The 115,343-nt window shown below is 40.5% G+C and carries 104 protein-coding genes and 1 other RNA gene (2 of these 105 only partly in view); 51 read left to right on the top strand and 54 right to left on the bottom strand.

Going from position 1 to position 115,343, the window contains the following annotated elements; genetic code table 11:
- Positions 1-145, top strand: partial view of a hypothetical protein gene (locus tag B9A58_RS05375; RefSeq protein ID WP_221407814.1) — the 3' portion only. Its footprint begins 383 nt before the window's first position; only the last 145 of its 528 coding nucleotides appear in the window; its start codon lies beyond the left edge, outside the window; it ends in the stop codon at positions 143-145.
- Between the two features lie 124 nt (positions 146-269).
- Here B9A58_RS05375 and B9A58_RS05370 read toward each other — a convergent pair whose 3' ends face one another.
- From B9A58_RS05370 to B9A58_RS05360, 3 genes are all read right to left on the bottom strand, one after another.
- Positions 270-1,850, bottom strand: a complete 1,581-nt coding sequence (locus tag B9A58_RS05370) for a PepSY domain-containing protein (protein WP_139793752.1) — start codon at positions 1,848-1,850, stop codon at positions 270-272.
- Between the two features lie 307 nt (positions 1,851-2,157).
- Positions 2,158-3,030, bottom strand: coding sequence for a succinate--CoA ligase subunit alpha (gene sucD, locus B9A58_RS05365; RefSeq protein WP_084371382.1), 873 nt, complete (start codon positions 3,028-3,030; stop codon positions 2,158-2,160).
- Positions 3,031-3,166: 136 nt separating this feature from the next.
- Positions 3,167-3,661, bottom strand: a complete 495-nt coding sequence (locus B9A58_RS05360) for a KdsC family phosphatase (protein ID WP_084371381.1) — start codon at positions 3,659-3,661, stop codon at positions 3,167-3,169.
- A gap of 235 nt (positions 3,662-3,896) precedes the next feature.
- Between B9A58_RS05360 and B9A58_RS05355 the strand changes: the two genes are divergently transcribed.
- From B9A58_RS05355 to B9A58_RS05335, 5 genes are all read left to right on the top strand, one after another.
- The gene (locus tag B9A58_RS05355) at positions 3,897-5,207 is read left to right on the top strand and encodes a sugar MFS transporter (RefSeq protein WP_084371380.1); all 1,311 of its coding nucleotides are present in this window, start codon (positions 3,897-3,899) and stop codon (positions 5,205-5,207) included.
- Positions 5,208-5,361: 154 nt separating this feature from the next.
- The gene (locus B9A58_RS05350; protein ID WP_084371379.1) at positions 5,362-7,425 is read left to right on the top strand and encodes a M13 family metallopeptidase; all 2,064 of its coding nucleotides are present in this window, start codon (positions 5,362-5,364) and stop codon (positions 7,423-7,425) included.
- A gap of 50 nt (positions 7,426-7,475) precedes the next feature.
- Positions 7,476-7,610 (top strand): 30S ribosomal protein THX, encoded by a 135-nt coding sequence (locus tag B9A58_RS05345; RefSeq protein ID WP_084371378.1) that lies wholly within the window; start codon positions 7,476-7,478, stop codon positions 7,608-7,610.
- Positions 7,611-7,689: 79 nt separating this feature from the next.
- Entirely contained in the window at positions 7,690-8,361 is a 672-nt protein-coding gene (locus B9A58_RS05340; RefSeq protein ID WP_084371377.1) for an outer membrane beta-barrel protein, read from the top strand.
- Between the two features lie 54 nt (positions 8,362-8,415).
- Positions 8,416-9,468, top strand: a complete 1,053-nt coding sequence (locus B9A58_RS05335; protein WP_084371376.1) for an alkane 1-monooxygenase — start codon at positions 8,416-8,418, stop codon at positions 9,466-9,468.
- A 1-nt stretch (position 9,469) separates the two neighbouring features.
- Here B9A58_RS05335 and B9A58_RS05330 read toward each other — a convergent pair whose 3' ends face one another.
- A complete protein-coding gene (locus B9A58_RS05330; protein ID WP_084371375.1) occupies positions 9,470-10,444 on the bottom strand; it encodes a YheT family hydrolase in 975 nt (324 codons plus the stop codon).
- A 176-nt stretch (positions 10,445-10,620) separates the two neighbouring features.
- On the opposite strand from B9A58_RS05330, the gene B9A58_RS05325 reads away from it, so the two are divergent.
- Together B9A58_RS05325 and B9A58_RS05320 are read left to right on the top strand one after the other, a co-directional pair.
- Positions 10,621-11,571, top strand: coding sequence for an ROK family protein (locus tag B9A58_RS05325; protein ID WP_084371374.1), 951 nt, complete (start codon positions 10,621-10,623; stop codon positions 11,569-11,571).
- 22 nt (positions 11,572-11,593) lie between these two features.
- Positions 11,594-12,340, top strand: a complete 747-nt coding sequence (locus B9A58_RS05320; RefSeq protein ID WP_245826991.1) for a redoxin domain-containing protein — start codon at positions 11,594-11,596, stop codon at positions 12,338-12,340.
- A 23-nt stretch (positions 12,341-12,363) separates the two neighbouring features.
- Here the strand turns inward: B9A58_RS05320 and B9A58_RS05315 are convergent, their stop codons facing one another.
- Together B9A58_RS05315 and B9A58_RS05310 are read right to left on the bottom strand one after the other, a co-directional pair.
- Positions 12,364-14,139, bottom strand: coding sequence for a hypothetical protein (locus B9A58_RS05315; RefSeq protein WP_084371373.1), 1,776 nt, complete (start codon positions 14,137-14,139; stop codon positions 12,364-12,366).
- A gap of 9 nt (positions 14,140-14,148) precedes the next feature.
- Complete coding sequence (locus B9A58_RS05310) at positions 14,149-14,853, bottom strand: hypothetical protein (protein ID WP_139793751.1); 705 nt, start codon at positions 14,851-14,853, stop codon at positions 14,149-14,151.
- A gap of 219 nt (positions 14,854-15,072) precedes the next feature.
- Between B9A58_RS05310 and B9A58_RS05305 the strand changes: the two genes are divergently transcribed.
- Positions 15,073-15,354, top strand: a complete 282-nt coding sequence (locus B9A58_RS05305) for a hypothetical protein (RefSeq protein WP_139793750.1) — start codon at positions 15,073-15,075, stop codon at positions 15,352-15,354.
- A 46-nt stretch (positions 15,355-15,400) separates the two neighbouring features.
- On the opposite strand, the gene B9A58_RS05300 is transcribed toward B9A58_RS05305, so the two are convergent.
- Together B9A58_RS05300 and B9A58_RS05295 are read right to left on the bottom strand one after the other, a co-directional pair.
- Positions 15,401-16,081, bottom strand: a complete 681-nt coding sequence (locus B9A58_RS05300) for a DUF6904 family protein (RefSeq protein ID WP_084371370.1) — start codon at positions 16,079-16,081, stop codon at positions 15,401-15,403.
- A 131-nt stretch (positions 16,082-16,212) separates the two neighbouring features.
- Entirely contained in the window at positions 16,213-16,950 is a 738-nt protein-coding gene (locus B9A58_RS05295) for a DJ-1/PfpI family protein (protein WP_084371369.1), read from the bottom strand.
- A gap of 45 nt (positions 16,951-16,995) precedes the next feature.
- On the opposite strand from B9A58_RS05295, the gene B9A58_RS05290 reads away from it, so the two are divergent.
- From B9A58_RS05290 to B9A58_RS05270, 5 genes are all read left to right on the top strand, one after another.
- Positions 16,996-17,430 carry a GNAT family N-acetyltransferase gene (locus B9A58_RS05290; RefSeq protein WP_084371368.1) on the top strand — a complete coding sequence of 145 codons (435 nt, stop codon included), beginning with the start codon at positions 16,996-16,998 and terminating at the stop codon, positions 17,428-17,430.
- 226 nt (positions 17,431-17,656) lie between these two features.
- Entirely contained in the window at positions 17,657-17,929 is a 273-nt protein-coding gene (locus tag B9A58_RS05285) for a MoaD/ThiS family protein (RefSeq protein ID WP_084371367.1), read from the top strand.
- A 14-nt stretch (positions 17,930-17,943) separates the two neighbouring features.
- A complete protein-coding gene (locus B9A58_RS05280; RefSeq protein WP_084371366.1) occupies positions 17,944-19,020 on the top strand; it encodes a WD40/YVTN/BNR-like repeat-containing protein in 1,077 nt (358 codons plus the stop codon).
- Between the two features lie 146 nt (positions 19,021-19,166).
- Complete coding sequence (locus B9A58_RS05275) at positions 19,167-20,696, top strand: serine hydrolase (protein ID WP_084371365.1); 1,530 nt, start codon at positions 19,167-19,169, stop codon at positions 20,694-20,696.
- A gap of 27 nt (positions 20,697-20,723) precedes the next feature.
- Complete coding sequence (locus tag B9A58_RS05270) at positions 20,724-22,340, top strand: class I SAM-dependent methyltransferase (RefSeq protein WP_084371364.1); 1,617 nt, start codon at positions 20,724-20,726, stop codon at positions 22,338-22,340.
- On the opposite strand, the gene B9A58_RS05265 is transcribed toward B9A58_RS05270, so the two are convergent.
- On the bottom strand, positions 22,337-23,827 hold the full coding sequence (locus tag B9A58_RS05265; RefSeq protein WP_084371363.1) for a tetratricopeptide repeat protein: 1,491 nt from the start codon (positions 23,825-23,827) through the stop codon (positions 22,337-22,339). The two genes, B9A58_RS05270 and B9A58_RS05265, sit on opposite strands and share 4 nt — an antisense overlap.
- Before the next feature lie 101 nt (positions 23,828-23,928).
- On the opposite strand from B9A58_RS05265, the gene moaA reads away from it, so the two are divergent.
- A complete protein-coding gene (moaA, locus tag B9A58_RS05260; RefSeq protein ID WP_084371362.1) occupies positions 23,929-24,939 on the top strand; it encodes a GTP 3',8-cyclase MoaA in 1,011 nt (336 codons plus the stop codon).
- Here moaA and B9A58_RS05255 read toward each other — a convergent pair whose 3' ends face one another.
- Positions 24,940-25,695, bottom strand: coding sequence for a hypothetical protein (locus B9A58_RS05255; RefSeq protein WP_084371361.1), 756 nt, complete (start codon positions 25,693-25,695; stop codon positions 24,940-24,942).
- Positions 25,696-25,887: 192 nt separating this feature from the next.
- The gene (locus B9A58_RS05250) at positions 25,888-26,367 is read right to left on the bottom strand and encodes an Lrp/AsnC family transcriptional regulator (RefSeq protein ID WP_084371360.1); all 480 of its coding nucleotides are present in this window, start codon (positions 26,365-26,367) and stop codon (positions 25,888-25,890) included.
- A 127-nt stretch (positions 26,368-26,494) separates the two neighbouring features.
- On the opposite strand from B9A58_RS05250, the gene B9A58_RS05245 reads away from it, so the two are divergent.
- Positions 26,495-27,760, top strand: coding sequence for a cystathionine gamma-synthase family protein (locus B9A58_RS05245; protein WP_084371359.1), 1,266 nt, complete (start codon positions 26,495-26,497; stop codon positions 27,758-27,760).
- 34 nt (positions 27,761-27,794) lie between these two features.
- On the opposite strand, the gene B9A58_RS05240 is transcribed toward B9A58_RS05245, so the two are convergent.
- Genes B9A58_RS05240 through B9A58_RS05230 form a run of 3 tightly spaced genes read right to left on the bottom strand, consistent with a single transcriptional unit; the run spans position 27,795 to position 30,627 of the window.
- Entirely contained in the window at positions 27,795-28,517 is a 723-nt protein-coding gene (locus B9A58_RS05240) for a hypothetical protein (protein ID WP_084371358.1), read from the bottom strand.
- Positions 28,514-29,206, bottom strand: coding sequence for an SIR2 family NAD-dependent protein deacylase (locus tag B9A58_RS05235; protein WP_084371357.1), 693 nt, complete (start codon positions 29,204-29,206; stop codon positions 28,514-28,516). Before B9A58_RS05235 ends, B9A58_RS05240 begins: the two co-directional genes overlap by 4 nt.
- 5 nt (positions 29,207-29,211) lie before the next feature.
- Positions 29,212-30,627, bottom strand: coding sequence for a pyridoxal phosphate-dependent decarboxylase family protein (locus B9A58_RS05230; protein ID WP_084371356.1), 1,416 nt, complete (start codon positions 30,625-30,627; stop codon positions 29,212-29,214).
- Between the two features lie 170 nt (positions 30,628-30,797).
- Between B9A58_RS05230 and B9A58_RS05225 the strand changes: the two genes are divergently transcribed.
- Positions 30,798-32,429, top strand: a complete 1,632-nt coding sequence (locus tag B9A58_RS05225; RefSeq protein ID WP_084371355.1) for a M28 family metallopeptidase — start codon at positions 30,798-30,800, stop codon at positions 32,427-32,429.
- 40 nt (positions 32,430-32,469) lie between these two features.
- Here the strand turns inward: B9A58_RS05225 and B9A58_RS05220 are convergent, their stop codons facing one another.
- Positions 32,470-33,255, bottom strand: a complete 786-nt coding sequence (locus B9A58_RS05220) for a hypothetical protein (RefSeq protein WP_084371354.1) — start codon at positions 33,253-33,255, stop codon at positions 32,470-32,472.
- Between the two features lie 136 nt (positions 33,256-33,391).
- Here B9A58_RS05220 and B9A58_RS05215 point away from each other — a divergent pair, with 136 nt between their 5' ends.
- Both B9A58_RS05215 and B9A58_RS20315 read left to right on the top strand, forming a co-directional pair.
- Positions 33,392-35,506 carry a M3 family metallopeptidase gene (locus tag B9A58_RS05215; RefSeq protein WP_084371353.1) on the top strand — a complete coding sequence of 705 codons (2,115 nt, stop codon included), beginning with the start codon at positions 33,392-33,394 and terminating at the stop codon, positions 35,504-35,506.
- A 129-nt stretch (positions 35,507-35,635) separates the two neighbouring features.
- On the top strand, positions 35,636-36,106 hold the full coding sequence (locus B9A58_RS20315) for a hypothetical protein (RefSeq protein ID WP_176214676.1): 471 nt from the start codon (positions 35,636-35,638) through the stop codon (positions 36,104-36,106).
- On the opposite strand, the gene B9A58_RS05200 is transcribed toward B9A58_RS20315, so the two are convergent.
- Together B9A58_RS05200 and fdhD are read right to left on the bottom strand one after the other, a co-directional pair.
- Positions 36,103-36,459 carry a DUF7009 family protein gene (locus B9A58_RS05200; RefSeq protein ID WP_084371350.1) on the bottom strand — a complete coding sequence of 119 codons (357 nt, stop codon included), beginning with the start codon at positions 36,457-36,459 and terminating at the stop codon, positions 36,103-36,105. The genes B9A58_RS20315 and B9A58_RS05200 overlap by 4 nt on opposite strands.
- 2 nt (positions 36,460-36,461) lie before the next feature.
- Complete coding sequence (fdhD, locus tag B9A58_RS05195) at positions 36,462-37,316, bottom strand: formate dehydrogenase accessory sulfurtransferase FdhD (RefSeq protein WP_084371349.1); 855 nt, start codon at positions 37,314-37,316, stop codon at positions 36,462-36,464.
- Between the two features lie 314 nt (positions 37,317-37,630).
- On the opposite strand from fdhD, the gene B9A58_RS05190 reads away from it, so the two are divergent.
- Both B9A58_RS05190 and B9A58_RS05185 read left to right on the top strand, forming a co-directional pair.
- Entirely contained in the window at positions 37,631-37,882 is a 252-nt protein-coding gene (locus B9A58_RS05190; protein WP_084371348.1) for a MoaD/ThiS family protein, read from the top strand.
- A 6-nt stretch (positions 37,883-37,888) separates the two neighbouring features.
- On the top strand, positions 37,889-38,299 hold the full coding sequence (locus B9A58_RS05185) for a molybdenum cofactor biosynthesis protein MoaE (RefSeq protein ID WP_084371347.1): 411 nt from the start codon (positions 37,889-37,891) through the stop codon (positions 38,297-38,299).
- Here the strand turns inward: B9A58_RS05185 and B9A58_RS05180 are convergent.
- Positions 38,296-39,438: an NTP transferase domain-containing protein gene (locus B9A58_RS05180; protein ID WP_084371346.1), complete on the bottom strand. Its 1,143-nt coding sequence runs from the start codon at positions 39,436-39,438 to the stop codon at positions 38,296-38,298. The two genes, B9A58_RS05185 and B9A58_RS05180, sit on opposite strands and share 4 nt — an antisense overlap.
- Positions 39,431-39,913 carry a cyclic pyranopterin monophosphate synthase MoaC gene (moaC, locus tag B9A58_RS05175; RefSeq protein WP_084371345.1) on the bottom strand — a complete coding sequence of 161 codons (483 nt, stop codon included), beginning with the start codon at positions 39,911-39,913 and terminating at the stop codon, positions 39,431-39,433. Before moaC ends, B9A58_RS05180 begins: the two co-directional genes overlap by 8 nt.
- A gap of 68 nt (positions 39,914-39,981) precedes the next feature.
- On the opposite strand from moaC, the gene B9A58_RS05170 reads away from it, so the two are divergent.
- On the top strand, positions 39,982-41,202 hold the full coding sequence (locus tag B9A58_RS05170; protein WP_084371344.1) for a molybdopterin molybdotransferase MoeA: 1,221 nt from the start codon (positions 39,982-39,984) through the stop codon (positions 41,200-41,202).
- Positions 41,203-41,500: 298 nt separating this feature from the next.
- Here the strand turns inward: B9A58_RS05170 and B9A58_RS05165 are convergent, their stop codons facing one another.
- Positions 41,501-43,021, bottom strand: coding sequence for an FMN-binding glutamate synthase family protein (locus B9A58_RS05165; RefSeq protein ID WP_084371343.1), 1,521 nt, complete (start codon positions 43,019-43,021; stop codon positions 41,501-41,503).
- A gap of 152 nt (positions 43,022-43,173) precedes the next feature.
- On the opposite strand from B9A58_RS05165, the gene B9A58_RS05160 reads away from it, so the two are divergent.
- The 4 genes from B9A58_RS05160 to B9A58_RS05145 are packed head-to-tail and all read left to right on the top strand — an operon-like array spanning position 43,174 to position 46,586.
- A complete protein-coding gene (locus B9A58_RS05160) occupies positions 43,174-43,728 on the top strand; it encodes an RNA polymerase sigma factor (protein WP_084372017.1) in 555 nt (184 codons plus the stop codon).
- Positions 43,718-44,260, top strand: a complete 543-nt coding sequence (locus B9A58_RS05155) for a hypothetical protein (RefSeq protein ID WP_084371342.1) — start codon at positions 43,718-43,720, stop codon at positions 44,258-44,260. The genes B9A58_RS05160 and B9A58_RS05155 overlap by 11 nt, the downstream gene beginning before the upstream one ends.
- Positions 44,241-45,299, top strand: coding sequence for a DUF4097 family beta strand repeat-containing protein (locus B9A58_RS05150; protein ID WP_084371341.1), 1,059 nt, complete (start codon positions 44,241-44,243; stop codon positions 45,297-45,299). Before B9A58_RS05155 ends, B9A58_RS05150 begins: the two co-directional genes overlap by 20 nt.
- Before the next feature lie 30 nt (positions 45,300-45,329).
- Positions 45,330-46,586, top strand: a complete 1,257-nt coding sequence (locus B9A58_RS05145; RefSeq protein ID WP_245826989.1) for a metallophosphoesterase — start codon at positions 45,330-45,332, stop codon at positions 46,584-46,586.
- A gap of 183 nt (positions 46,587-46,769) precedes the next feature.
- Here B9A58_RS05145 and B9A58_RS05140 read toward each other — a convergent pair whose 3' ends face one another.
- Positions 46,770-47,528: a LytR/AlgR family response regulator transcription factor gene (locus tag B9A58_RS05140; RefSeq protein ID WP_084371340.1), complete on the bottom strand. Its 759-nt coding sequence runs from the start codon at positions 47,526-47,528 to the stop codon at positions 46,770-46,772.
- A 264-nt stretch (positions 47,529-47,792) separates the two neighbouring features.
- Here B9A58_RS05140 and B9A58_RS05135 point away from each other — a divergent pair, with 264 nt between their 5' ends.
- The gene (locus B9A58_RS05135) at positions 47,793-49,640 is read left to right on the top strand and encodes a glycoside hydrolase family 13 protein (RefSeq protein ID WP_084371339.1); all 1,848 of its coding nucleotides are present in this window, start codon (positions 47,793-47,795) and stop codon (positions 49,638-49,640) included.
- Between the two features lie 34 nt (positions 49,641-49,674).
- Here B9A58_RS05135 and B9A58_RS05130 read toward each other — a convergent pair whose 3' ends face one another.
- Entirely contained in the window at positions 49,675-51,369 is a 1,695-nt protein-coding gene (locus B9A58_RS05130; protein WP_084371338.1) for an amidohydrolase, read from the bottom strand.
- 103 nt (positions 51,370-51,472) lie between these two features.
- Between B9A58_RS05130 and B9A58_RS05125 the strand changes: the two genes are divergently transcribed.
- From B9A58_RS05125 to B9A58_RS05115, 3 genes are all read left to right on the top strand, one after another.
- Positions 51,473-52,015 (top strand): cob(I)yrinic acid a,c-diamide adenosyltransferase, encoded by a 543-nt coding sequence (locus B9A58_RS05125; protein ID WP_084371337.1) that lies wholly within the window; start codon positions 51,473-51,475, stop codon positions 52,013-52,015.
- A gap of 105 nt (positions 52,016-52,120) precedes the next feature.
- Positions 52,121-53,179, top strand: coding sequence for a branched-chain amino acid aminotransferase (locus B9A58_RS05120; RefSeq protein ID WP_084371336.1), 1,059 nt, complete (start codon positions 52,121-52,123; stop codon positions 53,177-53,179).
- Positions 53,180-53,279: 100 nt separating this feature from the next.
- The gene (locus B9A58_RS05115) at positions 53,280-56,117 is read left to right on the top strand and encodes a WD40/YVTN/BNR-like repeat-containing protein (RefSeq protein WP_084371335.1); all 2,838 of its coding nucleotides are present in this window, start codon (positions 53,280-53,282) and stop codon (positions 56,115-56,117) included.
- A gap of 505 nt (positions 56,118-56,622) precedes the next feature.
- Here the strand turns inward: B9A58_RS05115 and B9A58_RS05105 are convergent.
- The 4 genes from B9A58_RS05105 to ffs all read right to left on the bottom strand — a co-directional run bounded on the left by B9A58_RS05105 (position 56,623) and on the right by ffs (position 58,522).
- The gene (locus tag B9A58_RS05105; RefSeq protein WP_084371333.1) at positions 56,623-57,333 is read right to left on the bottom strand and encodes a cell division ATP-binding protein FtsE; all 711 of its coding nucleotides are present in this window, start codon (positions 57,331-57,333) and stop codon (positions 56,623-56,625) included.
- A 5-nt stretch (positions 57,334-57,338) separates the two neighbouring features.
- Positions 57,339-57,542: a fructose-6-phosphate aldolase gene (locus tag B9A58_RS05100; protein ID WP_084371332.1), complete on the bottom strand. Its 204-nt coding sequence runs from the start codon at positions 57,540-57,542 to the stop codon at positions 57,339-57,341.
- Positions 57,543-57,577: 35 nt separating this feature from the next.
- Positions 57,578-58,234: a fructose-6-phosphate aldolase gene (gene fsa / locus B9A58_RS05095; RefSeq protein WP_084371331.1), complete on the bottom strand. Its 657-nt coding sequence runs from the start codon at positions 58,232-58,234 to the stop codon at positions 57,578-57,580.
- 190 nt (positions 58,235-58,424) lie between these two features.
- An RNA gene (gene ffs / locus B9A58_RS05090) (signal recognition particle sRNA small type) lies at positions 58,425-58,522 on the bottom strand.
- Positions 58,523-58,646: 124 nt separating this feature from the next.
- Between ffs and B9A58_RS05085 the strand changes: the two genes are divergently transcribed.
- Positions 58,647-59,486, top strand: coding sequence for a hypothetical protein (locus B9A58_RS05085; RefSeq protein WP_084371330.1), 840 nt, complete (start codon positions 58,647-58,649; stop codon positions 59,484-59,486).
- On the opposite strand, the gene B9A58_RS05080 is transcribed toward B9A58_RS05085, so the two are convergent.
- From B9A58_RS05080 to B9A58_RS05070, 3 genes are read right to left on the bottom strand one after another with little or no spacing between them, the layout of a single operon-like run.
- Positions 59,483-59,947 (bottom strand): peroxiredoxin, encoded by a 465-nt coding sequence (locus B9A58_RS05080; protein ID WP_084371329.1) that lies wholly within the window; start codon positions 59,945-59,947, stop codon positions 59,483-59,485. The genes B9A58_RS05085 and B9A58_RS05080 overlap by 4 nt on opposite strands.
- A 49-nt stretch (positions 59,948-59,996) precedes the next feature.
- A complete protein-coding gene (locus B9A58_RS05075) occupies positions 59,997-60,884 on the bottom strand; it encodes a nucleotidyltransferase family protein (RefSeq protein WP_084371328.1) in 888 nt (295 codons plus the stop codon).
- 45 nt (positions 60,885-60,929) lie between these two features.
- Complete coding sequence (locus B9A58_RS05070; protein ID WP_084371327.1) at positions 60,930-62,024, bottom strand: amidohydrolase family protein; 1,095 nt, start codon at positions 62,022-62,024, stop codon at positions 60,930-60,932.
- A gap of 106 nt (positions 62,025-62,130) precedes the next feature.
- On the opposite strand from B9A58_RS05070, the gene B9A58_RS05065 reads away from it, so the two are divergent.
- Genes B9A58_RS05065 through B9A58_RS05055 form a run of 3 tightly spaced genes read left to right on the top strand, consistent with a single transcriptional unit; the run spans position 62,131 to position 63,433 of the window.
- Positions 62,131-62,481, top strand: coding sequence for a hypothetical protein (locus tag B9A58_RS05065; protein WP_084371326.1), 351 nt, complete (start codon positions 62,131-62,133; stop codon positions 62,479-62,481).
- Positions 62,482-62,499: 18 nt separating this feature from the next.
- Entirely contained in the window at positions 62,500-63,162 is a 663-nt protein-coding gene (deoC, locus tag B9A58_RS05060; RefSeq protein WP_317042055.1) for a deoxyribose-phosphate aldolase, read from the top strand.
- Positions 63,155-63,433, top strand: coding sequence for an acylphosphatase (locus B9A58_RS05055; protein WP_139793749.1), 279 nt, complete (start codon positions 63,155-63,157; stop codon positions 63,431-63,433). The genes deoC and B9A58_RS05055 overlap by 8 nt, the downstream gene beginning before the upstream one ends.
- Before the next feature lie 5 nt (positions 63,434-63,438).
- On the opposite strand, the gene B9A58_RS05050 is transcribed toward B9A58_RS05055, so the two are convergent.
- A complete protein-coding gene (locus B9A58_RS05050; RefSeq protein WP_084371324.1) occupies positions 63,439-63,990 on the bottom strand; it encodes a hypothetical protein in 552 nt (183 codons plus the stop codon).
- 249 nt (positions 63,991-64,239) lie between these two features.
- Here B9A58_RS05050 and B9A58_RS05045 point away from each other — a divergent pair, with 249 nt between their 5' ends.
- On the top strand, positions 64,240-67,476 hold the full coding sequence (locus B9A58_RS05045) for a TonB-dependent receptor (RefSeq protein ID WP_084371323.1): 3,237 nt from the start codon (positions 64,240-64,242) through the stop codon (positions 67,474-67,476).
- A 142-nt stretch (positions 67,477-67,618) separates the two neighbouring features.
- On the top strand, positions 67,619-69,205 hold the full coding sequence (locus tag B9A58_RS05040) for an amidase (RefSeq protein WP_084371322.1): 1,587 nt from the start codon (positions 67,619-67,621) through the stop codon (positions 69,203-69,205).
- On the opposite strand, the gene B9A58_RS05035 is transcribed toward B9A58_RS05040, so the two are convergent.
- Complete coding sequence (locus B9A58_RS05035; protein ID WP_084371321.1) at positions 69,202-69,774, bottom strand: DUF1572 family protein; 573 nt, start codon at positions 69,772-69,774, stop codon at positions 69,202-69,204. The two genes, B9A58_RS05040 and B9A58_RS05035, sit on opposite strands and share 4 nt — an antisense overlap.
- A 297-nt stretch (positions 69,775-70,071) precedes the next feature.
- On the opposite strand from B9A58_RS05035, the gene B9A58_RS05030 reads away from it, so the two are divergent.
- The 3 genes from B9A58_RS05030 to B9A58_RS05020 all read left to right on the top strand — a co-directional run bounded on the left by B9A58_RS05030 (position 70,072) and on the right by B9A58_RS05020 (position 71,655).
- Positions 70,072-70,683 (top strand): chemotaxis protein CheC, encoded by a 612-nt coding sequence (locus B9A58_RS05030; protein ID WP_139793748.1) that lies wholly within the window; start codon positions 70,072-70,074, stop codon positions 70,681-70,683.
- Between the two features lie 18 nt (positions 70,684-70,701).
- Positions 70,702-71,064, top strand: coding sequence for a response regulator (locus B9A58_RS05025; protein ID WP_084371319.1), 363 nt, complete (start codon positions 70,702-70,704; stop codon positions 71,062-71,064).
- Positions 71,065-71,247: 183 nt separating this feature from the next.
- Positions 71,248-71,655, top strand: coding sequence for a hypothetical protein (locus B9A58_RS05020; RefSeq protein ID WP_084371318.1), 408 nt, complete (start codon positions 71,248-71,250; stop codon positions 71,653-71,655).
- Here the strand turns inward: B9A58_RS05020 and B9A58_RS05015 are convergent.
- From B9A58_RS05015 to rpe, 3 genes are all read right to left on the bottom strand, one after another.
- Positions 71,621-72,256: a hypothetical protein gene (locus tag B9A58_RS05015; protein WP_139793747.1), complete on the bottom strand. Its 636-nt coding sequence runs from the start codon at positions 72,254-72,256 to the stop codon at positions 71,621-71,623. The genes B9A58_RS05020 and B9A58_RS05015 overlap by 35 nt on opposite strands.
- Before the next feature lie 157 nt (positions 72,257-72,413).
- Positions 72,414-74,093, bottom strand: a complete 1,680-nt coding sequence (locus tag B9A58_RS05010) for a glutamine--tRNA ligase/YqeY domain fusion protein (protein ID WP_084371316.1) — start codon at positions 74,091-74,093, stop codon at positions 72,414-72,416.
- Positions 74,094-74,194: 101 nt separating this feature from the next.
- Complete coding sequence (rpe, locus tag B9A58_RS05005; protein WP_084371315.1) at positions 74,195-74,854, bottom strand: ribulose-phosphate 3-epimerase; 660 nt, start codon at positions 74,852-74,854, stop codon at positions 74,195-74,197.
- A gap of 194 nt (positions 74,855-75,048) precedes the next feature.
- On the opposite strand from rpe, the gene B9A58_RS05000 reads away from it, so the two are divergent.
- Positions 75,049-75,588 carry a DUF2911 domain-containing protein gene (locus tag B9A58_RS05000; protein ID WP_084371314.1) on the top strand — a complete coding sequence of 180 codons (540 nt, stop codon included), beginning with the start codon at positions 75,049-75,051 and terminating at the stop codon, positions 75,586-75,588.
- Between the two features lie 57 nt (positions 75,589-75,645).
- On the opposite strand, the gene B9A58_RS04995 is transcribed toward B9A58_RS05000, so the two are convergent.
- The gene (locus B9A58_RS04995; RefSeq protein ID WP_084371313.1) at positions 75,646-76,887 is read right to left on the bottom strand and encodes a hypothetical protein; all 1,242 of its coding nucleotides are present in this window, start codon (positions 76,885-76,887) and stop codon (positions 75,646-75,648) included.
- 114 nt (positions 76,888-77,001) lie between these two features.
- Complete coding sequence (locus tag B9A58_RS04990) at positions 77,002-79,404, bottom strand: ABC transporter permease (protein WP_084371312.1); 2,403 nt, start codon at positions 79,402-79,404, stop codon at positions 77,002-77,004.
- Between the two features lie 227 nt (positions 79,405-79,631).
- Here B9A58_RS04990 and B9A58_RS04985 point away from each other — a divergent pair, with 227 nt between their 5' ends.
- Positions 79,632-80,117 carry a YchJ family protein gene (locus B9A58_RS04985; protein WP_221407813.1) on the top strand — a complete coding sequence of 162 codons (486 nt, stop codon included), beginning with the start codon at positions 79,632-79,634 and terminating at the stop codon, positions 80,115-80,117.
- Positions 80,118-80,195: 78 nt separating this feature from the next.
- Entirely contained in the window at positions 80,196-82,520 is a 2,325-nt protein-coding gene (locus B9A58_RS04980) for a type IA DNA topoisomerase (RefSeq protein WP_084371311.1), read from the top strand.
- A gap of 1 nt (position 82,521) precedes the next feature.
- Here the strand turns inward: B9A58_RS04980 and B9A58_RS04975 are convergent, their stop codons facing one another.
- Together B9A58_RS04975 and B9A58_RS04970 are read right to left on the bottom strand one after the other, a co-directional pair.
- The gene (locus B9A58_RS04975; RefSeq protein ID WP_139793746.1) at positions 82,522-84,207 is read right to left on the bottom strand and encodes a tetratricopeptide repeat protein; all 1,686 of its coding nucleotides are present in this window, start codon (positions 84,205-84,207) and stop codon (positions 82,522-82,524) included.
- Positions 84,208-84,272: 65 nt separating this feature from the next.
- Complete coding sequence (locus tag B9A58_RS04970; RefSeq protein ID WP_084371309.1) at positions 84,273-84,827, bottom strand: hypothetical protein; 555 nt, start codon at positions 84,825-84,827, stop codon at positions 84,273-84,275.
- 154 nt (positions 84,828-84,981) lie between these two features.
- Here B9A58_RS04970 and B9A58_RS04965 point away from each other — a divergent pair, with 154 nt between their 5' ends.
- Entirely contained in the window at positions 84,982-85,896 is a 915-nt protein-coding gene (locus tag B9A58_RS04965) for a CPBP family intramembrane glutamic endopeptidase (RefSeq protein WP_084371308.1), read from the top strand.
- Between the two features lie 158 nt (positions 85,897-86,054).
- Here the strand turns inward: B9A58_RS04965 and B9A58_RS04960 are convergent, their stop codons facing one another.
- Together B9A58_RS04960 and B9A58_RS04955 are read right to left on the bottom strand one after the other, a co-directional pair.
- Entirely contained in the window at positions 86,055-86,741 is a 687-nt protein-coding gene (locus tag B9A58_RS04960; protein WP_084371307.1) for an HAD family hydrolase, read from the bottom strand.
- A gap of 38 nt (positions 86,742-86,779) precedes the next feature.
- On the bottom strand, positions 86,780-87,244 hold the full coding sequence (locus B9A58_RS04955) for a DUF1987 domain-containing protein (RefSeq protein ID WP_084371306.1): 465 nt from the start codon (positions 87,242-87,244) through the stop codon (positions 86,780-86,782).
- A 188-nt stretch (positions 87,245-87,432) separates the two neighbouring features.
- Between B9A58_RS04955 and B9A58_RS04950 the strand changes: the two genes are divergently transcribed.
- Both B9A58_RS04950 and B9A58_RS04945 read left to right on the top strand, forming a co-directional pair.
- The gene (locus B9A58_RS04950) at positions 87,433-88,029 is read left to right on the top strand and encodes a GNAT family N-acetyltransferase (protein ID WP_084371305.1); all 597 of its coding nucleotides are present in this window, start codon (positions 87,433-87,435) and stop codon (positions 88,027-88,029) included.
- Between the two features lie 2 nt (positions 88,030-88,031).
- A complete protein-coding gene (locus tag B9A58_RS04945) occupies positions 88,032-88,805 on the top strand; it encodes a helix-turn-helix transcriptional regulator (protein WP_139793745.1) in 774 nt (257 codons plus the stop codon).
- A 1-nt stretch (position 88,806) separates the two neighbouring features.
- Here the strand turns inward: B9A58_RS04945 and B9A58_RS04940 are convergent, their stop codons facing one another.
- Complete coding sequence (locus B9A58_RS04940) at positions 88,807-89,319, bottom strand: hypothetical protein (protein WP_084371303.1); 513 nt, start codon at positions 89,317-89,319, stop codon at positions 88,807-88,809.
- 78 nt (positions 89,320-89,397) lie between these two features.
- Positions 89,398-89,808, bottom strand: coding sequence for a hypothetical protein (locus tag B9A58_RS04935; protein ID WP_139793744.1), 411 nt, complete (start codon positions 89,806-89,808; stop codon positions 89,398-89,400).
- 85 nt (positions 89,809-89,893) lie between these two features.
- Here B9A58_RS04935 and B9A58_RS04930 point away from each other — a divergent pair, with 85 nt between their 5' ends.
- Both B9A58_RS04930 and B9A58_RS04925 read left to right on the top strand, forming a co-directional pair.
- On the top strand, positions 89,894-90,682 hold the full coding sequence (locus B9A58_RS04930; protein WP_084371301.1) for an SDR family oxidoreductase: 789 nt from the start codon (positions 89,894-89,896) through the stop codon (positions 90,680-90,682).
- 19 nt (positions 90,683-90,701) lie between these two features.
- Positions 90,702-92,144, top strand: coding sequence for an aldehyde dehydrogenase (locus tag B9A58_RS04925; protein WP_084371300.1), 1,443 nt, complete (start codon positions 90,702-90,704; stop codon positions 92,142-92,144).
- A gap of 111 nt (positions 92,145-92,255) precedes the next feature.
- On the opposite strand, the gene B9A58_RS04920 is transcribed toward B9A58_RS04925, so the two are convergent.
- The 5 genes from B9A58_RS04920 to B9A58_RS04900 all read right to left on the bottom strand — a co-directional run bounded on the left by B9A58_RS04920 (position 92,256) and on the right by B9A58_RS04900 (position 99,642).
- On the bottom strand, positions 92,256-93,467 hold the full coding sequence (locus B9A58_RS04920; RefSeq protein WP_176214675.1) for an MFS transporter: 1,212 nt from the start codon (positions 93,465-93,467) through the stop codon (positions 92,256-92,258).
- A gap of 119 nt (positions 93,468-93,586) precedes the next feature.
- Complete coding sequence (locus tag B9A58_RS04915; protein ID WP_084371298.1) at positions 93,587-94,909, bottom strand: TolC family protein; 1,323 nt, start codon at positions 94,907-94,909, stop codon at positions 93,587-93,589.
- Positions 94,899-98,042 carry an efflux RND transporter permease subunit gene (locus B9A58_RS04910; RefSeq protein ID WP_084371297.1) on the bottom strand — a complete coding sequence of 1,048 codons (3,144 nt, stop codon included), beginning with the start codon at positions 98,040-98,042 and terminating at the stop codon, positions 94,899-94,901. The genes B9A58_RS04915 and B9A58_RS04910 overlap by 11 nt, the downstream gene beginning before the upstream one ends.
- Before the next feature lie 6 nt (positions 98,043-98,048).
- The gene (locus B9A58_RS04905) at positions 98,049-99,164 is read right to left on the bottom strand and encodes an efflux RND transporter periplasmic adaptor subunit (protein ID WP_084371296.1); all 1,116 of its coding nucleotides are present in this window, start codon (positions 99,162-99,164) and stop codon (positions 98,049-98,051) included.
- 4 nt (positions 99,165-99,168) lie between these two features.
- The gene (locus B9A58_RS04900; RefSeq protein ID WP_084371295.1) at positions 99,169-99,642 is read right to left on the bottom strand and encodes a MarR family winged helix-turn-helix transcriptional regulator; all 474 of its coding nucleotides are present in this window, start codon (positions 99,640-99,642) and stop codon (positions 99,169-99,171) included.
- A 233-nt stretch (positions 99,643-99,875) separates the two neighbouring features.
- Here B9A58_RS04900 and B9A58_RS04895 point away from each other — a divergent pair, with 233 nt between their 5' ends.
- The 3 genes from B9A58_RS04895 to B9A58_RS04885 all read left to right on the top strand — a co-directional run bounded on the left by B9A58_RS04895 (position 99,876) and on the right by B9A58_RS04885 (position 105,735).
- On the top strand, positions 99,876-101,009 hold the full coding sequence (locus tag B9A58_RS04895) for an efflux RND transporter periplasmic adaptor subunit (RefSeq protein ID WP_084371294.1): 1,134 nt from the start codon (positions 99,876-99,878) through the stop codon (positions 101,007-101,009).
- Between the two features lie 3 nt (positions 101,010-101,012).
- On the top strand, positions 101,013-104,228 hold the full coding sequence (locus B9A58_RS04890) for an efflux RND transporter permease subunit (RefSeq protein WP_084371293.1): 3,216 nt from the start codon (positions 101,013-101,015) through the stop codon (positions 104,226-104,228).
- Between the two features lie 157 nt (positions 104,229-104,385).
- Complete coding sequence (locus B9A58_RS04885; RefSeq protein ID WP_084371292.1) at positions 104,386-105,735, top strand: TolC family protein; 1,350 nt, start codon at positions 104,386-104,388, stop codon at positions 105,733-105,735.
- On the opposite strand, the gene B9A58_RS04880 is transcribed toward B9A58_RS04885, so the two are convergent.
- A complete protein-coding gene (locus B9A58_RS04880; protein ID WP_221407812.1) occupies positions 105,732-106,163 on the bottom strand; it encodes a DUF3995 domain-containing protein in 432 nt (143 codons plus the stop codon). The two genes, B9A58_RS04885 and B9A58_RS04880, sit on opposite strands and share 4 nt — an antisense overlap.
- Entirely contained in the window at positions 106,164-107,399 is a 1,236-nt protein-coding gene (locus tag B9A58_RS04875) for a D-alanyl-D-alanine carboxypeptidase/D-alanyl-D-alanine-endopeptidase (protein WP_221407811.1), read from the bottom strand.
- Between the two features lie 222 nt (positions 107,400-107,621).
- Between B9A58_RS04875 and B9A58_RS04870 the strand changes: the two genes are divergently transcribed.
- On the top strand, positions 107,622-108,557 hold the full coding sequence (locus B9A58_RS04870) for a zinc dependent phospholipase C family protein (protein WP_084371290.1): 936 nt from the start codon (positions 107,622-107,624) through the stop codon (positions 108,555-108,557).
- A gap of 91 nt (positions 108,558-108,648) precedes the next feature.
- On the opposite strand, the gene B9A58_RS04865 is transcribed toward B9A58_RS04870, so the two are convergent.
- The 5 genes from B9A58_RS04865 to B9A58_RS04845 all read right to left on the bottom strand — a co-directional run.
- Positions 108,649-110,349, bottom strand: coding sequence for a hypothetical protein (locus tag B9A58_RS04865; protein WP_084371289.1), 1,701 nt, complete (start codon positions 110,347-110,349; stop codon positions 108,649-108,651).
- Between the two features lie 165 nt (positions 110,350-110,514).
- Complete coding sequence (locus B9A58_RS04860; protein ID WP_084371288.1) at positions 110,515-111,393, bottom strand: alpha/beta fold hydrolase; 879 nt, start codon at positions 111,391-111,393, stop codon at positions 110,515-110,517.
- Between the two features lie 51 nt (positions 111,394-111,444).
- Complete coding sequence (locus B9A58_RS04855; RefSeq protein ID WP_084371287.1) at positions 111,445-112,041, bottom strand: TetR/AcrR family transcriptional regulator; 597 nt, start codon at positions 112,039-112,041, stop codon at positions 111,445-111,447.
- 68 nt (positions 112,042-112,109) lie between these two features.
- Positions 112,110-115,052: a glycosyltransferase family 117 protein gene (locus B9A58_RS04850; protein WP_084371286.1), complete on the bottom strand. Its 2,943-nt coding sequence runs from the start codon at positions 115,050-115,052 to the stop codon at positions 112,110-112,112.
- A gap of 20 nt (positions 115,053-115,072) precedes the next feature.
- Positions 115,073-115,343 carry the 3' portion of a DinB family protein gene (locus B9A58_RS04845; protein WP_084371285.1) on the bottom strand. It continues 245 nt past the right edge of the window, so the window shows 271 of its 516 coding nt (coding positions 246-516); the start codon falls outside the window, past its right edge — the gene reads right to left on this strand; its stop codon occupies positions 115,073-115,075.

The raw sequence follows: 115,343 nt of genomic DNA, 5'->3' as shown, positions 1-115,343 counted from the left end.
AGAGGACAAAAGTGAGTATGAGCAAATTACTGGCGGTACCATTAAGGTTACTACAGAAGAAAGTAAGGTTAGTTTTGTTATTGACCTGACTTCGACCAACTCTACTATCAAAGGAAATTTTTCCAATAGTCTGTCTGCTATTTAGTCCTGCTCGGGTGCTCTTAATGGGACACGAGCAAAAAACAGACCTGTTGTTTTAAAATGTATATACAAAAAAAGAGTCCTTGAAATCATTCAAGGACTCTTTTGGATTTCAATCTATAAAGAGTTTAAAAAATTTCTTCTTTAATCACACTACCTGTTTCCACATCTATCCATACAGCATAGTACGTCTGGTTTGGGTCATAAAGAGAAATAATGAGTGTTTTATATTCTACCTCATCTACTTCCTGGCTGTCATAATAGATCCAATCGTACGAGACGGCATCAAAATCCCCCAAAAAGTCCTCTGCTATAGTTATGCCTTCAGGTAAATCAACGACTGCACCGTCTCCAAAATTAAAATCATACGAGAGGTCTTCACTGTCATTATCGTTGTCATAAGCTCTCATGATTTCATAAGTATCGTCATAAATGAAGATATTGAGTTCAATTCCTGTGGTCGTATAGAATTTGATATCCCAAAACGGAACACCATCGTTCTGATACAGATAGGCAGATTCTAGATCGCCAGAGATATATGATTCCAGTTGTGTAAGAAGTGCTTCTGATGGAGTCGTATTGCTCTCGACCCATTCACCTGATGCTGCATGAATACTCACAGTGGTGAGATTTCCATTGTCATCTTCAGCATAAAAGTTTAGCCCCCAATACTCGAATCCTGCAGTGACTTGGTAGCCATAATTCCATCGATCTACGTCTATAGACATTTGACCTTCGACCGTGGCAAGTTGCTCCGAAAATGACACGCCATCCGTCAGAAAGCTCATTTCGTAATCAAAAGGCCCTGCATCTCCAGTAGCTTCTTTCAGTTCTTTCGTGCTTGAATCAATGACAAGAGCGACAATAGCCCCAGAGGAAGTCTCCACGAGCACATTCCAGTCATCAATACCATCACCTTCATTGTCCACAGTTTGAGCATATATCACACTTTCATCTATGAAATTGGCTACAGCAGCTAAAATATCCGAACTGATTTCGGGGTTTTCTTCTTCTGCTTCTTCTTCAAACTCAGCCACATCTTCTTCGTTTTCGAATATTTTTTGAGCAATCAATTCTCCTGAAGCAGCATCCAGCTCTATTTCGTACCGCGTACCATCTGTACTTTCGATATGAATTTCAAATTCCAATACATTGTCTTCTTCTAAAGAAATTTCCCATCTCACAATGTCCCCATCAATGAGTTCATTAGCGGTTTGTATGGCTGTCTCCAATGAAATAAAACCATCTATTGAAACTTCGCTTTGAAGATCGTTAGAAGGAATGGCCTCGATAGATAAAATTTCAAAAATATCTTGAACCACAGTTACATTGACGACTGAGCCATCATCAAAGATAATCTTGACCACATAAACAGAAAGCCCACGAGATTCATCTTCTTCTACAGAGATAAGCGCACCATCTAATAGATCCGAAATCATAGTGGCCAAATCATCTGAGTCTTTCAGAATTCGCCCAGCTGATAAGGCACTTAGTTCTACTTCATAAGGGGTGTCGATATGGTCGAAATCAGCAATGGTTAGATCGTCAAATGATTCACTTTCGTACGCGACAATGACATCCTCATCGTCTGAGGTTTCGTCTACAATCTCGTCATCCGTAGTGTCGTCAGTCGAGTCATTGAGTATGTCATCTTCTCCACAGCTAAATAGGAAGGCAACCACAAATAAGGGAATAATAAATTTTCTCATAGCATTTGTTTTTTGTTTATTCAACCAGACTGCGCTTTATGAAGTCAAGTCAATATTTCTTTGCTATAGGACGGGATGATTTATGATTACCCTACTTGTATATCTGTTGCAGATATGGAATTTATGCGAAACAATAAAGGATGGAATGAGGGATAGGGATTTAACTTATTTTGCCAGCTGTAATCCCTTGATTTGTCGTATTTCCTTATGCGACTGAAACCTTTCAGACATTTGGAATGCTGTGATAGGACATAAAAAAACCATACCTGATTCAGGCATGGTTTTTTGAAAATATTATCTATATGACCTAGTTAACAGCCTTCGCAATAGTTTCCCCTATATCAGCAGGAGATTTCACCACATGAAGTCCGCATTCGGTCATAATTTTCATTTTTGCTTCTGCTGTGTCGTCAGCACCACCAATGATAGCTCCAGCATGTCCCATTCTTTTTCCTTTAGGGGCAGTTTGTCCTGCTATGAATCCAACGACAGGTTTTTTGTTTCCACCTGCTTTGATCCATCGAGCAGCCTCAGCTTCGTAGTTTCCACCAATTTCTCCTATCATCACGATAGCGTCTGTTTCAGGGTCATTCATCAAAAGCTCTACCGCAGCTTTGGTAGAAGTGCCAATGATAGGATCACCACCAATTCCAATGGCAGTAGAAATGCCCAATCCAGCTTTCACCACCTGATCAGCCGCTTCATAAGTCAAAGTACCAGACTTAGACACGATGCCAATTCTTCCTTTTTTGAATACAAAACCTGGCATGATACCTACTTTGGCTTCTCCTGGAGTGATTACACCTGGGCAGTTAGGGCCTATCAAAGTCACGTCTTTGTTTTCTAAATATTTTTTAGCAGCGACCATGTCCTTCACAGGAATGCCCTCAGTGATAGTGATGATTACAGATATACCTGCATCAGCAGCTTCCATGATCGCATCGGCAGCGAATGCTGGCGGTACGAAAATAATTGAAACATTAGCACCCGCTTGGTCCACAGCTTCCTTTACAGTATTAAAAACAGGTTTGTCCAGATGTTTTTGACCACCTTTTCCAGGTGTCACACCACCTACCACATTACTTCCGTACTCGATCATCTGCGTTGCGTGAAAGGTACCCTCAGTGCCTGTAAAGCCCTGAACTATGATTTTTGAATCTTTATTTACTAATACGCTCATGCTATTTCAATTTTGGTGCAAAAATAGGATAATATATGGCATAACCAAAGGTTAAGGTCGAGTTGACCCACCTCTCCGATCAATAATTTTTGTCTGTTTTTGGACTGAAATCCTTATTGAGCTGGCGTCCAAATATTTAGGCAGTTTTGGAATAGCCTACTGCCATGTACTTATCAATGAACTCGCGAACACAACCATCTCCACCATCTTTGGTCAGTACCAGATCTACGTATGAAATCACTTCGTCTGCGGCATTTGCAGGACAGGCAGAAAGTCCTACTTTTTTCATGGCAGGAATGTCATTGAGGTCATCGCCAATAAAGGCTATCTCATGCATCTCCAAATCTAGTTCTTCACACCACTGCGCGAGTATTTCATCCTTTTCTTCCAGGCCAGTATAGATATGCGAGATTCCCAGCATCTTTCCTCTGGCTTGAATAGCACCACCTGAAAAACTGTGACTTACAATGCCAACTCGGATGCCTTTTTTGATAAGCATGCGAATGCCTAATCCATCTCTGGCGTGGAATTGCTTGAATTGATGACCTTCTTCTGTCACGTTGATGCGGCCGTCTGTCATGGTGCCATCCACATCCAGTACGAGCATTTTGATTTTTTCTGTGTTGATCATATTTGTTTTTTGGTTCACAAATTCTACACAAAGAAACTAGCAATATTGATATATCAAACAAATCCTTTAATGCATTTCAGAGACTATCCTTTGCGCTTCAGCGAAAAAACAAAATGCGAGGCTTTATAAAAGTTTTGCAAGTTGGATTTATTGCTATATTGGCAAACTCAAAAGAGTGAGCAGCCAATAATTGTAATGAATTGGCTGAATTATTAGGAAATTTTAAATTAAGAATATGTCAGAGCAAAAGGGAAGTATGATCGTGCCGATCGCAATTATTGCAGGGTTGTTTGCCATTTTTGGATTTGTGACTTGGATCAATGGCGCACTTATTCCGTTTATGCAATCCATCTGTGAGTTGACTTCAGCAGAAGCATTTTTAGTAGCTTCGGCCTCTTATATTTCATTTTCGGTTATGGCCTTGCCCTCTGCTTATGTGCTAAAGAAAACAGGGTATAAGAACGGCATGTCCATAGGCCTTTTACTTATGGCTATTGGGGCAGTTGTTTTTATTCCGGCTGCTTCTTCCAGAACTTTTTCATTGGTACTGGTAGGGATATTTATCCAAGGTTCTGGGATGACCTTGTTGCAGACAGCGGCTAACCCATACATTACGATTATAGGACCTATAGAGAGTGCAGCCAAAAGAATTTCCATCATGGGTATTTGCAACAAATCTGCGGGTGCGCTGGGCTCATTCGTGTTTGGTGCATTGTTGCTTTCAGGGATAGACGAGCTAAAAGCAACTGTAGATACCATATCACTAGAAGAAAAGGAGCAGTTTTTGAATGCCATGGCCAGTAGTGTAAATATGCCTTATACCATTATGGCGCTTGCTTTAGGGCTCTTTGCCGTGCTGATTCGATTTGCGCCATTGCCTGATATCGAGGCGTCCGCTGATGAAGAAGTAGCTGAAGGTCAGGTAGCCAAAACCAGTGTTTTTCAATTTCCACATTTACTTCTGGGCGTGTTGACTTTATTCATTTATGTTGGAGCTGAGGTGATTGCAGGAGACACCATCATCGCCTACGGCATATCTCTGGGATTGTCTGTAGCTGACGCAAAATATTTCACCTCGTTCACTTTAGGTGCCATGATTGTGACTTACCTCATGGGTGTCGTACTGATCCCTAAGTACATTTCTCAAGAAACAGCATTAAAAGGAAGTGCTGTATTAGGACTGATCTTCTCAGTTTGTATAATTAATACCACAGGTTTTACCTCTGTATTGTTTGTAGCTTCATTGGGTATTGCCAATGCACTGGTTTGGCCAGCAATATGGCCTTTGGCCTTAAATGGTTTGGGCAAGTTTACGAAAACAGGCTCTGCACTTTTGATTATGGGCATTTCAGGGGGGGCTATTATTCCGCCTTTATATGGTCTGCTGGTGGATATGAAACAAGCTTCATTGATTGCTGAAGGAATAGCAGAAGCAGAAGCTACTTCTACTGCGGCAACGGGTAGCTATTGGTTATTGCTTCCTTGCTATGTTATGATTTTGTATTACGCTTTTGCTGGTCACAAAATAGGCTTTAAAAAGAATTAAGTCTTGCATAAAAATTTTGGGTTAGATGGCCGTCCTGATGGAAGATTAGGGCGGCTTTTTTGTTTATAACCAATTTAGACCGATCATATATTTTGAAGATTGTAATCTTGTTTTTTGAATTAAATTGGTCGACTTAACAAATCAATAATTATTCATGACAAAACTCAAAACACTATTCTCCTGTTCAGGTATACTGCTTTTAGCCTTGTTGGTATCCTGCGAGTCCACTACAGAGACAGCCTCTCAAGTACCAGGCATCGACGTTTCTATGATGGATACTACCGTTAGTCCCAGCGATGATTTTTTCAAATATGTAAATGGGAATTGGCTCAAAAATGCTGAAATACCAAGTGATAGAGGAAGATGGAATAGCTTCGATGAAGTACGGGATGTCAATAGCAAAACCGTGCTGGATGTATTGGAAAAGGCTGCTAAGAGCGGAAAATATGAAGCGACTAGTGATCAAATGAAGGCAGCTGATTTTTATAGTGTGGGTATGGATTCTCTTTTAGCTGAAAAAGTGGGTTTGAATCCAATTAAACCAAAACTGCAGGAGATTTCGGCTATCGAAAATATCGCAGGTGTTCAAAAATATCTGGCTGCGCAAGAGGTTTATGGCGGAGGTGCATTTTTTAATTTTTTCGTGACTCCTGATTTAAAAAACAGCAAAGAAATGGCCGCCTACCTTAGTCAAGGCGGGCTAGGACTACCTGATCGCGATTACTATACGAAAACAGACGAGAAATCGGAAGATATAAGAGAGAAGTATCTAGCACATATTACAAAAATGCTTCAGTTTTTGGGAGACTCTGAGGAAAAAGCGCGTGCACAGGCAGAAAGGATCATGGAGCTGGAAACGCGCATGGCCGAAGCCTCCATGACGAACGTTGAAAAAAGAAATACTCCAGCGCTGTACAATAAAATGTCCCTGAATGAATTGAGCGAGCGAGTACCTTCTATTGATTGGCCGGTTTACCTGGCAGATATGGGCGTTCAGAATATTGACACGCTGATCGTAATGCAACCAAAATTCATGGACGAATATGAACGCATCGTTAATGAAGTGCCTTTAGCTATTTGCAAAGAGTATCTGAGATGGGATTGTTTGAATCGCGCTGCCAATTATTTAAACTATGATCTCGTTCGTGCAGATTTCGATTTCTATAGCCAGGAGCTTAGAGGGGTGGAGGAAATGAGACCCAGATGGAAAAGAGTGATTGGTATGACCAGTGGGGTGTTAGGTGAAGCTATTGGCAAACTTTATGTAGAAGAGGTTTTCCCGCCAGAGGCCAAGCAAAAAGCGACAGCCATGGTAGAAAATATTATGGAAGTATTTGCTGAGCGTATCAAAGCGCTCGATTGGATGACAGACTCGACTAAGGTGAGGGCTTTGGAAAAGCTAGACAAAATGTCCGTGAAAATTGGGTACCCTGACAAATGGATCGATTATTCAACCATGGAAATAAGCAAAGACCCTGAAAAATCATCCTATTATGACAATGTAGTGGCAGCGAGAATATTCGATTTTCAGTATGAGTTGAATAAGCTTGGCAAGCCTGTGGACAACTCAGAGTGGGGAATGACACCCCAAACGGTAAATGCAGGCTATCATCCGGTATACAATTCTATTACCTTTCCGGCCGCTATTTTGCAACCTCCATTTTACAACTACATGGCTGATGAGGCAGTAAACTATGGGGGCATAGGCGCGGCTATAGGGCATGAAATTTCTCATTGCTTTGATGACAGTGGCAGTCGTTTCGATGCGGATGGTAACTTGAACAATTGGTGGACGGATGCTGATGCTGAAAATTTTAAAGAAAGAACTAACAAACTCGTCGCTCAGTTTGACGCTTATGAGCCAATAGATAGCGTTTTTGTGAATGGTGAATTTACACTTGGAGAGAATATTGGTGACTTGGGAGGGATTTATGCGACTTATTATGGACTTCAAAAGCATTTGAGCCAGAATGGTAATCCAGGTTTGATAGATGGGTTCACACCAGAACAAAGGTTTTTCATTAGTTGGGGCACTATATGGCGTGCTAAATACAAGGATGATAACCTAAGAACCTTAATTAATACTGACCCGCATTCTCCAGGGATGTATCGAGCCAATGGCCCACTTTCGAACATGCCAGAATTTTATGAGGCTTTTGACGTGAAAGAGGGAGATGCCATGTGGAGAGCAGCTGATGATAGGGTAGTTATTTGGTAAACCGCATATTTTCACTTAGCTTTTCCTGTACAACAAAACCACAAATAGATATGGGCAAAGGAGATGTAAAAACAAAAAAAGGTAAAATTAGCAAGGGGTCATTCGGCGTAAGTCGCCCACATAAAAAGAAAGCAACTACGACCGAAAAACCTAAAGCCAAGGCCAAAACCAAAAAGAAAAAATAGTCCTGATATCAGGACTATTTTTTTATCCTCACTTCAATTCCCGAGCAATTTGATAATTTAGCGGTTCGATTGATTTCTAATGAAAAAAGTTACCATTTGTCTGCTGTTAGGCTTAGGCGTATTTCTCACTCAGGAGGCTTGTGCCCAAAGAAGAACCTATGTGGGTTTGAAAGGTGGATACAATCTCTCATCAGCTTATTTCTTCCATTCATTTAATGGCTCGGGTATCGTGACTGGATTGGAGGGCGGATTTCAAGGTGGAATCATTGCCATGAACTACGTCCGAGATCATATAGGACTACAAGCTGAGCTACTTTATACACAGAAAGGGTGGAAACAGAAATTTGATAACAACCAACCCGATTTCATCACGGAGCTGGATTATATTGAATTGCCGCTCTTGGTCAATTTGCATACAGGTAAAGAGCAGCTTCATATCTTTGCCAATGCTGGATGCTTTGCTGAGTTCTTGGTGAACGTGAGTCAAAGTGCTTTACCTTCAGATACAGGTAGTCAGCAATTTTACCCGTATGATGAATCAAGAGATCATAAATTCGGATATGGCTTCAGAGGTGGTATTGGTGGGTATTACGATTTTGATTTTGGGACTTTTATGTTGGAAAGCAGCTTCTCTTACAGCCTGAGCGATATGCTAGACCCAATTACCCTGGATACAGGTATTCCTAACAGTTCAAAAAACTGGGTCATTGGTTTCTCCATGGCTTACATGTTCTCGTTTGGGGAATTATAGGAATAATTCCTATACCATATTATATTTATAGGTGATACAAACAACAACTCACCCATGAATGTCCGATTTCTTAAATATGCTATTGTCTTTGTCATTCCAGTAGTCGCTTATTTTTCTATCAACGCATCAGGTTGGTGGACATTTGGCACTGCACTTTTGGTTTATGGCTTACTTCCATTTCTTGAATTGTTCTTTCGCGCCAATCAAAAGAACCTAGAAGAAGCCGAGGAGGAGTTGGTTGCCAGAGATAGAATTTATGATTACTTACTCTATTTGGTTGTCCCTGTTCAGTTTGCCTTGCTTTTCTATTTTGTTTCTACCATAGGAGTGATAGAAAGTTCAGGGTTGGAATTAGCGGGTCGTATCTTATCTATGGGTATTACCTGTGGGGCGTTGGGTATTAATGTCGCACATGAGCTCGGACATCGCAAAAGTAAATTCGAAAGATTTTTGGCAAAGGCGTTGTTGCTTACTTCTATGTATATGCACTTCTATATTGAGCACAATAGAGGTCATCATAAGAATGTGTCTACGCACGATGATCCATCTTCAGCAAGAAGAGGAGAGTGGGTATTTTTGTTTTGGTTTAGATCCATGATTATGGGATACATCTCATCATGGAAAATAGAGGCTGCCCAACTGAAGAAGAAAGGAAAAGGGCCACTTTCCTTACAAAATGAAATGCTTAGATTTCAAATCACTCAGTTAGCTTTTCTTGGATTGATTTATTGGGGCTTTGGCTTTATGCCAATGGCTTGTTTTCTGTTAGCTGCTTTAATAGGTATTATTCAGCTGGAAACAGTGAACTACATAGAACACTATGGGCTAAGCCGAACCCAAAAGGAGTCTGGTCAATATGAACGTGTACAGCCCTGGCACTCATGGAATTCAAATCATACCTTAGGAAGATTGTTTCTTTTCGAACTCTCCAGGCATTCAGATCATCATTTTTTGGCGAGTAGAAAGTATCAAATCCTACGCCACCATGAAGCCAGCCCTCAAATGCCCACTGGTTATCCAGGGATGATGTTGTTGTCAATGCTGCCACCCTTGTGGTTTATGGTAATGCATAAGCAAATTGCACGAATCTCAAAAGTAGAAAACTAGCTCAAAGTCGAGCATATTTGGAAACAAACTCTAGTGCGCGTTCGTCCATCCAAGAGGTTTTAGCTCCCAGCTTGAAAAAGCCCACATGTCCACCTTTCCTTGGCGTTTCCAGGTGCAGAAACTCGTGATATTTGCAAGCTTTGTACGGGTAGCATTTTTGACCAAGCAAAGGATCGTTCTTCGCATTTACAATCAGTGCAGGCAATCTGATGCCTGCATAGTGAAGATCAGAAGTCGCCGTACGATAAAAGTGCCTGCTGTTTTTAAAACCATGCAATGGTGCTGTGTATCTTTCGTCAAACTGGCCAAAGGATATGATATCGTCTATGCCATCTATATTGACTTCCTTGGGATATTGTTCGTGCTTTTGTTTGACCTTTTTAATCATCTTCTTCAAAAAACGTTGTTTGAAAAACCAGTTTTCCCGAAAGGTCAATTGGTGCGCGCTATCCCACAAGTTGCATGGGACAGAAAAAGTAGCTGCTGCTACAATGTGTTTGGGGACGCTTGGCCCATATTCCCCAAGGTATTTGAGCGTGGTGCTTCCTCCCATAGAGAAGCCCACAAGTACGATTTTTTTGTAGCGCCTAGTATCTATCGCATGGGTAATGACCTGTTCTAAATCTTCCGTGTCTCCATGATGATAGAGTCTCAGGTTTCTGTTGATTTCTCCACTGCAAGAGCGATAATTCCAGGCCAGCACGTCATATTCATGTTTGTTGAAATGACGGGCGCAACTTTTCACGTAATGGCGATCAGAGTTGCCCTCTAGGCCATGAGAAATAATTACCAGACGTTCGTATCCGGATTTTATCCAATCCAAATCCAGAAAATCTTCATCAGGAGTTTCTATTCTTTCACGCTCATAGGTTACGCCTTTGATTTTTCTAAATAAACTAGGTAAGATGGTCTGTAGATAGCCATTCTTGAAGAAGTCCCGTGGGGAGTCGTATGAGGAGTAACCGTAGATGGACATATTTTGTAATTACAATTTATATAAACTTGCTTAGGTATATCATATAAATTTTCAATGGATTAACGGTTTTGCTGTTTTGCATCACAGAGAAGTATCGAAATCAGAAAAAAAAGTATATTTTATTACTCTGAGTCAACTCGGCTTACTCTATTTTTGAGTGGTTAAAAGGAAAAAATATGGCGGATTATATTCTAGGAATAGACATAGGAGGCACCAATACTAAATACGGTCTTGTGGACAAAAAGGGCAAAGTAGTAGGAGAAGGCGCCTTCATAACACATGCCCATGAAAAAGTAGAGTTTTTTTTGGAAGAGCTCAAGAAAAACATACTGCCAAAACTAGAAGGTAAATCTGTCTTGGGTGTGGGTGTGGGAGCTCCCAATGCCAATTACTTCAATGGTACGATCATGCAAGCGGCTAATATTTCCTGGGGTGATAATGTCCCACTTCAAAAGCTTATCAGTGGTGTCTTTGATCTACCTGCCATATTAACCAATGACGCCAGTGCAGCAGCGCTCGGCGAAATGAAGTTTGGAGGTGCCCAAGGCATGAAAGACTTTGTGATCTTCACGCTAGGTACAGGCCTGGGCAGTGGTTTTGTAGTCAATGGCGAAATAGTATATGGTCATAGTGGGTTTGCCGGAGAAATTGGTCATGTGGGAGTCAATCCTGATGGTAGATATTGTGGCTGTGGGCGCAGAGGATGTTTGGAGACTTATGTGTCTGCCACGGGTATCAAAAAGACGGTATTCAAAATGATGGCCGACTATACCCGACCCAGTGTGCTGCGCGACGTGAGCTACAATGATATGACCGCTGAGATGATCACCAATGCCGCCAAAGATCACGATTACATAGCCATCAAAGCTTTTGAATATACAGGCCAAATCTTCGGGCAAAAGCTGGCAGATACAGTTGTACATACCAGCCCCGAAGCTATTTTCTTGTTTGGTGGTTTAGTGAATGCTGGAGACTACCTACTCGATCCAGCTACTTACTACATGGAAAAATTCATGTTCAAACCTTTCAAAAAAACAGTGAAACTACTCCCTTCTTCTTTGATGGACCAAAATGCTGCAGTGCTTGGTGCTGCCGCTTTGGGTTGGGAGGAGTTTAGCAAAAAGTAATCTAAGCTTAACTAATTTTTTATTGCTCTTACTCTCGCCTTTACAATCCAATCGTAAGGTTAGGTTCGTATATGCTTGTCCTGCTGCTTTTCTAGGTGACCTCTCAGCTTCATTTCTAGTGGATTTGGGATATGATGGAGATAAATGGCATATTTATAAGCATACTAAAGACAATAAAGAAACTATGGCGAGAAGTATAACACTGAGAGGAAATATTAAGGCTCCTAATATTGATGTGGAGGATATTTATGGCAATCGAATTAACCTTCGCAACTATAGAGGCAAACGGGTGTTTTTAGGATTCTTTAGACACGCAGGGTGCCCGTTTTGTAACCTGAGGGTGAATAAGTTGGAGTCTGCAGCAGCTCGACTGAAAGAAAAAAACCTGGAAATGATTTTTCTTTTTGAGTCTACCAAGATGCGGCTTTTAGCTAGTAAGTATCATACAGATATTCATACCATTCCTATGATCGCTGATCCAGAAAAAGAATTGTACAATCTATATGGTGTGGAGAATTCACCTCTTAAATCGGCCAAGAGCCATTTCATGTCATTGATACAAACGGCCATAAAAGCGAAGTTAAAAAGCCTTCCCGTGCACTGGATGGCAGACAATGAATCTATCAGCACGATTCCTGCCGAGTTTCTCATAGATGAGCAAGGCGTGATCAAAGTAGTGCATTATGCCCGTGACCTGATGGATGAATTGTCTACAGATCTGATTACGCGATTTGCAGACGAAGGGGTAAACACCAATGTCCATGTATAGTTTTATTTGGACTGCTCAGACATTTAGTCATATATGAGTCTATATTCTTTTGCTTCAGAAAACTGCTGATCTACTGTCTCTATTGCTATAAGAACATAATTGATAGACCCCCATTGATATCCTTTAAATCCGAAATTGTTATTTGCTTGCGTACCAAAAATAAATTTACCTGATTTTCTTTCGCTAAAGGTGTTATCCATTCTTTGGTATTTTACAATTTTGACATTGTTCAATACTTCTGGAGGTGCCTGAATGTAGTAGTTAAAGGCCACAGCATTTCCAGATTGGTCTGAATGATCTATCCAAACATGGACTTCAATGGCAGATAGTATTTCACTGACTGTGAGTTGGGGAGTCTCGTATTCTTGTTGCAAGGTAGGTTGGTAGCGTATCTGTTGTTGCCCTGATTGTTGCCCACCTTTTACCCATCCTTGGCTAGGGTTTGAAGTTCCCCTGTCATTGATCACAGGCATCAGCCATTTCAGGAAATTATTTTCAATTTCATCAATGGACAGCCCGAAGGATCTTTGTACTATTTCTACGCTCGAAGCAGTGGTTAGATTATAATAGGGATCGATTACCGTTCTGGATTTCATCAATTCAAATACCATCTGAAGTTTTTGGGTTTCTTGCAGATAAACAATAAAATTTCTTCCGTAGGCATAATTTATAGAGACATTACAAATGTCTCCAGCTTTGCTTCCATCAAACTCATCCCAATCATGCATGAGAAAGTTTTTCAACCTTGGGATGCGGCTCTTCAATTCGTACGAATTGTATGCTTTTCTCAGTACCTCTGTTCTCCAATTTTTCACTGTACCTGCCATATAGTTGTCATGCCATTGACTTTGCTCATATAGACTGGCAATTCCCTCATCCAACCAAGGAGGTGCATCGCCAATATCAGTCCGAATCATGAGGTGAAACAATTCGTGTATCAATGTCCCAATATGATCTTTGTCAGCCCATCCCAGCAGGGTAAGATCGGCAATGTTTGAATAGCCCCAATTGGCAGAAGGGATTTGGATGCCATGTAGTTTTAATGCCGTTTCCTGCAGTTTTTGTTTGCTGGGCAATAGACATACAGTAAGTAGTTTATCGGGTGGACGAAGGCTGTAGTATGACACATAAAAGTTGAATGCAGATTGTAGCGCTTGACTGACAGCTTGAGCCTTTTGATTGTCGAAATTCGGATCGCGATAGGTGATTAAATTAAATCTCCCAGATTGTTTGACTTGGTAATCGGGACCTAGGATGCGTTGAAATTTTGAAATGGCCGCATTGGATTCATTGAGTGCAAATAGGCGGGATTGGAGTTCTTCTTCCGAAACTTTGTACTTGGTGATGAAAGACTCAGGAGATTTGTCGCAGTCGAAAGAGGTAGAGCCACCTTTGCCACGTGAGGTACTTTCGGGGGTTTCCATAGAGGCTAGCGTCTGCAAAATATCCAAATCAAAAGTCCCTCTATCTGCTATAGATGGATTTGGCCTGGCACAGGATGTCCTGTCATTGCCTATTTTCTTTTTTGATTCGGCTTCTATTTTATAATTTTTCAAAATGTAGTCAAACCATTCAATCGATTTGTCTTTTTGTCCGCCTGCACATAAAGATTTCGCTATAAAAAAATCTACTGTGGCTGATTTGCCGTATTCCTTTTTGCGAAGGGATAAGGCTTCTGAATAGACATCTTTGTATCTTCCTTGCTCGTAAAGCTGTGTCCATTTTTCTTTTGGAATTTTGATCTGAGCAGATACGTTTACTGCAAGTAGCAGTAAGGATAGAGTGGTTAGGTTTTTCATCTTATTAGTTTAAGGACTTTCTACTTCGTTATCATTTATTTCTTGAATTTGAAATTCTTCCTTCTCTGGTTTTTTGGCATGCTGGCCAGCAGTATTCAAATATAAGTTTGTGGAATTTAAAAATAAGGGTTGATCACTTACTGTAATTTCATTGTGCTGGAGTATGGTAGAGACCATCAATATGGTACCTAAGACACCAAAAATGATCCCAGGTGATGAGGAGGACAGTTTCCCTTTCATGCCATTCCCGACTTCCCCTTCTATTTCAGTTGTTTTTTCTTGTAGCTTTCCAATGATAAAAACCGCACCAACAATGGCCAGAATCATTCCAGTAAAAAAGCCCAGATATTTGGTGAACACACGTGCAGCTAAGAGTACGCCTCCTTGAGTGTATCTTCTGTTGAGGCTTCTTTCTTCCATTCTGACCAGCGTAACCCAGCGAACATAGTCCATAGAATTCTTAAACTCAGATAAATCCAGGCTTTCGTCCTGAGTGATTTCATCTATTACAGAAGAGTTCTTGTTTTCCAATATCGTATCGAATTTCTTCAATTGCATGGTAGCCAGATAAACAAAAAGTAGAATGAGTAGTGTGGGCATGGCAACCATCCAAGGCATGAGTTTGGTTTGCCATTGATTTTTGATGTCTTGCGGAATCTGAGATTGGTGTCGGTCGACTTGTTTTGAGGAGTTTGAGTCTGCGTTTTCCATCATGTAAGTAGCATTAGGTGTAGGCTTGTTAGGCTATGATAGTATTTTAAATCTAATGTATAGTGCTTCTATTATAACTGTACAGTTCATAAAAATACATAGAACTCAAGGAGCAACCAAGCCCGATCACGACGCAAAAGAGGAATGCTTAAAAGAATAAGACTGGAATGACCTATTGTCCATCAATTTGATCACAAGGTTTTCGTATAGAGGTTGAGGAAGGTGGCGGTCTTATTAAGGGTCGAAAACTCTGCGCTCAAGTCAGCCAAGAGCCACTTTATGTCATTGATTCAAACGGCTATCCGTGGTAAATTGAAAAGCCTGCCAGTACACTGGATGGCAGACAACGAATCGATTAACACGATTCCAGCAGAATTTCTCATCGACGAGCAAGGTGTGATCAACGTGGTACACTATGCCCGTGACCTCACCGACGAACTTTCTACAGATATCATTACCCGATTTGCTGAGGAGGGAGTGAAGGTAAAGCAGGGAATGGTTTAAAATGTCAAGGGAGAAATTCTCAAGCTAGCAGGAAATATTTTTAACTTTACCATTTTATTCCTTCGTAGTCTATGTGATCATCATTAATGTCTAATTCGGAAGCTTTGCAATTCAATCTTTTAGCGTCTTCTTCTAATTCATTATGATAGTTATCATACTCGTCAGTATAATATACTCCACGTCTTAAAAGTTCTGGCAATTTTCTAAAAGCTCTTTTTCCACCTCCCAATAAGAAGTATTCCAAGTTTGTGGTTCTCATACATTGATAAATGTATTCATTTGATCCATGTATCACATCGTTAATAAATGGCGTCAATTTTTTGGCACCTACGTCGTCATATGAATTCATGGCTTTTTCAAGCCAAAAATCAAGCTGAAGAATCATGGCAATATCTAATTTGTTGGTTTCGTAAAATTGCATATTATATTTCATGGCTGACATTGAGAATAAAATGTGTACCCATGAAAACCGTGCTCCAAAATATTCTGCTATTTCATGTGGATAGAGATGATTTTCTTCTCTTTTTAATCTATAACTATCTTTGGCTTTTCTTATTTCGTAAGAAAAACTACTTAGAAGTAAATCTCGATTTTCAAAACCTAAATTTTTTGATGCGTTTTCGTCATTCCAAAATTTGCCAAGTATTTGATGGAAAATGTTCAAATCTCCGTATGTTCCCCATAATTCAACACCTATCCCTTTCTTAGTTGGAATTATATAAATCATAAATCATAAATCAGTAAGTTAAACTAGTTCAGCGCAGTAACTAAAAATTTATAAAATTACATCTGCTGTTTTATAATGGCTTTTCCAAAAATAATCTTTTTTCTATAGCATTAGCAGCTAGATATTACACCCTATTTCTCCCAATCCTTCAGTCGATCCAAATACAAATAGCTTTCTACGAAGGCTCTGTGCTCTGGGCTGGTCATTTTTTCTACTAGATTCAAGGCTGATATATAGCTGGCCAGGTTGCCATTGGAGGAGCTGAATTTACCGTCTTCTACAAACGTGACGAGACTATCATCTTGCACCAAGAGGTTTGGATAGTCTATCTGTAATTGTTTGCCGCCGCCTATCCAGGTTACTACTTTATGTCCATCGGCAATACCAGATGCACCTATGAGCTGAGCGCCGGCGCAGTTGCTCACGACGTACTTGGCCTCCTTATTTTTGTTTTTAATGAAGTTGATAATTTTCTCGTTGCGCACTTGCGAATACATATCATAGGCACTGGGCACAAACAAGGCAGTCAATTTTGGGCAATTGTCGAAAGTATAATCTGGAACGAAATGCATGCCTTCCTCTGTGGTGATCGGATTCATGGTTTCGGCAATGGTGATCACATTAAAAAGCTGTTGACCATCTTCTGAAGGTTTTGAGAAAACATCCGATGTGGCTACCACCTCGCTTTGAAGAACCCCATGATACATCAAAAGCCCAATGGTGGGCAAGTCCGTTCTGAAAGGTTTGAGATGTTTGGTCAATGTGTCGGAAGAAACTTTTTCTTTGTTTTGGCTTGTTTGGTTTTCGGTTTGACAACTGTATAAAGAGGATATAAAAACAGCTAAAATAATAATCGCGGGTACTCTCATTTTTCTTGTTATGTTTTCTAAAAGATTTTTTTTTAATATTGTCGCATGTACACGATCAGTCCATTGAGTAACGTAGATTATCTGGAAATGATTGAAGTATGGGAAGCTTCTGTTCGGGCCACCCATGATTTTTTGCCTGAAGCCAGAATGCTGGAATTAAAACCTTTGATTTTGGATCAATATTTTGATGCTGTACAGTTGTTTGGCGTGAAAGAGGATGGAAAGCTGCTGGGTTTTCTTGGAATCCATGAGACCGATATTGAAATGCTCTTTATCCGTCCTGATGCGAGAAGAAAAGGGGTGGGCAAAGCCTTGCTTTTACATGCTATCGAAAACCTGTATTGCACCAAAGTGGATGTGAACGAACAAAATCCACAGGCTGTTGATTTCTATCTTTACATGGGTTTTCAGATAGTGGGTCGTTCGCCTTTGGATGGACAAGGGGAGCCGTATCCTATCTTGCATTTGAGTCTGAGCTGATTCAACCCTTCGGCCAAACTACAAATGATACAAACTCATTTTTACTGTCATTTCGACCATAGGAGAAATCTTATCATTTATGCAGTTGTTCATGAGATTTCTCGAACAGCACACCTTGCTCCATTTGAAATAACAATCAGGAGGGCTTTTTGTACATCTTCTGTCCTGAATTTCTACTTTCGTTCGTCTTTTATTAAATTGGCTTAGAATGATTTAGAAACTTACCATGCCTACCATCAAATTCACAGCAAACCTCAAACGATTTTATCCAGAGCTTACAGAGATCGAAATGGACAGTTTAGATCTCAATGAGATTTTGGATGCGCTCGAAAGTAAATTTAAAGGGCTTAAGGATTATGTGGTTGATGAACAAGGGCAATTGCGTAAGCATGTCAATATTTTTATTGGAGACGAGTTGATCAGGGATCGTATAGCACTAAGTGATGCAGTGAAACCCACAGACGAAATCTATATCATGCAAGCTTTATCAGGCGGCTAAAACCTCAAACTAACATGGCAAATTTACTACTTGGCACAAGAAAGGGACTCATTATTTATCAGCAGGACGGAAATGGCTGGAGTCATCAATCTACCCACTTTTTGGGTATTCCCGTTTCTCTCACATTAGTAGACGAACGTACAGACACTTGGTGGGCCTGTTTGGATCACGGACATTGGGGATGCAAGCTACATCGTAGCACAGATCAGGGTAAAACCTGGAAAGAAATAGAAGCTCCCAAATTTGATGAGGGCATGGAGGTGAAGGAAGGCGTGCCAGCCGCAGTGAAATATCTCTGGGCCATGTCCCATGGAGGCAATGACAAGCCTGGTGTCCTATATCTTGGTACAGATCCAGGAGCCTTATTCAAATCAGCTGACAATGGAGATACCTGGCAATTGGTAACGTCACTTTGGGATCACCCATCCAGAGAAAAGTGGTTTGGTGGTGGTCGAGACAATCCTGGAATTCACTCAGTTGTAGTCGACCCTAGGGATTCAAATCATCTCTATGTGGCTGTGAGTTGTGCGGGCGTGTTTGAGTCGTATGATGCAGGCGAGACCTGGCTGCCTGTCAATAAAGGTTTGAAAGCTGACTTTTTACCTGATCCTAATTCGGAGATTGGACAAGACCCTCATATCATAAAAGCTTGCCCTTCTAATCCTGATGTGCTTTGGCAGCAAAACCATTGTGGAATATTTGTCACCACAGATGGCGCCAAAAATTGGAATGAGGTAAGTCAGAAAGATGGGCCTGCGAATTTTGGGTTTGCTGTCGCCATCAAGCATGACAATCCAGATCAGGCCTGGGTGGTACCTGGCATCAGTGATGAGATTCGTGTGGCTGTTGATCAGGCATTGGTGGTATGCCGAACTGATGATGGTGGGAAAACCTGGAAAGAACAAAGAACAGGACTTCCACAAGAAAATTGCTTTGATATTGTATACAGACACTGCTTGGATATATCTGGTGACCATTTGGTATTTGGTACCACCACTGGCAATGTGTATTACTCCAATAATTTAGGAGAAAGCTGGAAGAGGCTGTCTTCAGATTTGCCTATGGTTTATTCTGTTGAGATTGCGGACTGATCGTATGCTCTCAATCTTGGGCCTTTAATTTCGAACATTAAATTTGCAAATCTGCCGTTTATCCTGTGAGACTACCCCATCTCACAGCCCATTTGGTTTTTGATTTCTATTCTGCATAAATTGATTCAAAAACCAAAATTGTAACCATGAGAAAATCCCTTCTTTTATTCACGTTTGTTCTAGTCGCAGCTTTTCAATCTCTTTCGCAATCAACAGAAGTTGATCTGAAAGCACTAGATGCTTATTTTGAAAAAATAACTAAAGACTGGGATGTCCCCAGTATGAGTATTGGCATTGTGAAAGATGGCGAACTGGTTTTTGCTAAAGGTTATGGAGTCAAAGAAGTAGGTAAAAAGACGGCGCCAGATAAAAATACCCTATATGCAATTGCTTCCAATTCAAAAGCTTTTACTGCAGCTATAATGGCGCAATTGGTAGAAGAGGGTAAGCTAGACTGGGATGGGAATGTGAAAGATTATTACCCTGAATTTGAATTGTACGACCCTTGGGTGACAGCGCATACGACTATTAGAGATATTCTGAGCCATAGAGTGGGGCTGGGTACGTTTAGTGGAGATGTGATCTGGTACAAGACAGACTTTACACCAGATGAAATCTTGGAGAGAATCAAAAACATACCTCCTGCTTACGACTTCAGGGCTGGCTATGGTTACTCCAATTTGATGTACATAACTGCTGGCGAAATTATCCGAAAGGTGACAGGCAAAAGCTGGGCAGAAAACGTAAAAGAGCGCATTTTAATCCCTCTGGGAATGGATAGAACCATTACGAGTCCAAGTGATTTGGATTCAAAAGGAAACTATGCTACGCCTCATTCGAGAAGTGAGGAGAAAAATATCCCAATTGTTTGGGAAGACTGGGAAGAAATTGGTGCACTGGGGGGATTGATTTCGAGTGTTGAGGATCTCTCTAAGTGGATGATCACTAATATGAATCATGGCATATATGGGAATGACACACTTTTTAGTGCTAGCGCCAGAAATCTGATGTGGACACCTCACAATAACTTCGTGGTGGATCATACTCAATCCAATGACTTCAATAGACATTTCAGTGGTTATGGTTTAGGCTGGGGAGTGAGTGATTACCAAGGCAATTTGAGAGTAGGACATACTGGCGGATATGATGGTATGCTGACGGCTTTCAATATGATTCCAGATCAGAAACTAGGAGTGATCGTGCTGACCAATGGCATGAAAAGTCCCATGATGGCTGCTACTTACTATGCACTGGATCAATTCTTAGGTGTTGACGGCCCAGATTGGTCTGAGAAGTATTTGGGCTACATGGGTGCTACTGAAGAAGATTCAAGAATCACTGAACGAAAAGTAAAGAGAGTTAAGGAAACCAAACCTTCTTTGGATTTGAACAAATATGCAGGTACCTACAATGCCGATATTTATGGTGATATAGAAGTGAGCCTAGAGAAAGGACAATTACGTTTGAATTTCCCAAATGCTAAAGCACTCTCTGCCACACTCAAACACTGGCACTACGACGTATGGGAGATTGATTGGGACATTGAACATGCCTGGTTCAGCTTTGGTACGGTACAGTTCAATATGGACAACAATCTCAAAATCGAAAGAATGACTTTTGATGTTCCAAATGACGACATTTTCTTTAATGAGCTGATTCCTGTTCGAGTAGATTAATCTGCGGATTTTGCGTATCATTGAAATATGATACCCAAAAATGAACAAGCCCAACTTAGAGCTATCCTCTTTCGCCATTTGGATGGAATTGGAACTGCTCCTACTGCCTATGCACTTCACGAAAAAGGAGTGCTAGATTATTTATTAGATATTAAGTCCAGTACACTAGATGAGCTCACTAAGCACTTCAGTGCTAACGAAGGCTATCTCAACGTAGCACTTCGAATTTTGTGCTCTCAAGGCTGGCTTTTGCAAACTATTGATAATGAAAAGGATGAAATTTCCTTTGCTACCAACGAAAAGAGCCAACGCGCTTTTCAGTGGATTTCAATCTATGAGGATGCAGTGGAGTTGCTAAAGCTTACGGAGAAATTTCACCCCAGGAAGTTCGAACTTGAACCTTTTCTAGTACTTGAAGGTATATTCAAAAATTACTGTAAGAGGTATAATTTACCAGAGCCAAATTCCGATGAAGAAAGGGAAATCCAAAATCAAATACTGACTCATATTGAAGGAATTATTTTGGGTCCCACGATTGTACATTTGGGAATGAGTGGCATGTTCCATAAGTACTTTATGGAAGCCAGTTTCAAGCCAGAAGAGTTTCACAACGATCCTGAGAGCTTTAAAAAATTACTGGATATGTTCGCCCACGCAGGGTGGTTTAGAGAAAAAAAAGGTACATATCAGTTTACTGAAAAGGGGTTGTTTTATGCCAAACGTGCAAGTGCGTATGGAGTCACTGTTTCGTATATCCCTACTTTCAGGCATTTGGATGAATTGATTTTTGGAAACTCAAAAATTTTAAAGTCAAAAACTGGAGAAGAAGAAAAACATGTAGATCGTGCCATGAATGTTTGGGGCAGTGGAGGTGCACATGCTGCTTATTTCAAAGTGGTAGACGAAATCATTATTGAAATATTTAATCAGCCCATTGCAGACCAACCCAAAGGTATTCTGGATATGGGCTGTGGCAATGGTGCTTTTATTCAGCATCTGTTTGACGTGATTGAGCATCAGACAGAGCGCGGCAAGCGGCTAGATGAGTATCCATTGACTTTGGTGGGTGTAGATTACAATGAAGCAGCTCTAAAAATAACCAAAGCCAATCTCGTACAGGCTGATATCTGGGCAAAAGTGATTTGGGGAGATATTGGAAGGCCTGATTTGTTGGCGCAAGATTTAAAAGAAAATTATGGTGTTGAGCTCAAGGAATTGCTCAATGTCCGAACGTTCCTGGACCACAATAGAATTTGGCAAGAACCACAAAACCCTGGGTCTATTGCCAGTGGATCCAAAGGTGCATTTGCTTTTGATGGAGTCAGAAAAAACAACAATTTGGTAAAAGCCTCTTTAGTAGGGCACTTTCAGAAGTGGGCACCTTTTGTTAAGGATTTTGGCCTGCTACTGATTGAATTGCACACGGTTGATCCAGTACTCGTAGCTAAAAATATAGGCAGAACCGCCGTGACGGCTTATGATGCTACACATGGTTATTCCGATCAGTATATATTGGAAGTGGATGAGTTTTTGAATTCGTTGGAGTTAGCAGGCTTACATCCTGATAAAGATCAGTTTCGTAAATTCCCTGATTCAGACTTGGCGTCTGTGACCGTGAATCTATTTAAGGAGTCGAAAGCTTAGTTGATCATTTCACCTTTTTCAAGCTTCTTTTTGATGTCTGTTAGTACGTCATCCAGCTTGCCAGCAGAAAAGTAGAGGTGGTTGATCATTTCATTTTTTTCATCTTCTGCTATCTCACTTTTCAGAAGCTTGGTGAGTCCCAATATATTAGCCAATGGGCCTCTCACAATGTGAGCATTAAGAAATGAATATTCTTTGAGTTTGACGTCTTTTTTTCGGATGACGCTGGTGCGTTCTTCTATGATTTGCTCAAGATTGTCATTGAGTATTTGAAGTTCAAGAGCCTTTTCCTTGACCTCTTTGTTCCTTTCTTTCAATATTTTATTGAGTCGGGCTTGTTTTTTTACCTGATTATAAAACAGGATGGCGATAACGGAAATGAGTAACAGGATGACTGCTATGCCCGCGATGATCGTGCGCTGATATCTTACGATTTCCAGGCTCGTTTCTTTTTCTTTGATAAGTTCTTCTTGTGTTCGTTCACTTTCTTCAAATTCAAATTTGGCCTGAATGTTTTGAAGTTGCCTTTCTTTGGCGAGATTGAAGATTTCACTTGAAAGTTTGTGCAATTTCCGCATAGATAGGAATGCAGATTCAAAATCTTTTAAGGTAGAATCAGTTTTGTATTGTAGTGCTAAGCCTTCAAGTTTCATTTCATTGGCGTTAACTTTTTCTGCATATTTAATGGCTTCTTCTACCTGAATTTTAGAACTGTCAAATTGGCGATTGGCTATTGATATTTTGGCTTTTTCTAATGCCACTCGGGACATTCCAATATAATCCTCCAAGGAGACCCAAAGTTGGTTGGCCAGATTGAGGTACATCAGTGCATCACTATATTTTTTTTGCTTGGCATAGACTTTTCCTATTCCAGTCTGTGCATGAGCGATAGATTTTAGCCTATTTTCCTCTTTGGCCATTTGTTCGGCTTTTCGGAAATGAATGGCAGCAGAGTCCAGATAATTGAGTTGATTATAAATCTCCCCTAAATTCACATGGGACATGATGGGATGACGTCCTCTGAGGTGTTTATCCTTGAGGGCAAGCGACTTTTTGTGATACTTCAGTGCTTCTTTGAATTGGAACTTTTTTTCATACAATTCACCAATATTGTTGTATGTGATGAAAATACCCATTTGATACTTTGTTTGCTCGTATACTTCTAAGGATTTAAGGTAGAATTCGAGGGCGGCATCATATTCACCCATGGTGAGAAAAGTGCTGCCTACTAGATTCAGTCCTCGTGCATAGCCATTTTTGTAATTGATCTTTTTAGCTAATTCATAGCCTAGTACAGCATATTTTCTTCCCTTGTCTGGACTAGTGTTAATTACCTCAAAGGCAATGAGGTTGTACAAATCTACTTTTACTGAATCTGCATTTGGGTATATCTCTACAGCATGTACAAGGCTATCTATGCGCTGCTGCTGGGCAATGGACTGGTTAGTCAAAAGACTGAACAATATAAAGACTAGGGTTTGGCGCATCCTTAAAAATAAGTACTGAACATTTGCTATTCAACCATTTTGAAAGATATTCCGTCTTATCTTTGAGTCGAACATCGTTGACTCCTATCAAATATTACTAAATGACTAATTCTTCAGAAATAACGTTGGTGGATCCATGGAATCGTACGATTGATTATCTAAGAATTGCAGTCACAGATCGCTGTAATTTGCGTTGTTTTTACTGCATGCCTGCTGAAGGGATTAATTACCTACCTAAAAAGGAATTGCTTACTTATGAAGAAATCGTTCGTTTATCATCAATATTTGTTTCGTTAGGCATTAAAAAAATCAGACTGACTGGTGGAGAACCATTCCTGCGCAAAGATTTCATCTCTCTTTTAGAAAATCTCAAAGCAATTCCTGGTGTTGAGGCAGTTCATATTACCACTAATGGTGTGCTGACTTACTCATACTTAGGACAAATGAAGGCTTTGGGAATAGATGGAGTGAATCTGAGCTTGGATAGTTTGAATAAGGAAAATTTCCATAAGATTACACGCAGAGATGAGTTTGATACAGTCATGAAAACATTGGATGGCTTGTTAGATCATGGTTTCAATACCAAGATCAATATGGTCGTAATGCATGGTAAGAATACCCAGGAAGTAGTTGATATGGCCGAACTGGCCAGTACACGGAAAGTGAGTGTCAGGTTTATAGAAGAAATGCCATTTAATGGATCCGATCTATCAACTTCCAAGCAGAACTGGAACCACATCAAAATATTAGAAGAGCTAAAAGTCGCCTTTCCTAATCTTGCTAAATTGGATTCGCATCCAAGCAATCCAGCGACATTATATCAGGTGCCAGGCCATCAGGGAAACTTGGGAATCATTCCAGCCTATTCGCGAACTTTTTGTGGGGCATGCAATCGTATTCGTCTGACCGCTACTGGGAGCATCAAAAATTGTCTTTATGATGAAGGGGTATTGGATGCGAAGCAACTGCTACGCAGTGAAAAAACTAATGAGGAGATCAGAGAGATATTGATTTCCACAGTTCAGAAAAGGGAAAAGGATGGCTTTGCTGCTGAAAAAAATCGAAAAGTAGATAAAAATATTTCCGAATCTATGTCAACCATTGGTGGCTGATTAGTGAACAGTCTTGATTTTCATCATTCCGCTTTCAGGCATGAAACTAAATTTTGAATCCTTATAGGAATAAAATTTTATTGCCATAATCAATACGGCTGATACGTCGTTGTGAATAGCCCCAACTCCTGGGATAGACAATTGGGCAGTCAAGGGCTGAGTGGAAATCCGCAGCACAGGTAACATAGTAGTTTCATAAATACCCACTTTCGCATGTTGCACCTTGTTGTTGATTGACACTTGCTCACCATTTCTTTCAAAGTCAGAAACTGAAATTAGACGAGCAGAAATTTTGAAATTGGTGGCGTCTTTTGGGATGTTTAATTCTTTTTCTGGTACAAAAGCTGGGACATGTAGAATAATGTGGCCTTTGTGCGCTCCTTCACGAAGACAGAATTTTGTGCAACATCCGGCATTGAAAGTGTTTTCAGTATTGAATTCAAAACCCTCAAGTGATGAAGTTGTATTTCTTAGCGACAGCAGGTTTTTTCCTGAATCAAAGCCCTTATTGATGGTAGATGCTAAGCGCTTCGAGCAATATGACTCGGCCATTTCTAGCATATCAGCATCTAGGGCATTAAAAATGGCCTTGCTCATCAAAGTGGCAACGCCGTAGTTGTTTTTGTTTACTGATTCAGTGGCTTCTGCTGCTTGTTGTGAAGTGGAGGTGAAGCGTGTTTCTTTTGGCTGGGCTAGCGTACCTAGCCCTTCTCCGGAAAATTGGAAAGTGCTACGCAATTCTAAATTTCGTGACATAGTGGATTCTGGTTGATAATGTCCTCGCTAAAAAGTTTGGACGCTGGTTTCATTTTCTCAACAGTAAGTTGTCAAATTTAATTTAATTATGCAAGCTGAAAGGTCTTAATATCAGTAGGTTATGAGGAGGTTAAACTAATTTAAGAGGAATGCTGATTAAAATTTAGGTAAAAACATAAGGGGCTAAGAGTTTTACCTATGTTCGGGAATAACATCTCCACAAGAGAAAATTTTCTCTTTAATTGATTTCATCACAAAATAACTTTGCACCTGGCCGATATTGTCCAATGCAGCTAGTTGATTAGAGATAAACAATTGATAGTCTTCCATGTCCTTTACCACGACCTTCAGCAGGTAGTCAAAACTGCCTGACATGTGATTGCACTCAAGAACTTGCTGCAAGGCCTGAACCCCATCTTCAAATAGGTGAAGATTTTTTTGAGAGTGTTCTTTAAGTGTCACGCTGCAGTAGGCTACCAGGTGGTAGCCTAAATGCTTCGGGTTGACCTGTATGGTGTATTTCTCCAAAATACCATTTCGTTCAAGTTTTTTTATTCTTTCATACACTGGCGTTATCGTCATACCAATGGCTTCCGCAATGTCTTTCATTTTGGCCTTACTGTCTTTCTGAAGCATGGATAAGATGCTTAGATCTGTTTTGTCAACAATCATTTTCTTTTTGAGATTATGCTTTTGGCTCGTTGTAGAAAATTAAACTACAAAAATATCTATTTATAGAAAATAATACTATTATGAATGATCATATTGGATATTTACATCATTATTATGGGAAAAATCAATGATGAAATCACAATTCAGTCCAGAAAGTTTAATGATGTCTCATGGATATGACCCTAAGTTATCTGAGGGGGCCATTAAATGTCCGATTTTCCAAACTTCTACTTTTGTATTTAACTCCGCAGAAGAAGGGAAAGCCTTTTTTGAAGTAGCTTATGGTTTGAGAGAGCAAGAGAAGGATGAGAAGCTCGGATTGATTTACAGCCGATTGAATAATCCTGATTTAGAAATATTAGAGAATCGATTGTGTCTTTGGGATGAAGCAGAAGATTGTGCAGTTTTTGAGAGCGGTATGTCTGCGATCTCGACCTGCCTCATGGAATTTTTAAAGCCTGGTGATTTATTGCTTTATAGTTCGCCTGTTTATGGAGGTACAGATCATTTTATCAATCACATTCTTACCAAGTTTGGGATACATGTCGTAGGCTTTTATCCAGACAGTACCAAAGAAGAAATTGAGTCTATCATCATAGATTCAGGTCATTCTGATCGTCTGGCTATGATCTACATAGAGACCCCAGCCAACCCTACCAATAGTTTGATAGACATGCAGATGTGTCGCCAAATTGCAGATCAGTTTGCGAAAGAAGAACAGCCCGTTTATCTCGCAGTAGATAATACATATATGGGGCCACTATGGCAGCACCCGCTGAAGCATGGTGCTGATTTTGTGCTTTACTCAGCTACTAAGTACATTGGCGGACATAGTGACGTGATTGCAGGAGCTTGTTTGGGCTCCAAGGAGAACATGACGCGGATCAAAGGTCTAAGAACATTCTTAGGCAATATGGCGGGTCCATGGACAGGATGGTTGCTGATGAGAAGTTTGGAGACATTGAAGGCAAGAATGGAATTGCAGGCTTTGAATGCAGCTAAAGTGGCTGAATTTCTAAGATCACACCCTTCAATTAATAAAGTGTATTATATGGGATTTCTAAAAGAAGACAATCCGGCACAATACGAAATTTTCGAAAGGCAATGCAATGCTGCTGGTGCCATGATCTCATTCGAAATAGAAGGTGGGGAAGCTGAAGCATTCCAATTTATTAACCAATTGAAGCTGGTGAAACTGGCTGTGAGCCTGGGCAGCACGGAGTCGCTCATACAGCATCCAGCAACTATGACTCATGCTGGCGTAGACCCAGGAGAAAAGCAACGAATTGGTATCAAAGAGAATTTGATTCGTTTGTCTGTAGGTGTAGAGAATCCTGATGATTTGATTTGGGATTTGAAACAAGCGCTTACGCTTGAACTAGATTTAGCATAACCCAAAGGAGTGACTCTCGAGTTTTGCTCGGGAGTCATATTTCCCTGTCAAAAATCCCAATGAAATTGAATTTGCTGGATTGAATGAACTCTTGATAAAATCCCGAATTGACCAGTCCTTCCAATGCTTCAGCATCAAATCCGCTGAAAACTAATGTATGACTCAAAACAAAGTCTAAGGTTTTGAGTTTGCCCTTCTCTTTTTGAAGACCCAGTATGGCTGATTTTTGTCCAATGAAATGAGGAAATACTTCGAGAGAAGCCGCATGTGAAATGAGAGATTCAATAGCCTTGTAATGGCCTTCTTCACAGATATGAACCATGTATTTCAATTTACCTTTATACGTCAATTTTGACGGCTTTAGGCTCTCCTGATTGAGCTTTTGCATAAAGCCAAATTGGAAATGCTGTACTGAAGAAGTTCTTAGTAAGCTCTTGACCTGAAACAATGTGGATGAAATCATCTCCAAAAAGCTGAGGGCTTGTGGGTACTGAACAATCAAGAGCATATCTCTTTTGAGTCGTTCATTGTCGAGTATGGTTTTTGAGAGTCGAGCCTTGAAAACAGGGAATGCGCCTATTTTCCTTACATGATTAAAAACCAACTTGTTGTACAAATCATAGAGCCAGGCTCTTTTTAAGTCAAACCAATTGATTGCCCAAAGCGGTTGGTCTAGCTGTGTACTAGGGTGTGTGCTGATGACAGAGGCGCTAAGCTGTCTGGTGATCTGGTGAGTAACGATTTTATCCTGGATCATAAATATTGTTCTCTTAGTAGATTGGCCACTTTGGGTACGCCAGTGCCTCCTTTTTCTTCAAATAGAGATAAGTTGGGTTCAGGCAATACATCTGGCATGTGGGGGTCTATGATGTATTTTGGGATATTGCTTTGCGTATGATGCATGAGACCAGCAGCAGGGTATACGGCCAAGGATGTACCCACAATTAAGAATATATCGGCCATCTGAGCCTGGCGAATGGCTACTTCCATCATAGGTACCATTTCTCCAAACCAAACAATATGTGGTCTGAGTTGAGAGCCTCTCTCACATTTGTCTCCGAGCTTCAGCTCCCAGTTATCCATGTCATAGACCAAGGATTCATCTATTGTGCTTCTGGATTTGAAAAGTTCTCCATGTAAATGAATAACATGACTGGAGCCCGATTTTTCATGTAGGTTGTCCACATTTTGGGTGACAATGGTTACATCAAAGTCTTTTTCTAATTCCGCCAAGGCCAAGTGCCCTTTGTTGGGTTTGGAGGTCAGCGCTTGCTTTCTTCTCTGGTTGTAAAAGTCAAGGACGAGTTCGCGGTTGGCTTCCCAGCCTTGTGGCGAGGCCACTTCCATTACATCATGCCCTTCCCAAAGTCCGTCTGCATCGCGAAAGGTGCGAATGCCAGACTCGGCACTAATGCCGGCACCTGTTAAAACCACAATCTTTTTCATAATAATCAATTTAGCAAATTGGCTTTATTCTGGATCAGTCGCCATGTCTTTTCTATATGATGTTTTTGGACATAAGTCTGGCCAATCACCATGCGAAGTGTGTATTTGCCATTCACTTTTGTATGAGTCAGATAAGCTTCACCTGAGTCATTTATAGCACCTATTAGTTCTGCATTCAATTGATCCAACTGATCTTCTGCCTTTTCAGGAGTAGTCATTCTAAAGCAAACTACATTGAGTGCAGGCTCTATGACTAGCTCGAAGTTTTCGTTTTCAACGACCTGATTTGCAAACCACTGGGCATAACTGATATGTTCTCGGAGTCGGGTTTGGATGCCTTCAATACCAAAGTCCCTGATCACAAACCACAACTTAAGTGCCCGAAACCTTCTGCCCAATGGAACCCCCCAATCTCTATAATCTTTGACATGACCCCGTGTACTGGTCTTGAGGTATTCAGGTAATATCTCAAAAGTCTTGATAAGCGTCCCTTCGTCTTTGATATAATAAACCGTGCAGTCGAAGTTAGTAAACATCCATTTGTGAGGATTAAAAACCAAACTATGGGCTTTTTCGATTCCTTTGATCATGGAGTGATATTCTGGTAGCATCAAAGCAGTGCCAGCATAGGCGGCATCCACATGGAGCCAGACATCATACTTGTTACAAATGTCTCCTATGGTATCTATTGGATCTATGGCTAGTGTGCCTGTGGTACCCACTGCGGCCACTACTGCACAAGGAGTGAAACCATCTTTGATGTCTTTTTCAATGGCGGCCTCTAAGGCAGCAGGAAGGATCGCCAAATGCTCATCTACATCTACCTTCACTAAATGAGCTGCTCCTGCGCCAAGTACTTTTATTGCCTTATCTATGGAAGAATGCGTTTCTGACGAGCAGTAGAATCTTAGTTTTTGGTTATCAAATCCATTTTGGTTGATGGACCAGTTGGTCTTTTGCTCTCTGGCCGAAATCATTGCTGCTAGGGTAGCTGTAGAGGCTGTGTCTTGAATACATCCTGTCCAGTTGGCTGGAATATTCATGAGAGGCTTCAGCCAATTGATAATCAATTCCTCAAGTTCTGCAGCAGCTGGGGAAGTTTCCCAAATCATGCACTGAGCGCCTAACGTGGCCGTGAGCATTTCTCCTAAGACAGAAGGGTAGCTGGAGTTGGCTGGGAAGTAGGCATGAAAATTTGGGCTTTGCCATTGCGTCATTCCAGGTAAAATGATGGATTCAAAATCTTTAAAGACTTGATCAAAAGACTCTCCTTTGATAGGGGGATTTTTTGGAAGCTGTCTGATGACATCTCCAGGTCTGGCTTTTGATTTGACAGGGTAGGTCTCTATGTTGTCATAGAAGTCAGCCATCCAGTCTACGAGTTTATGTGCTTCTTCTCTGAATGATTTTTTATCGAGCATACTTATGGTTTGAATCGTGAGTAGTTACTTTCAAAGTAAGCAAAGAGTTGCGTAAAATAATTTTGATTAGAAAATTCATTTTGATCCCTCAGCGAGTTAATGTCAAGAAGTTTCTTTTTGACACAAGAGGAATTAATTAAATTGGTGGCTTATCAATTTCAATTAATCCAATGAATAATTTTAAAACCGCGCTTTTTATTCTGGCATTGGCATTTTCATGTGCTCCTGCCGAAAATTTCCAAGAAGCTTATGATAGTATCAGTGAGGAAGGCCTAAAGTCTCGAATTAAAGCCTTGGCTTCTGATGATTTTTTGGGGCGAATGCCATTTACAGAAGGGGAAACCAAAACCATCAATTACTTAAGAGATGAGTTCAAAAAACTAGGGCTTCAACCTGGCAATGGAGATAGTTACTTCCAAGAAGTTCCATTGGTGGAACTGACTGCTACTGTCGACCCACAATTGAAAATTACTGGTGGAGATGCAGAAATTAATCTCAACTATTGGGATGATTTTGTGGCACTTACCAGAAGAGTCACGGACTCTGTGCGAATCGAAAATTCTGAAATCATATTTGCGGGGTATGGCACCATTGCTCCAGAATACGATTGGAACGACTATGAAGGCCTAGATGTAAAAGGAAAAACTGTCTTGGTGCTCATCAACGATCCAGGATTTGGAACAGAAGACAAATCTTTCTTCAAAGGCAATGAAATGACCTATTATGGACGTTGGACTTATAAGTATGAAGAGGCTGCCAGACAAGGGGCTACAGGAATTATCATTGTGCACGAGACGGCACATGCGAGCTACCCATTTGAGGTGGTTCAAGGTGGCTGGTCTGGTGCAAATCTTTACCTTGAAAATCCAGACAACAACATGTCGAGATGTGTGATTGAAGGTTGGGTGTCTGAAGAAAGTGCCAATCAAATGTTTGCCAATATGGGTATGGACGGATATGATTTTTATGAAGAGGCTCGCAAGAGAGAATTTAAGTCATTTCCAATGAATCAGCAATTGTCTGTAGGGTTGGTGAATAACATCAAGCGGTCAAAGTCAAATAACGTAGTAGCCAGATATGTGGGTTCTGAAAGGCCTGACGAAACTATTATCTATAGTGCACACTGGGATCATTTTGGTGTGGGCAAGCCTGTGGATGGAGACTCCATTTATAATGGTGCAGTGGACAATGGTACAGGTGTAGCTGCGATTATTCAGGTGGCAGAAGCCTTTACAAAATTGAATGCCCCAACTAAGCGTTCGGTTGTTTTTATGGCTGTGACTGCAGAAGAGCAGGGACTTTTAGGTTCAGCACATTATTCGGTAAATCCAATATATGAACCAGCCAAAACTGTAGCTAATTTGAATGTGGATGCCATTCGTCCCATAGGGCGTGTAAATGATTTTTCTATTGTAGGTTATGGCCAATCAGAGCTAGATGATTATGCCAAGCGCGCAGTAGAAAAGCAGGGCAGGTATATCACGCCAGACCCGCATCCTGAGTCGGGTGGTTTTTTCAGATCTGATCACTTCAATTTTGCAAGCATAGGTATTCCCGCTTTGTATGGCAAGGGCGCTACTGATAGCGACGCCAACGGAAAGGAATGGGGAGAAGAGCAATACAAAAAATATACGAGCGAAAACTATCACAAACCATCAGATGAATTTACAGATGATTTCAATGCTGAAGGGGTAAAGTTGGATGCGCAAGTATTATTTGATATTGGGTACACTTTGGCAAATGAATCTACATTTCCAAAATGGAAAGAAGGGTCGGAGTTTAAAGCAATAAGAGAAAAGTAATTGGGAATGGGCTGCTATGGTGTTGATCATAGTGGCCCATTTATTTCATAAATCGAAACCCAATCGAAAGGTCAGCTCTGATTAGCCCTTCGTACTCGTGTTCTTCCAATACAATTTTTTGACTGGTTGTTCCATCGTCCAACGTGTATTCCTGTAGTGCCCCACTATAAAGGGTAAATTGAATGCCAACAGCAGATTGATCAGATGTAGCGATGTCGTAGCTCGCACTAGCGCATACTCCAACCGTATAGCCTGTGATGGTGTAGTCTTGAAATAGAGTGGCCTGATTTTGATAGGACATAAAACCCATAGAGGCATGAAAAACAAAAGCATTCAAATTCTCTTTTGAATTTAATCTAAAAAAGAATGCCGGGCCGGCAAAGTGGATATTGATTCTGTCACTGATAGTAACTAATTCAGACACGCCTTGATCGTTGATTAGGTGAAAGTCATCTTCGTTTTTTGTCCCAAAAAATGAGTATTTAGCACCTAATCCGAACTTTCCTTCATTCAAGAAGTATGCGACATTTACGCTCACATTTATTCCCCATTTCAATTTGTTCAGATAATTATCAACTTGTGGCGGCATATCATTTGGGTTGAAGGCTATTCGATAAGAAAGTCCGGCCTGTATTCCTATACGCCAAGATTTGTGGTAGGATGAAAAGTCAATATCGTTTTCTGCATGTGCTGCTGGCACTTGTTGGTAAGTGCCTTTTGTTAAGATTTCTTGAGCATGCACAGTTTGCGGCCAAGCAAAAGAAACGATCCCAATGAATGTGGCAAGAGTAAATATTTGCCTGGCGAAGAGTGTTGCTTTAACCATGAGGTAGTTTGGCCTGCCGTCCAATGATGCATGAGACCGCCTATTGATTTGATTTTAGAGTTCAACTCAAAAATAGTATTTTCGAAGAAGATTGAGTGGAACGCTCTTCTCTATTTCATTTATAACACAAAACCCTATGAAAAAAACTTTGTACCTGATGGTGGTTGGTTTAATTATTTTTTCCAGCTGTCAGTCTCCAGATTCAACTAAGCAGATGAATGTAGAAAACCCTTTGCTATCAGAATGGAATACGCCGTATGGCGTGCCACCATTTGATCAGATCAAAAATGAGCATTACCTCCCTGCTTTTGAGCAAGGTATGATGGAACATAAAGCTGAGATCGACGCCATTGTGAATAACACAGAATCCCCCACGTTCGCTAATACCATGGTGGCGCTCGAAAGAGCAGGAGCTACACTGGACAAAACCAGCAGGGTATTTTATGCAGTTGCAGGAGCACATACCAATGATGTTTTGGATTCGGTCAGAACCACGGTTTCTCCTTTGCTTTCAAAGCACTATGACTATATCAACCTAAACAAAGGCTTGTTTGAAAGAGTAGAGGCTATCTTTAATGGATTGAGTGAGAGTGATTTGAATGCGGAGCAAAAAAGATTGGTGACTGAATCTTACAAAGGCTTTGTAAGGTCGGGAGTAGGTCTTGAAGGTGAGCAAAAGGAGCGTTTACAGGAGATCAATGGCCGACTCTCTGAGTTGACGACCAAATTTGGTCAGAATGTACTGGCAGAGACAAATAACTTTGAAGCGCATACCACAAATCCTGATGATTATGGAACATTGACAAGTAGCCTGGTGTCTTTAGCTGCTACTGAGGCCAAGAAAAGAGGGCATGAAAATGGATGGTCATTCACATTGCAAAGACCAAGTATTAATCCATTTCTCCAATACTCCCCTAATCGGGAAATGAGAGAACAGCTATATCAAGGTTATGCGAGGCGCGCAGATAACGACAATGAAAACGATAACAATGCGATCATAGAGGAGATTGTTGCACTCAGAATAGAGCGAGCTAACCTCTTGGGCTATAAAACCCATGCGGACATCAAACTATCAACCAGTGTGGCACAAACGCCAAAAGCGGTCATGGATTTTATGAATCAAGTATGGCCAGCAGCTTTGAATATGGCTAAAGGAGAAAGGGATGCATTGACTGAAGAAATGAAAAAGGATGGTATAGATGATGAGCTAAGAGGATCTGATTGGAGATATTATGTTGAGAAGGTAAGAAAGGCTAAATACGACTTTGATGAAGATGCCATGCGCCCTTATTTTGAATTTACGGCAGTTAGAGATGGAGCATTTGCATTGGCCAATAAGCTTTTTGGTATCCAGATCAATGAACTACAGGATATGCCTAAGTGGCACGAAGACCAGCAGGTATTTGAAGTATTGGAAGCTGATGGTACGCATATTGGTGTTTTGTATATGGATTTCTTTGCTAGAGATAGTAAACGTGGTGGTGCTTGGATGAATGCGCTCAGATCTCAATCAAAAATGGACGGGTCTGTTACACCTATTGTGACCAATAATTTTAATTTTCCTGCACCCACAGAAGATGGCCCATCCTTACTTTCTTTTTCGGAATCAGAAACTATGTTTCACGAATTTGGTCATGCATTGCACGGCTTGTTTTCCAATGTGACATATCCTTCTCAGTCGGGCACTAATGTACCACGAGATTTTGTAGAGTTTCCTTCTCAGGTGATGGAGAATTGGATGAGTGAGCCAGAAGTATTGAAACTTTACGCCAAACACTATCAAACTGGAGAAGTAATACCTGACGAACTGGTTAAAAAAATGAATGATGCCAATGCGTTCAATGAAGGATTCAGATCAGTAGAATATATGGCAGCTGCTTATTTGGATATGTCTTGGCACATGTTGGCAAATGCTGATCAAGTTGAAGCTAGGGGTTTTGAAAAAGAGGCCATGGCTAAAATTGGCTTGATTGATCAAATTATCCCGAGATACAGAAGTGGATATTTTAACCATATTTTCTCTGGAGGATATTCAGCGGGTTATTATAGTTATGTCTGGTCTGAATTATTGGATGCAGACTGTTTTCAAGCATTTAAGGAAACTGGAGATTTATTTGATCAAGAAACAGCTCAGAAGTATAGAACCATGTTGAGCAAAGGTGGGTCTGAGCCAGGGATGGATCTTTATGTGGAATTCAGAGGCAACACCCCAGAGATAGGCCCGCTACTAGAAAAGAAAGGGTTTAAATAAGTGTAGAGGAAGAGGCTTTTATAAGATATCATCCCAGCAATGTTGTATGGACAACATTGCTGGTTTTTTTATATTTCATTTCGTTCAAATTTTGGTTAAATTGTATGTACATACATAAAACCCAAAACCATGGACAGAAAATCATTTCTAACAAAACTTGGAGCTGCCATTCTAGCTGGCATTCCACTGCTTTCACTTTGGAGTTGTTCTGACAACTCGGAAGATGATATGGACGATATGGAAGAAGAAGAGGATGCTGATGATACGGACGACACTGACGATACGGATGATACGGATGATACGGATGATATGGACGACACTGACGATACAGACGACACGGATGACGAACCAACTACAAGCTGTGTAGATAATGGAACATCTAGTACTATTTCAGCAAATCATGGACATAGTCTGACAGTGTCGAAAGAAGATGTTGCCGCTGGAGTAGACAAAACCTATGACATCACAGGGAGTGGTACCCATTCACATAGTGTAACGGTTTCTGCTCAAGATTTTGCTACTTTGCAAAGTAATAATGACGTTACTATTCAGTCTACGGCATCAGGACATACGCATAATGTTACCATCACCTGTGCTTAGCTAGCTGCAGGATTAGGGAAGTTGTCAGATTCATCCTCCCCAGAACGTTTATGTAGGCATTGAAAATCTTTTTCCACCAGGATTCTGACATTGGTTTGGTTTGCGTTCTCGAATCCAACCAAATCAGTGTCAGTCCATTGTTTGCCTAGATTATTTGGTACTAGTATAGAAATATTTGCTCCATCAAAATCTACAGAAACCTCATTCAGATCTGAGGAGGAGACCAGTTGATAAGTCAATGCTCTAGATCCGAATTGAATGGCGTCTCCCACTTGTTTTTCTGATGCGAACTGATCCACTTCACTTTGACTCAATCTTAACCTTACAAAATTACCATTGATCCTGATTTTCATAATTAGCTTGATTTGAATTCCTCTTTCAAAATTACATTTTCTTTTCCTGAGTAGATATTGAAAGATTCTTTTTTAAGAAATCCAATGAGGGTCATTTGATTTTGATTGGCCAACTCCACTGCCAAACTTGAAGGGGCACCAAGTGCAGCAACCATTCTAATACCTACCATGGCTGATTTTTGAATCATCTCAAATCCAAGCCTTCCACTCAACCAAAGCAGTTTATCTGAGAATTCAATTGGCTTCATGCTGCCTACACCTATGAGTTTGTCCAGTGCATTGTGTCTGCCTATATCCTCTCTGATCAGAAGTAATTTGCCTTCCTTGTCAAACAAGGCTGCGGCATGCAGTCCTCCTGTGTACTTAAATGTATTTTGATGCGTAACTAATTGATTAGTTAGTTTGAGAATGGTCTGTTTTGAAATTTTATTAGGATTAGGAATGGAAGGTGGAAGCTGAACTGTGATGGCTTCAAGCACGGCCTTACCACAAACGCCACAGCTGGAACTTGCATAGAAATTTCTCCTGAACTTCTCAGGATCAAACAGCACCTCATTTTTGAGTTCTACTTTAAGCGTGTTTTCTGGTTGTTTGGCTTGCATACAGTATTTTGCCGAAACGATTTCACTAGCTGATTTCACGATTCCTTCTGACAATAAAAAGCCTCTGGCAAGCTCTTCGTCCGCACCTGGGGTGCGCATGGTTACAGCCAATGAAAATTCTTCACGTTTGGTCTCTTGTCCATAGCCAATTCGGATTTCCAGTGGTTCTTCCCTGACCAGTAGGTCATTGGTTTCTTCTGATTTGTCCGAACTTATTCGCAAAATTTTTGATGTGGATATACCTAATGTGCTCATGCTTATATGACTATTTTGCGTAGAATACTATGGTCTTTTGTCTTTTCGACTTTAGCAGTTTGCCGAAGCGGAGAAATCTTGTCAGTTAAATGCAGATTGCAATTGGATTTCTCTCTCTGATCGAATGACAAATAATACGTTTGCTTCAATTGTTGAATTAAAAGAGACTAAATAAAATTATACTATATCGACGACTTGCCAAGTGTGAATGTGATTTATAAAGTAGTAATCATCTGTAGAGTAATACAATTCATGTAGCAGAATGATGCTGTAGGCTTTTACCGAACCAATCAATTGGATAACTTTGAAACTATATGAGTGATTTTCAAATTAAAGTAGTGGCATTTGGGATAGCCAGAGATATCATGGGAGGTAAACAATTGGAACTCGTGGTTCAAGAAGGGGCTACAGTTTCAATAGCCATGTCTCTACTAAAGGAAAAATTCCCTGCTTTCGAGCAATTGACTTCGCTCAATTTGGCCATTAATGAAGAGTATGTGAATGGTGATTATCAGATTAAATCTGGAGATGAATTAGTACTTATCCCACCAGTGAGTGGAGGGTGATTGATTATGATTGAAATAACAAAAACTAAGATTGACGTAGCTGGACTCATTGCTGCTGTTTCGCATGAAGGAGCGGGAGCTACAGATGTGTTTATTGGCACCACCAGAAACAAAACCTCAGACAAAACTGTGGTTAAACTAGATTTTGAGGCGTATGAACCCATGGCCATCAAAGAGCTTCAGAAAATAGTGGATCGCGCCAAGCAGCAATGGCCTATCCTCAAATATGCTGTCGTTCATAGAGTAGGGGTAGTTGAGATTGGAGAGGAGGCCGTAGTAATTGCCGTGTCTACACCACATCGTCAGGCTGCCTTTGAGTCCTGTAGGTTCATTATTGACGAACTCAAAAAATCTGTGCCCATTTGGAAGAAAGAAATTTTTGAAGACGGAGATGTTTGGGTGGCAGCACACCCTTAGCCCAAAATTTTAATGGCCTCGTGATACTCTTCGGGCGTATTCACATTTTTAAGTACGGTAGGGTCCTTCAAGTGTACAATTTCTACATCCGTGTTTATCAGTACTTTTCTTGGGCACGAATATCCTAAACTCAGAAAATGCAAGAGGTGAGAATAGGCACGAGGTTCCCAAAGGGTAATGAGTGGTTCTGGGAAATCTGTTTCAGGGTTGTAAAAAGCAGTGGCCACTTTCGAAGGATTTCGTTTTGCAATTAATAGTTCCAAAGTTTCTTTCGTAAGAAAAGGTTGATCGCAAGCAGTGACTAGCCAAGCAGCATTGGGGTTTTGGCGAAAGGCTGATAGTATGGCACCATACGGGCCAAGACCTATAAAACTATCTGCTATTTGAGTCTCTGCTTCAGGGTCTAGCTGATCTTGTCTTACAGAATAAAACGCCTTATCAGCAACTGAATCAAGTAAATCAAACATGAAATCCTTTTGGCTTTTGCCAAAGTAATTGATCTCGCTTTTGTCTCGATACATTCTTGTGCTCTTCCCTCCTGCTAGCACCAGTCCATTGACCTTGGGTAAGTTTTGATCCAATTCTTTTTGAATGAAGGACGTGATGGAAGAAACTTCACTAAGTCTATATTTAGGTATATTTTCAAAGTTGGGAATATGTGACTGAAGGTAATCAGGTACTTCTTTTTCACCATCCTGAAAGAGAACTAAAACTACATCAGTCAGCTTGTGTAATTTTTTTTCAAGAGATTTTTTTGAATCAATGACCAGCACTTGCTTATTGCCTTCAAAATGATTGCCATTCACTAAAACCAAATCCTGATTAATAAATTTTCTTTTGTAGTCGAATGGGTTTAATTCACCCATTTCGTCAAAACGATGAAAATCTATTTTGTCTATGTATTCCAGATGATTCCCGTCATTCAGAGAGCTGCCTTCTAGATTTGAGGCGTCGTCGGCACTTTTGTGATCGGCATCCACGTAGGCGATTTTATATTTATCAGATAATTGTTGGCTGATTGAATGCGCTAATTTTTTTATTTCGCCGCATGGCGTACCCAAAATGGCAAATTCATTTCTTCCGAACTTTCCCAAGTTTGGTCTCGTAAGTTTGGTGTGTTTTTGGTGTTTTTTAGCCATTGTATTTAAAATCCTTTTTTCCTCCAGTTTTCTCAATCAACCTGGTTTCTTTGATCACTATGTTGTGGGACAATGCCTTACACATGTCATAAATGGTCAAAGCTGCTAATGATGCTCCAGTCAGGGCTTCCATCTCTACCCCAGTCTTAGCTGATATTTTGGCCGTACAGAAAATCACAACATCTAATCCATTGACCTCAATCGAAAAATCACAGCCATCCAGTCCGATTGGATGGCAAAGTGGAATCAGCTCGCCTGTTTTCTTAGCAGCCATAGTTCCAGCAATAATTGCAGTTTGAAACACAGGCCCTTTTTTAGAGTGAATCTCACCAGACTCTAAACCAGACATGATTTCCTCAGTCAACCCAACAATACTGCGAGCAGTTGCCGTACGGTGGGTGACTTGTTTGTCAGATACGTTGACCATAGCAGGATTGTTACTTGTGTCTATATGGGAAAATTTATCGTTTTTCATATTTGTTGTGAGATTCGAGACGAGTTGTTTTTATTTTACAAATAGGAGATAAAATTAGAGAATCTGACATGATATCAGTTGAAGAGGCCAAAAATATTATTAATTCGCAAAAGCCCAATTGGGGAGATAGGAAAGTTTTGCTAGCAGAAAGCATGGGCGAGGTACTAGCTGAGGATATCAGTGCAGACAGAGACTTTCCTCCATTCGATCGGGTAACTATGGATGGCATAGCATTGAGTTATGAATCTTTTCATCAAGGGCAGCGTGAGTTTAAGGTTCAGGAAATTCAGTTGGCAGGAGAGCCAGCTGTAGCACTTAAAAATCCAGATTATGCTATTGAGATCATGACAGGTGCTATGTTAAGTAAAGGTTGTGATCTGGTGATTAGGTATGAGGACTTGGAATTTTTTGAAGAAGGAAATCAGAAAAATGTACGAATTATCCTTGATTCAGCAGAACGTTGGAAAAATGTACATAAACAGGGGAGCGATTTAGGGGCAGGAGAATTACTTATACCCGAAGGACAATTGATAACAGCTGCTGAAGTGGCCATCATGGCAACTGTGGGTTGTGATGTAGTGAAAGTTCAAAGTAAGCCTAATGTAGCCATAGTATCTACGGGAGATGAACTGGTAGATGTGAGAGAAAAACCACTCCCACATCAAATCAGAAAATCTAATGCTGTGGCTATAGAAGCGTCACTGAACCAGCTTAGAATTCCAAATAAACGTTTTCACCTAGTAGATGACAAGAAGGAGCTGAAAGAAAAAATTAGAACCATCCTAGATGAATTTGACCTAGTCCTCATGAGTGGAGGAGTGTCAAAAGGTAAAGCGGATTACCTGCCAGAAGTGCTGGAAGAACTCAAAGTAGAAAAGCTCTTTCATAGGGTGGCACAGCGACCAGGGAAGCCATTTTGGTTTGGTGTCAATGAAGTTGGCAAACAGGTATTTGCCTTTCCAGGCAATCCAATTTCTACCTATATGTGTTTTAGAGTTTATTTTATGCCTTGGCTGATGAAAAATTTGAAAAGAGAGATACCAATGAAGGTAGCCATTCTACAAGAAGATGTCTCATTCAAGCCAGATCTTGGTTATTTTTTACAAATTCGGAGTGAGATATCAGTTCAAGGTCATATTGATGCATTCCCTGAAATGGGCAATGGGTCAGGGGATTTAGCAAATCTTGCTAAAAGTGATGCTTTTCTATATTTGCCTCCAGGTCAAAATCTATACAAAGCCAGAAAATCTTACGAGTATTATTCGTTTGATATATCTAGTTTGGCATAGATGACATCTGCACTCTTAAATGGGTTGAGTGAGATCATTTCCTCCTTACATCCTAATAGACTTAAGAAGAAGATGTAAAATGAAAGACTGAATATGAATCTTTTATATCTTATTAATTGCTTCATTTTCGAAATAATTATATTCTGTCAACTTTCCTACTTAGAATCTTTGAATTCCAAATGGTTTAAAAACATAATAAATTTTTCTTTAAGATATACTGCCCAGAATTGCTGCTATTGTTTTGATAATCAATTAATTGTTAATATTTGATTATCCCTGTATTGCAAATGTAGTGCGCTTAGGCATATTCACCAACTTTTATGTTCGGATAAATTTCAGCGTACGTCTTGATGCGTTCCTGATCCAGTCTTCTGTACACATGATGCCTTTTTATTTTGGAAATAGAATCCACACCCGTGGCTCCCATAAACTCTACAAAGCTCATGACTGTCTCATTATGAAACTTAGCCACTCGCTGAATCTTGTCTTCCACATTTAGGCCTTTGATCAGATGTTGCTGCTGCGTGGCTACTCCTGTAGGGCAGTTGTTGCTGTGGCACTCTAGCGCTTGAATACAGCCCAATGATAACATCATTCCGCGGGCGCTGTAACAGGCATCTGCACCTAAGGCAAACGCTCTAAAAATATGAAACCCAGTCAGAATTTTACCTGATGCAAGTACGCGAACGTCTTTTTTGAAGCCATAGCCTCGCAAAGAATCACATACAAAAGCCAATCCATCTCTGAGTGGCATACCAATGTTATTAGAGAATTCGAGAGGGGCTGCTCCTGTACCACCTTCGCCACCATCTACAGTAATGAAGTCAGGGGTGATGCCTGTGTTTTGCATGGCGATGCATAGGTCGGTAAATTCTATTTTGTTGCCCACACATAGTTTGAATCCAACAGGCTTGCCTCCTGATAAATCCCTTAATTTTTTGATAAATTGCATCAACTCTTCAGGATTGCCAAAAGCACTATGTGCTGGAGGAGAGTCCACACGAGTGTGTGGTTCTACAGCCCGAATGGCTGCAATTTCCTTCGTGTTTTTCACTGCAGGTAGAATGCCACCATGCCCTGGTTTGGCACCTTGAGACATTTTGATCTCAATCATTTTCACTTGATGCTGACTGGCTTTCTCTTTGAACATCTCTTCGTTGAAAGTACCATCCTTATTTCTGCATCCAAAATAGCCTGTGCCAATTTGCCAAATCAAGTCTCCACCATGTTTGAGATGGTATTGACTGATACTGCCTTCTCCTGTGTTATGAGCGAAATTGCCCAATTTAGCACCTCCATTTAGGGCTTCAATGGCTCTGTCACTTAGAGCCCCATAACTCATTGCGGATACATTGTAAATACTGGAACTATAGGGTTGTTTGCATGCTGGGCCTCCGATCATTACTCTTGGGTGAGCGTCCAAATCATGATGATTGATTGGATGAATCGAGTGATTGGCCCATTCATACCCATCTAGGTAGACATCTAGTTTTGTTCCAAAGGGGTTGGTAGATAAGGCGCCTTTGGCTCGCTGATAGACAATCGACCTGAACATGCGGTTGATAGGAGCGCCATCTGTTTCTGATTCAATGAAATATTGATAGATCTTTGGCCTAAGATCTTCCATCACGTATCGAAGTGCCCCTAATACGGGAAAATTCTTTCTAAGCGTGTGCTTTTTGTCAAGAATATCGGAAATCCCAAGTAGAATGATTGGGCCTACTACAACAAAAGACCACCAAACCCAAGGGTAATATAAGGAGAGGATGACAAGTGTCAGGGTGGTTACAATGGAGAGTCCAATGAATTGATTTCTCATAAGTTGAGGTTATAAATGATTAATGTCAAATTAGTCAAATTATCCCGCTCATGCACATTATGGATGGAAATTATAAATATTAAAGGTAATTTCAAAATTACATGCAACCCTAACTGGGTTTGCTGGTCTTTGGTACAGAATTTCGATTATCGTTGGAAATAGGAAATAAGGACATTCACTATCATTTGGTTGAGGCGGCAAAACGCTACGATCAAGGCGCGCAATTTGAACTTTACAACTTGTATGTAAAGGCCATGCTGAACGTGAGTTTTCGAATAGTGAACGACCGTGATGAAGCTGAAGACGTGATCCAGGATGCTTTTGTTAATGTTTTTAAAAATATTGATAAGTATCGAGGCGAGTCAACTTTTGGCGCATGGGTCAAACGTATTGTTATTAATGCTTCGATCAATGTGCTCAAGAAAAAAAAGTTAGACTTGGTGGATATGGATCAGGCAGGAGGGGAGATAGATGAGTCATTTGTTGAAGATGAGGAGTCATTGAGTTTGCCGGCTATCAAATCGGCCATTATGCAGTTGCCAGAAGGGTTTAGAGCAGTATTAAGCCTCTATTTGCTAGAAGGCTACGATCACAAGGAAATAGGAACAGTATTGGGTATTACAGAGTCTACCTCTAAGTCTCAGTTCAATCGAGCGAAGAAGAAGTTGAGAGAGATTCTAAAAGAAAGGTATCAATATGAAAGATAGATTAGAAGATTTTATCAAATCGAATCGAGCTGAATTCGATGATTTGGAGCCAAGAAGAGATACTTGGGCTAAAATCGAGAAAGATTTGCAGGCAGTGAAACTGAAAAAAGATTATACCTGGCTCTGGAAAGCAGCAGCTGTAGTTTTCTTATGTATTTCTGTTGGTTTAGCTATAGAGCGAACTATGATAGCAGAGGATGAAGCAGTGGCACTTCAAACTACAAAAAGCAGATCTGCAGAATTGAATGAAGTAGAAGGCTATTATACCCAGCTCATTTCGCAGAAGCGGATGGAGATAAAAAGTGTGATAGACAAAAATGGTCTGGTAGATATCGAATTGCTCAAAGACATGGAGCAATTGGATAATATGTATGCCAAGTTGAAAAAGGATTTGAAAAGAAATCAGAATGATGAAAGGCTGATCAACGCCATGATTCAAAATCTACAATTGAGAGTCGAAATTCTAAACAAACAATTGAGGATTTTAGAACGAATAAGTAAACATGAGGAAGATGAAAAAATTAGCGTATAACCTGATGATTGTAGTGACCCTCATAGGGCTGCTATCAGGTGGACTAGAAGGTAAGGACAAAGGATTGGACTATGAGAAAAGTCGCAAAATATCCAAGAGCTATGATGTAAAGTCAAATGTAAGGTTGGCTATTGAGAATAGTTTTGGTCGTGTCCATATCAATACCTGGGATCAGAATAAAATTACGGTAGACATTGAGATCATAGCCAGAATGAATAACGAAAGCCGCGCGCAAGACCTGCTTGATAAAATCGAAATTGATATTGAGGAAAGTAGCTCTGAAATTTCATTTGAAACAAGACTAGGAAATCTTAGAAATAGAGACAGGGAGGAGTTTGAAATCAATTATAAGGTGAACATGCCAAAGAAAAATCCGCTAAGATTGAAAAATAGCTTTGGCGGAAACTACATTGGTGATTTGATGGGGGAGAGTGATATTGACATATCTTACGGCGACTTGAAAATTGAGAAATTATTTGGACTTACTGATATCAAAATCTCTTTTAGTGATGGATCTATTCAGCTGATTAAACAAGGAGAGATCGAAATTAAATATTCGGATGTGGAAATCAACGAACTAGGGGTAGTCAGAATGGAGCAAGGTTTCTCAGATGTTGAAGTTGAAAAAATAGGAACTATTGATTTGACCAGTAAATATGGAGATATGGAGATAGGTACAGTTCAGGGCATCAAAGGCTACGTGGGATATTCAGAGTTTTCAATTGATCGATTAGAAGTAGAGCTGGATATGGAGACATCCTATAGTGGTGATTTCACAATCAATGAAGTGGCCAAAGGGTTTAGCAAAATCCTAATAGACGGCAAGTTTGGGGATTATAGAATCTCCTTTGAAGAGGGAACCAACTTTACCTTTGATACGGAATTGAGCTTCAGTGATTTTAGCTATTCTGGTTTGCCACTAGATTTTGACTATAAGGTTAAAGAGGACTTTAAATCTCGTTATAAAGGGAGAATGGGTTCAGGACAAGGCGGGTTTATTCGCATAGATACCAGCTATGGCGATATCCGATTCCGCTAGTAGAAGATAACTCCAAGACTCAATCTGCGTATGAAGTTTCTTATGCACAGATTGAGTTTTTTTATTGTAGCCCTGATCATCTATTCTTCTCTGGATTACTATGTCTTTCAGGCTGTAAAAGTTGTTGTTGGTAGCTTTTCCTCTACGGGAAAGCTTGCAGTTTATACCCTTTACTGGTCTCTTACAGTATTTTCTTTTTTTGCACTTGTCGTGTTTGGGAGTGTCGACCCAACAAAATACCACAATCTGCGCACCTTTCTGGCTACAGCAGTTTTTATGAATCTTTTAGGTAAACTGACTGCTGGACTTTTTGTGTTTGCAGATGATATCATCAGATTGGGTAAATATGCCTATCAAGGATTATTTCAAAATGGGGTATCTAACCCAGCCACTGAAAATGGCATTTCGCGATCTGAATTTTTATCCAAGTCAGCCTTGATAGCTGGAGCAGTGCCAGTAGCAGCTATGAGCTATGGGATTTTATCTGGAGCGTATGACTATCGCGTGAGACGTCGTACGATTACCTTAGAAAACTTACCCAGGGCATTTGATGGAATTAGGATAGGGCAGTTGTCCGATATACATAGCGGGAGTTTCTATAATAAAACGGCTGTAAAAGGTGGTGTAGACCTGTTGAATGCAGAAAAACCCGACCTTTTCCTGTTTACTGGTGATTTGGTGAACAATGAATCCAAAGAAGTGAGTGACTACCTGGACATATTTTCCAAGGTGAAGGCCTCTGCAGGTAAATTTTCTGTCTTAGGTAATCATGACTATGGCGATTATAAAGCCTGGGGCTCACAGGAAGCAAAGAGGAAAAACCTGGAGCAGCTGGTCAATGCTCATAAAGAAATGGGATGGGATATTTTGCTCAATGAACATCGCTATTTAGAAGTGGATGGTGAAAGGCTGGCCATTTTGGGCGTAGAAAACTGGGGAGCACGCGGCTTTACAAAATATGGGGATTTGACCAAGGCAGCGCAACATGTAGAAGCGGATACTAAAATATTATTGTCCCATGACCCAAGCCATTGGGATGCGCAGATTAGACCTGAGTTTGGCGATATAGATTTGACTTTGTCAGGCCACACTCATGGGTTTCAGTTTGGGGTGGAAATAGGAAACTTCCGATGGAGTCCGTCGCAATATTTGTACAAGCAGTGGGCTGATTTGTATTCAGAAGGTAACCAACACCTGTATGTGAATAGAGGGTTTGGATTCCTAGGTTACCCAGGTCGTGTGGGTATTTTACCAGAGATTACCATCTTAGAATTAAAAAGAGCTTGATGAAATAGTTAAGGGCTTACAAATTATCAGCTGTTATGATCCTGAATGTTGCTTAACGAGAGAGTTGAGTATTGATCATTAGTAAGAAGCCCTTTGATTTTGGTTGATGGATTTTAGGGTCATTAAGCAAGTATTCGTAAAAAGAGGCTTCGGCCTCTTTTTTGATTTTGAGATTGACAGACGCTAAAAATACCCTAATCTCTTTTTGACTTCTTCCTTATATGTTCTTCCTACCGGAATTTTTATCGCCCCCAGTTGAATTTGATTTGGGGAGAAAGATTCGACGTAGGTGAGTCCGATAATGAATGACCTATGTACTCTTAAAAATTTATCGACTGGCAAAGCCTCCTCCATGACAGTCAGGCTTCTATATGCCACGATTTCCTTTTCTGTGGTCTTGACTTTGATGTAATTTTTCAGGCTTTCTACATAAATGATGTCATCAATAACTACTTTTTCTAGTCTCTTTTCAACTTTCAGATAGATGAATTTTTGGGCATTCGTTTCTAGTTTTTCATTGGAAGAAACCCATAGATTGTATAAAGAATTGCCAACTGGAAGTATAGCTGCTAGATTCACATCCAGTAGGGTGTTCATCAATTCTGAAATGATGAAAAAACTTGACACATTCCACTCAGGTAGATAAATGGGCTGTACATGGTACAACATAAGTGGTCGTTGAATAACTAGTCCGACAAGCACAAGCAGGAATAAATAAGCCAAAGCAAAACGCGTGAATTGTTTTTTTAGTAAAAAATGGGGGATGAGTAAGTACAACGTGGTATAGACTAAAATGAGTCTAGAAGGGAGACTATAGAATTGAATGATCAAATTTCGTGGATAGTTGCCATCAGAACTTCCCCAAACAACACTTAAAAATGCAATAAGCCCTAGCCAGTAGAGTAAATGTTCAGCGATTCTACGAAGGTTAATTTGATGCAAAATTATCAGTCATTTTTTTGTCTTCAACAAAAATTTAAAAAGCGAATCAACATAAAAACTAATTTGTACAAACGACTAGCAATTTTATACAAAGAACTGAGATTTTTATATCAACGACTCTTAAATCCCAAAATTCATTTAAAAGTTCCTCTATACCAGCTACTTGTAGTCCGTATTGTGAAATCGTTGATTGTATAAGGAAGTTGGTAGTAAGCCAAAATCGCATCATCTAGCAGGATGTTTAATTTTTAAAACCTTTTTGGTATGAATACAAAAAATAGAATAATACTGGCTGGCTTACTACTGTTCTGCTCAGTGCAGACACTGGTGGGGCAGGTTGTTCGATTAGAAAGAGTGGAGCCACCAACTTGGTGGATTGGGATGGAAACCGCTTCACTTCAGTTGCTTGTTTATGGCGAAAACATTAGCCTATCAACACCCACCATTGATTACCCAGGAGTGGAGATAAAAAGTGTAACCACATTGGAGAGTCCAAATTACTTATTTGTAAACCTCAACATCTCTGCTGAAAGCCAGCCAGGGTCATTTGCTATCAACTTCATGAAAGGAAAGAAACGACTCGTTTCCTATGAATATCAAATACAACAAAAATCTGATAAGGGTACTACAGGGCAAACTGTGGATGGGTCTGACGTCATTTACCTTATTACGCCTGATCGTTTTGCAAATGGTGAGAGAGAAAATGACTCAACGGATGATACAATAGAAAAAGCAAATCGAGAAGATACACACGGCAGGCATGGAGGAGACATTAAGGGCATTGTAGATCATTTAAAATATGTACAAGAACTTGGTGCTACTACGCTATGGATGAATCCTTTTTTGGAAAATGATCAACCAGCCTATTCCTATCATGGATATGGCATTTCAGACTTTTATCGGACAGATTCGAGGTTTGGTTCAAACGAAGATTTTAGAAACCTCACTAAGGAGTGTCATGATCGAGGAATGAAAATGATCATGGATCAGGTATTCAATCATTGTGGGACAGGGCATTGGTGGATGAACGATTTGCCAGCAAATGACTGGCTCAATCAGTGGGATACTTTTACTAGAAGCAGTTTCACAAACATAGCAGCTTCTGATCCGCACGTGTCTCAGTCGGATTATGATTTATTTACCAAGGGGTGGTTTGACAAGAACTTGCCAGACTTAAATCTTCACAATGAATTTCTTGCTACTTATTTAATACAAAATTCTATTTGGTGGATTGAGTATGCTCAGTTGGACGGAATCAGAATGGATACTTATCCTTATCCAGACAAACAGGTAATGGCTGATTGGGTGAAAAGAGTTAAACTGGAATATCCAGATTTTTATATTGTTGCCGAAACCTGGGAAAGCAAAGCGTCCTCATTGTCTTATTGGAATAGAATAGGGCCTAATGCTGATGGTTACAATCCAAGGCTTAATAGTGTATGCGATTACCCACTGTACTATGCTATGCTGACTGCTTTTGGCCAGGACGGTAACGTATATAAATTATATGAAACGCTTGCGGAGGACTTCATTTATGGAGATGCATCAAATAATAAAATTTTCAATGGGAACCATGATGTTCCTAGACTTTACACCTTATTAGATGAAGACATGAGTAAAGTCAAACTTAGCATGGCTTTTACCCTGACCACACGAGGGATTCCACAATTGTATTATGGAGATGAGATTTTATTGGCAGGAGACAAGCCTGATGGGGTTTTGAGAAAAGATTTTCCAGGCGGATGGGAGAGTGATGTGAGAAATGCCTTTTCGAAAAATGGACGAACGACAAAGGAAGAAGAACTCTATAGGTATGTCAATACCATACTAAAGTGGCGAAAGAATGCAAAGGAAATTCATAAAGGACGACTGACTCACTTTCAGCCATACGACAATGTTTATGTCTATTTTAGATCATTTGATGAAAGGAAAACAATGGTTATCATAAATAATAATGATCGAAAATTTGAACGATATCAGTTGGATCGTTTTGAAGAAGCATTGGAAGGATATACAAGGGGTACGGACATAATCACTAATACGACATATTTAACACTTGAATATGTTGACATCCAACCAAATTCTGCTTTAATAATAGAGTTGATAAAGTGAGACGGTTTTTACTAAAGAGGCTTCGGCATCTTTTTTACTTTTGATAGAGTATCTCGCCATTCACGATCGTGTATTCTACTTCAGTGGCTAGAATATCTTTTGCCGGAATTTTCATGATATCCTTAGATAGTACGACAAAGTCAGCCACTTTCCCAATTTCAATCGAACCTTTAATACCTTCTTCAAATGCCCCATAGGCATTGTTGATGGTATATGCTCGAAGTGCCTGCTCTCTTGTCATTCGCTGATCTGGCTCGTAGCCATTCTCAGGCTTGCCTTCTAAAGTTTGTCTAGTAACTGAGGCATAATAACTAGCCAATGGATTGACAGGCTCTACAGGTGCGTCAGTGCCATTCATCACATAAGCACCAGTCGAGATCAATTCCTGCCACATATAGGCACCTTCTACAATTCGTTTTTCACCCAATCGGTCAATAGCCCAAGGTCGATCTGAGCTCATGTGGATGGCTTGCATGGATGGAATTACACCCAACTGTCCAAACCTTGCTATATCGTCTGGTGCAATGTGCTGCGCATGTTCGATTCTGAATCTTGGATTTGCCATGGAGGTGTCAGATTTTAAGACAATCTCATACATGTCCAGCACCTCGTGATTGGCTCTGTCCCCAATGCAGTGAGTGCAGATTTGAAATCCGTTTTTTGTTCCCTGCTCGGTCACTCTCATGATATAATCTGCTGGGCTTAATCTTAACCCCTGTATGCCAGGCGCATCTTCATAGTCTTCGAGGAGTAAGGCTCCCCTAGAACCTAGTGCTCCATCCGCATACAATTTGATGGATCGTATGGTCAGAAAATTATCACCCGCACCAATCAGAGGGCCAGAGTTGTACCAATTTTTAAGTAGCTCTTCGTCTCGGCCATTCAGCATTACATACAGTCTAATTTTAAGCAAACCATTGTTTAAAAAAGACTCATAGAGATCTATAGTCTTTTGCTTGACCCCTGCATCATGAAAACTTGTGATGCCATTTTTTAGACATTCTTCAATCGCCATGTTAAGCGTTTGAATTTTTTTCTCATCAGAATCCTCAGGGATGATATCATCTATCAATTTCTCAGCTGATTCATTGAGGATACCAGTAGGGTTGCCACCCAAATCTTTAAAAATGGTTCCTCCCTCCGGGTCTGGCGTGTCACTATTTATGCCAGCCAGTTCCAGTGCTTTGGCATTGGCTAATAGGGCATGTCCGCTTGCATGAGATAATACCACTGGGTTGTTTGGAGAGATTTCTGAAAGCTTGTTGTGCGCAGGAAATCCGTCGATCATGTTTTCAGGTAATACAAACCATTTGTCCTGATGCCAGCCGCGTCCCAAAATCCACTCACCATCTTCTACTTCATCTACTTTGGTTTTTACCATTTCAATGATTTCATCATAACTTTTGGTGTTTAAAAGGTCAAGGTTGATCAGGTTTTTCCCGATACCCATGAGATGCCCATGACCTTCAATAAAGCCTGGGGTTAATGTTTTGCCTTCAAGGTCAATGATTTGTGTAGTATCTGCTACCCACTGATTAGCGTTTACATTGTTTCCTACATACACGATTTTTCCATCAGTTACTGCCAGGGCTTCAGCTTTGGGTTCGGTCTCATTCAGGGTGTATATGTTTCCGTTGAACAGAACCAAATCGGCCTTTGGGTGTTTGTCTGCACAAGAAAACTGCAAACAGATGGCCACAAGAGCCAGTAAGTAATAGGTAGAGCGCATTTTGCTGCTTAAAATTTGAATGAATCAAACAGGTTAGAACATTAAGTTTACCATTTTTGTATGTAATTATCAAAAAAATATTTGGCAACGGTAAAACTCAAACATGAAGGTATATACAAAAACTGGAGATAAAGGGACTACGGGACTGCTGGGGGGCACAAGAGTATCAAAAGCTGATTTGAGAATTGAATCTTATGGAACAATCGACGAACTGAACAGTCACATCGGAATGATTCGTGATCAGCCAGTGAATGAATCTATTGCAGATGAACTAATAGCTATTCAAAACACACTTTTTGTCATTGGGTCGCACCTAGCTTCTGACCCTCAAAAATCGAAAGTGGTCATACCATCTATTGAAATCAAACATATTGAACTGCTTGAAAAGGCTATGGATAGAATGGATGAGGAGTTGCCAGAAATGCGGAATTTCGTTTTGCCTGGAGGCCATGTTTCTGTTTCGGTAGGGCATATCGCAAGATGTGTATGCAGAAGGGCTGAGCGTTTGGTGACTGGTTTAGCTGAAAATGAGGTCGTTCACGAAAACATAACCACATATTTGAACAGACTATCTGATTACCTATTTGTGTTGTGCAGATGGATGACCAAAGAATTGAAGGCGACCGAGGTACCCTGGAAACCTTAAATAATTTATGTGAATGATCTCCTCAAATTACTCTTGGGGATCACTTTCCATGACTATTTTGATTAAATTTGCGTTTCATTACCCAAAACAAAAATAGCTTAACAAATGACTGAGACGGCAGAGTTTGAAATTAAGAAGATTGAAAGATCTAGAATTAGTGAAGTTGACTTCAATAACATCCCATTCGGGAAAGTGTATGCAGATCACATGTTCGTGGCCGATTTTGAAAACGGGGAGTGGAAGAATATGAGAATCGAACCTTATGGAGACTTATCCATAAGCCCGGCCAATGCGACTTTACACTATGGTCAATCTGTCTTCGAAGGTTTAAAAGCATACAAAAACAAAGCAGGTGAAATCCTAATTTTCAGACCTGAAGCCAATGCCAAAAGGATGATTGTAAGTGCAGAACGTATGTGCATTCCTCCAATCTCGGAAGAGTTTTTCATGTCAGCCTTGACGGCCTTACTCAAAGTAGACAGCGCTTGGGTGCCAGGTCAGGAAAATACTTCTTTATATATCAGGCCAGTCGTATTTGCAGACGATCCGTATGTTGGTATCAGACCTTCTGAAACATATAAATTTTTGATATTTACTGCACCAGTGGGCGCTTACTACTCAGAGCCAGTTAATGTAAAGATCGAAACTAAGTACACCCGAGCTGTAGCTGGTGGTGTGGGATATGCTAAAACTGCTGGTAATTATGCTGCCTCTTTGTATCCTGCTTTGCAAGCGCAGAAAGAAGGGTATCACCAACTGATCTGGACGGATGGACAAACGCACGAGTTTGTAGAAGAAGCAGGTACAATGAACTTACTGTTCTTAATTAATGACACCTTGGTTACTGCACCTACTGGAGATTCCATTCTCAATGGAATCACTAGAGACAGTGTGCTGACTTTAGCTAAAGACTGGGGAATGAAAGTAGAAGAAAAAAGACTGAGTGTCAAAGAACTGGAAGCAGCTTTGAAGGCGGGTGAAGTAAAAGAAGCTTTTGGAGCAGGTACTGCTGCTACCATTGCTAAAATTCATAAAATTGGATACAACGGTGTGGACTATGTGTTGCCAGAAGAGAAGCCATTGTCTGATAAGCTGTTTGACACTTTGGATAAAATCAAACTAGGAGAAATCGAAGATACTCACGGATGGGTTTATAAGGTTTAACTTATAAATCTATAAACCACGAAATAGTGAAGTCCCGATTGATCGGGACTTTTTTTATGCCTAAATTTCTACTTTATCCAAATAAAAAAAAGAACCCGCCATGATCCGTTCAGTAGTCATATTTTGCCTGTCTATTTTTCTTTCTGATTCATTTGCTCAACAAGCAACTTCTGCCATTGACAGAATGAATAATAAAGAACTGAAGGAGGAGATGCTCAAAAGCTCAATGGTGAAAGATATTCCATTTAGAAACATAGGACCCACAATCATGAGCGGCCGTGTGACCGATTTGGCAGTGGATCCAGAAAATCCAATGCACTTCTATGTGGCGTACGCTTCTGGAGGACTTTGGGAAACCAAAAATGCGGGAGTTTCCTACGAACCCTTATTTGATGACCAGATGGCCATGTCAATTGGAGACATAGCTGTCAATTGGAATACAAAAACTATCTATGTCGGCACTGGAGAGAATAATTCAAGTCGTTCGAGTTACTCAGGAGTTGGAATTTTCAAATCTACCAACAATGGCAAAACCTGGACTTATATGGGATTGGCTGATACCCAGCACATTGGAAGGATTGTACTACACCCCACGAACGATCAAATTCTGTGGGTGGCCGCAGTGGGTCATTTGTATTCTGATAATGACGAAAGGGGTGTTTATAAATCCAATAATGGGGGACGTACTTGGGCTAAGACTTTGTTTGTGGACAATAAAACTGGTGCCATAGATTTGGTGGTGAATCCATCTAACCCCAATGTGCTTTACGCTGCTATGTGGCAGCGTGATCGAAAGGCATGGAACTTTGAGGGCTCAGGAATGGGTAGTGGCATTTATAAGTCAGCTGATGGTGGCCAGCATTGGGAAGAGGTTTCTGGCGGTAATTCTGGATTTCCGGACACCCAAGGCACTGGGCGAATAGGACTCGCGATTTATCCTAAGAATCCTGAAATCATCTATGCTATATTGGATAATCAAGACAGAAGGCCTGAAAAACCCAACACACCACTTTCAGACGGCCTGACCAAAGTACAAATCAAATCCATGGACAAAGCGACTTTCTTGGCTGTAGATGACTCGTTATTGAGTGATTATTTGAAAGACAATGGATTCCCAAAAAAATATGATGTTGCAAGTGTCAAGCAAATCGTGAAGTCTGGTGATGCTCGACCAGCAGATGTGGCCACCTATTTTGACGATGCAAATGCGCAATTGTTCAATACACCAGTGATTGGAGCTGAATTGTACCGTTCGGATGATTCAGGTGCGTCTTGGTACAAAACACACACTGATTTCATTGACAACATGTTTTACTCTTATGGTTATTATTTTGGTGAGGTAAGAGTGTCAGTGGCTAATCCAGCACATGTTTACGTTTTGGGAGTACCCATCATCAAAACTGAAGACGGAGGAAAAACCTGGAAAAATATAGAAGGCGACAATCAGCATGGTGATCATCAAGCGCTCTGGGTCGATCCATCCGGTTCTGGCCATTTGATTAGTGGAAATGACGGGGGAGTAAATATCTCCTATGACGATGGTAAGACTTGGATGAAAAGTAATCCCAATGCAGTAGGTCAGTTTTATGATATCAATTTCGATATGGCCGAGCCTTATAATGTCTATGGAGGCTTACAAGATAATGGTGTTTGGTGGGGACCAAGTACATACGAGTTTTCAACGGGCTGGCAGATGTCTGGGGAGTATCCTTGGCAAATGCTCATGTGGGGTGATGGTATGCAAACTGAGGTGGATACCAGAGACAACAATACTATTTATACAGGTTTTCAATTTGGACACTACTATCGAATAGATAAAACCACGGGTGATGAAAAGAAAATCACACCCATGCATGATTTGGGCGAAAAACCTTTTCGCTGGAACTGGGAAGCACCTATTCACCTATCCAGACACAACCAGGATGTGGTCTATATGGGTTCCAGTAGACTTCATAAGTCAACCAATAAAGGTGATGATTTTGGTAAACCAACTAAAGACTTGACCAAAGGAGGAAAGGATGGCAATGTGAGCTATGGCACACTGACAACCATTGCAGAATCGCCAATCAGAGAAGGGCTAATTTATGTGGGTTCAGATGATGGAGTTGTACAAGTTTCTCAGGATGGCGGAGATACCTGGACAGTCATTGACCCAAATCTTACCAAAGACTATTGGGTGAGCAGTATTGCACCATCCAAATACAAGGAAGGTAGAGTGTACCTGACGCTCAATGGCTATCGAAATGATGATTTCAATGCGCTGGTTTATGTATCCGAAAACTACGGAAAACTTTGGCGAGCCGTAGGAACCAACCTGCCTAAAGAAGCCGTGAATGTGATTGCAGAAGACCCTGTGAAAGAAGAGGTGCTTTATCTTGGGACAGACCATGGGGCTTATGCGTCTATTGATCGTGGCAATACTTTTATGTCTTTGAGTGGGGGCTTGCCTAATGTAGCCGTGCATGATTTGGCCGTTCATCCTAGGGCAAATGAGTTGATTGTAGGAACGCACGGACGCTCAGTCTATATCGCAAATATCACGGCTATCCAGAATTTAAACGAACTAGGGAAAAAAGAATCTCTGAAAATACTGTCCCTTGCCGAAATGAAAATTAATGATCACTGGGGAGACTATAATTACGATAATCAGTGGTATGGATATAATGAGCCAGCTTGCGAACTGGTGATCTACAGTGAGTCTGAGGGTAAAGCCCAACTCAAAGTAATGGCTGGTGATCGTACCATGTACGTGACGAACGTAGATTTGTCTTCAGGTCTCAATTTTTACACTTATGATCTATCCAGATCAGGTGATGCTGCAGAAGATGGCACCCCAAAAGCTAAAAATGGCAAGGTTTATCTGGAAGCAGGGGAGTATATCATTCAGTTCAACATGGACGGAAAGATTGCGAATGAGAAGTTGGTAGTGAAGGAGTAATGATAGCTTAAGCCCGTCATTGTGAGGAGGTCATTTGCACTATAGTGTAAATGATTGACGTGACAATCCCCATCGGTTCCGCAAGGGACTATTCACTCCGTTAGAAGTGACGTATAACAAAATTTAAACTACTCCCTCAGAGTTACTCGCGAGAGAACTCTGAGGGATTCGTACAAGAAGTTAACTTTGAAGGCTTGTTGGTGAACAACACCAACAAGGGCATCAAAATTTACCAATGTATTGATTTGTCTCAAACTTAAAATTTAACTTTTCTAATCCCTTTAATGCGGCTATAGTTTCCCTTTTCAATTTTTTTGGTATATATACATTTTCGTACAATGGAACTAAAAAAGAAATAGCAACTAAGGCCAAGCTACAGTACACAATTGGAGGGGAAGGATACCCGTTGTGTTCCATATATTATGATTATTGGAACAGTTGTAAGATAAAATAAGAATTTCTGAAGGAATTTTCTATCAATCATTGCATTGATGTCTCCAGAAAATTAATAATGCCCGCTCAACTCAAACTCTTCTTTTTCAGAATCTAGGAGCTTACCATCTTCGCACTTTAGTGTGCGGTGTGGGTAGTCATTGATGAAGTTATGGTTGTGTGTGGCCATGAGGACAGCTGTACCATTGCGATTGATTTCTAAGAATAAGTTGAATATACCATCAGACACTTCTGGATCAAGGTTTCCTGTTGGCTCATCAGCTATCAGGATGGCTGGCTCATTGATCAAGGCTCTGGCGATCACTACACGTTGTTGCTCACCCCCAGAAAGCTGGTGGGGTTGTTTGTCGGCAGCAGCACCCAGACCTACACGCATCAGCACTTCGGCCAATCTGGTTTTGATTTTTGATTTGTCCTTCCAGCCAGTAGCCTTCATCACGAAAACCAGGTTTTCAGTAACCGTGCGGTCTGGGAAGAGCTGAAAGTCTTGAAAGATGATACCAATTTTTCTGCGCAAATAGGGTACATCCTTAGACTTGATCTTGTTGATGTTGAAGCCTGTGACGTTGGCAGTACCTTCTCTTAGATCAAGATCAGCATATAAGGTTTTCAGTAATGAAGACTTGCCACTGCCCGTACGGCCTACCAAAAAGACGAACTCGCCTTTTTCGATTCGAAAGCTAATCGAATTGAGCACGGCCTGATTTTCCTGATAGATGGTCGCATCGTTTACTTCTACCACAGGGTTCGCGCTAAATTCCATTGTACTTATAGGTTTAAGGGTTGAATTTTACCGAAAGGAAGTTGCTCAATAATTGCCTTGAGTTCATCCTCCTTGCCCTCCAGACCATATTTGTCCAGTTTTTTCAAAGGGCGATCTGCCCGAAAATAGGCAATTAAAACGAAATCATCATCCCGCAGCTGGATATAGTCCGGTATTTTGGCCTTTCCTTTTACCTTTATGATATGCATAAGATGTGAGCTACGAGATGATGAAAGCTAAAAAATTAGTTTCCTTTCTGATGATCAGCTAAAAACTGAGCCAATCCGCTGTCAGTCAGTGGGTGCTTGAGCAAACCAGTGATTACTTTCAACGGGCAAGTGGCCACGTCAGCGCCAATTTCTGCACAGTGAATCAGGTGCATGTTGTGTCTCACAGATGCGGCCAAAACCTCAGTGTCTAATTCTGGATAGTTGCTGTAGATATGAACGATCTGCTCGATCAATTGCAAGCCATCTACGGAAATGTCGTCCAATCTTCCAATGAATGGAGAAACATACGATGCACCAGCCTTAGCGGCCAATAAAGCTTGCCCAGCATTGAAAATCAGCGTGCAGTTGGTTCGGATACCTTCGCTACTCAAAGTTTTGATTACTTTGATGCCGTCCTTGATCATAGGTACCTTCACTACTATTTTCTCATCGATTTTGGCCAATACGTGTGCCTCTTCCATCATGGTTTTATAGTCTGTGGCGATCACTTCGGCACTTACATTGTTGTCCACGATGTCGCAGATTTTTTTGTAATGTGCTAGGATGTTTGCCTGACCAGTGATGCCTTCTTTGGCCATCAATGAGGGATTGGTAGTCACGCCGTCCAATACGCCTAAGTCATAGGCTTCCTGAATTTCGTCCAAGTTGGCCGTGTCAATGAAAAATTTCATATTTTCTTTTTTTTAGTGTGAATGAAATTGCTAGTGATACAAAATTATAAAGAAAAGAATCAAGGAATTAACGATTCATTGATTTAATGAAACAATGGGGCAATGCGATAATGAAACAGTGAATCAATAAAGCTGGAACGCTAATTGAATGATTAAGAAATTCAATGATTGAAAAAAAGGAGGGGAAATAAAAATGGCAAACCAACATCGCACCGCTACGACTATCTACCCTTGCTGCCTTCCGGCCCTGGGGGAGTTCGACAGGAGCTGGTCGTATCGATTTGCCACTGCAAAATTAGAACGATTTTTTTCCTAAAGCCAGACACCCTTCAATTATTTTTTAAAGAATTGGAAACCTATCATTTTGCCGTCTGTCTTTTGCTTAAAATACGTTTGAAACTTTAATCAAATAATGAAAACGACTCAACTCTTACTCGGACTACTGCTGCTTTCTATTTCGACCTTTGGTCAGACCATTATCCCTCAAAAAGCTGACACTATTGATCAGAAACCCAAGTTGCAATACTTTGGAGATGAAGGGATTGAGAAGGATTCTGTAGATATAAAAGAAGAATCAGAATTGGTGCGGTCAGTCAAACCGGATACTGTGACGACTCAGCCAGTGATCATTAAATATTATCAAGCTACTGAGCCTTATCAACCTGTAGAAGAGGAAAAGCCGAAACGAAACAAGCATCAAATCAAGACTTTGACTGGCAAGATGAACCACAGTGGAGGCTATGGAGCCATTAGTTTTAAAACCTCAGAATTTAAGGATGAAACATTGGTCATGGGTGGTGTTCGTGGAGCGTGGATAGTCAACAGAACATTGGCAATTGGAATAGACGCCTATGGTATCATTCCTACTACTAAGTATCAGGATATTGATCCAAATGATATGACGAAAAAACTTCGCTTGTTAGGAGGGTATGGGGGTTTGATGTTGGAACCAATATTATTCTCCAATGAAGTCGTTCATCTTACTTTTCCCGTTTCGGCAGGGGCAGGTTGGTTGGGTTATGAAGATCCCGATCATGAGGATTTTTTGAACGACAGTGATGGGATAATAGACGAGGATGTCTTTTGGTACGTAGAGCCAGGAGCTAATTTAGAAATCAATATTGCTCACAATTTCAGACTAGATCTCGGGGTGTCCAAACGGTTTACACAAGACTTGCAGTTGGTAAACACTGCCACAGATGAATTTGATGAGATCAGCTACTATCTCACTTTGAAGATAGGTGGTTTTTAATGAGACCCAGTTTCAATGTTTAAAACGGACAAGGTCTCGTCCACATGGCGTCGTCCGTTGAACTGCGCATGAATAGTATGGATGAGCTTGCCACCCTTGCCAAAAATAAAAGTAACACGATTCTGAAGTAGACCAAACAATTTTCGTCCAACGCCAAATTTCTGTTCTGCTTCGCCTTTGACATCGCTTAGTAGACGATACTCTAGATGAAAACGGGTAGCAAATTTTTTGTGAGAAGAAACGCTGTCTTTACTAATGCCAAAAACTTTCACGCCAGCGTTTTTTAGGTCGTTGTAGTGTGCTTCAAATTCGCAAGCTTCAATATTGCAGACTGGAGTATTGTCTTTGGGGTAAAAGAATACTACTACAGGTTGATTAGCAAAATCTCTGAGCTTAATCCAAGCTCCATCCTGATCTGCTAAAGTAATGTCTGGTAATTCATCTCCGATACTTAATTCCATCTTTAACCGTTTTTTGAAACCAAAAGCTAAATAATTTTTTCATAAAAGTCTATTTCCAAAGTGGGCTAGGGTACTTGCCGCCAGCCACATATTTCTGTATGGCCTCTGCGGCATACTGTGCATCCTCTTTGTAAGTCACTCCAAACCACTTAGCTCCTGAGTGCAATACAGCCACTTGAATCATTCCTTTTTTGATCATTTGATCAATGACTGTAGGAATTTGATATTCGTCTTTGGTAAGGTCTGGGGTGGTTTCAAGAAAACCTTTGAACTGAGATTTTAGTTCATCAAATAGGTTGTTTTGAAAACCCCAAAAATTCATAGAAGCAAGCCCTTCTGTAATCTCAATATTATTTTCTGCTAGAATTTTGCTATCCTTTGCATGAATGCCATGCGTTTCTTTGATAGAACTAAGAAATCCGTTTTCATCACTGATGGATATACCTCTTGAGACGGTGCCATTGGCTGATAGCGTATTCTCCAAATCGTAACCCACCATGCTGTAGTTGTTGGGAGACGAATTCTTTTGCAGATAATTAGCCATGGTGATGAAGGCATCTTTCCCATAATAGTCATCCGCATTGATCATGGCAAAGCTTCCCTTTATTTCGTCACAAGCACTCATGATGGCATGTGCAGTCCCCCACGGCTTCAATCGCTTGGATTGAATGTCTGGATGAATAAATTCAGTGTACAAATCCTGATAGCTATAGGATATTTTGTCCTTGGCCGTGGTCATTTTATTGACCAGGTCAAAAGTATCCTGCTCAACCTCTTTATTGATTACAAGTACAATATTTCCGAAGCCGTTGTTTAAGGCATCATGAATACTGTACTCCATGATTGTTTCTCCATGTGGTCCCATGGGTGCGACTTGTTTGGCTCCGCCAAATCTGCTGCCTCTGCCAGCAGCAAGTATGAGTAAAGTGGGTTTCATTAACAAATTAGTGTATTGGATTAGCTAATAGCTCGCAAGATAATATTACTCTGGAAATAAAGAACGATCTATGTTAGGAATCACATTTAGCGCATTTTTATAATATAATTTTTTGAGTACTTCATCATCTAAACCTAATCCGTACATCTTCCAGTAGGCATGGTATTTTTTATAATAGGGAAAGTACTCGTCATCTGTTTCTAGTACTCGGAAATAGGTATAATACTGCTCCTTGTTGTAAGAGTCCTTCCCGAACATGACTCTATCCTGATATTTAGTGAGAAAGGCTTTAGCTGCACGAGGCTGTCGGCCTAGTTCGGCAATCACTGCCCCTATTTCTGAATACATATTTGGATACCTATCCATTAGCTTGCTAAGAGTCGCTAAATCATTGGCATACCAGCCCAGATGCGCATTGATGAATTTGGTGTTTGGATGCTTTTCGAAAATATGGTGTTGTTCTGCAATGATTTGTTCCCATGGGGCAGGATCATTTGCTCCTCGCTTTCTGTTAGGTCTGACTTTTAGTTCCAACCAGCGTTCGTTGTTTTCGTCGTGCTCGTCCCAAAAAGGCTTTGGGTCTGCAGAGTGAATAAGTACGGGTATACCTAGTTCCCCACATTTGGCCCAAACAGGATCGAGCCTTTGGTCATCTACAGGGATTCGTTGGCCGCTTTGGTCAGCATGTCGCAGCCCAAGGCTTTTATATATTTTGAGTCCATTGGCTCCAGCTTTTACATCAGCTTCGAGTTGCGAGGCTGTATACTCTGGCCAATTTGGATCGTCTATATTTTCGAGCGAAATATTAGTGAAGATGATGAATCGCCTAGGTGCATTTTCTTTTACATTATTTATGACACCATTGAAGTGCTCATCACTCCCTCGACCTCTGCCACTCAGATTAACCATCACAGCCATGTTCAAGTCATCCATATCTTTTAGTAGAGGGTTCAAGTCTTGGGTGTTCATGCTGAACTGATGATTGTGAACATCAATAAAGGGGTATTTGGCACTCGTAACTATATGTTCGGGAACCACAAGAGTAGATGGTGGGTCGTACGTCTCAAAATCCATGGTTTGAGCCTGTATAGAGATAGAAGTGAATAATAGAAGCAAGAGGAGATAGTAGTTTATCTGCATAAGTAGCAATATTTAAAGTTCAATGACTTTGTAAACCAAAAATCGGGCGGAGAGTTGCGCAATATTAGAGTTAAATTTCGTTATTTTGTAAATTTACAAAGTGTCTATGCGATTTCTAATTCTATTCTGTTTCGGAATATTTCTATTACTCAGTTCTAATGATGCCCTAGCTCAGTCGTCTCGTGAGTCTGAGGTTAAACCTGTGGCTCCAAGTGCTTCACAAACATTTTCAAACAGCAAGAAAAGGTCAAAAAAGGCTTTCAATAAAAACTATGATCAAGGGATCAAGGATTATGAAAAGCTGATGAAGGCCAACAAAAAGAAGTATCGGAAAATGGCTAAGGGAATGGAGAAGCCTCAGTACTCAGATCCTACTTACTTTGGTCATAAAAAGAAGCCAAAAAAGCGTCCTAAAGGGAAACGGAAATTTTGCGACGAGTGTGGAATCGTCCACTAGCTTGGCTATCTTTCTTTTGTGATAGCTAAACCCAATTCATACATAGAACATACGAATCTTAGATCTGATTTAATTGATCGAGATATTGATCAATTGATTGGAGAAGCAAAAAATCACCTGTTTCTAGGTGTTTGTGTACCCCCATTTTGGGTAAAAAAAGCAAGTCGTGAGCTGAAAGGTTCAACTATTCAGTTGGCGACAGTAATAGGATTCCCATTAGGATATCAGCGTACAGAGTCCAAAATACATGAAATGGAATTCGCCATCTCTGATGGCGCGGATGAGTTGGATTTAGTAATGAATATTTCTGCATTCAAATCCGGTATGAGCTGGCCGAAAATAGAAATGGCCAAGGCAGCAAAGCTGGCTCATGAGCATGGTAAATTGCTCAAGGTGATTGTGGAAACAGCACTTTTATCTGAGGACGAATTGGTACAAGTTTCAAAAATAGTTTCTGACGCTGGAGTAGATTTCATTAAAACCTCCACAGGGTTTTCTTCTCGTGGAGCAAGTATTCGCGATGTGAAAATAATGAAGGCTAATATTTCCGCTAATGTAGGAATTAAGGCTTCAGGTGGCATCAGAACCTTAGCACAGCTTCAGACATTTCTGGAGGCAGGTGTAGAAAGAATAGGCACCTCTTCTGGTGTAAGTATCATGAATGAGTATAAAAATGGATGATCACATTGGAAGATCGATACTAGTTTCTGGAAAGGTTCAGGGCGTTTTCTTTCGAGCATCTACTCAGAAAGAAGCTCAAATGTTGGGTCTGAGTGGTTGGGTAAAAAATTTACCCACAGGCGAAGTCCTGATTGAGGTATTTGGGCCATATCAAGTAGTGGAGACCCTCATGAGATGGTGTAAAGTAGGGCCACCCATGGCAGAGGTGGCTCATGTGAAAATTCACGAAATTCCCTTCAGAGAGGAGAAGCTTTTCCTGATTTCTTATTGAAGAATTTAAGAAGCTTTCTTTAGCATTTTTTCCTTCAAAACTACTCGCTTCACACCATTCCTTTTTAGGATCTTGATCTCAAAATAATCATTGATCAAACCCTTCAATGCATTTCTTACAAAGGTGAGATTTTTCTTTTGCTCATTGAATACAGTGAGTTGCAGAATGCCTTTAATAATACTTGGGTTCTCAGTGAGGTCCCTTGCCCATCTGTCAAAAGTTTGACCCCATTCTTCCTTGTATTTTTCTTCATGCGACTTGCCATCCCAAATGATTTCTAATTGGTTGTCACCATATTTGTACCTGTAAGCCACGCATAGGTTTTCATAAATGCCTTCGAGTTCTTCAATATTGCCAAATTGGTAATCCAAGATTTGCTGAAAAGTGTCATCTACCAGTCCCAAGGGGTTGAAATGGATGCTATACTTTTCAATGGTAATCTCTACTAATCGATGAGCGAGATCGGAGAATATTTGATCTTGTGCGGTTTTGAGCAGAACGTTTTTGTCCTTTTCAAAACTTTGAAGAAATGCTGTTTGATTGATGACTTGACTCAATTTGATTTATTAACAAGTTATTCACAAAAGTAGATAGGAATATGGATAATAGAAAGGTAATGATATGATAATAAAATATGATTTAGTCTCGTCGTAAGGATTTACTAAACTTGCGGGTAAAAAGAAGGAAGGTCTCAGGAATATCCTAAATTATTTGGTGTTTGAGGCGCATTGCTTAATTAAATAAACTATTTTTATTAGAGTATCTCTAAACTTAAGAAACCCATTATTAACTAATTAAATCTCATTATGAAGCAGAAAAATTTACTTTCTCGCGTATTACTGACAATAGGCTTTTTGCTGACGAGTCAGTTTCTATTGGCACAAGGTGTCACCACATCCGGAATGAATGGACGGGTGATAGACGATCAGGGAGCCGAATTACCTGGAGCTACAGTAATAGCTATACATGCATCGACAGGTTCTAAATATGGAAGTGTAACAGATGCAAGCGGATTCTATAGAATTCCAAACATGAAGGCTGGTGGTCCTTATAATATAACCGTATCGTTTGTAGGATTTGAAAACTATATCAAGGAGGGGGTTTATCTCACCCTTGGTCAAACTCATAAACTTGACGCAGCGCTTTCTTCTGGAGCCACAGAGCTTTTGGAAGTAGTAGTGACAGCTGGAGAGGGAGAGATCTTTGATGGTAATAGAAATGGTGCTTCAACTACTGTTTCAGAGCAGCAGTTGAATATGATGCCAAATGCATCAAGATCCCTAAATGATTTCACAAGACTAACTCCTCAAGCCGCATTTACTTCAACAGGAGGACTTTCAATCGCAGGCTCTAACAACAGATATAATTCTATCTTCATTGATGGAGCGATTAGTAATGACGCATTTGGTCTAGCTGGAAACGGTCAAAACGGCGGCCAAATTGGCGGCCTGTCCATGATCAGTATGGATGCATTGGAGCAAGTACAAGTGGCTGTTTCTCCTTATGACGTAACACAAAGTGGATTCACTGGTGGTAGCATTTCTGCCGTCACTAGGAGTGGCACCAATTCCTTTGAAGGCTCGGTATACTATTTGATCAGAAACGAAAAACTGGCTGGAAAGACGCCTGGTTTTCTGGAAGTAGATGGAGAAGATAGAGAGAAACTTCCCGAATTTTCTGCTAAGACTTATGGATTAAGACTAGGTGGCCCAATAATAAAAGATAAGCTATTCTTTTTTGTAAATGGAGAGATTCAAAAAGATGAAACACCTAGCCCTTTTAATTTTGGAACATACACAGGTAGTGTATCACGAGCTGACATCGTAGATTTGGTCGATTACACAAAAGCTACATATGGCTATGATCCAGGTAGTTTCGAAGATGTGGTTCAAAAATTAGAAGCGGAAAAAATTCTCGTCAAGCTTGATTACAACATCAGCGATGCTCATAAATTGACATTAAGGCACAGCTACAACAAAGGCGAAAACTTTTCACCTAGCAATTCTACTTCGAGTCGAGTAAGATTTGCCAATGGAGGCGTATTCTTTCCTTCCACTACCAACTCAACTGCCCTAGAACTCAATAGTAGCTGGGGAGATAAATCGAATAAATTGGTCATTGGAAGAACTACTGTAGAGGATAATAGAGATCCCTTAGGTGCTAGATTCCCTTATGTTGATATAACTGAAGGTGATATTGAATTTGGAAGTGAAGAATTCTCAACTGGTAACTTTTTGGAGCAAACCATTTGGACAATAACAGATAATTTTAACCTTTATAAAGGGAAGCACACATTTACATTTGGTACTCACAATGAGTTCTATGATATGAACAATGTTTTTGTGAGACAAAACTTTGGTTCTTATGACTTCAATACTATTCAGGATTATTATGATGGTAATCCTTCCGCCTATTTCAGAAGCTACTCATTGGTGGATAATGTAACAGGTGATGGTACTGCAGCTGCGGCAGCCTTTAAAGCTATGCAGCTTGGGTTTTATGCCCAAGATGAAATTCAGGTCAACAATCAATTGAGAGTGACTGGAGGGATCAGATTAGATATCCCGATGTTCCTAGATGACCCAATAGATGACGGCTATTTTAATACCACTGCAGCGCCATTAATAGAAGCAGCTGGATATGATTTAAAAGGAGCTAAGGCTGGCCAAGCTCCAGATCCACAGTTGTTGATTTCTCCAAGAATTGGATTAAACTACGACGTAAATGGTGATCAGTCTACTCAGCTTCGTGCGGGATTAGGTGTATTTACAAGTAGAATACCATTTGTGTGGCCAGGAGCAATGTTCAACAATAATGGTGCTACAGTTGGTGGTACTGCCCAATTCAGTGGATTGACCTTCAACGGAAATCCTGATACTCAGCCGACAGAAGGAGATTTTGGAGGAAATGATGCCATTCCACAAGGTCAAATGGATTTGTTTGCTTCAGACTTTAAGTTTCCCCAAGTCTTCAGAGCAAGTGTGGGTATTGATCAAAAATTACCATGGTGGGGGCTGATCGGATCAGCTGAAGTGATTTATACAAAAACCATCAATAATGTATTTTATGAAAACGTGAACTTGGCACCTTCTACAGAAAATTTTGGTGGAGCTGATAACCGCGCACTTTTTACCAATGGGTCGATAGATGGTTCGTATAGTGATGTCTACTTAGGTTCCAATACATCTGAAGGGTCTACCACTAATATTACCTTGTCTCTTCAGAAGCCGTTTGATAATGGTTTAACTGCTAACGTAGCTTATAACTACGGGACGGCAAAAGCAATATTTGAAGGAACATCTTCTCAGAATTCTTCTCAATGGAGAGGAGTTTATGCGATCAATGGTAGAAACAATGCGCAGAATGGAAGATCTGATTTTGATGCAGGTAGCAGAATACTTGCCTCTGTTTCTTACAGAAAGGAATATGCTGGATTCTTGGCTTCAACCATATCTGTATTCTATAATGGACAGTCAGGAAGCCCATTCTCATACACCTATAATTCAGGTAGATTTACGGGAGAAAATTCTAGAGAGCGTGCATTGATTTTTGTTCCAGCTAACCAGTCACAAATAGTGTTTGATGAATCTGATCGATCAGCAGCAGAACAATGGGCTGATCTTGACGCTTACATTAGCAATGATGATTATCTAAAAAACAGAAGAGGTAGGTATGCTGAAAAGAATGAAGCGAGAACTCCATTTTCTAACATCATTGATGTAAAGTTCATGCAAGAATTCTATTTAGAAATGGCTAATGGTAAGAAAAACACCATTCAGGTATCATTTGATATTTTCAACTTTACTAACTTCTTGAATAAAGATTGGGGTAAAAGATGGCAAGTACCTAATGGAGATGGGACGTCAATTCAGCTCTTAAATTATGAGACTAATATTACATCACCAGGTGGTGAGACTATTCCTACATTCAGTTTCAATGAAGGAATAGAAAACAAAGAAGATCTATTGACAAAAGATGATTCAGGCCTTATTAGCTCTAGATGGCAAATGCAACTGGGTGTACGATACATCTTCGGAAACTAAGAATTAAAAATCAAAAAAATGAAACCTTCCTGAGTAGTCAGGAAGGTTTTTTTGTGCCCGTTCGTATAAGTTTCATTTTATTAATTAAGGATTTCGAGCTAATATAGCTTTTTTCTTAAAAGCTCATCAAACAGTCAACCCTATGAAACTACGTCTACAAACCTTGCTTATTGCTACCCTTATTTTCTGGGCTGGCTGCCGACCACAGACTCAAACCACCCAGGCATTTGAACTGGAGGAAAAAACCGTAGTCGAGCTGCAACAAATGATGGAAAAAGGAAATTATTCCTCAGTGGCCATTTGTCAACTATACATAGATCGTATCAAAGCCATTGATCAGGTAGAGAATGGCTTGCATGCCGTCATTGAATTGAATCCAGATGCTTTGTCTATTGCGGCAGCGTTGGATCAGGAACGAGCGGCTGGAAAAGTGCGAGGACCATTGCATGGTATTCCGATTATGATCAAAGACAACATCAATACTGGTGACCAGATGGAAACTACAGCAGGATCTCTGTCTTTGCTGGGTAGTGATGTGGAGAAGGATGCATTTATCGTAGCCAAATTAAGAGAGGCAGGAGCAGTCCTTTTAGGAAAGACTAATTTGAGTGAATGGGCCAACTTCCGATCAGAAAGATCGTCCAGTGGTTGGAGTGGAAGAGGTAGGCAAACGCGTAACCCTTATGTCTTGGATAGAAGCCCTTGTGGTTCCAGTTCTGGCTCTGGAGTAGCAGTTTCAGCTAATCTTTGTACAATCACCATTGGCACAGAGACCAATGGTTCTATTGTCTGCCCGTCTTCACTGAATGGTGTGGTTGGCATAAAACCAACGGTTGGACTTTGGAGTCGATCTGGGATCATTCCCATATCCAAAACTCAAGATACTGCTGGCCCCATGGGGCGAACAGTGGCTGATGCTGCTGTTTTATTGGGTGCCTTGGTTGGTATGGATGCCGAAGACGAAATGACTCAGGATAGTTTAGCTGTGGTTTATCAGGACTATACTCAGTTCTTGGACTTGGATGGACTGAAAGGAAAACGGATCGGGATTTTTAGAGGCCCAATGGGGATGCACGAAGGGGTGGATGCTATCATGGAGCAGTCCTTTCTGGCTATGAAAAAAGCAGGTGCCATTCTAGTTGAATCCATTGAGTTAGGTGAGATGCATTATTTAGGAAATGCAGAATATGAATTGCTCCTTTATGAATTCAAAGATGGTTTAAATGCCTATCTGTCTGGTCTTAGATCTGACTTTCCATATAAGAATATTGAAGATTTGATTCAATATAACAAAGAAAATAGCTCAGAAGAAATGCCTTATTTTCAGCAAGAGATATTTGAACTGGCATATTCAAAAGGAAATTTGACCGACGAGGCCTATCAAGAAGCTTATGCGCTCTGTCAAAAAATCTCCAGGACAGATGGAATTGATTTGGCAGTGAACAGGCATAACCTGGATGCCATAGTAGCTCCTACAGGAGATCCTGCCTGGAAGATAGATCGAATCAATGGGGATAATTATAGAATTTCGAGTTCTTCCATGCCTGCCATGTCAGGATATCCGAACATCACAGTTCCTGCCGGAAATGTGCAAGGCTTACCCATTGGCATCTCCTTTTTCTCTACTGCCTATAAAGAAGCTGAATTGATTGCGATTGCATATAGTTTTGAGCAAAAGACAAAGGCACGTATTGTGCCGAAATTGCTACCTACTTTGGTCTTGCCTTAATTGCTGTCCTTATCTAAAAAGTCTTTGGTGAAATGAGCTCTTTTTTTGTCTTTGGAGAACATTTCCTTGTTGTATGAAGAGGATTGTCCTTTAGGGATAGAAAGAGACTCCCAGTGGTTATTTCGAATCATTTTGCCAATAAAAACAATCTGACCTACATGATAAGAGTAATGTGACAACTGCCGATTGATAGCTTCTACTACTGTATGACCCTGATTTCGGATAAATACTATCTTCTCAAGGTCACCTGCTTTCAGTTGATCTATGCTATTTATTAGGCAGTCCCAACCTTTGTCCCAGAGGGCTTTGATTTGTTCAAAGTTCAATTCTTCCCCTTCAAATTCCTCGTCCCTGTTTCGCCATTCCTTTTCACCATCTGAGGTCAAAAAATCCGTCCACCTCGAAAGCATATTAGAAGACAGGTGTTTCACAATTTGTGTAATGCCATTGCTTTCATCATTGTATGTCCAGTTTAGTTTTTCACTTGGAACTTGGGCTATGGTTTTCCAGCCCAAATCCCGATTATACAAGAATTGTTTTTTAATACTGAGTAGATAGTTGTCTTTCATGGTTTGTGATATTTACACTAGTATCTGATAACTCATGTCAATTGAAAAGGTTTATAGGAAAAAGCATTAAAAGGAATTTCCTTTAAAATTAGGTGAAAACACTCATTGTGAAGGGGTTTGATAATGGGTAAATTTGGCCTCGATTTATGTGATGGTAGTATTATTTAGGTTGGTATTTTTTGATGTGTGCAATAGACCACCTATTTTTAGTAGTGCAACGAATACGACAGCGATGAGCTATGCGGACATTAAACAATACAAACTCGAAACCAAAGTAAACCAAAAATGGGTAATGACATGATTGAAAAATTTACAGAGCAGGAAATGGCCGTGGCTGTCGAAATGATTAATAGAGGATTGGATCGAGCGGCTGTATCACTAAAGATGATTCTCAATAGTGCCATAGAAGTAACCAATGTAGACTTTGATATTGCTGTTTTGAATGATGAGCCACAGTACTCTAGCAAAACCGATGATAAGATTCATATTCTAAGAACTGAATTGGCTGGTGAACTCAGAGGAATATGCCACTTGATTTTCACGAGTGACGAAGTAGAGAAAATTTATACCAAGTGTCTGCCAGAAAGTGTGATCAATAGTGACAATGATGACGCGCAAGTGATGAGGCTGGAGTTACTTAAGGAAATAGACAATATTATGGCTGCTTCTGTGATTACAGAATTTGCCAATAGTTTAGATGTGGGAATTTATGGAAATGTTCCATCTTTGCACATCATGGAAGCAAACGAAGTTAATAAATACATTCATGCAGAGTCAGTGACTTTGAGTCCACTGATTCAGTTTAGCTCAGTGTTTCACACAGATGATATTGATATCAAATCTGACTTCATTTGGTTATTAGAAGAGGAATTTATCCAGAAAATAAAGAACTTAGCATTAAGTAAATAATAAAAAAATACCAGAATAATGGGCAAAAAAGTATTAGTCGTTGATGATTCAGCATATATGCGTACCTTGATCAAGGACACGCTCACTGAGGCAGGTTACGAAATTATAGGAGAAGCACCAAATGGAGAGACAGCCATAGACCTAGCGTTAGAGCTGAATCCTGATTTGATTACGCTGGATAATATATTGCCAGATATGATTGGAACTGACATTTTGAAAGTATTCAAAAGTCAGAACTTGTCAGCTAAGGTGGTAATGGTAAGTGCTGTAGGTCAGCAATCTGTAATCAATGAAGGCATTGAACTAGGTGCAGCAGATTATATTGTAAAACCATTTACTGGAGATGATCTAATTGATGTGGTCAATCGAGTGATAGGTTAGTTCATAAAACGAAAGATTTTCTAAAAACCATCCCGCCTTTGCAGGATGGTTTTTTTTATGTCTTTATAAGAAAAGGTATGCGTGCATAAGAATTTCTCTTAATTTTCATTTTCGGTTTTTTTACGCTTGAATGATACTGGTATTTCACCTTTCATTGCAGTTTATTAGGTAGCAGCGAGGAGTATGGAGAAAGAAATATTGATAGGGAGCAATAGTGACCTTATTGTAGAAAAAATTGGGAGAGAGCTCAAAAGTGTTCACAAGCATTTGCAAATCAGCATTGTAAAGGATTTGACAAAAGTGAAGACGTTAGTAGATGGGCAAATAGTCATCATCGATTTATCTGTGTATACAGCAGGGATTATTGACCGAATAGAGCAGTTCAAACATAGATTCCCAAAAATTGAACTCATAGCCGTCACCTATACAGACGATGATCTCATTGACCAAATGTTGATTCTTAGGGGAATTGATCAGGTCACAAGTCGGGAAGAATTGCCCATGATAGTTTCGAAGTATGTATGTCCACAGCTACATACACCAAACTGTAGTTTGGCTACAGAGTCCAGAGGTATTGGGCAAATTTCTTAAGATCATCCACATTTTTGAACTTGAGTTTTTCTTGTTTCACGTAAGATTTGAGCAGGTCTGCGCGATCACCAAATTGTGATAGCGCCTTGGATTTAAAGTTTTCTAGCACGTAGAGCTTTTGGTTTTCACTAATCAGAAAATCTTCCCTTTGGATCATGACAGGCTCATCTTTGGGGGCACCAAATATTTCTGTGGAGGGCATTACTTCATTTTTTGATTGGTTTTTTTCCTCTATGCTTTGATAACTCACTAAGTAATTGTCACCAGTATTAGCCAATACAGTATAAAAACCCTGTCGACCATAGGAACGTCCAAGTTGACCTACGTTGATCAATTGATCCAGTTCAGGATTTAGAAATTGAACGCTTTTTACAATGTTTGGTGCGCCTATAGTCACCTTGTTGTTTTTCTGGACTAAGAGGACTTTTTCTTTGTAATCGTATTTGACGCTCACTTTTTCAATGATGGCATTATTACTCAAGATGAGATTGGCATTCGCGAAATGGGCAGGAATGCACTGATCTCCTCTTTGGTTTGCCTCTTCTATAGATAGCTCGTTTTGATCTGTTTGATTGCCAACACCATAACTCAGTACTTTCATCCAATCCTGGGATGATTCTTCTTCCTGAGAAAACGCGGGAAAAATGAAAAGTGAAACAAGAAAGAAACAGCAAAATACTTTCATAATTCTTCTGTTGAAATGTTCTTTGGATAATTTACTTAAAAACAAGTCAATAGAAGAATTACATTATAGCTTCTTATTTATTCTGTTTGGCCCAGTTGTCTCTCAGAGAGACAGTTCTATTGATTCTGGGTTTATCAGGTGCTGACTCTTTGTCAATAATGAAATACCCCAGTCGCTCAAACTGAAATTGCGTATTTGGCTTCATGCTACCAACTGATGGCTCCACTTTAGCATTTGCCTTGATGGTCAGAGAGTTAGGGTTTAGGTGATTTTTGAAATCATCATCAATATCATTTAAGTTCTCTGTGGCAAATAGTCTATCGTATAACCTGACCTCTGCTTCTACAGCATGCTCGGAAGAAACCCAACCTAAAGTGCCTTTCACCTTCTTTCCAGTGGTGTCGTGACCACTTTTAGTTTCAGGATCGTATTCGGCATAAACTTCTTCTATTGCTCCAGCCTCATTTTTCTTGAAGCCCGTACATTTCACGATATAGGCATACTTTAATCGTACTTCTTTTTCAGGCCCTAATCTGAAGAACTTCTTGGGTGGCTCTTCCATGAAGTCATCTCGCTCAATGTACAGTTCTCTGCCAAAAGGTATTTCTCTTTTACCAGCGGATTCATCTTCAGGGTTATTCACTGCAGGCAGCATTTCGCTTTGCCCTTCAGGGTAATTGGTAATGATCAATTTGATAGGGTCGAGTACACCTAGCACACGACTGGCCTTTTTGTTCAAATCTTCGCGTACACTGTGCTCCAGTAGGGCTACATCACTGACGCCATCCCTTTTGGCCACGCCTATCTTAGTAGCAAAATTTCGAATGGAAGCAGCTGTATAGCCTCTTCTCCTGATAGCTGCCAAAGTTGGCATCCTTGGGTCATCCCAGCCTTCTACATGTCCGTCTTCTACCAGTTCTTTGAGCTTTCTTTTACTGACTACAGTATAACTCAAATTCAGTCTGGCAAACTCAGTTTGCTTAGACGGATAAAGGTCTAATTCGCTAATAAACCAATCATAAAGTGGTCTGTGGGAAGCAAACTCAAGTGTACATAAAGAATGCGTAATTTTTTCAAAAGCATCAGATTGGCCATGTGCAAAATCATAGGTAGGATAGATGCACCACTTATCACCAGTTCTGTGATGAACGGCTTTTTTTACACGATAGATTACAGGGTCTCTCATTTGCATGATAGGAGAGGCCATATCAATCTTGGCGCGAAGTACACGTTTGCCCTCTTCTACTTCACCATTTTTCATGGCCTCAAAAAGGGACAGGTTTTCTTCTGCAGATCGATCTCTATATTCACTCAGTTTTCCTGGAGAAGTAGGAGTGCCTCGTTCTTTGCTAATTTGCTCTGCAGAATTTTCGTCTATGTAGGCTTTTCCGGCTTTGATCAATTGAACGGCATATTCATACAGTTGATCAAAGTAATCAGAAGCATAAAACTCATTGTCCCAGTCAAAACCCAGCCATTTGATGTCTTCTTTGATTGAGTTGATATATTCGATATCCTCTTTTTCAGGATTTGTGTCATCAAACCTCAAGTTGCATTTGCCATTATATTTCTGAGCGAGTCCAAAATTCAGGCAAATGGATTTGGCGTGGCCAATATGCAAGTATCCATTGGGATGAGGAGGGAAGCGGGTAAGCACCTTACCATCATGCTTGCCTTCAGCCAGATCCTGTTCAATCATTTGTTCAATGAAATTCAACACTGGACGTTCCTTTATTTCTTTCTCGCTACTCATACGTTTAAAATTTTGAATGCAATTTTAGTGAATTATTAAATGCTGGGAATTGCCTTTTGTCAGAATAGTTTCTCCTTTTATACCAATTCCCACTTGGGTGACTAAACTTGCTTCATTTGCTGGATAGTTGATATGGGGTCTTCTGTATTGAAAATGCCTGATCCTGATACCACTACTTCAGTTCCAGCATCAATTACAGATTTTAGGTTGTCCAATTTTACGCCCCCATCTATTTCAATAAAGATATGTTCCAGGTTTCTTTCCTTGAGAGTTGCTTTCAGTTTGGCAATTTTATCAATGCATGAGGGGATTAATTTTTGTCCACCAAAACCTGGGTTTACAGACATAATCAACACGAAGTCTACTTCAGGAAGGATTTCATCAATACTACTCAATGGGGTATGAGGATTCAAAACCACGCCAGCTTTTTTGCCTAATTCTTTGATCAACTGAATAGTTCTGTGTAAGTGAGGACATGTTTCTACATGCACGCTAATCCAATCTGCTCCAGCTTTCGCAAAATCAGGAATGTATTGATCAGGGTTCTCAATCATCAAATGCACGTCTATTGGTAGTTTGGTACATTTTCTGATGTCCTTTAAAACCAATGGGCCAATGGTAAGATTCGGAACAAAGTGACCATCCATTACATCATAGTGAATGACTTCTGCTCCACCTTTTTCTACCATTTCAATATCGGCACCAAGGCGTGAAAAATCTGCTGAAAGTAGGGAAGGGGCAATTTTTACTGAATTGGGCATGAGGCTATATTTTTTTGTCGCAAATATAAGATGCTCGAAAATGAGATACTTTGACTGACACAATTATTTGCGACCAGCATACAGATATGACTGATAAAAGACGAATAGTCAACTTGCACAGGATTGAACCACTTTGAATGGGATTTAACTGTCTGAGTATTTAAACTTGGTTAAGTCAAATCAAAATAGATCTTATGAAGACATTGAACATTTTACTTTTTGCATTAGGTCTTGGATGGAGTATTCAATTAGAAGCTCAGGAAATAAGAGCGTTAGATGAAAGTCCATTAGACCTCGCAGTTTTCAGGCCTGATGGAAGAGGTACTGTGCCCGCTGCTCGCATCATATATAGCCGGCCTATGAAAAAGGGCAGAACGATGTTGGGCGATAAAGTGCCTTATGGTCAGGTTTGGCGATTGGGAGCGAATCAGAGTACAGAAATAAATGTATACAGGGACATGACCTTTGACGGGAAAAAACTAAAAGCTGGTAACTATACTGTTTACGCCATCCCGGCAGCCAAATCATGGACAATCATTTTTAATTCAAACCTCTACACCTGGGGTGCCTTTGACTATGATGTTTCCAAGAATGTGATGAGTATTGAAGCGCCAGTAAAAAAGGCTGCTGAAACTCGGGAAGCATTTGGTATGGCATTCGAAGGAAAAGAAGGAAAGGGTCATTTGTTGATGGCTTGGGAAGACGTGGAGGTACTTATACCTATTGCATATTAATGAAAATGGTTTTTTTGAGTTTTGGGAAAGCGGAAGGATAATGTCCGCTTTCCTTATTCAAAATTTTTCATTGAATTGCCATGTACTCTTTCCATTTGATAGTTTCAAATAATCTACCTCACCCATACCATCAAATTGATAACTAACACCTACTAAATAGCCTGGATCCATTTTGTAATTGGCTGTTAGCACTTCTTTATTTCCAATAGAAACCATAAGCTTTTTGTTTTGACTGGAAATACCTATCTGCTGCCAGTCTTCTAACGAAATACCCAAAGTGGACAAGTCATTCTGCTTACCCGAAATGAAATTGTCCATGGCCAATACATTGATTTCTCCCACACATCCAGAAATCACAAAAGGAATCAAAAAAGCTCCTTCGGAAAAGTGAAGCACTACCTTGGCATACTTGCAGGCTGAGGTTTGGTTCGACTGAGCATATCTCATGCTGGTTTCAAATTTGAAATCATCTCCTGAGATGCTTTTTTCGGCCGTGTAGTAATGATAGCTGACTGGTTTGTTGTTAGCTGCTAATTTTTCTATACCTGATGGTGAAAGAGCCAATAGTTCAGATTTGATCAGGTCATTTTCTGTAAGATATATAGGTACAGGTTCCACATTTATTGTTCCAAGCCAACCGTCAGTTTCTATATAGACATCTGCCTCTTTGAGAACCACCTCATCTGCCACAAACTTAGACCTGAAGTATCCAGGGTAATAATAGACAGAGGTAGCCTTGGTCTGGTCTTCATTCACCTCAATTCTTTTGCGTCTATCCCAAGACTGTTGTATCACTAATTGATCTGCTTCTATGTTGCTGGCGTCGAATGAAAAAATGACTGTATTTGGAAGACCCATGGCAGTGTAGTTGGCTTCAAACAACAACTGCTTGGCAAGTGCTTCAGGATGGCTTAGATTGGAGGTGATAAAAAGCCAGCTGCTGAAACTTAGTAGGATGATGAGTGCCACAAGCAAAACACTTTGTTTTGATCCAGGCATAGAAAATTTCCGTTTTTTAGTGGGAGGGCTGGCTTCTTGAGATCTTTTATAGGCAGACCAATTGGGGCAATCTAAGAATTTGGCTAGGGCGTCTAGGGTGCTAATACTCGGTTGATTCGTGTATTTCACTTTCCCCCAGACTCGTTTGAGTGTAGTATGACTAAGATTGACTCCAGTTTTGTTGAAGATGATTTGGCTCAGTTCCTCAAATTCTTGATTTTGCCATTGCTCAGCAGCGCCCCATTGGAGCTTTTGCTCAATTTCAGTTTTACAGTTATTCAGTATTGATTGTAGATTCATCTATCAAACTTATACTGATAAGTCAGTCATAGGTTTTGAAATTTATTTGAATGGCAAAAAGCACCCAGACTCCTCCGGGTGCTTCACTCATTATACCAAACTATGCTATTATCTTTATTCGTATTTCAGCACGGTTGACGGATTGGCTGAGGCCGCTTTTAATGATTGGAAGCTGATCGTGATCAATGCAATAATCAGAGTGCCTATGCCAGCCAAAATGAATACCAATGGATTCATACCTATTCTAAACGCGAAATTATTGAGCCAGCTATCTATAGAGAAATAGGCCAGTGGACAAGCAATCACAAATGCAATGGTGATCAACTTGGTAAAGTCTTTTGATAGCAGTAGGATCACTTGTGGTATCGTGCTGCCTAATACTTTCCTTACGGCAATTTCTTTCTTGCGCTGCTCTGCAGTAAAGGAGGCTAAAGCGAACAAACCAAGACAGGCGACCACTATCGCTAGGCCAGAAAATAGACTGGCTACTTTGCTGAGTTTGTCTTCATCCTTATACAATGTGTTTAATTCATCTTCCAAAAAGAAATAATCAAACGGCCTGCCAGGTGCAAATTCATTCCATTTGCCCTCGACGAAAGATAGGGTCTCTCCTATATTCTCCGTGTCCAATTTGATAGCCAGGTATTTGATGAGCAGATTGAAACTTCCAGGATTATTTCTGAGTTGGATGACCAGGGGTTCTATGTTACGATGCTTTGACGCAAAATTGAAGTCTTCTACCACACCAATGATTTTACCTGGACGATTGCCATACTCATAAGCTTTGCCAATGGCCTCATCCTCGCGCCAGTCCAGTCGTCTACACAAGGCTTGGTTGATTACGATAGCGGCTGTGTCGTCAGATAAGATGTTTTCTTTGAAAGGACGACCCTGTACAATATTTAGTCCGAACGTTTTGAAAAAATCATGTTTTGACCAAAATACAGAGAACAACGTAGAACGCTCCATACCTTCAAATCTAAAATTGTCGCCTTGGTGACGGGCACCTAACGCATCCACCACAGCAGTCATGCTATTGATGTCTTGTCTGCGCAGTATTTCATTTTTGAAAGCCTCATATTTTTGAGCAATAGGGGTGCGCAGTGCAGAAATATAGAGCACCTGTTCTTTGTCGAATCCAGTATCACTCTGTCTCAGGAAATCCAGCTGATCAGTGGCAATAGATGTCCCGATGATCATGATGATGGAGATAGAGAATTGTAAAATGACCAGCATCTGACGGAGGTTACCTCCTTTTCCTTTTTGTTCACCTTTGAGGCCTTTAATAGGTGAAAATGTACTCAGCACGAATGCAGGATAGATGCCTGCACCAACTCCAATAATAAGTACAACTCCAATCAGCCCAAATAAAATATGCGGCTGGAACAGCATACTGAAGCCAATAGACTTTTCTGTAAAAGAATTGAAGGCAGGTAGAATAGCCAAAAAAAGTACCAATGAAACAATGACTGCTATGCTCGTAATAATGATAGACTCAAGAAGAAACTGTGTAATCAAATAGCTTTTCTTGCTACCTAAAGTTTTTCGTATGCCCACTTCTTTAGATCGTTTGGCTGATTTCGCCGTGGACAGGTTCATGTAGTTAAAGCACGCAATGAAAAGAATAAGTAGACCAATGACTGTAAACACGTAGACATTGTTTTCACTGCTATTGGGTTGAATTTCGAATTCGAGATCGGATTTAAGATGAATATCAGTCAATGGCTGAAGTGTCATTTTTACATCCCCATGTAAAAATTCGGGGAAGTATTTCAAAATGAAATTGGGAAATAAGGCTTCTAATTCCTTGGAAGAGTTTTGATCACTGAGTACCAGGTAAGTCCAGCATGGGTTCCAATACCAAGTTCTTGGCAATCGCCCGTTGAAACTTTGCCTGACTGTGGACATTGAACCAATAAAGTCAAACTGAAAGTGTGTATTGAGTGGGGTGTCGGGTAGAATGCCTTTTACAATCAAATCACGTTCGGCTTGAAAGCGGAGTATTTTCCCCATGGGGTCTTCGTTTCCAAAATACTTTTTTGCCATAGTTTCCGTCAGCAGTAGCGAATTGGGTTCGTCCAAAGCAGTTTCCTTATTGCCTTTCACTAATTCGAAATCAAATACATCAAAAAAAGTAGAGTCAGCAAAAAACAAACGGGTTTCATTAAAAGCCTTATTGGTTTCCTTATTTTCCAACATTAACGAAGGAGATTGATAGTCGAACAACCGCACTTGTGATTCCACCATGGATGGAAAATCAGCTCTAAGCGTAGGGCCAACTGGAAATGGCAAACTGGATGACCTTTCGCCCGCATCTTCATCAATCATAAATTCATTGATGCGATAGATTCGATCAGCTTTACTGTGCATACGATCATAACTGAGCTCATCGCTGATGTAAATCATAATGAGTAAACAGCAAGTGATACCAAGTGCCAAACCCAGCACATTGATCGAACTATAAAACTTGTCTCTGAGTAAGCTGCGAAAGGCAACCAGGAAGTAGTTTTTTAACATGAGCAGTGATCTTGAGTTTGGTTATAAAGTGAACGAATCAAGATTAAAAGCTATACCTGTTTTACACGAATGGTCAATTGCAAGGGTCAAAAACAGCAAATAAACCCACAAATACACGGACGGTAGATGTGTACTTTGAAAGGATGTTTTATTGGTATATCTCCAGCATATTGCGCTGGGCACAGCAAAACCACATTACCTTTGAGTTTGATATTAGATGAGTTTTCATGAAAGAAATGCAATGCCCTTGTGGTTCGAAAAAGAAGCTGAATGATTGCTGTGGTACCATTATCAATGGTCGAGCAGCACAAACAGCATTGGAACTGATGCGCTCTAGATATGTAGCTTATAGTTTGGGAGAAGCGCAATATCTCTATGATACCACACATGGTAGGCACAGAGAAGAATATAAGATTGAAAGCATAGCCCAATGGTCAAAAGAAAATACCTGGACGCAATTGGAAATAGTAAGCGTGGAGCATGGCAGTGTTTCCGATACCAGGGGAGTTGTAGAATTTAGGGCATACTTTACCGATTCCAAAGACAAAAGCCAGGTACACCACGAGCGTTCTAACTTTTTGAAAGAAAAGGGAAAATGGTTTTATCTAGACGGAAAAATGAATCCAATGGAAGTAGATATTACAAGAAAAATCACTCGCAACGACCCTTGTCCCTGTGGCAGTGGAAAGAAGTATAAAAAGTGCTGCGGATAGGTTTAATCTTCAAGTCAATATAGCTTATCTTGGAGCTCTATTTCAATTAATTGGCCGCCATTTGTCTAGTACCCATTCATGAAAGTTTGTATTGCCGAGAAACCGAGTGTCGCTAAAGAAATCGCACAAGTCCTAGGTGCTTCTAGTCGCAGGGATGGTTACTTTGAGGGCAATGGTTATCAGGTCACCTGGACCTTTGGGCATTTTTGCACGCTCTATCCACCAGAAGATTATAAGCCGCATTGGAAACGCTGGGATCTCAATACCCTGCCCATGCTGCCCGAGCGATTTGAGACCAAGATCATGGATGATGGGGGTGTGAAAAAGCAATTCAAAGTCATCAAAGGACTATTAGACAAAGCTGAAGTGGTCATCAACTGTGGGGATGCTGGACAAGAAGGAGAGCTCATCCAACGCTGGGTGATCAAGCAAGCCAGGTACAAAGGAGAAGTACAAAGACTCTGGATTTCCTCCTTAACCACAGAAGCAATTAAAACTGGTTTCAACCAACTCAAATCAGCAGATGAGTTCGACAACCTGTATTATGCTGGGAGCTCTAGAGCTATTGGAGATTGGCTGTTGGGCATGAATGCCACCCGACTTTATACCCTGAAATATGGAGGCTTTAAACAAGTTTTGTCAATTGGTAGGGTACAAACACCCACCTTGGCCATGTTGGTCAATCGACATTACGAAATAGAAAATTTCAAGCCTACGCCTTATTGGGAATTGCAAACGTTGTATCGGGATACGAAATTCAACTCGACTGAGGGAAAATTTCAGCAGAAAGAGGAGGGAGAGAAACTGCTTCAACAGATTTCTGGAAAGGATTTACTAATCACGGACATAGAAAAGAAGGAGGGTAAAGAATATGCGCCTAAGCTTTTTGATTTGACTGCTCTTCAGGTTTTTTGTAACAACAAGTTTGGGTTTACAGCCGAGGCTACTTTGAAATTGGTGCAAAGCCTATATGAAATGAAAGTGGTGACCTACCCTAGGGTGGATACTACTTTTCTGCCGAATGATATGTATCCGAAAATTCCAGGCATTCTCAAAGGATTAACTCAATATGCGTCATTTACAGAGTCAATTCTAGGAAGTAAGATGAGAAAGTCAGCCAAAGTATTCAACGACAAGAAGGTAACAGATCACCATGCCATTATTCCTACAGGTGAAGAAAAGCCATTGAATGCTGATCAACGAAAAGTATATGACATCATAGCCAGGCGATTCATGGCGGTATTTTATCCAGATTGTCAAGTGGCCAAGACACAGGTGAGTGCAGAAGTGGAGACTGTAAAGTTCGTGGCTAAGGGAAAAGAAATCTTGGAAGAAGGCTGGCGAGTATTGTTTCCAAAGGAGAAAAAAGGCAAAGAAGAAGAGGACGCTGATGATGAAAACAAAGAAGAAGATGATAATATCCTGCCATCCTTTGAAAAAGGGGAGCAAGGGCCTCATGAACCATCATTTATAGAGAAGACGACCAAGCCGCCCAAATTTTATACTGAAGCTTCCCTGCTCCGCGCCATGGAAACGGCTGGCAAGCAAGTGGAAGATGACGAACTTAGAGACCTGATGAAAGCCAATGGCATTGGCCGCCCTTCCACACGTGCGAACATCATAGAGACGCTATTCAAAAGAAAGTACACACAACGCCGGAAGAAGCAAGTAATTCCCACACCAATGGGCATCCAACTCATTGATACAATCCAAAATGAATTACTCAAGTCTGCCGAACTCACTGGACAGTGGGAGAAGCAACTCAAGGAGATTGAGGATGGTGCTTTCAGTGCCAGGGACTTCATTGTGAATATGAAAAAGATGGTAGATGATCTGGTCTATGAAGTGAGAATGGAGACAGGGAAGCCCCGACTTGAAACAGCAGCAGAAACAAAAAGTAAGAAGCCAACTACCAAGAAAAGGACTGGGTTAGTTGGGATGACGTGTCCTAAATGTAAGAAGGGGAATATTCTCAAAGGGCAGTCTGCTTATGGCTGCAGTGGATGGAAGGAAGGTTGTGATTTGCGTCTGCCTCTGGTCTATATGGGCAAGAAACTCACTGAGGCACAAGTCAAACGCCTGATTCAAAAGAAAGCTACAACTAAGATTAAAGGTTTTGCTCTGGATAATGAGAAGGTTGAAGGCATTCTGAAATTGACTGAGTCCTTTCAAATAGAATTTGAGCACAAGTCCACCAAACCCAAAAAGAAAGAAGCAGAAATGCCTCCCTGCCCCAAGTGCAGCAAAGGCACGATTATCCGTGGTCAAACGGCTTATGGCTGTAGCCAGTGGAAGTCGGGTTGTGACTTTAGGTTTGCTTTCGATGAGATAAAAGCGAAAGCCAATGGTCAGCCATTGTCTAAAGAACTGGTGTTGGAGATTATCAGCAAACCCATGGCTTGATTTACTTGCTCTTTTTTAGCAATCCCTCTTTCTCCAAAACCTCATTGATCACTCTCACTACCTCGTCAAGATTTGTCGCGCTCTTTTTTAGGTTGTTAATGATTTCTTTGGTTTCGTCCAAATCCAAATTTTGATTTTCAAACAGGGCCGTGAGTCCCAAAATAGCAGCTACAGGAGCTCTGAGCTGATGGGCATTATAAAAGGCATATTCTCCTAGTTTAGTATTTTTTGTCTCTAACTCTTTGTTTTTAAGTTTTAGTTCTTTGGTGCGCTCTTCTACTTTTCGTTCCAAACTATTGTTCAATTCATTGAGGGAGTGGTTAAGAATCTGCAATTCTTCAGCTTGCTGGATAAGTTCTTTTTGTTGGGAATGGATGGCTTCGTTCAGTGCACTTAATTTTTTATTTGCAGCAGTTTTTATTTTGTAGTTGCGATAGATAACTGAGGCTATGATGATGACCAATATCAAACTGAATATGAACACATTTCGAATGAGCACTTGGCGTTCTGCATTTTTTTCGTTTTCAAAGGCTACTCTTTCTTGTTTTATTTCGAATTCTCTTTGTTGTTTCTCGATGAGATAGTTGGACTGTAGTCTGCCGATTTCAGCTACATTGTCTGAATTGAATAAGGAGTCGCCAATGATTTTATATCTTTTGAAATAATCTAGTGCTAGTTGAAGATTGCCCATTTTTTCATGTAATTCTGACAAGGAAAGTGTAATTTCTTGTAGTTCCCTGGTTGCTCCTATTTTCTGACAGATTTGAATAGCAGATTCATAACATTTCAAGGCTTGTTCGGGTAGCCCACGAGCCTGATTTATTTTGCCTAATCCAGAAAGTGAAGCTGATTCTATAATCGGATTCTTACACTGTATCGCTCCATGGAGTGATTTTTGGTAGTAGTATGTGGCACTGTCCAGATTGCCTTTGTCAATGTATAAAGAGCCAATATTTTCGAATGGATAAACTTTTTGACAAAATTCATCTTCATTATACATGCTAATTGCTTTATGGTAATAGGCCAGTGCCTGATCCAGATCTTTGTTGATCGCGTGTACCAACGCGATGTTATTCATGCAACTGCCTGCATTGCCTTTGTTTCCTAGTTTTAGATTGAGATCAAGGGCTTGATTCCAGAATTCCAATGCCTGATTGTAATCTTTATGATTGTAATGAATGCCCCCAATATTTAAAAAAAGTTGAGCACTTAGCGCCTGATCTTCAAGGGTCTCGTTGATTCTCAAAGCCTGCTGGTAAGACAAAAGAGCCAAGGCATAGTCGGCCTGATAATTCCTGATGGTGCCTATATTAATCAAAGCAATGGCTTCAATTCGCTTGAAATGGTAGGCCTCTGCTTGCATACGCGCGCGCTCACATTTTAAAAGTCCTTCTTCGTAGTTTCCTGTACGCCAAGCACTGATGCCCATCACAAGCATAGACTCTGCCAGACCATAGGCGTATTGTAGGTCATGAGCCATTTCATAAGCTCTTTCTCCGTAATAATAAGTGCTGTCAAAATGCGAATTTTGATAATGTTTGGCAATTTCAATCAATAGCTTCACACGGCTACTATCCGCGGGTGATTGCCGAACCAACACCTGAAGGCTATCAAGGGTTTGATTTTTTGCAAGTACGAAAGTGGAGGTTAGGAGAAGAACCAGTAAGAGGAAAAGGTTATTTCTCAATGCTTTTTTAAGAGAAGATACTTAAAAAAAGCTTGAATCACTAAAGGAAAAATATTGAATCAAAATTATTCTGAGACCTTAATCAGGTCAATCTTGTAGGTCAAAACCCAAGTTTTCATATCATCAGTGGATTGATAAACATCCTTGTGAAAAGTCGTATCAGACAAAATGGTATCAGTCACTTTGATATCAAAGGTTTCTTTGCCACTGTATCCTCCTAGGACTGTTGTTGTCATTTTACCATTGATTAGTTGGGAAGTGAAATGATGCCAGCGTTGGTCGTTGGCGTTCAGAAATAGAGCTTCCCATTGCCTAGTTGTTAAGTTGTATGATCGAATATCAGTAGAAAAGAAACCATTAGAAGTCGTGAACTGGGATTGGAAAGTTTTGTGATCACCTAAAAACCGACCAACTATGGTGGCTCCTCCTACTATTCTTTTGAAAGAGCCATCTTCTTGCTTCATCTCTAGCTCAGCTTGCCATATACCACGATAATATTCAAACTGAGCCAATTCAGGAATGGACGGATCTGCGAAACCGTATTTATCCACAGGTTGAGAGATAAGAGCTTGGCTAGCTAGAAAGAGTACCGACAGGAAAATGAGTTTGTTGATCTGCACGACTAGGTTTTGGTGTTAATCCTAAGGACAATTGGTTTTTGAAAAACCATTAAAAATGCTAGTTCAATGCTAGGGATTCATGCTGACCTCTAAAATTTATTCCGTATTTTTCGAGTAGCAGCCAGGCTGTGAGCTTAAACCAAATCCAATACTCATGAGAAAATTGATATTCAATTCAAAAGATAAAGTACGCGTTATTTGGCGATTATTGAGCTTTATAATATTGGCAGGCTTGCTTAGCATTCCTTTTCAACTGGGTTTGAGAGAAGTACTGGATGCAGGGCTGCTACGTACGAACCTTAATCGAATATTCTCATTTTTAGGCATGGTGGGTAGTTTGTATGTTCAGATCAAGTATATCGACAAGTCTTCTTTCGGAAAATATGGTCTAAATCTTGAAAAACCATGGATGAAAGAATTTGCGATTGGATGTGCCATTGCATCTCTCCAATTGGTTTTGTTTTTTCTGACCATGCATCTGTCAGACAATCTTCAAGTGGTTGATTTTTTTATCACCAGTTCACCAGATCACACATTCGAAGGAGGTTTTGTCACAGAGCTAATTATTAATCTGAGTGCCAGCATCACTGAAGAAATTATGTTCAGGGCATTTCTGTTCTATATCATTTTCGAATCGTTTGCTTTGATCATTAAAAGCCGAGCTACAAGCGCTGTCATTACTGCTGTATTGGTTTCTCAGTTATTCGGCTTTGCACATTTTGGTAATGATGGAGCCACTTTGTTTTCATCCATCAACCTTGGTTTTGATGCTTTGACAATCTGCCTGCCTTTCTTGCTCACTCGTCGTTTGGGGATGAGTATAGGTATGCATTTTTCTTGGAATGTCACACAAGCTGCCATTCTCGGATTTGCCAATAGCGGCAATATTCCAAAAGCATCAATCATTAGTTCCAGCATGCCTGACAATATGTGGACAGGTGGGGTATTTGGGCCAGAGGGGAGTGTGCTACTCTTGGCCATGGATTTTATTGCCGTTCTATTGATCTTGTTATGGAAATACAAAAATAATATTAAACATTGGGTACATCCTGATATAGTTAACCCCTAGGAGTAGGACGTTAAAAATATAGATAATTGGGATAGACTGATCAAGAGACCTGTCCATTTAATTACATTAGTTCTGTCAGAAATATTTGTTTTTCGCAATGTGAATGACCGCTTTAGAAAGGAGAAATTTATCAGTGCCTGTTTTGTTGAGTTAGCTTATCAAGAAATGAATTCAAGCAATTTTGTGATCTTATCTATGGAGTGAAAATTTTCGTGCTCAATGTCTCTATCTACATGTTCATGCGCCCAGGTGACATGATAAGGGATATGAAAGGCAGTGCCACCCAATTCTAATACAGGAAGAACATCTGATTTTAGTGAATTGCCAATCATCACGAATTGTTGGGGCTCTATTTCCAAGCGTCTAAGGAGCTTTTCATAATCCAGTACTTTCTTCTCTGACATGATTTCGATATGATGAAAGTATTTGCCCAATCCGGATTTGGTCAATTTTCTATGCTGATCTAGCAAATCACCCTTGGTTGCCAGTACCAGTTTGTATTTGCCATACAAAGCCTGAAGGACGCTTTCTACCTCATCAATCAGCTCCACAGGCATCTGGAGCAATTCCTTGCCGTAAGTGATGATTTTTTCAATGTCTTCTATTTCAATGGTTCGCTCAGAGATTTGCATGGCACTTTCTATCATGGAAAGCGTAAAGGCTTTGATTCCATAACCATACAATTCCAAGTTTTGCATTTCTACTTGAAATAGTTCCTTAGCCAAGCTGTGCTCCGGCATGTAACCTTCCAGTAAAGCGTAGAATTTCTTCTCAGTTTCTCTGAAATAGGATTCATTATGCCAAAGGGTATCATCGGCATCAAAAGCAATAATTTTTGTTTGCATCTTGAAATTTAGTCCTTCCTTTTGAGATATAAAATAAACTATAAAACAGCTGCTTTACCTATAATATCTAACTCTACAAAATGGAATGGGATGCCACTGATGGCACTATAGTCTTCACCTGCTTCTAACATATCTTCGTCATCCACTTCATAGTACCACGACACCTTAACTTCAAGACCATAAGCTTTGATCTGTTTGAAAATCTTCATCAAATCAAATAAACACTTGGCAGAGCTACTATTGAAGTAAGTAAGACTCAAATGAACGGATAGTCTGTTTTTACCTGTGAGCGGGTAGTGTTTTAATCCTAGAAAAATTAAATTATAAAACTTCACTGTGTCCTCAGGGCTTGATTTGCCTTTCATGAGAAATAGTTCTTTTTCAGGGTCTATTAGTACATAGGGGGTGATCCTTGATGGATAAATTTTAAGTTTTGATTTTTTTGAAATGCGTTCTTTATAAAGCAAAGTCGTGACATGAGGACTTTTCTTTTTCCTTTCCATAGCTGTGTTGTTAATCGATTTTCATTTCAAAGAACGGTGAAAAGTCTATTGGGATAAAAAGATATGTGTTACCAAATGATGAACATCGTATAAAGCCATAATGATGAAGGTCAGAATAAATTCATGAGCTAACCCATATATAGTATGGTGGTTTTTATTTAATTGCTTTGAGATTGATCTAATGGTTTATGAAGAATATAATTACTCGAATAGAGACGCCTAACTTGATACTTAGAATTTTTCAGCCCGAAGATGCAGAGATACTCAAGGAGCGTTTGGATGATAATTTGGAAATCATGATGCCATGGATTCCTTGGGCTAAGGACGAACCAGAACCATTGGAAGCCAAACGTGATCGAATTCGTAACTGGATTGGAGACTTTTATTCCAATAGGGAATACAGCTATGGCGTATTTGAAAAGTCAACCGGAGAATTTGTGGGGAGTAGCAACTTATTCGGACGGCGAGGAAAAGGTACTACTGAGATTGGATATTGGGTGGATCACTTAAAAACGGGTAAAGGCTATGCGACAGAGATCAGCTATGCTTTGACAAAATTGTCATTCGAGCAGATGGGTATTGAAAAAGTGCTTCTGTATATAGATGCTCGAAATGTGGCGAGTCAACGCATTCCGGCCAAACTCAATTTTGCCCATGAATATACCTATCGGGAATTGCCGAAAGATGCACAGGGTGAGCGATTAAAATTTCAAGTTTGGGTGATGTTTGCCGAAGAGTTCGAAAAAGTAGATAAATTCGAGGCTATCGAATTTAAACTAAGTTGATTTTGGAATTGATCGAGCAAGAGAATTTAATATTTAAAGCAGGAGACTCTGGCATTTACTTAGGTAAAGTTGAGGATAATGCTTTTCATCAGCACTATGCACTTCAGCTTACTATAGGTATTGATGATAAATTTGAGATGGAGACTGAGGATGGTAAAATTTTTTCTGACGCCCTGATCATACACCCTCAAATCCCCCATCAACTGGACAGCAAAGGAAAGTCAGTTTTAATTTTTTTGCTCAATCCTGCTAGTACAGTCGGGCACTTTTTGGCCAAGCATTTGACCCATTCACCTGTTCAGGAATTTCAAGAAGAGTGGGTTGACTACTTAAGGATGTTTGCAAAAGATTTGTTCAAAAACGAAATCAATGAGAAAACTTTTCTAAGTGCCTGCGTTAATTCAATGGCAGAATTTAATGGTCGTTGTCTTAAAACCAAACATCAAATGGATAAGAGGGTATTGGCTACTTTGCAATATCTGGACAGACATACCAGGGAAGTTATCCCCTTGAGTGAAATGGCTAGTGAAATGTGCTTGTCAGAAAGTAGATTTCAGCACCTTTTCAAAGAAGAAACGGGACTATCTTATCGTAGAATGCAGCTTTGGAAGCGACTGTTGGCTTCATTCGATCTGATCAGAACCACAAAGACTTTGACGGAGTTGGCTCACCAGTCTGGTTTTTCGGATAGTTCTCATTATAGCAAAACTTTTAAAGAGTCTTTCGGCTTCTCACCTTCAGACGTTTTTGCTAATAGTCACTTGGTATTGGAGTAATCTATTTAAGATATTTTTTTGGCAATGGATGGTCATCAGTTTCTGCAGCCCAGTAAAGATTGACGATCCACCAACGTTCCCCATCGTTCATCAATTGAATACTATTGATGCCTCTGGCAAACGGTTTACCATCTGGTGTCCACTTGGACTGGTAAGTGCTCCATACATGTGTGATCAATCCAAAAGACTCAGTAGTGCGAGCGATTTCTTCTTCATAAAAACCATTGTCTACCAGCCACTGATCGCCTTGCCTGATGAAATCATCCAAGGTCAGGTAGCAGGGGACACGTTTGGTCTCTGATGCAGGACGGGTTGGAATGAGCCGGGCCTCAGGGGTCAAGAGGTATCGCAGTCTGTCCCAATCTCTTCGCTCGCCTTTAGGGCCAGATATACTTTCGTACAAGGCACTGATGATAGCATTTTCACTCGTTACGTCTGCAGCATATTTATCCTGAGCGAAGGATATGCTGCTCCAGGAGCAGAGGATGATTAAAATAAAGTGCAGTTTACTCATCTGGCAAAAATAAAACTATGAAATTAAAATGATCAAAAGATGTAATGGTTGGTCAAAGAAAGGTTTGATCGGTCGGCCTTATGATTTTTTCAGAAATCCAGTTAGAAATATCAGCGTATGTAATCCCATGCCAGCCAGAGAGGAAAATACACCTATACTAGTCATACCTCTATCAATCTGTCCCAGATTGGCCTCCTGATAAAACCCATGCAAAAGGATCAAAGGAGACAATAAAAGTAAAATGGAACCTAAATATTGAACAGTCTTTTTCCAAGTGGTTTCTGATAGTTGCAATTGCATGCCAATGGACAAATTGAGCAAGCCACTAAAAAGAAAATATATATGACCTGCACGATAAATCATGCGCTGCGCATCAGACAGATTGCCAATCTCATTCGTTTTCATGTACCAGCCTGTTTGTAGAAAAACTACGAATGTGAGCAGCCCCATCACAGCATGGATGATAGATATTTTGATTGGTATTTTCATTTTGAATGTGAGGACAAAAATATATTTTATTCTCAAGTCAAGGGCCATAATGGCTATATTTACTGTTTTTAAATGACGCCAAAAAATGAACTTAAATTTAGAAGGAAAATCTGCACTCGTTTGTGGCAGTACGCAAGGAATTGGAAAGGCTATTGCTGAGGAACTCGCACATTTGGGTGCAAGTGTGACACTTGTGGCACGCAATATATCCAAGCTGCAAGAAGTAAAAGCAAGACTGTCCACAGCACACAAACAAGTACACCAATATTTGCAAGCAGATTTTAGTAACCCTGCCGAGCTAAAAAGCAAAATTGAAGAGTACTTGAAAGAAAATGCATCCCCTGAAATTTTGGTTAACAATACGGGAGGGCCCGCAGGAGGACAGATCATTGATGAGCCTTATGCTAAATTTATGGATACAATGACGGCGCACTTGGAGTGCAATCACTTACTTGCTCAGGCACTAGTGCCAGGGATGAAAGAGAAGGCATTCGGAAGAATCATTAACATCATTTCCACTTCTGTATATGTTCCTATTCCTGGACTAGGGGTATCCAATACTGTACGAGGGGCTGTAGCTAGCTGGGCAAAGACACTGTCCTTGGAGCTGGGACAATTTGGGATCACAGTCAATAATGTGTTGCCAGGTTTTACAGATACAGTTCGATTAGAAGGTATAGTTAAGTCCAAGGCAGAAAAGACTGGAAAAACTGAAGAGGAGGTAATAACAGCTATGAAAATGGAAACGCCAGCTCGCCGATTTGGACGAGCGGAGGAAGCTGCAGCTGCGGCAGCATTCTTGGCATCTCCAGCAGCAGCCTACGTCAATGGCGTGAGTATACCAGTGGATGGTGGCCGAACTGGCTGCATTTAGCATTAACCCAAAGCAACCCATGCAAATAATTGAAAATTATATCAATGGTGCACTTGTAGCTCCAATTTCCAAAAAATACATAGATAATATCAACCCTTCCAAGGGACAAGTTTATTCGCAAATCCCTGATAGCGACCACGCTGATGTGGAATTGGCCGTAGCTGCTGCTAAAGCTGCATTTCCTGCCTGGTCTACTTGCGGAATAGAGACCAGGGCTCATATACTTAACAAAATTGCTGATCTGATTGACGAAAATCTAGAGGAGTTAGCAAAAGCAGAGTCCATAGATAATGGCAAACCCTTGAGCCTAGCCAAAAGTGTAGATATCCCTAGAGCTTCTTCCAATTTCAGGTTTTATGCCAGTGGGATTCAACATTTCGCTGCTGAGTCTCATTACATGGAAGGTACAGCTATAAATTATACCAAAAGATCAGCTGTGGGCGTAGCTGGATGTATCTCGCCATGGAATTTGCCACTGTATTTATTCAGCTGGAAGATTGCGCCTGCATTGGCAGCAGGGAACACAGTCGTGGCCAAGCCTACTGAAGTCACCCCCATGACAGCCTATTTGCTATCCAAACTTTGCATAGAAGCTGGTTTGCCCAATGGGGTTTTAAATATCGTTCATGGTTATGGTCACAAAGCTGGTCAGGCTATTGTAGAGCATAAAGATGTGCCTTTGATTTCATTCACTGGAGGTACAGAGACAGGTAAGAAGCTTGCAGCAACTGCAGCGCCCATGTTCAAAAAATTATCACTGGAATTAGGTGGCAAGAACCCCAATATCATTTTTGCTGATTGCGATTTTGATGATATGTTGAAAACTACGCTTCGCTCTTCTTTTGCAAATCAAGGTCAGATCTGTTTGTGTGGGTCTCGAATTTTTGTGGAGCGTCCGATTTACGGAAAATTCAAAAATGCTTTTGTAGAGAAAGTAAAGAAAATGAAGGTTGGAGATCCTCTGAATGATCAAACTAAAATGGGAGCAGTAGTTTCAGAGGCTCACATGAATAAGGTGCTGGGCTACATCAAATTGGCTCAGGGAGAAGGAGGCACAGTGCTAGCAGGAGGTGACAGGGTAATGGTAGAAGGTGATTGTGCTGATGGATATTTTATAGCACCCACCATTATTGAAGGATTGAGTCATGATTGCCGAACGAATCAGGAAGAAATCTTCGGACCTGTGGTCACCATTATGCCTTTTGATACAGAAGATGAAGTATTGGCTATGGCCAATGCTACGTCTTATGGCTTGGCGGCTACCATTTGGACGCAAAATCTCAAAAGAGCACATAGAGTGTCACATCAGGTCAAAAGCGGTATAGTTTGGGTCAATTGTTGGCTGCTCAGGGACTTGCGAACGCCATTTGGTGGCATGAAACAATCAGGTGTAGGTCGAGAGGGAGGCTTTGAAGCTTTACGATTTTTCACTGAGCCTCAGAATGTTTGCATCAAATTGTAGTTGCGTAGTTTGTTGGTCAATCCCCCCGACCTTAGTCACCAAGAGGGTGTCTTATTCTCCCTTAGAAAAAAGGGGGCTAGGGGATTTGTTCCTATCATTAGGATAGCCAGACTAGCCCTTAGATTCTTGAATAGCCAGACCTTCTTCAGGGATATATTTCTGGATCAAAAAGGCCATAAGGAAAGAAGCTAAGGCTGCCAGTGTGGCATTTCCTATAAATCCAATGTCTGTATAGATAAACCCAGCAAGCGCAGAGCCTAGAGCCATGCCCAACTGACCTATGGAAATGGTCATACTCATCATGCGTCCACGCTGATTGTCCTGAATCACTTCTGAGGCCAAAGCTTGAAAAGGTACCATCCGAGCCACAATCAGCAGCATGATGATAAAGAAAACTGCGAAGTACATTTCGTAATTCATATTGAGAAAAAACACACACATGGGCATGATAATCACAAGGAGAAGATTGGAGAAAATGATGATTTGCTTTCTGCCAGTCTTGTCTGAAATCATTCCAGATATTGGCCCTGTAAATACTGTGGCCAATCCACCAATTAAAAATAATGTAGCAATATCATAACTATTGGCTCGAAAGGAGTTTTCCAACCATGTGGGAAAATACACGATAAACGAAGAGATGCTCAGGAACATTAACAGGTATCCCATGGCAATGGTTTTGACAGATGGAACGTGTAGGATCTCCCAGTATTTTTTGATAGAATGTTTTAGGTTTAAAGGGCAATTGGAGTTGTCAATTTTTGGTTGAGGTACCTTAAACAAGATTAAAAAGAAAGCAAACACCATTACGAATCCAAAAAATTGAAACGGGGCGAAAAAACCAATTTCTCCGGCAAGAATCGTTCCTGCTGGTATCCCTAGGATTTGTCCAGCCGCACTTCCTGTAGCTACGACCCCATTGGCCCAACCTCTTTTTTCGCAAGGAAAATAATCTCCAATATAGGCCACACAAGATCCAGTGAGAATGCCGCCTGCAAAGCCTGCTAGCATTCTAAATCCTAACATGGACCAATAGTCAAATGCCAACTGGTGTGTAAGCAAGGAAAGGGACATGGCACCAGCGCCTATAAGAAGTATTTTTCTACGACCCACGCGATCTGAGATGGGTCCAGTGATCAGAGCTACTATTCCCAACGTGATTGCGTAAGCTGTGATGAGGGTGCCTCTAAGTGCTTCTGCAATATTCAATTGTTCGCCTATCTGAGAGAGAATAGGTGACATAATGAAAAATTGGCTGCTAGCCGCAAACATCAATAGCCATAGAGAGAAGAGAATGATTCTAGCGTTGAGTTGACCTTTATTCATAAATTGAGTAGTTGGCGGGACTAACGGCATCTCCAATCACAAGTTTGATTTTTGTGACGAATCGCAGTTATCAAGGGTTAGACGGTTGGGGACTAACCCTTGATATGTCTTTATCTTATTTAGAATTTGGCATCCAGAATGGTGCCGCTCAGTTGAAGCAATACGAGTTCAGCATTCTTAGCACTGTATTTTGCCTGGTTGAAATTCAAATTGGCAGTTAGTAAGTTGAACTGAGCCTGTCTGAACTCAATCGAAGTAATCAATCCGAAGCCATATTGTTCTTTTGATCTATCAAAATTGAGATGATTGGTCTGCAAGTTTTTTTGCTCAGCCTGCATGACAAAAAGTGCGGTTTGATATACCGTCCACGCATTTTGTATTTGTCGTTCCAAATCAAGTTCAGTTCTCTCCACATTGATCTGCTGGTTTTCCATAGCCAGTTTGGCGTTTTGACGTTGAGTATTTGAGCGTCCACCATCAAAAATATTCCAGGTCAATGTGGCGCCCACATTCAAGGCAGTTGAAGTAGATTCTGACAAGAAATTACCTGGAGCAAATTGATTATTATTCCAGCCATAGGAGGAATTGATCCCGATTTTTGGAATGATGGCTGAATTCTCCACCTTGATATTGTATTGAGAATTTCTGAGTAGGCCTTGCTCCACATTTAATGCTGCATTTTTCTCTTTGGCAGAAGCTTCCAGTGCTTGGTAGTCTAGATTATTCTCGAAAGCAAGCAATGTGTCCACGCCAAAGTCTACACTGACATCTCTACCCAATAATAGGTTGAGATTGCGTTTCTCATTTTTGAGTTGCTGTACAATCGTGAGATAATTGATGCTATCTGTATTGTAATCTACTTCTGCATTAAGAATGTCTAATTGACTGTTTTGTCCAAACTCAAAACTGTATTTGGCGCGAAGCCACCTTTCTCTGGATATATCCAGCGTTTCTTTCTGATTCAGCTCGTTTTCAGTCAAACGGGCAATTTCATAATAAGAAATAAAAAGATTCACCAGTGTGTTTTCCATAACAGCACGTGCCTGAATTTCACTGAGATTGTAATTTTCTTGCAATCTCTTGTAATCATACTTTCTTCCAAAACCATCAAAAATGGTGTAATCCATATTGAGGGAAGCGTTTGAACCCGAACTATTAACACCATCGTTCACGATACTTGATCCATCCGAAAAAGTCAGATCAGAATCAGTACGTGTTTGACTTGTACCAGCTGTGCCCGAAACATTAGGCAAATAACCACTGTTTGTAATTTTTGCATTATTCTCTGAAATCTCCAAATCATTGGATGCCGCTCTAATATCAAAATTGTTTTCTAATGCAATGGATACAGCATCTGCTTTTGTCAGGATTTCCTGAGCTTTAGATTCAGTTGTTGCCCAAATGAGCCCGACAACTACATATATGAGTTTGTTAATTTTCATTTTCAACTTTTAATTCTTTTACAGCTCGTTCTACTTCTTCTTCTGTTGGCTTATGGCCTGTCCATAGCCAGATGGCATGTACTTTTACTGTGTTGCCTGTGGATAACATCAAAGGCAACATGATGAGTGTGAGGACGGTTGCTACCATGATTCCGTAAGCCACTGCAATGGCCATAGGAATTAGGAATTGTGCTTGGCGACTGGTTTCAAAAATCAAAGGAGTAAGCCCTGCAACTGTCGTGATTGAAGTTAAGAAAATGGCTCTAAACCTTGACTTACCAGCATCAAGGAGTGCCTGCTGGTAGGGGCGTCCCTCTTTGAGGTAGGCATTCATCTTTCCTATCAACACCAGACCATCATTTACTACAATTCCGATAAGGGCAATAATCCCTAAAAAGGATAGGATATTGATTGGGAAGTCATGTATCCAATGCCCCCAGGCTACCCCAATCAAACTAAACGGGATCATAAGTAGCAAAAGAAAGGGCTGGCTAATAGATCTAAACGTAAATGCAATGATCACAAAGATGGAAAAAATGATGACTGGCAAGACTGCCGCAGCAGAAGCCGTGGTTTTACCAGCTTCACGATTTTGACCTTCAAACACAGGCGTGACGTGCGGAAACTGTGCCTTCAATTTTGGCAACATTTCAGCCTTTACTTCATTCATAATATCAGTGGCACTTGTTTTAGGGTCTTTCAAATCGCCTTCCAGCCGAATTTCCCTTTTACCATTCAAGTGATTGATGGAAATTTCACCTCTGGAGATTTCGTAGTTTGCAATCTCTGTAAGCGGCACTCGATCACCAGATGAATTCACAATGCGCATGTCATCCAGATTCTTTATGGAAGAACGTTCTTCCTTATCATATCTCACCCATACTTTGATTTCGTCTCTTCTTCTTTGAAACCTTTGGGCTTGAAAGCCAAAGAAACCAGATCTGACTTGACTGATGACATCATTGAGGCGGAAACCCATAGCGTAAGCTTCGTCTTTCAGAGTAATCTTGATCTCCTTGATGCCTTGAGGGTCGTTGTCCTCTATGTCTTTTACTAAAGGGTTTGCCTGAAGGTAATCCTTCATTATTTTTTTGGCGGCCTTGAGTTCCTCAATATTGTCACTCAGCAGTGCCATGGAGATTGGTTTACCGCCAAAGTTTCCGCCTGACCCAAAAACCACGCTTTCTGCTCCGTGAATTTCACCTACTCGTTCACGAAGCGCAGAGGACATTTCATGAGAGGGAAAATTTCTATTTTCTCCCGCCAGTAAGTTGATATTCAATGAAGCTGTTGATGTACCAGGCCCCATTCTTCTTACCATATTTTCGATGGCATCACCATCCTGCTGAGTGTCAAACTCTTTTCCTAATTCCCAGGCTACGTTTTCTATGTGTGAAATGATGGAATCTGTGATCGATTCATGTGTGCCCTGAGGCATTTTCAGGGATACTGAAATTCGATCACTCGCAATCTGAGGAAAGAAGGTTACTCGAATAATTCCACCTCCAATCGATCCTATCGTTAGGAAAAATAAAAAAATTGGAATGGCAAAGCCAAGTACGCGATTGTTTAAGAAAAACAGAAGTACTGGGGCGTAAACCTTGTCTCTGATCCAACCCATAAACTGATCCGCATAACGATTGAATACATAGGTTTTTTGTTCTTTAGACAAGGCTTTGGAGTGCGCAACATGAGAGGGTAAAATAATGAGTGCTTCCACCAGCGAAATGCCCAAAGTAAGAATGACGATGGTTGACACCTCTCCAAAGAACTCTCCAATGCGACCTTCCAAAAAGAAGAATGTAGAGAACGCAACCAGCGTAGTAAGAATAGCGGATGTAATTGCAGGTATGACTTCCATAGTACCATCTACTGCTGCTTGAATGGGGCTTTTTCCTTTTTCGTAATGATGATAGATGTTTTCTGCAATTACAATGCCGTCATCTACCAAAATACCGATCACAATGATCATCCCAAATAACGAAAGTACGTTGATGGTCACGCTGAAATACCCAGCAAACATAAACATGCCAAAGAAGGCAATCGGCAAACCAAAAGCTACCCAAAAGGCCAATCTTGGTTTGAGAAAAATGGCTAGGAAAAACAGCACCAACAACATGCCTTGCACACCATTCCTCAGAAGCAATTCGGAGCGCTGAACAATGGTGATTGATGAGTCTCGGGTAATATTGATTTGCACATTATCGTGACTTTCGTTGAAGTCATCAATGTAGCCCTTGGTTTTGTCAGCGACATCTATGAGATCTTCCGAGATGGTTGCGTTCACCTGAATTCTCACAGAACTCTCCCCGTTGAAATAAGATCTGTCTGGAGTTTCAGACCAGCGATCTCTTACTTCAGCTATATCTTTGAGCCGAACCAATTCGCCTGATTCCGTGGCTTTTACAATGATGTGATCTAGTTCATCTCCATGATACTTCCTGTTGCTTACTCTAATTAGATACTCCTCATGTGCCGTTTTGATCGTGCCGCCAGTAACCAAAATATTGGTAGAAGATACGGCATTGGCAATCTGCTGAAAGGTCAGATCATAGGCTCTTAGTTTATCTTCATTGATAGCAATCTCAATTTCTTCTTCTGGATATCCAGTGACTTCGACTTGAGAAATTCCTTCTAGATTTTTTAAATCTGTTTCTACCTCTCTGGCCATGGTCTTCAGAGCGGTCAGGGGAATATTTTGCCCACTGATCGCCATAGTGACGGCTTCTGTTATGAAAATACCTTTGGAAATAATGGCGGGCTCCATGCCAACTGGAAATGACGGGATTCGATCGACCGCATTTTTCACATCAGCCAATACTGCATCTATATCGTACCCTTTCAAAACTTCTATTCTTACAGAAGCAGAGTTTTCAGAGGAGGTAGACGTAAATCGATCTATTCCGACAAGGCCTCTTATGTTATCTTCTATCTTAAGGATAATGCCCTCTTCCATCTCTTGGGGAGATGCACCAGGGTAGGTGACATTGATAGTGATATCTCTACTTTCAACCAAGGGGAAAAAGGAAGATTTGAGATTTAAAAAACCAAACGTCCCCAAAAAGGTGAAAGCAATAACAATGACCCAACCAGCGATTGGGTACTTGATAAAATGATCAATTATTTTATACATTCTATTTTAGTTTTCGCTGTACACTTTTACTTCCATGCCTTCAAATGCACCTGGAACAATTCTGGAGAGGATTTCTGTTCCATCTTTTAGATTATTCACAATGACAGATTTATTAGTTTTGTGGACTATCACGACAGGTATGAGATAGAGTTGGTTATTCTGGATGGCGTAGATTTTATCACCTTCTACAAGCAGTTTTCTGTCAATTTCTACAGCATCTTGAATTTCTTCTCCTGAAATTTCGGCTTCTAAGTACACACCTTCTTTCAGCTCTTTTCCTGAAACGTCTATGTAAACCTGAACGGTTTGTGTGGTGGCATCTACTTTTCCATTGATTCTAGATACCTGGCCAGTCCAGTTTTGGTTATTGACATTGGGATTATTAACTTTTACCTTTTTACCAATCGATAAGGAGGGAAGCACAGATTGACTGACGGCTACCTCCAGTTCATACAGAGAGGGGTCTATAAACTCTCCAAGCTTTTGACCTGGTCGGATGACGGTGCCAGGGTTGACCAAGGTTTCAGTGAGTACTCCACTGTAGGGTGCTCGGATTTTGTATTTACCTTGAAGTATTTCAAGGTTCTTGGTGTTGTAATAAGTGGTGTAAATATTCTTTCCAGTAATGAAATATTTTTCTTTTTCTGAAGTAGTTTCTGGCAGTTTCGCAATCGGAGCGCTGATGTCAAAATTGGAAACATAGGCATTCCACTTTTTATAAGCCTCTGGGTAATCCAGCCTTAAATCTGGTAAAATGCTTGTAACTAAATTTTGCAGTACGCTTTTTTGTGCCAATAGACTTACATATGCGTCATTGCTTCTGATGTTGACCAATGTTTCTCCTTCAGAATATTTTATTCCTGCTTTGAAAGCTTTCTTACTCGATTCCATTACCCCCTGAACTTCGGCATATAGATCGGCTTTTCTTTTGGCAATCAACCGACCATTTTCTATGACGCTCACCCCAATGTTTGAACCTTTCACCTTTTGTGTAAACACTGTAGTTACATTCTTTTGCACTGGTGGTTTTTCGTCTTTTTTACTATCTATAATCATTCTGGATCCAAAGAATCCACCTAATATGATCAGTATACCTGCTACTATTGATATTTGTCTTTTCATGAAGTTATTTATTGAGAGGAGTTGTTAACTCATCTATTTTTATATTCTTACCTATTTGTTTTAATACCTTAATGGTCATTTCTAAGTCTTTTTGTTCGATACCTTCCTGTATTGTGCTAATGATCTCTTGAAGGATAGGAATGGCTGAGTTAAACATTTTTTTACCTTCTTCAGTGATACTGACCAATTTTATGCGCTTGTCATTTTTATCTACAGATCGAATTACAAAATTTTTCTTTTCCATGGTGTTGATCAGTCGGGTAAGCGAAGTCTTATCTCTGTTCGTGATAAATGCCAAATTGTTTTGTGCCATGGCCCCTTGCTGAAATAGAACCTTCAAAAGGATCATCTGGGCTTTGGTCAACTTAAGCCCTCTTGATGCCAAATGGTCGTTGAGGTAGTAGTCCAAAGCTTTCATGGTTCTTCCGAGCCAGGGGAGTATAGTTTGGTCTAATTCCGGCAATTTGTTTTCTTCCATGACGCTGGTTTACGGAGATAGTTCTAATTAGTTGTATATGCAATTAATTTTTTTTCTTAATGATTTGTTGTGAGCTAAAAATGAGTGATGTGCCGCTGTTTTTTTGAGTGTTGCGAATTAGAATTGCCATAAATAAAATTATCCTAATAGCTACCATTCATCAAATACTAGGTGTATTCTGAAACAATTGGTTCATTTTTGCGATAGAAGACAGAATATTACATCTATAACCAATGAGAAGAAAACTTGTATCGTACGCTGTCGTACTCCTTATCCTTGTGGCCACTTATTTTGCTTATCAGGCACTTTCTAGTCAGAATGTGGAGCCACCTCAAAGACCAAAACCAGTGGCTAAAAATTATGTAGCTGCCAAGCCTTTTGAACCTCAAACTGTGGAGACAACTATTGAAGCTTTTGGTAGAGTAGGATCTGCCGAGCAGATCAATGTGATTGCTGAAGTTGGAGGGAAGTTACTTCATGGGAGTTCTGTTCTCAAAAAAGGTCATAGATTCAGAAAAGGCCAGCTCCTTTGTAGAATTGATGATATTGAAGAAAACCTTGATTTGCAAGCAAGAAAAAGTAGTTTTTTGCATACACTGGCATCTATTCTTCCAGACATTAGAATTGATTTTCCTAATAGCTTTAGCGAGTGGCAGTCTTATTTTGATGGAATAAAATTGGATGAGAAACTCCCAGCATTGCCTGAAGCCAAATCCTCAAAAGAGAAGACTTTTCTGGCTGCAAAGAATATTCTGAGTGAGTTTTATGCCATCAAGAGCGCAGAAGAGAACCTGAAGAAGTTTTATATCTATGCTCCTTTCAATGGCAGTATAGTTTCAATCAATTATCAAATTGGTTCTGTGGTAAATCCTGGTGCTAATATTGGTACAATCATTAGTACTGACGAATTAGAATTGGAAATACCTGTTGAACAGCGCGACATTGAATTTGTGCAGAAAGGCAAAGCAGTTACAATCGTGGATGAGTCTGACTTCGAACAAAACTGGATAGGAACCATTACGCGCATTGCAGATTTCATTGATCCAAATTCTCAAAGTGTCAGCGTGTTTATCAATATTCAAAAAAGATCGAAATATGAGGCACTGGATGGTTTGTTTTTGAAAGCCAGAATTCCTGGCAAGTCAGTGAAAAATGCTGCCGAGGTACCACGTAGAATTCTAAAAAATAAAAATGAAATTTTTGTAGTGCAAGACAGTGTGCTGGTCACTCGACAAGTGCGAGTGCATAAAATCTCTGAGAATAATGCCATTATCAGTGGATTGAAATCAGGAGAAATGATGGTGACTGATAGACCTTCTAATGCTTCTGAAAACATGAAAGTAGAAATCATAAAACCTAAATCGTAAGTCATGAGAAAGGTTATTGAATTTTTTGTAAAATATCCCATTTGGGCCAATGCCATCATATTGGTTGGTGTGCTGGGTGGACTGGGTACTTATTATTTTAATCTTAAGAAATCGTTCTTTCCTGAGCGTGAGGCTCGTTACGTGAGTGTCAACGTATCCTATCCAGGCGCCTCTCCAGTAGAGATGGAAGAAGGAGTAACTATTAAAATAGAAGAATCGCTCAAAGGACTTGAAGGTATAGAAGAAGTGACATCCACCTCTTCAGAAAACTTCGTCAATATTAGTATTCGCTCCAGAGACGGATATGACCTGGATGAGTTGACTACTGAAGTGAAGAATGCAGTGGATCGGATCAATGCCTTTCCAGTATCAGCCGAAAAGCCTGTAGTGGCTAAGCAGAAGTCTACCAGTATGGCGGCCTATATGGGAATCAGGGGTACAGTCTCACTTCTGGAACTTAAAAAGGCAGCTGAGCAGGTGGAAGATGATTTTCTGAAGTCGGGTTTCATTTCGCAAGTGAGGGTTTCTGGTTATTCTGATTTGGAGATTTCTATAGAAGTGAGAGAACAGGACTTGAGAAGGTACAATCTTACTTTTGCTGAAGTGGCCAGTGCCATTCGAATGAACAATAGAGATGTGTCTGGTGGCTCCATCAAAACGGTAGATGAAGAAATTCGTATTCGTGCCAATTCGAAAGAGTTTGACCCGAGTATCCTGGACGAAATTATAGTCAGAGCCAATCCAGACGGCACAAAGCTACACTTAGGCAAAATTGCTGATGTAAAACTGCAGTTCGCAGACGTGCCAAACAAGTACTTCTCGAATGGCAAGCGTGCGATTAATATAGCCGTGCAAAAATTACCTGAAGAGGACATTGAAAAAATCTCGAAGTTTTTGGATGAATATGTCAAAGAATTCAACACCCAGCAAGACAACATAGAATTGTCCATGGGATTTGATTTCAACTCTATGTTGGAAGATAGATTGGAGTTATTGGTCAGAAATTTCGGTACTGGATTAGTGCTAGTATTACTCACCTTAGGCTTTTTCTTGTCGCTGAGGTTATCCTTTTGGGTAGCCATGGGTATACCTATTTCATTTTGTGCCATGTTTATCATTGGTGATATGGCAGGCATTACGATCAATATGCTTACGCTCACAGGTATGCTATTGGTAGTAGGTATTTTGGTGGATGATGGTATAGTAATCGCTGAAAATATTTACACGCATTTCGAAAGAGGAAAGAAGCCTCATGAGGCGGCTATAGACGGGACTATAGAGATGTTGCCCTCTGTGTTTACATCAGTAATGACGACTATTGTGGCTTTTATGCCTCTCATTTTTTTGGATAACAATGGATTTACCAAGGAGATGGCCATAGTGGTGATTGCCTGCTTGGCCTTTTCCTTGGTAGAAGCCTTTTTTGTCTTGCCAGCTCACCTTTCTCATAAGTGGGTGCTGGAAGGAAGAAAAACTGATGGGCTGTATTATAGATTCCGTCAAGGGATGGAGCGAATCATCAATCATGTTCGTTTCAATATGTACTCTCCCTTTATCAATAGACTGTTGAGGTACCGTTGGATTTCTTTTATGGCTCCATTTGTCTTCATCACTTTGGTCATGGGCATGTTTGCAGGAGGCATTATTAAGTTTACCCCTTTCAGTCGTCCGCCAATAGATGACATCAACGTAGATTTGGTACTAAAGCCTGGAACCAGAGAGACCGTTACAGAAGAGTATTTGTGGAGTTTTGAAAGCTCGATTTGGAAAGTGCATCAGCGAATGCTAGATGAAGGTCGAATCAAGGATACCATCATGACGGATGTGGATGTACAGCTGGGATCCACTTCAGACAGACAAAATACGGGATCTCATACAGGTGCCGTTCGGATTGATTTTGACAAACTTGATGAAAACAATATATCTGGCTATGAGGTCGCATCTTTAGTTCGTGACGAAATTGGCCAAGTGCCTGAGGCGGAGAAGTTTAGCGTAGGAGCAGCCAACTATTGGGGAAAACCAGTAGCCATTTCATTGAAAAGCAAAAACATTGTTGACCTTGACAAAGCCAAAGAGGAGGTGAAAGACGCACTGCTCAAAATGTCTGATCTGATTGATGTGGGAGACGACGCATCAGCCGGACAACGCGAATTGGAATTGAAGCTCAAGCCCTTGGCTTATCATTTGGGCTTAACCCAAAACGATATCACGCAGCAAATACGCCAGGGATTTTTTGGAGAGGAAGTACAACGACTACAGGTCAATACTGACGAAATACGCGTTTGGGTACGATATCCAAAAGAGGACAGATTGAGTATCACTCAGCTGGAATCCATGAAAGTGAAGAAAAATGGGGCAGAATATCCTTTGTCAGAGTTAGCAGATTATGAAATTGGTCGAGGAATAACCAGCATCAATCACTTCAATGGCAAAAGAGCAGTTCAGGTCTATGCCGAGCTGGCTGACTCAAAAACCACTCTGCCTCCTATCTTGGATAAGATCACCAATGAGATCATGCCCCCGATTGTCAATAAATATGCTGGTTTGGAGTATAGTTTCGAAGGGCAGTCTAGGGGTTCTCAGAGGCAGACGGACTCTTTTATGGAAATATTGGTTCCAGTTATTTTGCTGATGTTGCTGTTCATTACTTTGAACTTCAGGTCGTTTTATCAGACATCACTGATTTTGGTGTTGTTACCACTAGGCTGGGCTTGTGCAGCATTTGGACATTTTTTCCACGATGCTGTAGTTTCGTTCGTGAGCTTTTATGGTATGCTGGCCTTGTCAGGCGTAATTGTGAATGACGCAGTCGTGATGCTTGATCAATACAATCGAAATTTGAAGGAGGGAATGAACGTCATGGATGCGATCAATAAGGCCGGTACGGCAAGGTTTAGAGCGATTCTTTTGACTTCATTGACAACAGTAGCGGGATTGTTTCCTTTGATTTTGGAAAAAAGCTGGCAAGCGCAGTTTATTATCCCCATGGCGATCTCATTGGCTTATGGTGTATTGTTTGGAACATTGTTTATCCTTTTCTTTTTTCCAGTGATGATCCTGTGTTTCAATGACATCAAAGTATATATCACCTGGTGCTTTAGAGGGATTTGGTTGAGCCTCAAAGGCGTGTTTTTTGGTGATCATAGAGAAATACTGAAGCCTACCAAAGAAGAGGTAGAACCAGCCATCATAGAAGGAAAAAAATTAGCGGAGTATTGATAGTCGTCCTATGATGATTTGTTATTTCGAACCCTTTGGGTGAAAAATCTTAATATCCTTCTGTGATAAGATTTCTCCTTGGCCGAAACGACAGAAATAAAAAAGATGGAGTATTAAAGTTCAAGTGTTTAAAGCCTGGAACGAAGAATTAAAATAAATGAATAATCAAATTAGGAAAGCCACTTTGGTTTGGGCCCTATTGGGTCTTTTTGTAGGAAATGTATTGCAAGCTCAAGATCAATTGTCATTGTCTCAAGCCATTGAGATGGGGTTATCAAACAATTTCTCCATTCAAATAGAAAAAAGTAAAAAGGAGCAGGCCGCCAACCTGAATACTTGGGGACAAGCAGGTATGTTTCCGAATATTTCTTTTAACGCCAGTCCATCTGTGTCATACCAAGACCTAGAAACGGACAACCCTTTTAGGTTTGGTGGATCACAGACTTCTTCGGATATTTCTCCCTCTGTACAAGCCAATTGGGTATTGTTTGATGGATTGAATGTACGCATGACTAAGGGCAAACTGGCATTGCTTGAGGAACAATCAGGTGGCAATGCTCAAATCATAATTGAAAATACTGTTCAAGCCATCATTTTGGCATATTACACGGTGTTGTTAGAGGAAAGAAGGACAGAAGTATTTTCCAATACCCTAAATTTATCTAGAGATAGATATGATTACGTCAAATTGAAAGGAGATCTGGGAAGTGCTGTGACATTTGATATTTTGAGGGATAAAAATGCCTACCTAACGGATTCCTCAAATTATCTAACGCAAGTGCTTAATCACAAAAATGCGATTCGTAACTTAAATTTACTATTGGCTCAACCAATAGATAAGTCTTATCAGTTCACTGATAGTCTGGCTGTTCAAGAAACTAATTTTAGTCTGGATGAATTAGCGGCAGCCATGAAATCAACGAATAGCAATTTGAGAAATCAGTACGTGAATCTAGAAATTTTACAAAAAGAGATTGGCATAGCCCGTTCAGCCATTTACCCTCGTTTGACATTCAATTTATCAGGTGGTAATGGCTGGAATCATGTAGAACTAGGGACACCTATTCAAACAGTTGATGGACCTGTCTCTGGAATCAACACCTCCACTTTGTCATTATCCGCAAATCTTACACTTTCCTTCACCCTGTACAACGGAGGTAAAGTAAAGAACCAAATCAAGAACGCCAGAATTCAAGAGCAAATTGGCCAGTTGCAAATCAAGGATTTAGAACTGACTTTGGATAATTCTTTGATCAGCACTTATGATAGGTACAACCTTCGTCAGAATCTGAACAGTATTGCAGCTGTAAATCTGGAAACAGCTGATTTGAATTTAGACATGGGTGCGGAGCGCTACAGAAATGGTAGTATCAATTCCTTCAATTACCGAGACCTGCAGATTACTTACTTGCAGACCGCTTTGTCATATTATCAGTCCATCTACAATCTGATAGAATCTAAGACGGAGCTGCTTCGTTTGAGTGGGGGGATTTTAAGTGAAAATTAGTCGTTTGGTCTAATAATCAAGAAGCCCAAAAGAGCAATCAAAAGGCACAAAGGAGAGTAGAAGTATAAATCCGCCTTGGCGAAAGCCGTTTCCAGTGGAGGCTTGAAAATGCCAATAAATTTGAAATCTCCAATGGCTCTTAGAAGAAATATGCCTGGAATGATCCATCCAATAATTTTGAAGAAAGTCCAAGTGGGTAGGCTCAAGACTAGACCTGATTGAAGTAAATAATAGATTCCGAAAAGCATTAGTCCAGTTCCAACTATAGCACTTTCCAGCGCAGACGGATTCAATAAACGCTTGCCGTTTGCGTCCGTGGGTAGTGCTTCTGCAAATCCCCAAGAACCACCATTGGCCCAGTAAAAATGTAAGATTGAAAGTGCGGAAAAAACGATGAGTAGAAATATCGAAAGGTATGTTTTCATCATTTAGTATTTTTCATAAATCAATTGCATGACTTTCTCCATTTCTAGCTTCACAGGCCTAGAGCTGGAGGCGTAGTTGTTGTTCATAAAACTAAAAAAGAGATCCTTGCCAGATCGGGTATGAATAATACCCGTTAGGTTGTGATTGTTGCTCAGAGTACCTGTTTTTGCAAATACATAGGGAGGTTCGCCTGCTCTAGGTTTGTACCAGTTTTTGAGTGTGCCATCTACACCACCTATAGAAAGCACTTGTTTCATTTGGTCTAAACTCATTTTAGTATAAATATAATTCATTACAGCCACCATGCTTTTGGGAGTGACCAGATTGTAGCGCGATAGTCCACTGCCATCCTTCCAAATGGGTGGTTTAGGGTAAATCTTAAGATTCTCCTCTTGGGTAAATGATCTGATAGGGTCAGCACTCAGAGGCATACGCATTTCAGTGGCACAGAGGTACAGAATTTGCTCGGCGACCAGGTTGTCACTTCTTTTGAGCATGAAGGCAAAAAGTTCCATTGAAGAGCGGCTGTAAGCCAATTTTGAGCTTTCAAAATCGAACGATTCTACCCAATGTACTTTTCGTTTGAGTGTGTCTTCAAGCAAAGTCACAGTGAGTTCGTCTGATGTTTTGAACGGTACACTATTCTTGTAAGCACTTCTGGCTGTGTCAGGTGCAAAACTGAAAATGTTGGTGTTGATCAGGCGATATGGGCTGAGTTTTTCAGAATCAATTTCTCGAATGTCTGCAAAGTCAGCAAAGAAGCTTGGTTGTACAGAAAAGCCGTTTTGAGCAGAATCATATACATAGCGAATAGTGTTGCCGTAAATAGGAAAGGCTGTTCGTTCAGGTTGAAAGTAGTATTCATAATCTTCCCATGACCAACCAGGGGCAAATGGCTCGTCTTTGAATTTAGGTTTGACATAATGCAGGCTGTAAGAAGTGTCCTTTAGCATTTCAAAAATCGGCTGTTCTTCAAAATCTGGGTGAAGAAAGGTTGGATCTCCTGTGCCTGTAAAGAATAGTGAATCACCTCTAATGACATATTGCAAACCAGGCACTGAATCTCGCATTAGCGTCAGGCCAGCATAAAACGTGAGTAATTTGGTGTTGGAAGCTGGCGTAAAGTATTTGTCTTCATTCCAAGTATAGAGAAAAGTACTATCTGAAGGGTCATATAGTGCAAACCCAGTGAGATGACTATCAAACAAAGGGGATTGTGATAGACTCTTATTCATCATCTTTCTGTTGGTCACTCCTTTGATGGTGGTGCATGAGGAAAAGAAGGTGGAAACGACTAGAAAGAAAATTATGTAATTGAGGTTCATAGATGTACTTGCAATAGAACTGAAAATTAATAGCTCAAGAAATAATTTTACTATGAAAGTCTTTTTATTTTAGTTAAACCTAAACGTAATCAAATCTATTTCTTGAAAAAGCACATCTTCATTTTTTTAGTAATAATGACCAGCCTAGGGTTATCTTCTTATCGCTGGGGATTTTATGCACATAGGAGAATCAATCGTTTGGCTGTTTTTACTATTCCACCAGAACTGATGGGGTTCTACAAAAAACACATCGTATACCTTACCGAGAACGCAATCAATCCAGATCAGAGACGCTATGCAGTAGACAATGAGGCCCCCAGGCACTATATAGATTTAGATGTCTATGGAGACAGTGCTTTGCAGGTGGTCCCTCATAACTGGTTCGACGCGGTAGAAAAGTACACAGAGGATACTTTGCAAGCTTATGGTATTGTGCCCTGGCATATCACGCTGATGAAGTTTCTACTGACTAAAGCTTTTGAAGAAAAGGATTTGGACAAAATTCTACGATACTCAGCAGATATAGGACACTATATTGGAGACTCCAATGTGCCCTTGCACACTACAGAAAATTACAATGGTCAAATGACAGGACAATATGGAATTCATGGATTTTGGGAGTCTAGACTGCCCGAGTTGTATGCGGATGACTATGACTTCTTTGTAGGAAAAGCAGAGTATGTTGACAACGTGCAAGAAAGAGCCTGGGAGGCTGTTACAGCTGCTCATTTGGCTATGGATTCTGTACTGAGTTTTGAAAAGGAATTGTCCAAAAGATTTCCAGAAAGCAAGAAGTATTCTTATGAAGAAAGAGGAAATTCGACGATCAAAGTCTATTCTAAAAAGTACTCACATGCCTACGATCAAATGCTCGATGGCATGGTGGAGCGCAGAATGCGAGCGAGTATAAAAATGGTAGGGGACATCTGGTATACTTGCTGGGTAGATGCTGGGCAGCCTGATGTAGAGGTGCTGAAATCTCTTGAAATAGAAGAAAAAACCAAGAAACAAATGGAAGAGGAGAAGAAAAAATGGGAGCAGAGGACGGTCAAAAGTAGAGAGCACAACTAAATCAGACACCCAAATTTGCACAGATAAAAACACACGGTTTTTATCGCTTGTTCTAAGGTCAGAGTGACTCGGATTAGGCTGTTTGAGATAGCTATTTACCTTTCGATAAGGTGACGATATCGACTAATGCGCTGATCAGGTTTCTGGACTCTTCCACGTTGTTGGCGTGGATGGTGAATTCCTCTTCATAATTCTGAATTTCTCCATCCTTGTAAAACTTAATGATCTTTTCTTTAAAGTTGGTTTCTAGAATGACGGAGATGGATCTGCCAGAAATATCAAAGTCTATGTTTCGTTCGTTGAGATCGGCAAAATTGAGTTCGTAGATGTGTTCGGTACTGCCCTTTTCGTCAATTTCGATTTTGGTAAACTTAAATTTTTTCAAGTCGCCTGCTTCGACCAGGGTCAATGATTGGCTATAGGTGTCATCGCCTTCTCTTACGTCTTTCACTGCGCCAGTCAACCAATCGATTTTAGCTTTTAGTCCATCACTGGGGACATCTGGACGATAGTTTCTGCGACAGCGTGTAATAGATTCCTTGATTGCATACTGTAGGCGCCTGGCGTTTTCAGCATCTTCACAGTAGAGTTTGAATGATTCATCATAAGGGTCTACTTCGCCGTTTTCGATTACTTTCATCAACTTTTGTTTCTTGTTAGTAATCAGTTCAATGTACATTTTAGAACCACTGATATCATAATCAATCACTTTGTCATTGATATCAATCCAGTTGAAATGATGCTGTTTTTTTTCAGACTTACTTTCAGATATTTCCGTAATGGTATATTCAGCCAAGCAGTCAGCGTTAAATTTTTGCTCGAAAGTGACACCCCCATAGGTTAGTACCTTTGTGCCAGAACTCACTGCAGCCAGTGCTTGCTCTTTGTTGCTGAATTTGGGAAATGAAGCCTCTACTTGTTTCTCTGCTTCTGGGATGATAAGAGTCAAAACTGTTTGTAGATCTCTGGCCTCCTCTACATTATTTGTTTTAATCACAATATCGTCGATGAAGGGTTTAGAGTCACCATCTTCTGCATATTTGATGAGCTTGTGTTTTCTTTTGGTTTCAAATTCTAATCCGAATTCCGAACCACTGATGTCAAACCGAACTGTATTTACATTGATATCAGCGAGGTTAAACGAATAGTCAGCCTGCTTTGATGATCGACCCGTTTCTACGATACTTAGATTGACTTTGCCAGCAAACTTAGGATCAGGTTGTAGGGATTGGGCGTAGGTTTCATCTGAGTAAGTAGCGTCTTTGACATGGGTAGCCAGCCAGCTGAGCATTTCATCGTAGGTTTTCAGGCTCAATTTGTTGAGCATGATTTTTTCGGCTAGTGGAATGGACTGCTCAATTATCCCTCTAATTTTTCTGGCGTTGTCAATGTCTGCTGCTACTATCTGCAATTCCTCTGTATATGATTTGACTTCCTGATCCTCAAAGGTCTTAATCAAATCTTGACTATTTTTTATTTTCACATTGACAATGATTAAATCCCGCTCTGTGCTTTCTCTCACTGTATAGGGATCTATATCGGCAATGTTTAGCTCGTAAGCGTAAGTTTTGGCTGTGCCTTTTGTGCTCGTTTTTGTATAGCTGTATTTGATGACACTGGTGTGCTCAAAAAGCAATTCAGGTTCGTACTTGTACTTGCTGGTTTCTACTATACCTACAGCTGCCTGAAGTTGACTAAAAAGCTGGTTAAATTCCTGTTGTTGACCAAAAGAAATGTGTGTTAGAAAAAGTAGAAAAGATATGCTCAATATTTTTTTGATAGCAGAACCCATAGTTTGCAATGTTGATTGACCTACAAGATATGAACTAGCCCATGATATGCAAAATAGAAATTTAATTTTAAGCAGAGAAATTATAAAAATACTCAGAAATGAGTATCCCCTCTGAACCAATCGCATGGGACACAGAGGGGATCATATAGTAGTTGGTCAAGGGAGTTAAAAAGCCATAGCATATAGGCTCTTTTCTTTTTTGATGTTTGATCCTTTGGACAATTGATCTAAGACGAGACTGATAACCTTCTGATCCCATAGCATTTTATAATGACCAGTTCGTTGGAGCAATTTAAGTTCAGACTTTGGCCATTGATTGTAGATGTCTATTGAGTTGCTTTTTGGTAGGATTTTATCTTCGGAATCGTGAATCAAAAGCAGGTGATTGTATCTGATTTTTTCTCCAAGAAGATCTACTCTTATGCCATCTAGTGGCTCATGTAGAATATTTTCTGCACGTATGCATAATTGCTCATGAGCAGCCTGATTGATGCCAATGAAATGAGAATAGTCCTCAAATATTTTAGTGATGCTATTTGGCGTAGTCAAAAAGATCAACTGATCTACCTGATGGGTAGTTTTGGACAGGGCATAGCTGGTCACAGCAGAGCCAAATGAGTGAGATATCACGGAGAAAGGTTGTTTAGGGTTGAGATGATTGATCACTTCCAAAAATACTTCCTTGCACATTTTGATATTGGCTTTCCTGAGTTTGGAAAACCCGTGAGCGGGAAGATTAAAAAGAATTACGTGATGTCCTTCTTCAGCTAATTTGAGCCCAATGGCAGACATACTTGCGGCATTGGATTCCCAGCCGTGTACGAGTAGCACCAGTTGGCCAGATGGATTACCAAGCTCGTAACACTGGATGTCTTCCAGATAATGTTTGATCTTAAAAGACTTGGCTACTTTGAAAAAAGATATCTCCTTTTGTCTAATCTTTTTGTTCAAAGGTCTTTGGAATAATTCAAATGCCTGATTGCCTGCCATTTTTGGAGCGATGGCAGCGGCTATTTTAAAATAGAATTGGATAAGTTTTAACATGGTTTTTCTGGTTTAAAATATACCAATCGGTATATTAATGTTCAAATTTTTTTATACTATCATTTCTGAATCAATCATCTGATCCACATGAGTCATCATTTCTGAAAGGTGACTTTCATCTTTCAGCATGCTGGTGATGAAAATACCACCTTGTATCTGTGCGTAAATTTTATTGGCGTATTTGGCCGAATCTATTTCTGGTTTTATGGTTCCTTCTTTTTTGGCTTCTTCTATGATATCTGCAATGTTCTGAATGAGTTTATTCATCACTTCAACTACTCGTTTGTAAAGGGTATTGTTATGATTGAGCGAGTCAATGCCCACGTTGATCATAGGACAGCCACCGTGTAATTTTTCGGCGGCATAGTATTTTCTAAAGAATCGGGTGATTTCTTTGAGCCTCGTTAGTCCATCAGCTTCCATTGTCATTTTATCCGCCAGAATCTTCATGGCTCTGCGTATATTGTAGTTGAAGGCCTGAACGGCTAAATCCTCTTTGTCTTTGAAATTGCCGTAGATGGCACCTTTGGTCAAACCTGTGGCTTGAGTAATAGCTGACATACTGGTACCAGTATAGCCGTGCTTGTTGAAGTAGGATCCTACTTGCTCCAATATAAACTGTGTCGTTTTTTCGGCTTTTGTCAGCATAACAAAGCAATGTTAGACAAAATATTTTAAAAATATACCGATTGGTATAATTATTTTAGAATCTCAGTTTATCCATTCAGTATTTTGGCATATTGTTCAAAGGTTTGGGCAAACTCACTGCTACGACTCGTATGACCGTACATGCGATACATCATAGCTAGTTCATGCAAGGTGTACAGGCTTTTTCTCACCTCCAAGGAATCCAAATCTCCCAATTGCACAGCAAAATCTAGTGTGTTTTGAGATTGACCAGCTAGTGTGTCGGCAATGTAATCTGCCTGCGACAGATCATTCAAACTAAGGAGGAGTCTTGTAGTCTCTACATGAGACAGATCATAGGGCGCGAGTCTTTCAGGGAAGACTTCCAATGCGTAGTCAATGGTCTCTTTAGCTTTATTTATTTGGCCTGTGTCAAGCAGTGCTTTAGCGAGTTCATTGTACTGGTGGCGCTGGTTCATGACCATGCCTTTGTAGTAATCAGTATAGTAGGGAGACTTTTCTTTATAATCTCTCCATAGTCCATGAGTTACCATTCGATCATACATTTTCTCCTCATCTACCAACAAACTATCATCATCTGGGTTGACTACAGGTAGCAGTTGATAGGCCGAGCCTTCTTGCACGACGTTCTTCTGAAGGTCGAAATTGACGCTGTTCAAAGAGGTATAATTGAAATAGATGGGGCGTTTCCAGGCGTTTGAATCAATCAAATCCAGAATCAACAAATCCTTTTTCTCAAGTGCTTTGCCTTTGAGTTTGATTTCTAGTTTATCTGTCATTAGCCCATGAAAGCGCTCAGGTACTTTATGTCGTATTTCAGCCAGATTAGAATTGACATAAAAACTGTCCGATGGTGTGGTATTCAAGTCACCAAAACCTGTGCTGGCTTGCAAGGCTTTACTTTCTTTTTCGATCAGGTTCAGGTACTGTTCGGCGCTAATGGCTCCTTTGATTTTTGGGTTTTTGACCAATGGCAAATAGTCATTGAGCCCCCCAGATTTATAATTCTTTTGTGTCAAAGCCAGTGGCAGTGCCTCTGATTGATTCACTTTTCTATACATCTGATCCACGTACCACCCTGCATTCGCATAGCTCAGCACGATCACTCGAACATCTGTTCTAAAACCTTCCACTTCCTGTGCGTACCATAGGGGGTAGGTGTCATTGTCAGCCCCTGTGAAAAGAATGGCGTTTTCATCGCAAGAAGCGAGCATCGTCTTGGCCTGATCTATACTCAGGTAACGGTTACTGCGGTCATGATCATCAAAATTTTCAAACAACAAGATGCCTGGAATAACCAGTGCAATCATAGTCGCAAACGCCAAAGATTGGCGTATGGATAATTTAGGAATTGATTTTAAAACCAGAAATAGACTGATCACACCCAGACCAATCCAAATGCAAAATGCATAATACGACCCTACATAAATATAGTCTCTTTCTCTAGGCTCGACGGGAGGTGCATTGATATAAACTACGATGGCAAGACCAGTCATGATGAACAACATGCCCGTGATGTAAAGTTGTTTTTTATCAGACTTGATGAGCAATAATAATCCGGCAAGCCCAAGCAATAGGGGCAGCATGAAGTAGTTGTTTCTGGCCTGATCGCCTGTTACCGAATCAGGCAGTTTTTCGAAGGTATCTGCAAGACCAAGCCATGCTGCACCTTCAGTGCCATTGGCTTTCCCAGCAAAATTCCACAGCAGGTAGCGCATATACATGTGACCCATTTGATGCGAGAGCATAAACCTGATGTTGTCTGCAAAAGATGGCTTCTCACCCTTCATCAAGCCCATCATTTGGCGATAGGCGGTTGCATGCTGCGGCATCATATTGCTATGCATACGAGGCAAAAACATCTGATCCTCATCCCGATAGACATACTCCATTTTATAATCTTTCACCTCGTAGCCGTTTTCACCTACTTCGTAGTAGGCCTTGCCTTGTTTTTGATCTATTGGACTGGCGTCAAAGTGTTTCCCATAGAGTAGTGGGCGTGTGCCATACTGCTCCATATTCAGATAATAGATGAGTCCAAGGAGGTTATTGGGATTGTTTTGATTGATGGGAGGATTGCTGTCTGCACGTACCAGTACGAGTGTATAAGATGAATACCCAATCATGATGAAACCCATGGCCAGTACCAAAGTGTTGGCATTCGCCCAAATCCTTTTTTGCGTATAAGAGATGGCATAAATCCAACTGCCAATGATTAAAACCAAAAGAACGAAAGCCCCCGAACCAAAAGGTAACCCAAAATTATTGACCATCAGAATTTCTAGATGCTGAGCCACATTGGCACCAGAGACCAGTCCGTACAAAATACCTATGAGAAACAGACCGGAAAGAGCCAAGGCAGCTATACCTCCCCAAAAGGAGGTCTTTTGATACTTTTTGAAGTAGTAAACCAATCCTAAAGCAGGAATGGCCAGTAGATTGAGCAAATGAACTCCCACAGACAAGCCCATCAGGTAGCCAATCAATATCAGCCATCTGTTTTGATCGCTTGTGTCTTCCTGTCTTTCCCATTTCAGGATCGCCCAAAATACAAGTGCAGTAAGAAAAATAGAAAAGGCATATACCTCAGTCTCAGTAGCAGAGGTCCAGAAAGAGTCTGAGAAAGCAAATGATAATGCTCCAACCAGACCACTTGCCATCAATAAAGAGGGAGAGGGTTCAGTTGAAATTTTCTTCAGCAATTTGTCTGCGATCATGACGATACTCCAGTACAAAAACATGACAGCCAAACCACTCGTGACAGCACTCAGAGCGTTTACTGCAAAGGCTACTAATTCTACGTTCCCCAGAGCAAACAAACTCCAAAGCCTACCAATCAGTAAGAACAACGGAGCGCCAGGTGGATGAGGAATTTCTAGCTTATAACTGGCAGCTATAAATTCCCCACTGTCCCAATAGGAAGCGGTAGATTCCAGTGTAAACAGATAAAGGGACGTACTGCACAAAAACAGCAGCCAGCCCACGAGATTATTGGTTTTGTTGAAGGTCATAGTTGAGTGATTTGAGCGTTTTATTTAGCAGTCAGCATTTCTTGGATAGTAGCCAGGTGATGGTCGTCGTGTTCGGCTACGAAATAGGCCAGGTCGACCAGCTTCATGGGTTTGTCTAGTCTGGGATGTTTGGATTCGTGTTTGAGTTGATCGGCTGTGGAGGCCCTAAGCTCTTCTATCAGTTTGGTGCGTTGTCGTGTAAAGTCTGCAATCAGCTCTTTTACTTTTTTTGCATCGTGGGCAGCTTCTTCTGTCTTACGATTGGACAGGTCTGCGGCTTTTAGGTCAGCC

Source organism: Reichenbachiella faecimaris (genome assembly GCF_900176375.1).
Lineage (GTDB): Bacteria > Bacteroidota > Bacteroidia > Cytophagales > Cyclobacteriaceae > Reichenbachiella > Reichenbachiella faecimaris.
Note: the sequence above shows the minus strand (reverse complement) of the source record. Positions and strands in the feature narration are given on the sequence as shown.

Bases quoted from the DNA above. Each gene is read 5' to 3' on its own strand.
- B9A58_RS05085 (WP_084371330.1), top strand. From the start codon at position 58,647: ATGAAAACGACTCAACTCTTACTCGGACTACTGCTGCTTTCTATTTCG.
- B9A58_RS05255 (WP_084371361.1), bottom strand. From the start codon at position 25,695: ATGTCACGAAATTTAGAATTGCGTAGCACTTTCCAATTTTCCGGAGAA.
- B9A58_RS05025 (WP_084371319.1), top strand. From the start codon at position 70,702: ATGGGCAAAAAAGTATTAGTCGTTGATGATTCAGCATATATGCGTACC.
- B9A58_RS05105 (WP_084371333.1), bottom strand. From the start codon at position 57,333: ATGGAATTTAGCGCGAACCCTGTGGTAGAAGTAAACGATGCGACCATC.
- B9A58_RS05055 (WP_139793749.1), top strand. From the start codon at position 63,155: ATGGATGATCACATTGGAAGATCGATACTAGTTTCTGGAAAGGTTCAG.
- fsa (WP_084371331.1), bottom strand. From the start codon at position 58,234: ATGAAATTTTTCATTGACACGGCCAACTTGGACGAAATTCAGGAAGCC.
- B9A58_RS05325 (WP_084371374.1), top strand. From the start codon at position 10,621: ATGGCGGATTATATTCTAGGAATAGACATAGGAGGCACCAATACTAAA.
- B9A58_RS04980 (WP_084371311.1), top strand. From the start codon at position 80,196: ATGAAAGTTTGTATTGCCGAGAAACCGAGTGTCGCTAAAGAAATCGCA.
- B9A58_RS04965 (WP_084371308.1), top strand. From the start codon at position 84,982: ATGAGAAAATTGATATTCAATTCAAAAGATAAAGTACGCGTTATTTGG.
- B9A58_RS04955 (WP_084371306.1), bottom strand. From the start codon at position 87,244: ATGGAAAGGAAAAAGAAAAGTCCTCATGTCACGACTTTGCTTTATAAA.
- B9A58_RS05285 (WP_084371367.1), top strand. From the start codon at position 17,657: ATGCCTACCATCAAATTCACAGCAAACCTCAAACGATTTTATCCAGAG.
- B9A58_RS05145 (WP_245826989.1), top strand. From the start codon at position 45,330: ATGAAGTTTCTTATGCACAGATTGAGTTTTTTTATTGTAGCCCTGATC.
- B9A58_RS05035 (WP_084371321.1), bottom strand. From the start codon at position 69,774: ATGAAAGACAACTATCTACTCAGTATTAAAAAACAATTCTTGTATAAT.
- rpe (WP_084371315.1), bottom strand. From the start codon at position 74,854: ATGCCCAATTCAGTAAAAATTGCCCCTTCCCTACTTTCAGCAGATTTT.
- B9A58_RS05155 (WP_084371342.1), top strand. From the start codon at position 43,718: ATGAAAGATAGATTAGAAGATTTTATCAAATCGAATCGAGCTGAATTC.
- B9A58_RS05230 (WP_084371356.1), bottom strand. From the start codon at position 30,627: ATGCTCGATAAAAAATCATTCAGAGAAGAAGCACATAAACTCGTAGAC.
- B9A58_RS05130 (WP_084371338.1), bottom strand. From the start codon at position 51,369: ATGCGCTCTACCTATTACTTACTGGCTCTTGTGGCCATCTGTTTGCAG.
- B9A58_RS04865 (WP_084371289.1), bottom strand. From the start codon at position 110,349: ATGGGTTCTGCTATCAAAAAAATATTGAGCATATCTTTTCTACTTTTT.
- moaA (WP_084371362.1), top strand. From the start codon at position 23,929: ATGACTAATTCTTCAGAAATAACGTTGGTGGATCCATGGAATCGTACG.
- B9A58_RS04875 (WP_221407811.1), bottom strand. From the start codon at position 107,399: ATGATGAATAAGAGTCTATCACAATCCCCTTTGTTTGATAGTCATCTC.
- B9A58_RS05250 (WP_084371360.1), bottom strand. From the start codon at position 26,367: ATGATTGTTGACAAAACAGATCTAAGCATCTTATCCATGCTTCAGAAA.
- B9A58_RS05135 (WP_084371339.1), top strand. From the start codon at position 47,793: ATGAATACAAAAAATAGAATAATACTGGCTGGCTTACTACTGTTCTGC.
- B9A58_RS04925 (WP_084371300.1), top strand. From the start codon at position 90,702: ATGCAAATAATTGAAAATTATATCAATGGTGCACTTGTAGCTCCAATT.
- B9A58_RS05070 (WP_084371327.1), bottom strand. From the start codon at position 62,024: ATGCAGATAAACTACTATCTCCTCTTGCTTCTATTATTCACTTCTATC.
- B9A58_RS05040 (WP_084371322.1), top strand. From the start codon at position 67,619: ATGAAACTACGTCTACAAACCTTGCTTATTGCTACCCTTATTTTCTGG.
- B9A58_RS05170 (WP_084371344.1), top strand. From the start codon at position 39,982: ATGATATCAGTTGAAGAGGCCAAAAATATTATTAATTCGCAAAAGCCC.
- B9A58_RS04920 (WP_176214675.1), bottom strand. From the start codon at position 93,467: ATGAATAAAGGTCAACTCAACGCTAGAATCATTCTCTTCTCTCTATGG.
- B9A58_RS05235 (WP_084371357.1), bottom strand. From the start codon at position 29,206: ATGAAAAAGATTGTGGTTTTAACAGGTGCCGGCATTAGTGCCGAGTCT.
- B9A58_RS05265 (WP_084371363.1), bottom strand. From the start codon at position 23,827: ATGCGCCAAACCCTAGTCTTTATATTGTTCAGTCTTTTGACTAACCAG.
- B9A58_RS05310 (WP_139793751.1), bottom strand. From the start codon at position 14,853: ATGATGGAAAACGCAGACTCAAACTCCTCAAAACAAGTCGACCGACAC.
- B9A58_RS05075 (WP_084371328.1), bottom strand. From the start codon at position 60,884: ATGAAACCCACTTTACTCATACTTGCTGCTGGCAGAGGCAGCAGATTT.
- B9A58_RS05115 (WP_084371335.1), top strand. From the start codon at position 53,280: ATGATCCGTTCAGTAGTCATATTTTGCCTGTCTATTTTTCTTTCTGAT.
- B9A58_RS04960 (WP_084371307.1), bottom strand. From the start codon at position 86,741: ATGCAAACAAAAATTATTGCTTTTGATGCCGATGATACCCTTTGGCAT.
- B9A58_RS04900 (WP_084371295.1), bottom strand. From the start codon at position 99,642: ATGGAAGAAAACAAATTGCCGGAATTAGACCAAACTATACTCCCCTGG.
- B9A58_RS05120 (WP_084371336.1), top strand. From the start codon at position 52,121: ATGACTGAGACGGCAGAGTTTGAAATTAAGAAGATTGAAAGATCTAGA.
- fdhD (WP_084371349.1), bottom strand. From the start codon at position 37,316: ATGAGCACATTAGGTATATCCACATCAAAAATTTTGCGAATAAGTTCG.
- B9A58_RS05360 (WP_084371381.1), bottom strand. From the start codon at position 3,661: ATGATCAACACAGAAAAAATCAAAATGCTCGTACTGGATGTGGATGGC.
- B9A58_RS05315 (WP_084371373.1), bottom strand. From the start codon at position 14,139: ATGAAAAACCTAACCACTCTATCCTTACTGCTACTTGCAGTAAACGTA.
- B9A58_RS04905 (WP_084371296.1), bottom strand. From the start codon at position 99,164: ATGAAAAGACAAATATCAATAGTAGCAGGTATACTGATCATATTAGGT.
- B9A58_RS05125 (WP_084371337.1), top strand. From the start codon at position 51,473: ATGAAGGTATATACAAAAACTGGAGATAAAGGGACTACGGGACTGCTG.
- B9A58_RS05270 (WP_084371364.1), top strand. From the start codon at position 20,724: ATGATACCCAAAAATGAACAAGCCCAACTTAGAGCTATCCTCTTTCGC.
- B9A58_RS04950 (WP_084371305.1), top strand. From the start codon at position 87,433: ATGAAGAATATAATTACTCGAATAGAGACGCCTAACTTGATACTTAGA.
- B9A58_RS05045 (WP_084371323.1), top strand. From the start codon at position 64,240: ATGAAGCAGAAAAATTTACTTTCTCGCGTATTACTGACAATAGGCTTT.
- B9A58_RS05190 (WP_084371348.1), top strand. From the start codon at position 37,631: ATGAGTGATTTTCAAATTAAAGTAGTGGCATTTGGGATAGCCAGAGAT.
- B9A58_RS05100 (WP_084371332.1), bottom strand. From the start codon at position 57,542: ATGCATATCATAAAGGTAAAAGGAAAGGCCAAAATACCGGACTATATC.
- B9A58_RS05350 (WP_084371379.1), top strand. From the start codon at position 5,362: ATGACAAAACTCAAAACACTATTCTCCTGTTCAGGTATACTGCTTTTA.
- B9A58_RS05020 (WP_084371318.1), top strand. From the start codon at position 71,248: ATGGAGAAAGAAATATTGATAGGGAGCAATAGTGACCTTATTGTAGAA.
- moaC (WP_084371345.1), bottom strand. From the start codon at position 39,913: ATGAAAAACGATAAATTTTCCCATATAGACACAAGTAACAATCCTGCT.
- B9A58_RS04910 (WP_084371297.1), bottom strand. From the start codon at position 98,042: ATGTATAAAATAATTGATCATTTTATCAAGTACCCAATCGCTGGTTGG.
- B9A58_RS05200 (WP_084371350.1), bottom strand. From the start codon at position 36,459: ATGAAAATCAGGATCAATGGTAATTTTGTAAGGTTAAGATTGAGTCAA.
- B9A58_RS05015 (WP_139793747.1), bottom strand. From the start codon at position 72,256: ATGAAAGTACTGAGTTATGGTGTTGGCAATCAAACAGATCAAAACGAG.
- B9A58_RS05080 (WP_084371329.1), bottom strand. From the start codon at position 59,947: ATGGAATTAAGTATCGGAGATGAATTACCAGACATTACTTTAGCAGAT.
- B9A58_RS04850 (WP_084371286.1), bottom strand. From the start codon at position 115,052: ATGACCTTCAACAAAACCAATAATCTCGTGGGCTGGCTGCTGTTTTTG.
- B9A58_RS05245 (WP_084371359.1), top strand. From the start codon at position 26,495: ATGATGAAATCACAATTCAGTCCAGAAAGTTTAATGATGTCTCATGGA.
- B9A58_RS05240 (WP_084371358.1), bottom strand. From the start codon at position 28,517: ATGATCCAGGATAAAATCGTTACTCACCAGATCACCAGACAGCTTAGC.
- B9A58_RS04855 (WP_084371287.1), bottom strand. From the start codon at position 112,041: ATGCTGACAAAAGCCGAAAAAACGACACAGTTTATATTGGAGCAAGTA.
- B9A58_RS04940 (WP_084371303.1), bottom strand. From the start codon at position 89,319: ATGAGTAAACTGCACTTTATTTTAATCATCCTCTGCTCCTGGAGCAGC.
- B9A58_RS05010 (WP_084371316.1), bottom strand. From the start codon at position 74,093: ATGAGTAGCGAGAAAGAAATAAAGGAACGTCCAGTGTTGAATTTCATT.
- B9A58_RS04990 (WP_084371312.1), bottom strand. From the start codon at position 79,404: ATGTTAAAAAACTACTTCCTGGTTGCCTTTCGCAGCTTACTCAGAGAC.
- B9A58_RS05275 (WP_084371365.1), top strand. From the start codon at position 19,167: ATGAGAAAATCCCTTCTTTTATTCACGTTTGTTCTAGTCGCAGCTTTT.
- B9A58_RS04880 (WP_221407812.1), bottom strand. From the start codon at position 106,163: ATGATGAAAACATACCTTTCGATATTTCTACTCATCGTTTTTTCCGCA.
- B9A58_RS04915 (WP_084371298.1), bottom strand. From the start codon at position 94,909: ATGAAAATTAACAAACTCATATATGTAGTTGTCGGGCTCATTTGGGCA.
- B9A58_RS04860 (WP_084371288.1), bottom strand. From the start codon at position 111,393: ATGTTAAAACTTATCCAATTCTATTTTAAAATAGCCGCTGCCATCGCT.
- B9A58_RS04895 (WP_084371294.1), top strand. From the start codon at position 99,876: ATGAGAAGAAAACTTGTATCGTACGCTGTCGTACTCCTTATCCTTGTG.
- B9A58_RS05330 (WP_084371375.1), bottom strand. From the start codon at position 10,444: ATGTCCATCTACGGTTACTCCTCATACGACTCCCCACGGGACTTCTTC.
- B9A58_RS05225 (WP_084371355.1), top strand. From the start codon at position 30,798: ATGAATAATTTTAAAACCGCGCTTTTTATTCTGGCATTGGCATTTTCA.
- B9A58_RS05000 (WP_084371314.1), top strand. From the start codon at position 75,049: ATGAAGACATTGAACATTTTACTTTTTGCATTAGGTCTTGGATGGAGT.
- B9A58_RS05290 (WP_084371368.1), top strand. From the start codon at position 16,996: ATGTACACGATCAGTCCATTGAGTAACGTAGATTATCTGGAAATGATT.
- B9A58_RS04890 (WP_084371293.1), top strand. From the start codon at position 101,013: ATGAGAAAGGTTATTGAATTTTTTGTAAAATATCCCATTTGGGCCAAT.
- B9A58_RS04885 (WP_084371292.1), top strand. From the start codon at position 104,386: ATGAATAATCAAATTAGGAAAGCCACTTTGGTTTGGGCCCTATTGGGT.
- B9A58_RS05280 (WP_084371366.1), top strand. From the start codon at position 17,944: ATGGCAAATTTACTACTTGGCACAAGAAAGGGACTCATTATTTATCAG.
- B9A58_RS05355 (WP_084371380.1), top strand. From the start codon at position 3,897: ATGTCAGAGCAAAAGGGAAGTATGATCGTGCCGATCGCAATTATTGCA.
- B9A58_RS05340 (WP_084371377.1), top strand. From the start codon at position 7,690: ATGAAAAAAGTTACCATTTGTCTGCTGTTAGGCTTAGGCGTATTTCTC.
- sucD (WP_084371382.1), bottom strand. From the start codon at position 3,030: ATGAGCGTATTAGTAAATAAAGATTCAAAAATCATAGTTCAGGGCTTT.
- B9A58_RS04870 (WP_084371290.1), top strand. From the start codon at position 107,622: ATGACCAGCCTAGGGTTATCTTCTTATCGCTGGGGATTTTATGCACAT.
- B9A58_RS05180 (WP_084371346.1), bottom strand. From the start codon at position 39,438: ATGGCTAAAAAACACCAAAAACACACCAAACTTACGAGACCAAACTTG.
- B9A58_RS04985 (WP_221407813.1), top strand. From the start codon at position 79,632: ATGAAAGAAATGCAATGCCCTTGTGGTTCGAAAAAGAAGCTGAATGAT.
- B9A58_RS05065 (WP_084371326.1), top strand. From the start codon at position 62,131: ATGCGATTTCTAATTCTATTCTGTTTCGGAATATTTCTATTACTCAGT.
- B9A58_RS05300 (WP_084371370.1), bottom strand. From the start codon at position 16,081: ATGATTTATATAATTCCAACTAAGAAAGGGATAGGTGTTGAATTATGG.
- B9A58_RS04935 (WP_139793744.1), bottom strand. From the start codon at position 89,808: ATGAAAATACCAATCAAAATATCTATCATCCATGCTGTGATGGGGCTG.
- B9A58_RS05030 (WP_139793748.1), top strand. From the start codon at position 70,072: ATGATTGAAAAATTTACAGAGCAGGAAATGGCCGTGGCTGTCGAAATG.
- B9A58_RS04995 (WP_084371313.1), bottom strand. From the start codon at position 76,887: ATGAATCTACAATCAATACTGAATAACTGTAAAACTGAAATTGAGCAA.
- B9A58_RS20315 (WP_176214676.1), top strand. From the start codon at position 35,636: ATGGACAGAAAATCATTTCTAACAAAACTTGGAGCTGCCATTCTAGCT.
- B9A58_RS05185 (WP_084371347.1), top strand. From the start codon at position 37,889: ATGATTGAAATAACAAAAACTAAGATTGACGTAGCTGGACTCATTGCT.
- B9A58_RS05150 (WP_084371341.1), top strand. From the start codon at position 44,241: ATGAAAAAATTAGCGTATAACCTGATGATTGTAGTGACCCTCATAGGG.
- B9A58_RS05215 (WP_084371353.1), top strand. From the start codon at position 33,392: ATGAAAAAAACTTTGTACCTGATGGTGGTTGGTTTAATTATTTTTTCC.
- B9A58_RS05335 (WP_084371376.1), top strand. From the start codon at position 8,416: ATGAATGTCCGATTTCTTAAATATGCTATTGTCTTTGTCATTCCAGTA.
- B9A58_RS05295 (WP_084371369.1), bottom strand. From the start codon at position 16,950: ATGAGAGTACCCGCGATTATTATTTTAGCTGTTTTTATATCCTCTTTA.
- B9A58_RS05345 (WP_084371378.1), top strand. From the start codon at position 7,476: ATGGGCAAAGGAGATGTAAAAACAAAAAAAGGTAAAATTAGCAAGGGG.
- B9A58_RS05165 (WP_084371343.1), bottom strand. From the start codon at position 43,021: ATGAGAAATCAATTCATTGGACTCTCCATTGTAACCACCCTGACACTT.
- B9A58_RS05220 (WP_084371354.1), bottom strand. From the start codon at position 33,255: ATGGTTAAAGCAACACTCTTCGCCAGGCAAATATTTACTCTTGCCACA.
- B9A58_RS04930 (WP_084371301.1), top strand. From the start codon at position 89,894: ATGAACTTAAATTTAGAAGGAAAATCTGCACTCGTTTGTGGCAGTACG.
- B9A58_RS05370 (WP_139793752.1), bottom strand. From the start codon at position 1,850: ATGAGAAAATTTATTATTCCCTTATTTGTGGTTGCCTTCCTATTTAGC.